Annotated in this window: 86 protein-coding genes (1 of these 86 cut by a window edge); 42 read left to right on the top strand and 44 right to left on the bottom strand. The window is 41.7% G+C overall.

Annotation, left to right across the window (positions count from 1 at the left end; translation table 11 throughout):
• Positions 1 to 550: 550 nt before the first annotated feature.
• Positions 551 to 700, bottom strand: a complete 150-nt coding sequence (locus AAEY99_RS06075) for a hypothetical protein (protein WP_157822765.1) — start codon at positions 698 to 700, stop codon at positions 551 to 553.
• Positions 701 to 945: 245 nt separating this feature from the next.
• Here AAEY99_RS06075 and AAEY99_RS06070 point away from each other — a divergent pair, with 245 nt between their 5' ends.
• From AAEY99_RS06070 to AAEY99_RS05970, 21 genes are all read left to right on the top strand, one after another.
• A complete protein-coding gene (locus AAEY99_RS06070) occupies positions 946 to 1,401 on the top strand; it encodes a hypothetical protein (protein ID WP_101085232.1) in 456 nt (151 codons plus the stop codon).
• A gap of 172 nt (positions 1,402 to 1,573) precedes the next feature.
• The gene (tsaE, locus tag AAEY99_RS06065) at positions 1,574 to 2,032 is read left to right on the top strand and encodes a tRNA (adenosine(37)-N6)-threonylcarbamoyltransferase complex ATPase subunit type 1 TsaE (protein WP_101085233.1); all 459 of its coding nucleotides are present in this window, start codon (positions 1,574 to 1,576) and stop codon (positions 2,030 to 2,032) included.
• 2 nt (positions 2,033 to 2,034) lie between these two features.
• Positions 2,035 to 3,378 carry an N-acetylmuramoyl-L-alanine amidase gene (locus tag AAEY99_RS06060; RefSeq protein WP_101085234.1) on the top strand — a complete coding sequence of 448 codons (1,344 nt, stop codon included), beginning with the start codon at positions 2,035 to 2,037 and terminating at the stop codon, positions 3,376 to 3,378.
• A gap of 1 nt (position 3,379) precedes the next feature.
• Positions 3,380 to 5,242, top strand: a complete 1,863-nt coding sequence (mutL, locus tag AAEY99_RS06055) for a DNA mismatch repair endonuclease MutL (protein ID WP_335691006.1) — start codon at positions 3,380 to 3,382, stop codon at positions 5,240 to 5,242.
• A 1-nt stretch (position 5,243) separates the two neighbouring features.
• Entirely contained in the window at positions 5,244 to 6,170 is a 927-nt protein-coding gene (gene miaA / locus AAEY99_RS06050) for a tRNA (adenosine(37)-N6)-dimethylallyltransferase MiaA (protein WP_101085236.1), read from the top strand.
• 83 nt (positions 6,171 to 6,253) lie between these two features.
• Positions 6,254 to 6,511 (top strand): RNA chaperone Hfq, encoded by a 258-nt coding sequence (gene hfq / locus AAEY99_RS06045; RefSeq protein ID WP_011638750.1) that lies wholly within the window; start codon positions 6,254 to 6,256, stop codon positions 6,509 to 6,511.
• A gap of 20 nt (positions 6,512 to 6,531) precedes the next feature.
• The gene (hflX, locus tag AAEY99_RS06040; RefSeq protein ID WP_101085237.1) at positions 6,532 to 7,839 is read left to right on the top strand and encodes a ribosome rescue GTPase HflX; all 1,308 of its coding nucleotides are present in this window, start codon (positions 6,532 to 6,534) and stop codon (positions 7,837 to 7,839) included.
• A 33-nt stretch (positions 7,840 to 7,872) separates the two neighbouring features.
• Positions 7,873 to 9,033 (top strand): FtsH protease activity modulator HflK, encoded by a 1,161-nt coding sequence (gene hflK, locus AAEY99_RS06035; protein WP_162023870.1) that lies wholly within the window; start codon positions 7,873 to 7,875, stop codon positions 9,031 to 9,033.
• Between the two features lie 2 nt (positions 9,034 to 9,035).
• Positions 9,036 to 9,914 (top strand): protease modulator HflC, encoded by an 879-nt coding sequence (gene hflC / locus AAEY99_RS06030; protein WP_101085239.1) that lies wholly within the window; start codon positions 9,036 to 9,038, stop codon positions 9,912 to 9,914.
• A gap of 703 nt (positions 9,915 to 10,617) precedes the next feature.
• Entirely contained in the window at positions 10,618 to 11,208 is a 591-nt protein-coding gene (gene petA, locus AAEY99_RS06025) for a ubiquinol-cytochrome c reductase iron-sulfur subunit (protein WP_101085240.1), read from the top strand.
• Positions 11,208 to 12,422 (top strand): cytochrome b, encoded by a 1,215-nt coding sequence (locus AAEY99_RS06020; RefSeq protein WP_351009646.1) that lies wholly within the window; start codon positions 11,208 to 11,210, stop codon positions 12,420 to 12,422. Before petA ends, AAEY99_RS06020 begins: the two co-directional genes overlap by 1 nt.
• Complete coding sequence (locus tag AAEY99_RS06015; protein WP_101085242.1) at positions 12,422 to 13,156, top strand: cytochrome c1; 735 nt, start codon at positions 12,422 to 12,424, stop codon at positions 13,154 to 13,156. Before AAEY99_RS06020 ends, AAEY99_RS06015 begins: the two co-directional genes overlap by 1 nt.
• A 95-nt stretch (positions 13,157 to 13,251) precedes the next feature.
• On the top strand, positions 13,252 to 13,881 hold the full coding sequence (gene sspA / locus AAEY99_RS06010; RefSeq protein WP_011638743.1) for a stringent starvation protein SspA: 630 nt from the start codon (positions 13,252 to 13,254) through the stop codon (positions 13,879 to 13,881).
• Positions 13,881 to 14,351: a ClpXP protease specificity-enhancing factor gene (locus tag AAEY99_RS06005; protein ID WP_011638742.1), complete on the top strand. Its 471-nt coding sequence runs from the start codon at positions 13,881 to 13,883 to the stop codon at positions 14,349 to 14,351. The genes sspA and AAEY99_RS06005 overlap by 1 nt, the downstream gene beginning before the upstream one ends.
• 97 nt (positions 14,352 to 14,448) lie before the next feature.
• Complete coding sequence (locus tag AAEY99_RS06000) at positions 14,449 to 15,018, top strand: aminodeoxychorismate/anthranilate synthase component II (RefSeq protein ID WP_101085244.1); 570 nt, start codon at positions 14,449 to 14,451, stop codon at positions 15,016 to 15,018.
• A 128-nt stretch (positions 15,019 to 15,146) separates the two neighbouring features.
• Positions 15,147 to 17,636, top strand: coding sequence for a S9 family peptidase (locus tag AAEY99_RS05995; RefSeq protein ID WP_162023869.1), 2,490 nt, complete (start codon positions 15,147 to 15,149; stop codon positions 17,634 to 17,636).
• Positions 17,637 to 17,738: 102 nt separating this feature from the next.
• Positions 17,739 to 18,881, top strand: a complete 1,143-nt coding sequence (locus AAEY99_RS05990; RefSeq protein WP_101085246.1) for an HDOD domain-containing protein — start codon at positions 17,739 to 17,741, stop codon at positions 18,879 to 18,881.
• Between the two features lie 336 nt (positions 18,882 to 19,217).
• Positions 19,218 to 20,435, top strand: coding sequence for an aspartate aminotransferase family protein (locus tag AAEY99_RS05985; RefSeq protein ID WP_101085247.1), 1,218 nt, complete (start codon positions 19,218 to 19,220; stop codon positions 20,433 to 20,435).
• Between the two features lie 116 nt (positions 20,436 to 20,551).
• Positions 20,552 to 21,571 carry an arginine N-succinyltransferase gene (gene astA / locus AAEY99_RS05980; protein ID WP_351009642.1) on the top strand — a complete coding sequence of 340 codons (1,020 nt, stop codon included), beginning with the start codon at positions 20,552 to 20,554 and terminating at the stop codon, positions 21,569 to 21,571.
• Positions 21,572 to 21,580: 9 nt separating this feature from the next.
• Positions 21,581 to 23,041 (top strand): succinylglutamate-semialdehyde dehydrogenase, encoded by a 1,461-nt coding sequence (gene astD, locus AAEY99_RS05975; RefSeq protein ID WP_182743169.1) that lies wholly within the window; start codon positions 21,581 to 21,583, stop codon positions 23,039 to 23,041.
• A 69-nt stretch (positions 23,042 to 23,110) separates the two neighbouring features.
• Positions 23,111 to 23,911: a DUF1338 domain-containing protein gene (locus AAEY99_RS05970; RefSeq protein WP_162023868.1), complete on the top strand. Its 801-nt coding sequence runs from the start codon at positions 23,111 to 23,113 to the stop codon at positions 23,909 to 23,911.
• A 104-nt stretch (positions 23,912 to 24,015) separates the two neighbouring features.
• Here the strand turns inward: AAEY99_RS05970 and AAEY99_RS05965 are convergent, their stop codons facing one another.
• The 4 genes from AAEY99_RS05965 to crp all read right to left on the bottom strand — a co-directional run bounded on the left by AAEY99_RS05965 (position 24,016) and on the right by crp (position 27,118).
• Positions 24,016 to 25,350, bottom strand: a complete 1,335-nt coding sequence (locus AAEY99_RS05965; RefSeq protein WP_182743171.1) for an ATP-binding protein — start codon at positions 25,348 to 25,350, stop codon at positions 24,016 to 24,018.
• Positions 25,347 to 26,021, bottom strand: a complete 675-nt coding sequence (locus AAEY99_RS05960; protein ID WP_351009639.1) for a response regulator transcription factor — start codon at positions 26,019 to 26,021, stop codon at positions 25,347 to 25,349. The genes AAEY99_RS05965 and AAEY99_RS05960 overlap by 4 nt, the downstream gene beginning before the upstream one ends.
• Positions 26,002 to 26,352, bottom strand: a complete 351-nt coding sequence (locus tag AAEY99_RS05955) for a PepSY domain-containing protein (protein ID WP_242445083.1) — start codon at positions 26,350 to 26,352, stop codon at positions 26,002 to 26,004. Before AAEY99_RS05955 ends, AAEY99_RS05960 begins: the two co-directional genes overlap by 20 nt.
• 130 nt (positions 26,353 to 26,482) lie before the next feature.
• Complete coding sequence (crp, locus tag AAEY99_RS05950; RefSeq protein ID WP_101085253.1) at positions 26,483 to 27,118, bottom strand: cAMP-activated global transcriptional regulator CRP; 636 nt, start codon at positions 27,116 to 27,118, stop codon at positions 26,483 to 26,485.
• 297 nt (positions 27,119 to 27,415) lie between these two features.
• Between crp and AAEY99_RS05945 the strand changes: the two genes are divergently transcribed.
• On the top strand, positions 27,416 to 28,195 hold the full coding sequence (locus tag AAEY99_RS05945) for a tetratricopeptide repeat protein (protein WP_162023866.1): 780 nt from the start codon (positions 27,416 to 27,418) through the stop codon (positions 28,193 to 28,195).
• Between the two features lie 240 nt (positions 28,196 to 28,435).
• On the opposite strand, the gene AAEY99_RS05940 is transcribed toward AAEY99_RS05945, so the two are convergent.
• The 3 genes from AAEY99_RS05940 to AAEY99_RS05930 all read right to left on the bottom strand — a co-directional run bounded on the left by AAEY99_RS05940 (position 28,436) and on the right by AAEY99_RS05930 (position 30,741).
• A complete protein-coding gene (locus AAEY99_RS05940) occupies positions 28,436 to 29,332 on the bottom strand; it encodes a phosphoribulokinase (RefSeq protein ID WP_059744602.1) in 897 nt (298 codons plus the stop codon).
• Positions 29,333 to 29,465: 133 nt separating this feature from the next.
• Positions 29,466 to 29,714, bottom strand: a complete 249-nt coding sequence (locus AAEY99_RS05935; protein WP_101085255.1) for a YheU family protein — start codon at positions 29,712 to 29,714, stop codon at positions 29,466 to 29,468.
• Between the two features lie 13 nt (positions 29,715 to 29,727).
• The gene (locus AAEY99_RS05930; protein WP_351009636.1) at positions 29,728 to 30,741 is read right to left on the bottom strand and encodes a hydrolase; all 1,014 of its coding nucleotides are present in this window, start codon (positions 30,739 to 30,741) and stop codon (positions 29,728 to 29,730) included.
• 112 nt (positions 30,742 to 30,853) lie between these two features.
• Here AAEY99_RS05930 and AAEY99_RS05925 point away from each other — a divergent pair, with 112 nt between their 5' ends.
• Positions 30,854 to 31,366, top strand: a complete 513-nt coding sequence (locus AAEY99_RS05925; RefSeq protein ID WP_101085257.1) for a TAT leader-containing periplasmic protein — start codon at positions 30,854 to 30,856, stop codon at positions 31,364 to 31,366.
• A 23-nt stretch (positions 31,367 to 31,389) separates the two neighbouring features.
• Positions 31,390 to 32,979: a GMC family oxidoreductase gene (locus AAEY99_RS05920; RefSeq protein WP_351009635.1), complete on the top strand. Its 1,590-nt coding sequence runs from the start codon at positions 31,390 to 31,392 to the stop codon at positions 32,977 to 32,979.
• Between the two features lie 70 nt (positions 32,980 to 33,049).
• Here the strand turns inward: AAEY99_RS05920 and AAEY99_RS05915 are convergent, their stop codons facing one another.
• Positions 33,050 to 33,541 carry a DUF2390 domain-containing protein gene (locus AAEY99_RS05915; RefSeq protein ID WP_351009632.1) on the bottom strand — a complete coding sequence of 164 codons (492 nt, stop codon included), beginning with the start codon at positions 33,539 to 33,541 and terminating at the stop codon, positions 33,050 to 33,052.
• A gap of 72 nt (positions 33,542 to 33,613) precedes the next feature.
• A complete protein-coding gene (locus AAEY99_RS05910; protein ID WP_101085260.1) occupies positions 33,614 to 35,524 on the bottom strand; it encodes an ABC transporter ATP-binding protein in 1,911 nt (636 codons plus the stop codon).
• A 176-nt stretch (positions 35,525 to 35,700) separates the two neighbouring features.
• Here AAEY99_RS05910 and AAEY99_RS05905 point away from each other — a divergent pair, with 176 nt between their 5' ends.
• Entirely contained in the window at positions 35,701 to 35,898 is a 198-nt protein-coding gene (locus tag AAEY99_RS05905; protein WP_162023862.1) for a YheV family putative zinc ribbon protein, read from the top strand.
• A gap of 36 nt (positions 35,899 to 35,934) precedes the next feature.
• On the opposite strand, the gene AAEY99_RS05900 is transcribed toward AAEY99_RS05905, so the two are convergent.
• The 8 genes from AAEY99_RS05900 to sfsA all read right to left on the bottom strand — a co-directional run bounded on the left by AAEY99_RS05900 (position 35,935) and on the right by sfsA (position 43,227).
• Entirely contained in the window at positions 35,935 to 36,453 is a 519-nt protein-coding gene (locus AAEY99_RS05900; protein ID WP_101085262.1) for a hypothetical protein, read from the bottom strand.
• Between the two features lie 491 nt (positions 36,454 to 36,944).
• On the bottom strand, positions 36,945 to 37,799 hold the full coding sequence (panC, locus tag AAEY99_RS05895) for a pantoate--beta-alanine ligase (RefSeq protein ID WP_350979023.1): 855 nt from the start codon (positions 37,797 to 37,799) through the stop codon (positions 36,945 to 36,947).
• A 243-nt stretch (positions 37,800 to 38,042) separates the two neighbouring features.
• A complete protein-coding gene (panB, locus tag AAEY99_RS05890; protein WP_101085264.1) occupies positions 38,043 to 38,837 on the bottom strand; it encodes a 3-methyl-2-oxobutanoate hydroxymethyltransferase in 795 nt (264 codons plus the stop codon).
• Positions 38,838 to 38,905: 68 nt separating this feature from the next.
• A complete protein-coding gene (gene folK / locus AAEY99_RS05885; RefSeq protein WP_351009630.1) occupies positions 38,906 to 39,391 on the bottom strand; it encodes a 2-amino-4-hydroxy-6-hydroxymethyldihydropteridine diphosphokinase in 486 nt (161 codons plus the stop codon).
• 5 nt (positions 39,392 to 39,396) lie between these two features.
• Positions 39,397 to 40,698 (bottom strand): polynucleotide adenylyltransferase PcnB, encoded by a 1,302-nt coding sequence (gene pcnB / locus AAEY99_RS05880; protein WP_162024398.1) that lies wholly within the window; start codon positions 40,696 to 40,698, stop codon positions 39,397 to 39,399.
• Positions 40,699 to 40,939: 241 nt separating this feature from the next.
• Entirely contained in the window at positions 40,940 to 41,821 is an 882-nt protein-coding gene (gene gluQRS, locus AAEY99_RS05875; protein WP_101085267.1) for a tRNA glutamyl-Q(34) synthetase GluQRS, read from the bottom strand.
• 139 nt (positions 41,822 to 41,960) lie between these two features.
• Positions 41,961 to 42,404: an RNA polymerase-binding protein DksA gene (gene dksA, locus AAEY99_RS05870; protein WP_011638715.1), complete on the bottom strand. Its 444-nt coding sequence runs from the start codon at positions 42,402 to 42,404 to the stop codon at positions 41,961 to 41,963.
• Between the two features lie 118 nt (positions 42,405 to 42,522).
• Positions 42,523 to 43,227 (bottom strand): DNA/RNA nuclease SfsA, encoded by a 705-nt coding sequence (sfsA, locus tag AAEY99_RS05865; protein WP_351009628.1) that lies wholly within the window; start codon positions 43,225 to 43,227, stop codon positions 42,523 to 42,525.
• A 144-nt stretch (positions 43,228 to 43,371) separates the two neighbouring features.
• Between sfsA and pepB the strand changes: the two genes are divergently transcribed.
• Positions 43,372 to 44,646, top strand: a complete 1,275-nt coding sequence (gene pepB, locus AAEY99_RS05860) for an aminopeptidase PepB (protein WP_351009625.1) — start codon at positions 43,372 to 43,374, stop codon at positions 44,644 to 44,646.
• Positions 44,647 to 44,699: 53 nt separating this feature from the next.
• Here pepB and thpR read toward each other — a convergent pair whose 3' ends face one another.
• The gene (thpR, locus tag AAEY99_RS05855) at positions 44,700 to 45,245 is read right to left on the bottom strand and encodes an RNA 2',3'-cyclic phosphodiesterase (protein WP_335690984.1); all 546 of its coding nucleotides are present in this window, start codon (positions 45,243 to 45,245) and stop codon (positions 44,700 to 44,702) included.
• A gap of 208 nt (positions 45,246 to 45,453) precedes the next feature.
• Here thpR and AAEY99_RS05850 point away from each other — a divergent pair, with 208 nt between their 5' ends.
• The 3 genes from AAEY99_RS05850 to mrcB all read left to right on the top strand — a co-directional run bounded on the left by AAEY99_RS05850 (position 45,454) and on the right by mrcB (position 52,815).
• Positions 45,454 to 47,715 (top strand): putative bifunctional diguanylate cyclase/phosphodiesterase, encoded by a 2,262-nt coding sequence (locus AAEY99_RS05850; protein WP_101085271.1) that lies wholly within the window; start codon positions 45,454 to 45,456, stop codon positions 47,713 to 47,715.
• A gap of 184 nt (positions 47,716 to 47,899) precedes the next feature.
• On the top strand, positions 47,900 to 50,446 hold the full coding sequence (gene hrpB / locus AAEY99_RS05845; RefSeq protein ID WP_351009652.1) for an ATP-dependent helicase HrpB: 2,547 nt from the start codon (positions 47,900 to 47,902) through the stop codon (positions 50,444 to 50,446).
• A gap of 68 nt (positions 50,447 to 50,514) precedes the next feature.
• Positions 50,515 to 52,815, top strand: coding sequence for a penicillin-binding protein 1B (gene mrcB, locus AAEY99_RS05840; RefSeq protein WP_351009622.1), 2,301 nt, complete (start codon positions 50,515 to 50,517; stop codon positions 52,813 to 52,815).
• A 142-nt stretch (positions 52,816 to 52,957) separates the two neighbouring features.
• Here the strand turns inward: mrcB and AAEY99_RS05835 are convergent, their stop codons facing one another.
• The 8 genes from AAEY99_RS05835 to AAEY99_RS05800 all read right to left on the bottom strand — a co-directional run bounded on the left by AAEY99_RS05835 (position 52,958) and on the right by AAEY99_RS05800 (position 59,748).
• Positions 52,958 to 53,767 carry an ion transporter gene (locus tag AAEY99_RS05835; RefSeq protein WP_351009619.1) on the bottom strand — a complete coding sequence of 270 codons (810 nt, stop codon included), beginning with the start codon at positions 53,765 to 53,767 and terminating at the stop codon, positions 52,958 to 52,960.
• Between the two features lie 129 nt (positions 53,768 to 53,896).
• The gene (locus AAEY99_RS05830; protein ID WP_101085274.1) at positions 53,897 to 54,232 is read right to left on the bottom strand and encodes a hypothetical protein; all 336 of its coding nucleotides are present in this window, start codon (positions 54,230 to 54,232) and stop codon (positions 53,897 to 53,899) included.
• Between the two features lie 23 nt (positions 54,233 to 54,255).
• Complete coding sequence (locus tag AAEY99_RS05825; protein ID WP_162023855.1) at positions 54,256 to 54,909, bottom strand: hypothetical protein; 654 nt, start codon at positions 54,907 to 54,909, stop codon at positions 54,256 to 54,258.
• Between the two features lie 6 nt (positions 54,910 to 54,915).
• Positions 54,916 to 55,605, bottom strand: a complete 690-nt coding sequence (locus AAEY99_RS05820) for a PspA/IM30 family protein (RefSeq protein ID WP_162023854.1) — start codon at positions 55,603 to 55,605, stop codon at positions 54,916 to 54,918.
• A gap of 10 nt (positions 55,606 to 55,615) precedes the next feature.
• Positions 55,616 to 56,029 (bottom strand): YjfI family protein, encoded by a 414-nt coding sequence (locus AAEY99_RS05815; protein ID WP_101085277.1) that lies wholly within the window; start codon positions 56,027 to 56,029, stop codon positions 55,616 to 55,618.
• A gap of 79 nt (positions 56,030 to 56,108) precedes the next feature.
• Positions 56,109 to 57,869 (bottom strand): polyamine aminopropyltransferase, encoded by a 1,761-nt coding sequence (locus AAEY99_RS05810; RefSeq protein ID WP_351009615.1) that lies wholly within the window; start codon positions 57,867 to 57,869, stop codon positions 56,109 to 56,111.
• 3 nt (positions 57,870 to 57,872) lie between these two features.
• Positions 57,873 to 58,772 (bottom strand): DUF350 domain-containing protein, encoded by a 900-nt coding sequence (locus AAEY99_RS05805; protein ID WP_101085279.1) that lies wholly within the window; start codon positions 58,770 to 58,772, stop codon positions 57,873 to 57,875.
• Between the two features lie 13 nt (positions 58,773 to 58,785).
• The gene (locus AAEY99_RS05800) at positions 58,786 to 59,748 is read right to left on the bottom strand and encodes a hypothetical protein (RefSeq protein WP_101085280.1); all 963 of its coding nucleotides are present in this window, start codon (positions 59,746 to 59,748) and stop codon (positions 58,786 to 58,788) included.
• A gap of 157 nt (positions 59,749 to 59,905) precedes the next feature.
• Here AAEY99_RS05800 and glnE point away from each other — a divergent pair, with 157 nt between their 5' ends.
• Positions 59,906 to 62,761 carry a bifunctional [glutamate--ammonia ligase]-adenylyl-L-tyrosine phosphorylase/[glutamate--ammonia-ligase] adenylyltransferase gene (gene glnE / locus AAEY99_RS05795; protein WP_502959495.1) on the top strand — a complete coding sequence of 952 codons (2,856 nt, stop codon included), beginning with the start codon at positions 59,906 to 59,908 and terminating at the stop codon, positions 62,759 to 62,761.
• Between the two features lie 86 nt (positions 62,762 to 62,847).
• A complete protein-coding gene (locus tag AAEY99_RS05790; protein ID WP_351009611.1) occupies positions 62,848 to 63,831 on the top strand; it encodes a sensor domain-containing diguanylate cyclase in 984 nt (327 codons plus the stop codon).
• Positions 63,832 to 64,072: 241 nt separating this feature from the next.
• Here AAEY99_RS05790 and AAEY99_RS05785 read toward each other — a convergent pair whose 3' ends face one another.
• Entirely contained in the window at positions 64,073 to 65,026 is a 954-nt protein-coding gene (locus AAEY99_RS05785) for a sodium-dependent bicarbonate transport family permease (protein ID WP_101085283.1), read from the bottom strand.
• Between the two features lie 227 nt (positions 65,027 to 65,253).
• Here AAEY99_RS05785 and AAEY99_RS05780 point away from each other — a divergent pair, with 227 nt between their 5' ends.
• A complete protein-coding gene (locus tag AAEY99_RS05780; RefSeq protein WP_335690973.1) occupies positions 65,254 to 65,538 on the top strand; it encodes a DUF3081 domain-containing protein in 285 nt (94 codons plus the stop codon).
• Positions 65,539 to 65,591: 53 nt separating this feature from the next.
• On the opposite strand, the gene zapE is transcribed toward AAEY99_RS05780, so the two are convergent.
• Positions 65,592 to 66,776, bottom strand: coding sequence for a cell division protein ZapE (gene zapE, locus AAEY99_RS05775; protein WP_351009608.1), 1,185 nt, complete (start codon positions 66,774 to 66,776; stop codon positions 65,592 to 65,594).
• A 176-nt stretch (positions 66,777 to 66,952) separates the two neighbouring features.
• Between zapE and AAEY99_RS05770 the strand changes: the two genes are divergently transcribed.
• Positions 66,953 to 67,750: a polymer-forming cytoskeletal protein gene (locus tag AAEY99_RS05770; RefSeq protein WP_351009607.1), complete on the top strand. Its 798-nt coding sequence runs from the start codon at positions 66,953 to 66,955 to the stop codon at positions 67,748 to 67,750.
• A 141-nt stretch (positions 67,751 to 67,891) separates the two neighbouring features.
• Here AAEY99_RS05770 and AAEY99_RS05765 read toward each other — a convergent pair whose 3' ends face one another.
• From AAEY99_RS05765 to AAEY99_RS05755, 3 genes are all read right to left on the bottom strand, one after another.
• Complete coding sequence (locus AAEY99_RS05765; protein ID WP_162024395.1) at positions 67,892 to 68,806, bottom strand: L,D-transpeptidase family protein; 915 nt, start codon at positions 68,804 to 68,806, stop codon at positions 67,892 to 67,894.
• Positions 68,807 to 68,973: 167 nt separating this feature from the next.
• Positions 68,974 to 70,530 carry a nitric oxide reductase transcriptional regulator NorR gene (gene norR, locus AAEY99_RS05760; protein WP_351009604.1) on the bottom strand — a complete coding sequence of 519 codons (1,557 nt, stop codon included), beginning with the start codon at positions 70,528 to 70,530 and terminating at the stop codon, positions 68,974 to 68,976.
• Positions 70,531 to 70,672: 142 nt separating this feature from the next.
• Positions 70,673 to 72,961 carry a nitric-oxide reductase large subunit gene (locus tag AAEY99_RS05755; protein ID WP_351009602.1) on the bottom strand — a complete coding sequence of 763 codons (2,289 nt, stop codon included), beginning with the start codon at positions 72,959 to 72,961 and terminating at the stop codon, positions 70,673 to 70,675.
• Between the two features lie 427 nt (positions 72,962 to 73,388).
• On the opposite strand from AAEY99_RS05755, the gene slyA reads away from it, so the two are divergent.
• The 4 genes from slyA (at position 73,389) to AAEY99_RS05735 (ending at position 77,225) form a co-directional block, all read left to right on the top strand.
• Entirely contained in the window at positions 73,389 to 73,874 is a 486-nt protein-coding gene (slyA, locus tag AAEY99_RS05750; protein ID WP_101085289.1) for a transcriptional regulator SlyA, read from the top strand.
• An 8-nt stretch (positions 73,875 to 73,882) separates the two neighbouring features.
• The gene (locus AAEY99_RS05745) at positions 73,883 to 74,941 is read left to right on the top strand and encodes an HlyD family secretion protein (protein ID WP_162023847.1); all 1,059 of its coding nucleotides are present in this window, start codon (positions 73,883 to 73,885) and stop codon (positions 74,939 to 74,941) included.
• Between the two features lie 120 nt (positions 74,942 to 75,061).
• Positions 75,062 to 76,087, top strand: a complete 1,026-nt coding sequence (locus AAEY99_RS05740; RefSeq protein ID WP_182743197.1) for a DUF2955 domain-containing protein — start codon at positions 75,062 to 75,064, stop codon at positions 76,085 to 76,087.
• Positions 76,088 to 76,337: 250 nt separating this feature from the next.
• Positions 76,338 to 77,225, top strand: a complete 888-nt coding sequence (locus tag AAEY99_RS05735; RefSeq protein ID WP_335690966.1) for a tetratricopeptide repeat protein — start codon at positions 76,338 to 76,340, stop codon at positions 77,223 to 77,225.
• A gap of 256 nt (positions 77,226 to 77,481) precedes the next feature.
• Here AAEY99_RS05735 and AAEY99_RS05730 read toward each other — a convergent pair whose 3' ends face one another.
• From AAEY99_RS05730 to AAEY99_RS05720, 3 genes are read right to left on the bottom strand one after another with little or no spacing between them, the layout of a single operon-like run.
• A complete protein-coding gene (locus AAEY99_RS05730) occupies positions 77,482 to 77,697 on the bottom strand; it encodes a TIGR02450 family Trp-rich protein (RefSeq protein ID WP_351009649.1) in 216 nt (71 codons plus the stop codon).
• Positions 77,698 to 77,741: 44 nt separating this feature from the next.
• Positions 77,742 to 78,347 (bottom strand): HAD family hydrolase, encoded by a 606-nt coding sequence (locus tag AAEY99_RS05725; RefSeq protein ID WP_059746633.1) that lies wholly within the window; start codon positions 78,345 to 78,347, stop codon positions 77,742 to 77,744.
• A 25-nt stretch (positions 78,348 to 78,372) separates the two neighbouring features.
• The gene (locus AAEY99_RS05720) at positions 78,373 to 78,984 is read right to left on the bottom strand and encodes a CIA30 family protein (RefSeq protein WP_162023843.1); all 612 of its coding nucleotides are present in this window, start codon (positions 78,982 to 78,984) and stop codon (positions 78,373 to 78,375) included.
• 342 nt (positions 78,985 to 79,326) lie between these two features.
• On the opposite strand from AAEY99_RS05720, the gene AAEY99_RS05715 reads away from it, so the two are divergent.
• The gene (locus AAEY99_RS05715; protein ID WP_351009597.1) at positions 79,327 to 80,460 is read left to right on the top strand and encodes an endonuclease/exonuclease/phosphatase family protein; all 1,134 of its coding nucleotides are present in this window, start codon (positions 79,327 to 79,329) and stop codon (positions 80,458 to 80,460) included.
• Between the two features lie 159 nt (positions 80,461 to 80,619).
• On the opposite strand, the gene pepN is transcribed toward AAEY99_RS05715, so the two are convergent.
• From pepN to AAEY99_RS05685, 6 genes are all read right to left on the bottom strand, one after another.
• Positions 80,620 to 83,283, bottom strand: a complete 2,664-nt coding sequence (gene pepN, locus AAEY99_RS05710; RefSeq protein ID WP_350999034.1) for an aminopeptidase N — start codon at positions 83,281 to 83,283, stop codon at positions 80,620 to 80,622.
• 76 nt (positions 83,284 to 83,359) lie between these two features.
• Positions 83,360 to 83,953, bottom strand: a complete 594-nt coding sequence (gene lpoB, locus AAEY99_RS05705; RefSeq protein ID WP_174839654.1) for a penicillin-binding protein activator LpoB — start codon at positions 83,951 to 83,953, stop codon at positions 83,360 to 83,362.
• 49 nt (positions 83,954 to 84,002) lie between these two features.
• Positions 84,003 to 85,373, bottom strand: a complete 1,371-nt coding sequence (locus AAEY99_RS05700; protein ID WP_101085297.1) for a COG3014 family protein — start codon at positions 85,371 to 85,373, stop codon at positions 84,003 to 84,005.
• Positions 85,367 to 85,879 (bottom strand): peptide deformylase, encoded by a 513-nt coding sequence (gene def, locus AAEY99_RS05695; RefSeq protein ID WP_351009595.1) that lies wholly within the window; start codon positions 85,877 to 85,879, stop codon positions 85,367 to 85,369. The genes AAEY99_RS05700 and def overlap by 7 nt, the downstream gene beginning before the upstream one ends.
• Positions 85,880 to 86,112: 233 nt before the next feature.
• Positions 86,113 to 86,325: a SlyX family protein gene (locus tag AAEY99_RS05690; RefSeq protein ID WP_011638679.1), complete on the bottom strand. Its 213-nt coding sequence runs from the start codon at positions 86,323 to 86,325 to the stop codon at positions 86,113 to 86,115.
• Between the two features lie 35 nt (positions 86,326 to 86,360).
• A complete protein-coding gene (locus AAEY99_RS05685; protein WP_101085299.1) occupies positions 86,361 to 87,329 on the bottom strand; it encodes a WD40 repeat domain-containing protein in 969 nt (322 codons plus the stop codon).
• A 168-nt stretch (positions 87,330 to 87,497) separates the two neighbouring features.
• On the opposite strand from AAEY99_RS05685, the gene fkpA reads away from it, so the two are divergent.
• Positions 87,498 to 88,250, top strand: a complete 753-nt coding sequence (gene fkpA, locus AAEY99_RS05680; protein WP_101085300.1) for an FKBP-type peptidyl-prolyl cis-trans isomerase — start codon at positions 87,498 to 87,500, stop codon at positions 88,248 to 88,250.
• Between the two features lie 277 nt (positions 88,251 to 88,527).
• Here the strand turns inward: fkpA and AAEY99_RS05675 are convergent, their stop codons facing one another.
• Positions 88,528 to 89,493 (bottom strand): zinc transporter ZntB, encoded by a 966-nt coding sequence (locus AAEY99_RS05675; RefSeq protein ID WP_502959494.1) that lies wholly within the window; start codon positions 89,491 to 89,493, stop codon positions 88,528 to 88,530.
• A gap of 200 nt (positions 89,494 to 89,693) precedes the next feature.
• On the opposite strand from AAEY99_RS05675, the gene AAEY99_RS05670 reads away from it, so the two are divergent.
• Positions 89,694 to 90,065, top strand: coding sequence for a YacL family protein (locus tag AAEY99_RS05670; protein ID WP_182743205.1), 372 nt, complete (start codon positions 89,694 to 89,696; stop codon positions 90,063 to 90,065).
• Positions 90,066 to 90,150: 85 nt separating this feature from the next.
• On the opposite strand, the gene AAEY99_RS05665 is transcribed toward AAEY99_RS05670, so the two are convergent.
• Both AAEY99_RS05665 and narQ read right to left on the bottom strand, forming a co-directional pair.
• Positions 90,151 to 90,780, bottom strand: coding sequence for a response regulator (locus AAEY99_RS05665; RefSeq protein WP_101085303.1), 630 nt, complete (start codon positions 90,778 to 90,780; stop codon positions 90,151 to 90,153).
• Complete coding sequence (gene narQ, locus AAEY99_RS05660; protein WP_351009589.1) at positions 90,773 to 92,488, bottom strand: nitrate/nitrite two-component system sensor histidine kinase NarQ; 1,716 nt, start codon at positions 92,486 to 92,488, stop codon at positions 90,773 to 90,775. Before narQ ends, AAEY99_RS05665 begins: the two co-directional genes overlap by 8 nt.
• Positions 92,489 to 92,771: 283 nt before the next feature.
• Between narQ and nrfA the strand changes: the two genes are divergently transcribed.
• Positions 92,772 to 94,163, top strand: a complete 1,392-nt coding sequence (nrfA, locus tag AAEY99_RS05655) for an ammonia-forming nitrite reductase cytochrome c552 subunit (protein WP_174839653.1) — start codon at positions 92,772 to 92,774, stop codon at positions 94,161 to 94,163.
• Between the two features lie 332 nt (positions 94,164 to 94,495).
• A protein-coding gene (gene glnK / locus AAEY99_RS05650) for a P-II family nitrogen regulator (RefSeq protein WP_011636110.1) crosses the window boundary here: on the top strand, positions 94,496 to 94,818 show its 5' portion. The gene runs 16 nt beyond the window's last position; only the first 323 of its 339 coding nucleotides appear in the window; it begins with the start codon at positions 94,496 to 94,498; its stop codon lies beyond the right edge, outside the window.

Genomic DNA, 94,818 nt, shown 5'->3' with positions numbered 1-94,818 from the left:
GACATTAGCTCAGTTGGTAGAGCGATACCTTGCCAAGGTATAGGTCATCAGTTCGAACCTGATATGTCGCTCCAAATCACTTCCCTAGTTTAAAATACAACATTAGCTCAGTTGCGCTTTTAGAAAATGCGATACCTTTTTGTTTGCCAAGCTAGACGTCATAAAGCGGTCATCAGTTCGAACCACTCTTTATTTATAAAGAAACGTCGCTCCAAATCACTTCCCTAGTTTAAAATACAACATTAGCTCAGTTGCGCTTTTAGAGAATGCGATACCTTTTTGTTTGCCAAGCTAGACGTTATAAAGCGGTCATCAGTTCGAATCCCTCATTATTAAAAAGATATGTCACTCCAAATCACTTCCCTAGTTTGAAATCCCTAGTTTGAAATGCGACATTAGCTCAGTTGCGCTTTTAGAAAATACGCTACCTTTTTGGTTGCTAAACTAGACGTCATAAAGCGGTCATCAGTTCGAATCCCCCATTATTAAAAAGATATGTCACTCCAAATTACTTCCTTATTAATCCTATTTGCTCCAAATCTTCTTTGTTCTAAATCTTACGAATAACTACAGCGACAGTTAGCTCAGTTGCGCCCTTAGAGAATGCGATACCTTTTTTGTTTGCCAAGCTAGACGTCATAAAGCGCTCATCAGTTCGAACCATTGCCGATATAGGGCGATCTACATTTCTGGTGTTCATCAATGTGCTCTAACTCACCCTAAACCTTATTATTTTAATAAATTTGCATCATTTGTGTTTGAGCAAATCTTTTTGCAATCAACAAATAAGTGATCTAGTACTCACTTCTTCATGGATCTCTAAAGTAAGCGCATATTGGTGAAGTAAAACATGATCTGGTTCAAATCATTTACCGTTGTAATCTTTGATAATCAACTCAAGATAGATTTTCCTAAGAAGTTAGGGCTTTAAACGAGGTGAGTTTTATGCGGATCCAACAACTAAGTGAGCTACTTGATTACGTTGCTAATTGCCATCTCGATATGGAGAAATTATATAAGCGCTTAGATCGTAATGCAGATTCCTCTCGAGTTAAGATGATGTTGACTTATTTTCAACAACACCAAAGACATATTTACGAAACGTTAGAAAGCTATATTGAAGATGCACCATCAAGAATATTAAATACTTGGTATAAAGACATTACTTTTGAAGATTTTAGCAAGCGTTGCAATGAAACGTCACTCCCTGCCAATATGAAAGAAGACGAAGTGCTTGAATTGCATTTAGACCTAGAAAACCGCTTAATCGCGTTACTAGAAAAAACAGCTATTAGTAGCCCAACTGATGAAATTAAAAGTGCATTAATGGACTTAGTCCGTGTTGCACAAACACAACAAAAACGTTTAGTTCATAGCACCATCCGTATGGATGACATTTAAACGAGGCGTTGAAAATTTAATATAACTTCCTGAAGTGTGATTTTGCCAGCTATTCCCAGTAGCTGGTTTTTTTATTAACAAAAAATAACCACTATAACAGTGGGAGTTCCCCGGTAACTTCTGGTATATTTAGCATTCTTGTATCTCTTTTTTATGGAAGCTGACTTTACACATGACATCGCTGTTTAAAACCCTTGAAAATGAACAAGCTACTGTTGCCCTTGGACAACAAATTGCACAGTGGATAAAGCCGCCACTCACTATTTATCTTACGGGGGATTTAGGGGCGGGTAAAACAACGTTTAGTCGAGGCATTATTCAAAGTTTAGGTCATCAAGGCGCGGTGAAAAGTCCGACATACACCTTGGTCGAGCCCTATGAATTTAATGATATGGATGTATTTCATTTTGACCTATATCGATTAGCTGACCCAGAAGAACTCGAGTATATGGGTATCCGTGATTATTTTACTGACAGAAGTGTGTGTCTAGTTGAATGGCCTAATAATGGTCATGGATTACTCCCTGAGGCTGACATCCATTTGCATTTGCGTTATAAAGAATCTCAAAGACAAATTGAATTACAAGGCTTATCCCCTGCTGGGCAGGCAATTATAAATAAAATAAAATAATAATGACTTTAAAAAATACGTTTTTTACCTCTGTAGTATTCATGCTGTTGTTTTTGCAGTCTAATGTGGTTTGGGCTGCCAACCAACTTGATAGCGTGCGCATTTGGGCTGCCCCAGAATCGACGCGAGTGGTGTTCGATTTAACTCAATCACCTAATTATGACAGCTTTACCTTAACCGGTCCTCATCGTTTAGTGGTCGACATTCAAGATACTGGCGCCAAGATTAATTTAGATAAAATAGCTAACAATAGTAAAATTATCAAAAAGATACGCTTTAGCTCTCCACCTAAAAAAGGTGTATTGCGTCTGGTTATGGATTTAACTAAACCGGTAAAGTCCAGTCTGTTTACATTGCCTCCTACCGCTCCTTATGGTAACCGCCTTGTCGTCGATTTAGAAGATTCTAACGGCGAGTCGCCAACGGTGAATACGGTCAGTCGCTCTGCTAATCAGTCATCTAGAGATATTGTGATCGCCATTGATGCTGGACACGGTGGTGAAGATCCTGGCTCAATTGGCCCCTCTGGGACTTACGAAAAGCGTGTGGTGATGGAAATTGCAACGCGTTTAGCCAGCAAAATTAATCAAACAGCAGGAATGCGTGCTGTGATGACGAGACGTGGTGATTATTATATTCATCCAAATAAACGCTCTGAGCTGGCTCGTAATATTAAAGCAGATTTATTGATTTCAATTCATGCAGATGCATTTACTTCTCCTCAGCCTCAGGGCGCATCGGTTTGGGTATTGTCTATGCGCCGTGCAAATACTGAAATTGGTCGTTGGCTTGAGCAAAAAGAGAAGCACTCTGAGTTATTAGGGGGTGCTGGAGAAATTATTCAAAACTCTGATAGCGAACAATATTTAGCCATGACCCTTTTAGATATGTCGATGAATAGTTCTATGGCGATAAGTAATTCTATTGCTGGCGATGTATTAAAAGATCTCAACAGTGTCACCAAATTACATAAGCATAAACCAGAAGCTGCTAGTTTGGCGGTACTTAAATCGCCGGATATACCTTCAATTCTGGTGGAAACAGGTTTTATTTCTAATCCACAAGAAGAGCGTTTACTAAGAAACCCAGCGCATCAAGAAAAGATAGCCCGCGCCATCCATTCGGGAGTGCAACGTTATTTTGCTAGTAATGCGCCCAGTGATACTTTGATTGCTAAAACACGCTCTGACAGCTCGCAAACACAAAAGCATAAAGTACAACGTGGTGAGTCATTGTCTGTTATCGCTCAGCGATACCGCGTTTCTATTTCACGTTTAAAGCAGGCTAATAACTTGAAGTCAGACGTGGTTCGTGTTGGTCAACATCTTGTGATCCCAAGGGCTTAATATGGCTATTCAGCTGCTACCACCTCAACTTGCAAACCAAATCGCAGCCGGTGAAGTAGTGGAACGTCCGGCTTCGGTGGTCAAAGAACTGGTTGAAAACAGCCTTGATGCTGGTGCGACTAGAGTTGATATTGATATCGACAAAGGCGGCAGCAAGCTTATTCGTATTCGCGATAATGGTGCGGGTATTCCTAAAGATGAGTTGGCATTGGCGTTATCGCGTCACGCAACCTCAAAAGTACATACGCTCGATGACCTCGAAGCTATTTTAAGCTTTGGTTTTCGGGGCGAGGCCTTGGCCAGTATTAGTTCAGTGTCGCGATTAACATTAACGTCGAAAACTGCAGAGCAATCTGAAGCTTGGCAGGCCTATGCTGAAGGCTCGCAAATGGACGTGAAAGTGACTCCTGCTGCGCATCCTCAAGGCTCGACTATTGATGTGGTCGATTTATTTTTTAATACTCCCGCCAGACGCCGTTTTTTAAAAAGTGATAAAACTGAATTTACTCATATAGATGAGTGGTTAAAGCGCATAGCCATTGTTCGTAGCGATATTCACTTTACCCTGACACACAATGGTAAGTTAGTACGTCAGTATCGTCCTGCAAATACTGACATTCAAACTCAACAACGTTTGGCGCAAATTTGTGGCAGAGCTTTTGCTGAACAGGCATTGAGCATTGCTTGTGAACACGATGATTTATTATTAACGGGTTATCTGCAGTCGCCACAAGACACTGTTATCACCGATACCAACTTTTTTTATGTCAACGGACGCTTAATTAGAGACCGATTGGTTAACCATGCCGTAAAACAAGCATTTGCTGAATATGGTATTGAACATCAGCCGGGCTATGTGTTGATGTTATCACTTGACCCACATCAAGTAGATGTCAATGTTCATCCTGCTAAGCATGAAGTGCGGTTTCATCAATCTCGTTATGTACATGACTTTATTTTACAAGCGGTGCAATCGGCATTAGTCGAAATGCCTTTATTACCTTTATCAGATGAATTAGAACATCATGATACTGTTGTCACAATGCACACCGAATCAAACATGATGCATGATGCGAAAGTGGCCGATACCACAGAAGACATTTTTACACTTAATCATGGTTCGAGTAAGGCGATTAACAGCGTTAGTCAATTTGGTTCGATGCATGTACCTGGTAAGACAAATGGCTCATCTGGTGGCTATTCAGCTGCAATTAAGCCTAGTTATGGTACAAAGCCTTCTGGTGAACTCTCTTCTGCCCAGACTAAAACGGCTATTGTCAATTATGGACAATTGTTGCATACCCCGATGAATAGCGCGGTATCCTATGTTAACGAGGCTGTACATCAAGTTGCCATGCCGCCGTTATTAGCGGGTGAGCATTGGGTTATCTGTAAAGATGATAAGCTGTCATTACTGTCGATAAAAACCGTGTTATTGGCAGTAAGAAAGAAAGACATAGCAACCAAATTAGCTAACGGTTTAGTGTCGCAACCTTTATTAATGCCTGTGTCTTTAGCCGCAGATTTGGACTGGATAGAAACCTTAGCCGCTCGTGATCAATTACTGCGTCAAATGGGTATTGAATTAACAATTCGCTTCCAACAGTTGATTATTAAAAAAGTGCCCCCATATTTGAGGGAATGCCAACTTGCTATTGTGATCCCAGAGTTACTGCAATGGATACAATTAGAGCAACCTACAGAAAGCGCTATCGTAGGTTGGTTGGCACAACAAAGTTTATCGCAATTTGAGCCAGCTCAAGCTTTATGGCTGCAATTTTGTTCACTTGACGATGAAACGCAACAAACTTGTTATGACCAAGAGCGGATAATGCCTTGGCAAAATTGGATGAAAGATAATTAACGTGAATAGTGTCGATAAGCCGAAAGTGATTTTTTTAATGGGGCCTACCGCCTCAGGCAAAACGGCATTAGCCATTGATATGGCAACTCAATATAATTGTGAAATTATCTCAGTAGATTCTGCGTTGATCTATCGTGATATGAATATAGGGTCTGCTAAACCCAGTGCTGAAGAGCTGGAAATGGCTCCGCATAAATTAATTGATATTCTTGACCCTAGCGAAAGTTATTCCGCGGCAGATTTTCGCCGTGATGCATTATTGGCTATCGAAGACATTATTAGCCGTGGTAAGACCCCTTTACTCGTGGGTGGCACCATGATGTATTTTAAGGCATTGTTAGAAGGCTTATCACCTTTACCCAGTGCTGATGAAGCTATTAGGCAACAAATATTAGCGCAAGCGCAAACCGAGGGTTGGGATGCGCTGCATCAAGAATTGTGTAATATTGACCCTGTTGCTGGAGAAAGAATTCATCCTAACGATCCACAACGATTGTCGCGGGCTTTAGAGGTTTATCGGATCAGTGGCAAAACAATGACTGAATTGACACAAACTAAGTCAGCCGCTTTGCCGTATGATGTAGTGCAATTTGCTATTGCACCAAACGATCGAAAAGTATTACATGAGTTAATCGCAAAGCGTTTTAATATCATGTTAGAGCAAGGTTTTATCGAAGAAGTTGCGCGTTTGAAAGCGCGTGATGATTTGCATTTAGAGCTACCATCTATGCGTTGCGTTGGTTACAGACAGTGCTGGCAGTACCTAGATAATGAATTTGATCATGCGACAATGGTCGAAAAAGCTACCGCAGCCACTAGGCAATTGGCTAAACGTCAATTAACATGGTTGAGGAGCTGGCCAGATTTACAGTGGCTTGAAAGTGGTGTAGAAGGGAATTTAGTTACGCTTATGCGACAAAGCCGCTAGCTTATTAGCTGTTGCTGTATAATACTAAAACTAAACAATAAAACTTAATTCAACATATTTTAAAATAAAAAAGGAAATTGAAAATGGCTAAGGGGCAATCTTTACAAGACCCATTTTTGAACGCATTGCGTCGAGAGCGTGTACCAGTCTCTATCTATTTAGTGAATGGTATTAAATTACAAGGCCAAGTTGAGTCATTCGATCAATTTGTTATCTTGTTGAAAAATACTGTAAGCCAAATGGTTTACAAACACGCTATTTCAACAGTCGTACCAGCACGCCCATTTAATGTTTCTGCTCACCAGGGTACTGCCCATGGTGAAGAAAGCGATGCTGAATAATTTGAAAAGGAATATAATTTTTGTTTGATCGTTATGAAGCGGGTGAAACAGCTGTATTGGTTCATATAGACTTTTCAGACGAAGAGCGTCGAGAAGATCTAATTGAATTACAGTTGTTAGTTGAATCTGCTGGTGCTCGCTCTGTTGGAGTGATTACTGGCAGCAGACGCTCGCCGGACCGAAAGTTTTTTATTGGTTCCGGTAAAGCAGAAGAACTTGCTGCTATGGTCGCTGCTACTGAAGCCAATGTAGTGATTTTTAATCATGCATTGAGTCCAGCTCAAGAGCGTAATCTTGAAGTGGTGTGTCAGTGTCGAGTCTTAGATCGAACTACGTTGATCCTTGATATTTTTGCTCAACGAGCGAGAACTCATGAAGGTAAGATGCAAGTGGAGCTAGCGCAATTGCGCCACATGTCGACACGCCTAATTCGTGGTTGGACTCATTTAGAGCGACAAAAAGGTGGTATCGGGATGCGAGGGCCGGGTGAGACCCAGCTCGAAACAGACCGACGTTTATTACGAGGCCGGATTAAGAATATTAATCGACGCCTCGATAAAGTAGATAAACAACGTGAGCAAAGCCGACGAGCTCGTAAGCGCAGTGATTTAGCGACTGTGTCTTTAGTAGGCTATACAAATGCGGGTAAATCGACATTATTTAATGCGCTAACGTCATCGGATGTTTATGCAGCCGATCAGTTATTCGCAACATTAGATCCGACACTGCGTAAATTATCGTTACCTGATGGTGCGGTGATTTTAGCGGATACTGTTGGGTTTATTCGTCATTTACCTCATGATCTCGTCGCAGCATTTAAAGCCACATTACAAGAAACTCGACAAGCTGAAATTCTTTTACATGTCGTTGATTGTGCTGATGACAATATGACTGAAAATTTTGACCAAGTACAAAGAGTATTGGAAGAAATTGATGCAGATGAAATCACTCAATTGATTGTATGCAATAAGATAGATTTACTTGAAGATTTCGCGCCTCGTATCGATTACGATGAAGATGGTAAACCTGAGAGGGTTTGGGTCTCTGCGCAAAAACGCATTGGATTTGATTTGCTGCTGAAAGCGATAACCGAATTAATCGGTGAAGTGATTTGCGAGCTTACATTGAAAATACCTGCATCAGCAGGACATTATCTTGGCCAGTTTTATCGACTGGATGCAATACAGCAGAAAGAGTATGACAATCTGGGGAACTGTATTTTATCTGTTCGTTTATCGGACGCCAATTGGCGCCGATTAGCTAAACAGAGTCAAGGGGAATTAGAGGCATTTATTTTTGAACCTTCAGAAGTAGACGCCACTTGTTAATCTCATTTATTTCATCCAATTATGGAGTGCTAAATGGCTTGGAATGAGCCCGGTAACAAGGGGAACAAAGACCCTTGGGGAAATAAAGGTGGTAACGATAAAGGGCCACCAGATCTTGACGAAGTATTTCGTAACCTATCAAAACGCTTTGGTGGCAAGGGAGGCGGTAGCGCCACTGGTCAGCCATTTAATTCATCTTTACTGATTATAATAGCAGTGATTGCCTTAATTATTTGGGCATTGTCTGGCTTATACACGGTTAAAGAAGCTGAGCGTGGAGTGTTACTCCGTTTTGGTCAGCACATCGGTGAAGTGAGTTCCGGTTTACATTGGAAAGCCACTTTTATTGACGATGTGACAATGGTTGATGTGGAAACGTTCCGTTCGATTCCAGCGTCTGGCAGAATGCTGACATCTGATGAAAATATCGTGAATGTTGAACTTGTGGTTCAATATAGCGTATCAGATGCTTATTCATACTTGTACAGTGCAGTCGATGCCAATTCGAGTTTACGTGAAGCGACTGATAGTGCGTTGCGCTATGTCATTGGTCATAATCGTATGGATGACATTTTAACCACTGGACGTGATGCTATTCGTCGTGATACTTGGACTGAGTTAGAGCGTATTATTGAGCCGTATAAATTAGGCTTGGAAATTCGTGATGTTAACTTTTTACCCGCTCGTCCTCCAGAAGAAGTAAAAGATGCATTTGATGATGCTATCTCTGCTCAGGAAGATGAACAGCGCTTTATTCGCGAAGCTGAAGCTTATGCTCGTGAAATCGAACCCAAAGCGCGTGGTCAAGTAGAGCGTATGGCACAACAAGCTAGTGCTTATAAAGAGCGTGAAGTTCTTGAAGCTAGAGGTAAAGTCGCTCGATTTGAGAAGTTATTACCTGAGTATAAAGCTGCTCCAGGTGTAACCCGAAATCGTTTATACATAGATGCGATGCAATCTGTGTTGGCTGATACAAATAAAGTTCTTATCGACACTAAGAGTAGCGGTAATCTGATGTATTTACCTTTGGATAAGCTGATGGATTCTTCTAAGAGTCTGCGCAATCAAGTAGAACCTGAGGTAGAACGTCACATCAATTCTGTTTCTAGTAGTGGTGTAGACACACCTATTACTAGCATGCCAACAGATGGTCGTCTCAGCCGCGAAGATCGTAATCGCCAAGGGAGGAACTAACAATGGGTAGATTAGCTCTGATCATTCTAGTGATCATTTTAGGGGTGAGTTTTTCCTCTTTGATGGTGGTAAGCGAAGGTGAACGCGCGATTGTTGCACGTTTCGGTAAGGTGCTTAAAGATGGTGACGTAACAACCGTTTTTGCTCCTGGCCTTCATTTTAAATTACCTTTAGTCGATAAAGTTCGCTATCTGGATGCTCGTATCCAAACATTGGACGGCGCAGCAGATCGTTTTGTTACTTCTGAAAAGAAAGACTTAATGGTCGACTCTTATGTTAAGTGGCGTATTCGTGATTTTGAAAAGTACTATCTTTCTACCAATGGCGGTATTAAAGCCAATGCAGAAAGCTTATTACAAGCCAAAATTAGCAACGATTTACGTACTGAATTTGGTCGTCGCACAATCAAGGAAATTGTTTCAGGTAAGCGTGATGAATTGCAAACCGACGCATTAGAAAATGCTTCTGAAAGTGCACAAAATCTCGGTATTGAAGTAGTTGATGTGCGCGTAAAGCAAATTAATTTACCTGCTAATGTCAGTATTAGTATTTACCAACGTATGCGTGCTGAACGTCAAGCTGTGGCGAAAGAGCACCGCGCACAAGGTAAAGAACAAGCTGAAATTATCCGTGCGACTATTGATGCCAATGTGACAGTAAAGATTGCTGAAGCTGAACGTAAAGCCCTTACTATTCGTGGTGAAGGTGATGCATTAGCGGCAAAAATTTATGCTGATACCTACAGTAAAGATGCTGAGTTTTATAGTTTTTTACGTAGCCTAGAAGCATACAAAGAAAGTTTTGCCGGTAAAAATGACATTATGGTGTTAGAACCTGAAGGTGATTTCTTCAAGTACATGAAATCATCTAGCGTTAAATAATACCCGCGTATGTTTTTTGCATTAAAAAGCTCGGTTTATACCGAGCTTTTTTGTGCCTATTATCTAGGTCTGTAGATCTTTACTGGTTGAATTTTGTTCGAGATAAAAATGTGTTAACCGAGGCGAGTAGATTACAGCCTAGTAATCTAAGCAACCATCACGTCGAGAAGATGCACTCAACAAAGAGTAAAACGTTTTTAGCCGAACCCTTGTGCAGTGTTTGTGAGTTATTTCTACTGCGTTATCAGCTTTCATGTAGAATAACTACGCCACAAAGCCTCTGCCTTGTAGCTCTTGTTTAAGTAATGACCAAAAGTTCGCTGTAAAAATAACCTTGAAAGATCAACCGACCCTAATGTTTTTGCTATGAATTCAGTTTTCCCAAAAGCGGTCATCAATCACAACAGTAGATATTTCTGATGTCTTTTATTATTTATCATTAATAATTTATTGTTTTAAATGCATTTCTCAAGCTTTTTATTGCTAATTAAGTGGCAACTAATTGTTATAAAATGGCTGATTTATAAGCGATTTTGAAAAAAATGTTAATATCCTCATCTTAGATGTGTGTTTTCACTATGATCTGGTTCTAATTTTTCGCTATAATGAGCACCGCCTCAAACTATGATTTTAGCGTTTCACCATTTTGGGTCGCTAAAGTATTGAAATATAAAAATTCCAACACCCTCTGGGAGATAAGTGGATGAGCAATGCGCCAGTCGATACCGGACGTCGCAGATTCCTGACAGCTGCAACCGCCGTAGTAGGTGGTGCTGGTGCCGTCGCTGTAGCGGTTCCTTTCATCAAGTCATGGAATCCGAGCGCCAAAGCGAAAGCTGCAGGTGCGCCGGTCGAAGTAAATATTAGTAAAGTAGAACCAGGTCAGTTAATTCGTGTCGAATGGCGCGGAAAACCGGTTTGGGTCGTTCGTCGTACAGAAGCTGTGCTAAATAATCTTAAAACATTAGACAGTCAATTACGCGATCCTGCTTCAGAAGAAATGCAGCAACCAGAATATGCAACTAACCCTGCGCGTTCTATTAAGCCTGAATTTTTTATTGCAGTCGGTATCTGTACTCACTTAGGTTGTTCACCAACTTATCTGCCTGATTCATTCGGTGAGCAGGTTGAAGGTGTAACTTCTGGTTTCTTCTGTCCTTGTCATGGTTCTAAATTTGACATGGCTGGTCGTGTATTCCAGGGTGTTCCAGCACCACTAAACTTAGTGATCCCACCGCACAAATATGTTGATGATGCTAACGTTATCATCGGTGTAGATACAGGAGCGGCGTAATGGTTAAGAATATTATTGATTGGATTGATGCTCGCATCCCAATGACGGCTACATATAACCGTCATGTGGGGCAGTATGCGACACCAAAGAACTTTAACTTTTGGTATTTCTTTGGTTCATTAGCGCTATTAGTTTTGGTTAACCAATTGCTGACAGGTATTTGGCTGACCATGAATTACGTACCGACAGCAGAAGGCGCATTTGCTTCTGTTGAATACATCATGCGTGATGTTGATTACGGTTGGTTGCTACGTTACATGCACTCTACAGGTGCATCGGCATTTTTCTTTGTCATCTATATGCACATGTTCCGTGGATTAATATACGGTTCTTATCAAAAACCAAGAGAGCTATTATGGCTGTTTGGTATGTTGATTTTCCTTGTGTTAATGGCTGAAGCATTTATGGGTTACTTACTACCTTGGGGACAAATGTCTTACTGGGGTGCGCAGGTAATTATCTCTTTGTTTGGTGCCATCCCTATTATTGGTGATGACCTAACATTGTGGATCCGTGGTGATTACGTTATTTCAGGTGCAACACTAAACCGTTTCTTCGCCCTGCACGTTATTGCGCTACCACTTGTATTGGTTGTGTTGGTGTTCTTACACCTAATCGCCTTGCATGAAGTGGGCTCAAATAACCCTGATGGTGTTGAGATTAAAAAGAACAAAGATGAGAACGGATGGCCTATTGATGGTATTCCATTCCACCCTTACTACACTGTAAAAGATATTATGGGTGTCGCTGGGTTCTTAATCGTGTTCTGTTATGTGTTGTTCTTCATGCCTGAAGGCGGTGGATATTTCCTAGAAAAGCCAAACTTTGAAGCGGCTAATCCAATGAAAACACCGGAACACATTGCGCCAGTTTGGTACTTCACACCTTTTTATGCCATTTTACGTGCTATCCCTGATAAATTGGTAGGCGTTATTGGTATGGGTCTGTCTATTGCAGTGTTATTCCTACTGCCTTGGCTTGACCGTAGTAAAGTGAAGTCTATTCGCTATCGCAGCATGATCCACAAGATCAACATTGCACAATTTACAGTGTCGTTCATTATTTTAGGATATTTAGGTGTTGTTCCTGCAACTCCTGAGTTAACTATTGCGGCACGTGTATTCACTTTCACTTACTTTGCTTTCTTCGTAGCCTTATGGGTTTACAGTAAGAATGAGAAAACAAAAGAAGTCCCAACGAGGGTGACACACTAATGAAAAAGTTATTAATTGCATTAGTTACATTGCTGCCATCTCTCGCAATGGCCGCCAGTGGACATAGTGTTCACTTAGAAAGTGCTAACGTTGATTTGCATGATAAAGCGTCATTAGAGCGTGGTTTGGATTCATTCCAACATTACTGCTCTGGTTGTCACAGCACTCAATACCAACGCTACGAGCGTGTTGCAACTGATTTAGGCATCTCTAACGATGATATGCGTAACAAGTACATGTTCACCGGTGCAAAAATCGGTGATTTAATGGAAAACGCTATTCCTACTCCAGATGCCGCTAAATGGTTTGGTGCTGCGCCTCCTGATTTAACGTTGGTTGCTCGTGTTCGTGGTGCTGATTGGGTATTTTCATACCTAAAAGGTTTCTACGCAGATGAGACTCGTCCATTTGGTGTGAACAATATAGTGTTCCCAGCAGTGGGGATGCCACACGTATTACAAGACTTACAAGGTCTTGCTACTGTTACGAAAGATGAAGCTGGTAATGTATCTCTTGTAAAAGATAAAGATGGTAATATTGTTACCACGGGTGGAAAATTGACGGCAGAAGAATACGACCAAGTCGTCCGTGATATCACGGGTTTCTTAGTTTATTCTGCCGAACCAGTTCAGCTAGAGCGTGAAGCTTTAGGTTGGTGGGTACTTGGATTCTTGTTTATTTTCTTCATAATTGCGTATTTGTTGAAGAAAGAATACTGGAAAGATGTGCACTAGCCATCAATAACGGTTAATATACATTATCCGCATTTTGTAAACGGGGGGCTTAGCCCCTCGTTTGTTTTGTTTTTTCTAGATTCTGGAGGGTATCAATGGCTGTTGCTGCCAACAAGCGCTCTATCATGACACTTTTTTCTGGTGCCGATGATTTATATAGTCACCAAGTACGTATCGTATTGGCTGAAAAAGGGGTTACCGTTGATGTTTTACAGGTAGACCCAAGTGAGATGCCTGAAGATTTACTTGAAGTAAATCCATACAACTCTGTACCGACTTTGGTTGATCGTGAACTCGTGTTGTACGAATCACGCATTATTATGGAATATTTGGATGAGCGTTTTCCACATCCTCCATTAATGCCTGTATACCCAGTATCTCGCGGCCAAAGCCGTTTAATGATGCACAGAATCGACACCGATTGGTATGCGCTTGTAGAGCGTATCCGTAAAGGTGAAAAGGCTGATGCAGCGCGTAAAGAGTTAATGGAAAGCTTAATTGCTTTAGCGCCAGTATTTGCTGAAATGCCATACTTCATGAGCGAAGAGTTTGGTTTATCTGATTGCTACTTAGGCCCATTATTGTGGCGTCTACCAGTATTAGGCATTCACTTAGATCCGCGTACATCGAAAGATATCAGTGCTTACATGACACGTATTTTTGAACGTGAATCATTTAAGGCATCGCTAACTGAGGCTGAGCGCGAAATGCGCATGGGCATGTAATGAAACCAATAACAGCTAATCGTCCATATTTGTTGCGTGCTTACTATGAGTGGTTGATGGATAACCATTTGACGCCACACGTAGTCGTGGATGCATTTGTTAACGGTACGCAGGTTCCGCAGCAATTTGTCAAAGACGGTCAAATCGTCTTGAATATTGCAACCGGAGCGGTGGCTAATCTTCACATGTCTAATGATGCAGTAGAGTTTAATGCACGTTTTGGTGGTGTACCACAGAATGTGTTTTTGCCTATGGCATCGATCGTGGCCATTTACGCTCGTGAAAACGGTGCGGGTACGGTGTTTGATATGGAAGATGCATATATGATCGAAGGTGAACATGATGAGTTATCATCTGTACCGCCATCAATGAAATCTGTTGATGACACTTCGACATTGCCACCATCGTCTAAATCGACAAAGCCTGATGATAAAACTAAGCGTAAAAACCATTTAACTGTGGTGAAGTAGCGGTTAGTTAACATTACATAAAACCAGTCGCAAGGCTGGTTTTTTTTAAGCTAAAATTGATGTGCTACAAACATTTATAGCGCAACTGGAACCCATAATGTTGTTGATGATTGATAATTATGATTCTTTTACGTTTAACTTAGTTCAGTACTTCCAAGCTCTTGGGCAAGAGATACTGGTTAAACGTAACGATGAAATCAGCATTGAACAAATTGAAGCTTTAGCACCTACACATTTGATAATCTCTCCCGGTCCATGCACTCCTAATGAAGCGGGTATTTCACTTGCAGCTATTAAACATTTTGCCGGTAAAATTCCGATTCTTGGTGTGTGTTTAGGACATCAAGCTATCGCACAAGTGTTTGGCGTTGATGTTGTGCGTGCCAAGCGTGTTATGCACGGTAAAACCAGTTTGATTGAACATAATCAACAGGGATTATTTCGTCAATTAGCATTACCTCTGCAGGTTACTCGTTATCATTCATTGTTGATTAACCATGTACCTCATGGCTTTAGTCTGGATGCGTGGTTTGATGACCCAATTTATGGCCGTGAAATTATGGCGATGAGCCATGACGCGTTACGTATTTACAGCGTCCAGTTTCATCCTGAATCTATTTTGACTCAGCAAGGCCATGAACTTTTGGATAACTTTTTGCATTTATAAAGCATTTTCGAATTTATATCTTCGGGTTCATTATCACGTATTCTGTTACAACTTCTGCAACTAATCTGGCTAAATTCTCGCGTCTATTTGTGCTATAAATAGCGCTTAAAATAATAAAAGGGATAACCATGACAAGCTTTATGCGAAACTTTGCGGTTAGCGCACTTTCTTTGGCAATGATAAGTGGCTGTTCTGCCACGGCTAAACCTGACGATACAATGGTTATCACAACGCCGAGTGCAACGACATTGACCGTGCCATTTGCACAGCCTCCAAAAGCCCAGCAACCGTTGACACTTAATCAAATTATGGCTAATCCAGATTGGATGGGCATATTTGCTCAAGGAGCTTATTGGAGCGATGACAGTCAGTCGGTATATTTCAGTCGCCAAGCACATCAATCTCCGGTCCGTGATTTTTATCAACAAGCTATTGGACAGTCTGAAGCAAATAAACTAGCACTCAATCAGCTACACCTTGCCGATCAACGTAATGGTGTCTTCGATCAGGCAAAGACTCAAAAAGCCTATATTTATCAAGGTAACGTATTTGTAAAAGATTTATCAAACGGTGAAATAAAGCAACTTACCCGTCAAAACGATGCAATTAATGGCGTACGTTTTTTAAAGGGTGGCGACCTTGCATTCTGGCAAGGTAATAATATTTTTCGTGTGCACCAGTCTAGCGGCCTAGTAGAACAAATTGCCGCGATCCAAATGGAAAACGAACCAAAAGCGACGCAAGAGCCAAGTAGCTTTATTGCTAAGCAACAGCATAGACTTATTCAATATGTTGCCATGGAACATGATAACAGCCTGACGCGTGATCAATACCGCGACTCATTGGCTAAAGCCGATCCCACTTTTTCTGCTAAACCTTGGTATTTAGGTGACGCTGAAGTGGTATCAGAAATGAGTTTGTCGCCAGATGGACGCTACGTAGTATTAGCGTTAACCGATAAAAATTATGATTGGCGTGCAGAACACGACATTATGCCTAATTATTTGGGCCAAGAGGGTTATGTTGACCCTGTACCAGCCCGCTCTCGGGTTGCCGAAGATGTCTTTCCTGGTCAACGTTTAGTGTTACTCGACCTTGTTGACCACAGTAAAAAAGACATTACCATTGAAGGCTTAACGGGTTTTGATGAGGATGTACTGGCGAGCGTTAAAGCTGAAAATGCTCAAGCGAAAGGTAAAACCTATAACAGCGAAAAAGCCCCGCGTTTAGTGCAGTTAATGCAAGATTGGGAATGGAGTCAGAGCGCAATTCAGTGGCATGAGTCTGACGATAAATTATTGGTGATGTTGGAAGCCGTTGACAACAAAGATCGCTGGATCGCCAGTGTTGATCTTCAAAAAGGTAAGCTGATAACCGAACACAGATTACATGATGATGCTTGGGTAAATTATAATTTTAATCAATTTGGCTGGATACCAGGTACAGATAGCATGTACTACTTATCTGAAGAAACAGGGTTTTCACAGTTATATATTAAAACCGCAGCAGGTAAGGTATCGGCATTAACCAATGGCAAATTTGTGGTTGATAATGTGACTTTATCACCCGATGCAAAACATCTTTATTATCGTGCCAATAAAGACCACCCAGGTAGCTATAATGTTTACCGTGTTGAGATTGCCAGTGGTAAGTCAGAGCAATTGACCCAGTGGTTAGGTACATTGGATTACAGTTTAAGCCCTGATGGACAATCACTATTATTAACCGCTTCGTCTGCGATTCATCCAGATGAGTTATATATTCAACCTATTGGCGGCGACATAAGCCAATTAACCGATTATACCAGCACAGCATTTAAACAATATCCATGGCAAGTACCACAAGTTGTCGCGCTAGCTTCAACTCATGGCGCTGAGCCAATTTATGCACGAGTTTATTTGCCGCAAGGTTATGATGCTAAGCAAGCTGAAAAATATCCAGCAGTGATGTTTAACCATGGTGCGGGTTATTTACAAAATGCCCATTATGGATTTTCGGGTTACTTCCGTGAATTTATGTTCAATAACTTACTCACACAACAAGGTTACGTGGTAATGGACATGGATTATCGAGGCTCGAAAGGCTATGGACGTGATTGGCGTACGTCCGTTTATCGTAATATGGGCCATCCAGAAGTTGAAGATTTGAAAGATGGTGTGGCTTGGATGGCAAGCAATGTTAATGTAGATCCCCAGCGAGTAGGGACTTATGGCGGTTCATACGGCGGATTCCTTACTTTTATGGCGTTGTTTAATGAACCTGAGTTATTCCAAGCAGGGGCCGCATTGCGCCCTGTAGCTGATTGGGCTCATTATAATGCGCCATATACCTCTAATATTTTAAATACGCCTGACGTTGATCCTATCGCTTATGAGCGTAGTTCTCCGATAGAGCATGCTCAAGGTTTACAAAAACCATTACTGATCATGAGTGGTGTGTTAGATGACAACGTGTTTTTCCAAGACAGTGTGCGCATGGTGCAACGGCTTATTGAATTAGAAAAGCCGATGTTTGAAACCGCAATCTATCCTGTCGAGCCGCATGGATTTAAGCAACCTTCTAGTTGGTTAGATCAGTATCGTCGTATTTATAAACTGTTTGAACAAGAGTTGAAGTAATCGGCTCTGAGTTCAAAAAAACAAATAAATATCTATTAAGGCTTCCTTTGTGAAGCCTTAATTTTTATGATTAAGTGATGAAAACAGTAAAAGGCAATGTGAGTGGCAATATCAATAGCAGGTGGAGTTCGGCCCGGAAAAGTCATTGAGATTGAGCGCCGACTCTATAAACAACTTATTGTGGGTAAGCATAAAGCCAATGCAATGCCTGATGAGTTGAACGAAGAGTTAGAAGAGAGTGCCAATAAGCTTGATATTGAGCGCAAAGCATTGAAAGTGCGCCTTGATAAGCAAGCAAAAGAGAAAAATGTGTATTTAGAGGTGTCCGCGCTGTTAACTAATACGGTTAATAATGCGATAGAGCATCAATTAGCTCATCCTCAAATGATATTAGAAGCATCGGCAATTTGTGAAAATCAAATTTTACTGCTCGATCTATTATTACATCCTGACCTGAATATTAATCGACTTCGACCGATTATCGAAAGTATTAGCTGGTTATCACGTGATTTAATCAATTTAATTAATAGTCCAGCATCTCGTCACCGACGGCCTAAACATGGCGATGTTCAAGTGACCGACATAAAGCTGGTGCTTAACTACATTGGTATTGAAAATTTACGTTTGCTGATCCCTTATTTTTGTTTACGTAACTGGTTACCTTCAGGCAATGCTAATTTATTGTGGATAACCCGCAAGCTTTGGCGTTACAGCATGGTCAGCGCCATTGCGGCGCAAACCTTAGCAGAATTGCATAATGAAAAGCCTGGTTTGGCTTATAGCTGCGCGTTAATGTACCAATTTTCTACCTCGATTATACTGAGCCAAAGTGGACGTATATTTGATAACACTTGGGGGACTTGGTTACGAGAGGCAAGCCATAGTCGAGAAAAACAAGTTTACGATGCCATTATGGCAACGGATTTTCCTGCTGAAGCTGTATTGGGGCAAGTATTACTCCATAGCCATCGATTGAATTGGCAACTGTTGAGTTTACTTAAATTTGATGATTCACCGATCACACAAGTATTAAAAGAGCTCGATCACGATTACCATTTTACAGAGTTGTCTGTCGATGCCGCCATTGTGGCTAAGGCGAGTTGTTATGCCAAAGTGCTTTTGTTAGAAGAGCAACAACAAATCGATCCACAAGAGAAACGCATTATGTTTGATTATTATCAGTTTTCGGCGCAAGAACTGATTCGGCTTAAAGGGCAAAATTTTCGTAAGCTTGATTTACTGTAAATAGCCTTTTTCTATCAAAAGCGTAAATGTTAAATCTGTGTAATTATTCACTTTTGATGAATAGCTACACAAATTCGAGTCAAATAACTTTTTTTATGACTATTTATGCTTCATAACCCCCCAATAAACGCGTTGTTTAGTCATATTTCTCAATCTTTATGCAGAATGCCAATCAGGCCTGCAGAAGTTAATTGTACTGAACTGGTATTTTGATCACATTTTCGCTAATAATGTCGCATAAATAACACAAACTTCCGCTAATGCACTTACAGAATATAAAGCAGACAGCGGAAACAGCGGCTTTCAAGCCGCTTACAACCTGAAGGATGAAATGCAATGAGTGTAGAAATGAATCTAACCCGTGCCCAATTCGATGAAGTTATGGTGCCTAATTATGCGCCTGCCGCTGTTATTCCTGTTCGTGGAGCGGGTAGCCGAGTATGGGATCAAGAAGGTAATGAATTCATCGATTTTGCCGGTGGTATTGCAGTAAATTGTTTAGGTCATTGTCACCCAGCTTTAGTGTCAGCATTAAAAGAGCAAGGCGAAAAATTATGGCATTTATCAAACGTAATGACCAACGAGCCCGCGCTTGAATTAGCGACAAAGTTAGTTAATGCCACATTTGCTGAGCGCGTCTATTTTGCTAACTCAGGTGCTGAAGCGAACGAAGCTGCATTAAAATTAGCTCGTCGTTATGCATTAGATAACCATGGTGCAGATAAAGACCAAATCATCGCATTCGATAAAGCGTTCCATGGCCGTACATTCTTTACTGTAACGGTTGGCGGACAAGCTGCTTATTCAGACGGTTTTGGTCCTAAGCCACAAAGTATTACCCACGTGCCATTTAATGATATCGCTGCACTTGAAGCGGTAATTTCAGACAAGACTTGCGCCATCATGCTTGAACCTCTTCAAGGTGAAGGCGGGATTATCAATGGTGATCCTGAGTTCTTAAAAGCAGTACGTCGTTTAGCAGATAAGCACGACGCATTAGTGATTTTTGATGAAGTACAAACTGGTGTAGGCCGTACTGGTGAGTTATTTGCTTACATGGGTACTGACATCGTGCCAGATATTTTAACCAGCGCCAAAGCACTAGGCGGTGGCTTCCCTATTGCTGCAATGCTAACCACGGCAAAAATTGCCGCTCATTTAAAAATTGGTACTCATGGTTCTACTTATGGCGGCAATCCATTGGCTTGTGCTGTTGGTAATGCGGTAATGGACGTAGTGAATACCAAAGAAGTACTCGACGGAGTTAAACATCGCGAACAGTTATTCCGTGATGGTTTAGCGGCTATTAACGCCAAATACAACGTATTCAGTGAAGTGCGCGGTAAAGGTTTGTTAATTGGTGCGGTATTAAATGAACAGTATGAAGGTCGTAGCCGTGACTTCTTAGTTGCTTCTGTTGCTGAAGGCCTTATGAGTTTGATGGCTGGTGCAAACGTTGTGCGTTTTGCTCCTTCATTAGTGATCCCAGAAGCTGACATCGCAGAAGGCTTATTGCGTTTTGAACGCGCAGTAGCAAAAGTGGTTGCTGGTTAATTAACACATCAGTGCGGGCCTAGCTTGCACTGATGTGTTTGGGTACGCCTGTTGGGTGAATACGCGTTGAAATGTATTTCAGCGCGATTCGCTTATGGCGCAATGAGGAGATTAAGATGTTAATCATACGTCCTATCCGTGCAAGTGATTACGATGCACTTTATGGTATCGCAGTTGAGTCAGGCCACGGTTTTACATCTTTACCAGTTAACGAAGAGTTACTGCGTTCGAAGATTGCTAGGGCAGAGGCATCTTTTATCAAGCAAATTGATAAACCTTTTGACGAAGGTTATTTAATGGTACTTGAAGATACAAAGACCAATGAAGTTGTCGGCACCTGTGGTATTGAAGCCGCCGTCGGCATGCAAGATGCTTTTTATCATTACCGTTTAGGTACTGAGGTCTATCATTCTCAGCAAATTTCTGTTCGCAATGAAGTTGAAACCCTCACATTATGCCACGACTACACTGGCGCAGCAGAAGTGTGCACTCTGTTTTTAAAAGACGGATATCGCAAAGGCAATAACGGCCGCATGTTATCACGCTCGCGCTTTTTATTATTAGCACAGCATCCAGAACGCTTTGGCGAAACGGTTATTGCTGAAATGCGTGGTGTCAGTGATGAACATGGCGACTCACCGTTTTATGAATGGCTACAAAATCACTTTTTAGGTATCGATTTTGTTGAAGCAGACTACTTGTCTGGTTTAGGCAAAAAAGCCTTTATGGCCGAAATGATGCCGCGCAACCCCGTTTATGTTTGCATGTTGCCTAAAAAAGCCCAAAAAGTGATTGGTGAAGTGCATAAAAACACTAAGCCAGCATTACGTTTATTACAAGCTGAGGGTTTTAAGTTCCGTAATTATGTCGATATTTTTGATGGCGGCCCAACGGTTGAATGTGCACTAGCTGAGATCCGCTCAGTGAAAAAGAGCCGTTTATTGACCGTTTCAGTTGGCAAGATGCCACATGCCGATCATCATTTTATTATCTCCAACACCTCGCTTGCTGAGTATCGTGCGTCAGCAGCTAAATTGTTGGTCTCTGATGAACACGATAATGTTGTGCTCAGCCCTGAAATCGCAGCTGGTTTACTGGTGAGCGATGGTGAGCAAATTCGTGTTTTAGCAATGTAGGAGCAAGAAATGACACAATATATTCAAGGTCAGTGGTTAGCTGGCGAAGGTCATGAGATTAATTCAAAAAACCCTGCCAACGGTGACGTAATTTGGCAAGGTAACACGGCTACTGCTACTCAAGTTAATGCCGCTGTAGATGCCGCTCGTGCGGCGCAGTTTGATTGGTTTATGCTGGGGTATGAAGCTCGCTTAGCGATAGTAGAAGCGTATCGTGCACAGTTAGAAGCCAATAAAGCCGAGATCGCAGAAACCATCGCTCAAGAAACCGGTAAGCCACAGTGGGAAACGGCTACTGAAGTGGGCGCTATGATTGGCAAGATCGCATTGTCAGCAAAAGCTCATGACAAACGTACAGGTACTGAAACCAATGATTTACCAGCAGGACGTGCCGTATTACGTCACAAACCTCATGGTGTGGTAGCGGTATTTGGCCCTTATAATTTTCCTGGGCATTTGCCAAACGGTCACATAGTGCCAGCATTATTAGCCGGTAACACCGTGGTGTTTAAGCCATCAGAATTAACGCCTAAAGTGGCCGAGCTAATGCTGAAGTGTTGGGACAAAGCCGGTTTACCACAAGGTGTGGTTAACTTAGTGCAGGGTGAAGTTGAAACCGGTAAAGCATTAGCATCACATCCACAAATTGACGGTTTATTCTTTACTGGTAGTTCACGTACTGGACATATTTTACATGAACAATATGCTGGCCTGCCTGGTAAGATTTTAGCCTTAGAAATGGGCGGTAATAATCCGCTTATCGTTAAAGGTGTTACCGATACCAAAGCTGCGGTACATGACATTATTCAGTCTGCTTATATTTCGTCTGGCCAACGTTGTACCTGTGCCCGTCGTTTATATATTGAAGAGGGCGCACAAGGTGATGCGTTAATCGCAGAGCTAGTAAAGGCTATTAAACAAATTAAAGTGGGTGCTTGGAACGTTCAACCACAACCTTTTATGGGCTCGATGATTTCTGAAACCGCTGCACGTGGCATGGTTGCCGCACAGGCGACACTTCAGTCATTAGGTGGTGTTTCATTAGTTGAGTTAGTGCAAGTTGAAGCTGGTACTGGTTTAGTCACTCCAGGCTTAATAGATGTCACTAAAGTCGCTGAGTTACCTGATGAAGAATACTTTGGTCCATTATTGCAATTAGTGCGTTACAGCGATTTTGACCAAGCGATTCATTTGGCCAATGCGACTCGTTATGGTTTATCTGCCGGTTTATTAGCCGATAGTCGTGAAGATTACGATTACTTTTTAGCGCGCATTCGTGCTGGGATTGTTAATTGGAATAAGCAGATTACAGGCGCATCAGGTGCAGCACCGTTTGGTGGCGTTGGCGCATCAGGTAATCATCGTGCAAGTGCATTTTATGCTGCTGATTACTGTGCTTACCCTGTCGCTTCAATGGAAGCCGATTCAGTAAGCTTACCTGCTACTTTAAGCCCTGGTTTATCAATTTAACTGATAAATTCATCGCATGATCCGTGCTGGTGACTTTGTTCACCAGCCTTATTTTAGAAGGATTTAACCATGCATACTGACGTTAATGCTTTATTTGCTGCCTTATGGCAAGACTACATTAAGATGACGCCTTCAGCGGCGAAAATTCATCAGCTATTAGGCCATGGCGCGCCAATCATCAATGACCATATCGCTTTGCGTACTTTTAATATCGCTAAAGTAAATTTAAGCGTATTGGCTAAACACTTTACCTCTATCGGTTATGTCGACAGTGGCGATTATCAGTTTGTGCAGAAAAAACTGATTGCCAAGCACTTTGAACATCCGGATCCAAAGCAGCCGAAGGTATTTATTTCTGAGCTATTAGTAGAAGAATTTAGCCCTGAGTTGCAAAAGAGCATCCATGGTTTAATCGATCAGGTTGATGAAACGGCAACCACTGCAGATAATTTTATTTATTCTGGTCGTCATTGGGATGTAGATAAAGCAACATACCAAGCCTTACTTGCTGAAAGCGAATATGCTGCTTGGGTTGCTGCATTGGGATATCGTGCCAATCACTTTACGGTTTCCATTAACGATCTGCCTGAGTTTGAGCGTATTGAAGATGTAAACCAAGCCTTAAAGCTGGCTGGGTTTGTGTTAAATAGCTCTGGCGGTGAAATTAAAGGATCGCCAGAAGTCTTGTTAGAGCAATCTTCTACCATGGCGGATAAAGTGGTGGTTAACTTTACTGATGGCGATGTGGAAATTCCAAGTTGTTTCTATGAATTTGCCCGCCGTTATCCAATGGATAATGGTCAGCTTTATACTGGCTTTGTTGCGGCATCAGCTGACAAGATTTTCGAAAGTACCAATGCAATGATGTAACGTTTATGCATGGACAAAAAAAGACCTAATTGAGTGATCAATTAGGTCTTTTTTATTGGTTATTTTAGGCAAAAAAGCTTAGTTGCTCATCAATATACTGAGGCTTAGTTGCTCATCAAAATACTGACATTAAGTCCTTGTAATGCCTTACTACGACTAAATTGCAATACAAAACCATATTGGTCGCATATCTCTTTGACAATCGATAAGCCCAATCCGTGGCCAATAGTGGCTTCATCTAGTCGTGTGCCACGAGAGGTTAATAATGCAATTTGCTCTTGCTTTACGCCTCGACCATCGTCCTCGATCTGAATTAATATCTCTCCCGAAGGTAATTCTTCGACGCTGACATTAACCTGTGAATTCGCCCATTTAAAGGCATTATCGAGCAGGTTGCCAAACAGCTCCATACCATCTTCGCGGTGTATTGGAATACGACTAATATGTTGTGGGTTAACAATGCTGCCATCAATACTCCGCTGATGATGCACTTTATGTAACGTTTGGATTAAACTATCAAAATCTTTTGGTACCGCCAGTTGTGCTGCGGGTAGCATGTCTCCGGTTATCCTCGCTGCAGCCAATTTACGTTCAATCATTTTATGAACTAAATCTAATTGCTGCTGCATGGCTATAGCGGCATCCGGATGGGTGAGCCCGAGCGCTTCAACTTGTTGCTGCATGACCGCTAATGGGGTTTTTAAGCCATGGCTTAAATTACCCAAGTTATTGCGACTACGCTCAATCTGTTTGGCTGTGTAGTCTAATAACTCATTATAGGTTTCGGCTAACGGGCGGATCTCTGCTGGAATTTGTGAAATTGCTAACGAGGCTATTTCCCCTTCGCGCAATTTAGCCAGCGCCCCTTGGATTTGATTCACCGGTTTAAATGATTGGCGTAAAATGATAAAAATACCGGCAATCATCGCTAATAACATGCCGATATTAATTGCCAGTTTAGTGCCAAATACTTCGCTAAAAACACGCCGTCCAATACTGAGATCTTGGGCGACAGTCAAGGTTGCTGTGTTGTGGCTGTTTGGCGCACCGATGCCGATAGATAACAGCTGCATATCATTGTTTTTTGGCCCTTTAGCCTGCCAAACTCTTTTCTGCTGCGCTTGTAACTGTTCAATCTGTAATTCCGCATCCCACAGTGAACGGGAGCGAATTGTACGGTCGGGCAAATTTAATTGGAAATAACGCCCTGAATAGGCAGGTTTATAAAAACTGGATAGTTGGCTTTGGTCGATAACTATCTCACCATCATCGAGTCTGGTGGCGATAATGATGTGTTCTAAATCTTCTTCAAGACGATTAATAATGGAGTCATGAAAGGCATCTCGCAACATCGACTCAAATAAAAATAAACCTATGAGCGTGGCAATAATGATTAAGCCACTGAGCCATAAGCTTAATTTAAACCGAATTGAAATCATTCAATAATGCCATGGAAGATATAACCCTGACCACGGCGGGTTTCGATAGCGGTTTTACCGAGTTTTTTACGTAAGTGTGTTACGTAAACTTCTACGACATTACTTTCTTTTTCATCATCAAATTGATAAAGCTTGTCTGTAAGCTGCTGTTTCGAAAGAAGCTTCTTTGGTGACATTAAGAAAATTTTCAATAACCTAAATTCCATCGACGTCAGTTCGTATACGTGTTCGCCTACCGTCACTTTTTGTTCATTTTCGTCTAAATTAACCCCGGCATAACATAGTTGCTTCGACGACGAATTAACCCGCCCATGGGCACGATGGATAAGTGCCTGAATGCGGGCGAGGAGCTCTTGAGTATGAAAAGGTTTGCCTAAGTAATCATCAGCACCAGCATTAAAACCTTCAACTTTTTCGTGCCACTGACTGCGGGCCGTTAGCATAATGACAGGGGTACTGATGCCACGTTCACGCCATTGAGTCACTAATGACAAGCCATTGCCATCGGGTAAGCCGATATCAAGAATGACACAGTCATAATCTGTTTCTTTCATCAAATAATCGGCTTCAATAGCTTTGTCTGTAACATCCGTAATATAACCAGCTTGCTTGAGTTGTTTTTCAAGTTCAGCAACCAGTAATGGGCTATCTTCAACGAGTAACAGTTTCATGTTTAGTACATTCGCTCGGTAATTGAGTCAATGAGTCCTGCATACCGTTAGCTGCATCTAATTGCAGATTAACAACATGCCCTTGTTTTAGCTTAAATTGTAAATCATAGCGCCACTTATCTTGATGTTGATAAAGCTGGGCGTCGATTAAGTGACCATCACAATACTGCGATAGCCAAGTTAAGTAATCATCTAATGAACGTATATTACCAGAAGATACCAATTTTTGGACGTAGTCATGATCCAGAGGGAGTTCTTTTGCGGGAATATCTTGTTGATTAATGGTGATGGCCATTAAGCTGCTTATTGCTGTAAAGAACAAGCTATTCATGGGCGCTCCAAAATAAAAAAGTGGCGTTCAGAGTATGAACACCACTTTAAGTATCTTGGCTTAAATCAAGCTGAAGCTTATATGATTAAACATAAACATTTTGCTTGATTCGTCGTTAGCCTTTTGTCATTTAGCGTGTACCGTAAACTACGATCGTTTTACCGTGTGCTTGGATCAAGTTTTGTTCTTCAAGCATTTTTAAAATACGACCAACAGTTTCACGTGAACAACCAACAATTTGACCAATCTCTTGACGGGTTATCTTAATCTGCATGCCGTCAGGATGTGTCATAGCATCGGGTTGTTTTGCAAGATGTAATAGCGTTTGTGCAATACGACCAGCAACGTCAAGGAAGGCTAAGTCGCCTACTTTTTGACTAGTACTTTGTAAACGATAGGCCATTTGCGCCGAAAGTTTCATCAAGATTTCAGGATTTACCTGAATCAATTGCTTAAATTTCTTATAAGAAATTTCTGCAATTTCACATGCTTGTTTAGCACGAACCCATGCAGTACGTTCAGATTGCTCTTCAAACAGCCCTAGTTCACCGATAAAATCGCCTTGATTTAGATAAGAAAGGATCATTTCTTTACCTTCTTCATCTTTGATCAATACAGCGACGGAACCTTTGACGATGTAATATAAAGTATCAGACTCTTCACCTGCGTGAATTAAAGTACTCTTTGCTGGGTACTTATGAATGTGACAATGTGAAAGAAACCATTCTAATGTTGGGTCAGGTTTTGGCTTACCAATCAGAGCCATATGATATTCCTCGATTGATTAAAAATGAAAGTAAGTAATGTCTAATTAAGCATTCTACGCTATTGAAACGGTGAAAACTTTGATAGAGATCGTATTTAGAAGTGTGCGTAGTGTATATTAACTTGTTAAATTTTAGATTAAATTTATCTCGTTTGTGATGGCGGTCGACTTTTTTTGTGAATTTGTCTTAATCATCACTACGATTGAATTGTTGCCAATGTTATTTGTCTATTGTATTGGATCCATGAGTTAGCTAATGTTATTTAATCAGCTTCATAAATAGTTGTCGAGGTATGCGTGAAAAAACTGAGTCAAATTGGGGTTATTGTTTGTGTTGTTTTATTAAGTGGACTTAGTTCATCTGTAAAAGCATTTGTTATCCCGCCCTCTATTGAGTCTCAAGCGGCGAGTAAACTGGTTCATATTCAGATTAAAGCCAAACAAGGTAATGCAGACGCACAATTTCTATTGGGCTTAATGAACCTTTCCGGACGATTTGTTACTCAAGATACCAAGCAAGGATTAAGCTGGGTTAATCTTGCTGCGCAACAGCAAAATATTAAGGCGCAACAAACATTAGCTGACCTAGCTTTTGACGGCAAATTAATTCCGCGGGATTTAGCACTTGCCGAGAAATGGTATTTGCAAATGGTTGCACAGGGGGATAAGTGGGCTCATTTTCGTTTAGGGTTTATTTATTCTGCTGGTGGTGATGGCGTAGTGCGTAATTGTGGCAAAGCAATGGAGCAGTTTAGTGCTGCGGGAGATGCTGTTTCAATGGGCAATATTGCGTGGATATTAGCTACATGCCCTGAAGCGGAATATCGCGATGGTTCACGTGCAGTATCGATGTCGTTAAAGTTACTTGAGCACAATCAGAATGATCCGACGGTATTAGATAATCTTGCGGCCGCGTATGCAGAACAGGGTGATTTTACTGCGGCGATAGATACCCAGAAAAAAGCGATTGATGCGTTGAAAGATAACCCTGAGATTGTGCGCAGCGATGAATTTATTTTACGTTTGAAGCAGTATCAGAATAATCAAGCTTATCGAGAAGTTATCCCACTGATGTAATGCTCTGAGTGAGCAATGTGAGTCATTTACTATTATCAATCAGTCAGTGTATTCACTTGTTTATCAGAAGAGATAAAAGTTGATGTGGGTGCTGGAACATCGACTTTTTCGGGTTTCGTTGATGTGCTTAATGCACTAACAGATCAAAAAGGGGGAATTAGCACTTCAAGCACATCAACTGCCGTTATTTCGCTTGAAATCACGATGCAGCTATCTTAATTGTTCTGACTTAAATCAAACTTAATCGGGTTTGATATCATCAAGGTTTTGCAACTCTATACGCTTATCCATTAAGTCTTTAACTAATGGCGTTAAAATTAATTCCATTGCTAATGACATTTTTCCACCGGGAACAACCAGTGTATTAACGCGTGACATAAATGAGCCTTGGATCATGTTGAGGTAATAAGGGAAATCAACATTGTTAATGCCGCGAAAGCGAATCACTAAAAAGCTTTCATCTAGGCTAGGTATGTCTTTTGCGCTAAAGGGATTTGAGGTGTCTACGGTCGGCACTCGTTGAAAATTAATGTGTGTCCGTGAAAATTGCGGCGTCATGTGCTTGATGTAATCGTCCATACTACGGACTATCGAGCCCATTACTTTTTCACGACTATGACCCCTATCGTTTGTGTCGCGAATAATTTTCTGAATCCACTCTAAATTGACAATCGGCACCATGCCTATCAATAGATCAACATGTTTAGCGACATCGGCATCTTCCGTCACCACACCACCGTGTAGCCCTTCGTAATACAACATATCGGTATTGGCTGGCAAATCACGCCATTGCGTGAATGTACCAGGCATTTGGTTAAATGGCACCGCTTCATCGAAGGTGTGCAAGTAGCTGCGGGTTTGGCCATTGCCTGTATCACCATAGCTTGTAAAACACTCTTCGAGTTTTTTGAAATTATTGGCTTCGGGGCCAAAATAGCTTAGATTTCGATTTTCAGCCTGTGATTTTCGAATTAACACTTCCATTTCTGCGCGGGTGAAATTATGGAAACTATCACCTTCAACAAATGCAGCATTAATACCCAGCTGTCTAAAAATATGAATGAAGGCCGTCGTGGTTGTCGTTGTGCCAGCACCAGATGAACCGGTTACAGCAATAATAGGATGTTTTGCTGACATGTTATTTGCCTAGGTAAAGTTGTGGACGCGAAAAATCGAGTCACTAGTTATACGGTAATCATCACCCGTGGGTCAATTCTTCGCGGGTAACAATGTGATCATTTTGTGGTAAAACCATTGTTTTGTTTTACAACTAATCGAAAGATGAACGTGAAATATGCTCGCGTTGTCTAATGGCGATAGACTCATCATCCTCACTATACTCGACAACTAAGTCGCCTTTTTTTAGTGCTAGCTTACATTGGTCCATTGCACGACTTAATTGTTGCTCGTCTGCGTCACTAAAACTGCCATCTTCAAGTTGTGATAACAGATATTCTTTTATCATACGTTGAAGTACTTCTTGAGGTAATGAAAGTAACGCTTCATAAGGCACAAGCATGGTGTATTTCCTATTAATGACTGACTAAAGAAGCGTGGGTATCGTGTTCGGTTACTTTATCACCTGCAGATAGAATAAACTCGATGATGCGACGTTCGAGGTAAAAGCGCGGTTTCCAGGGCCAGCCACCTTCAACAAAACCTACATGTCCACCAAACTGATGCAACTCGTATTCAACCATAGGCGACAATTGAGCTTGGTTTGGGATCACTTCATCTGTCATGAAGGGGTCATCTTTGGCGTGGATGACTAATGTAGGCTTGGTAATATGTTGCAAATAGCCTAGGCCGCTAGATTGTTGATAATAATCATTAACGTCAATAAAACCATGCAAAGGTGCAGTGACTTTATCGTCAAATAAATAAAAGGTATTGAGCATTTTGAGCTGTTCTTTAGTGATCGGCATTTGCTCGGTTAACTCTGCAGTGTTAATTTTTTCGAGCATTTTATCTTGTAAGCGTTTAATTAAAAAGCGTTGATACAGAGTTGAAAAACCATTTTCTAAGCGTTTTGCACATGCGCTTAACGTGAGAGGCGCCGACACAACCACAGCGCGTTCGAGTAAGCTATGTTGTTGTTTGCTGCCTTGGTATTTTGCCAATACATTACCGCCTAAACTGTAGCCAACAGCATACAATGGCGAGTCTGGATAGTAGTGTTTTAGTTGTTCTAGGGTGTAGGCTAAGTCATTTACATCGCCGCTATGATAACTGCGAGCTAAGCGGTTAGGTTCACCCGAACAACCTCGATGATGATGAACAACAGCAGATATTTTGGCTTTTTTTGCTTCGATGAGCATTCTGCGTGCATAATGCGATTCTGTGTTACCTTCAAGACCATGGATAATCACTAAAATAGGCGCGCCATTTTGCGCTTGGCCTAGCCAATCTAAATCGATAAAGTCGCCGTCGGGTAACTCTTGTCGTTGCCTAAATGTTATTGGTCTGGCCACTTTAAAAATGAATGGTAGAATCGTTTGTACATGCGGGCTAGCAGCCCACCAAGGCGGAGTGAACAAGGTTTTCATAGAAGGAATATTTCTGTAATTGTTTGTGAAAATTTAAACGTATGTTTAAATGTTACTCATGCCACTCTACCACATAAAAAATAGAGACAACAATAAACTCAAGGGGAAGTAAATGAAGCGGCGTGCCTTTCTTACTGGTGCTTTTGCTGGAACTGCGGCAATAGCACTCGGCGTTAATTTATATTCACCTAGTATCACGACCTCTACCGATGATATTCATCATCGAGTGTTGTTCAGTGTGTTGCTGCCAGTGTTCTTAGACGGTGCATTGCCCGAGGTTCCAAGCCATAGAGAAATCGCGATAAATCGCACATTGGATGCGATTTCACAATCAATTACCCATTTGCCTGTAGAACAACAACAAGAGTTAATGGAATTGTTGGAGTTGCTTGAAGGACGCTTCGGCTTATTGTTGCTCAGTGGCAGTATGACACCGTTGTTAATGCGTGAACCAAAGCAATTGATTGACATGTTAGAGTTTTGGCGCCACAACTATTTGGACATGTTAACGACCGCTTATAACGGATTACGTGAATTGATAATGGCAAGTTATTACGCCTGTCCGGAACATTGGGGCAATTTACGTTATGTAAAGCCTACTTTCTTGGTGCATAACGCGCATTAATCCCTCATGTAAGGAGCTCTCCCTTGGCCATTATTGATCCTATTATTACCGGATTAAGTTCAGGCTGGCATCATATCGATGCTAGTACCTTAGAAATGGATCGCCACTTTGACGCTGATGTTGTTATTGTTGGCACCGGAGCTGGCGGCGGCACCGCAGCAGAAATACTCACTGAAGCTGGATTAAAAGTGATTATGATTGAAGGCGGATCGCTAAAATCATCAACTCACTTTGATATGGAAGAGCGCCACGCTTATCCGAATTTGTATCAACAAGCAGCCGCAATGAAAACTGCAGATAAAGGTATTGGTATATTTCAAGGTCGAACGGTAGGCGGTTCAACCACGGTCAATTGGACAACCTCAATTAGAACTCCAGAACAAACCTTGGCCTTTTGGGAGCAAGAAAAATCGGTAAAAGGTTTGTCCTCGCAAGATTTACTGCCTTGGTTTGAATTGATGGAGCAGCGGCTCAATATTGAGCAGTGGCAGTTTGAGCCCAATAGAAACAATGGTGCACTGCGCGAAGGTTGTGAAAAGCTGGGTTGGGATTACACCGTCATTAAACGTAATGTTAAAGGTTGCTGGAATACCGGTTACTGTGGCATGGGTTGTCCCGTTAATGCCAAACAATCTATGTTAGTGACTACTATTCCAGCGGCTTTGGACAAAGGCGCGACGTTGATTTCTCGCGCCAAGGTCATCAAACTTGAACACAAAGGCGATCAAGTTGTTGGTTTAACGGCGCAGGCATTAACCGAAGGGTTAATGCCGACATCGGTTAACATTACTTTTAGTGCTAAGCATTATATTTTAAGTGCGGGTGCAGTTCATACACCAACGATATTAATGCGTTCTAATACCCCAGATCCACATAAGCAATTAGGCAAAACGTTTTTACATCCGTCATTGTTATCGGGCGGTATTTTTGCAGAACAAATTAATGGTCACAGTGGTGCGCCGCAATCTATCTATTCAGATGAATTTGTTTGGCGTGATGGCGCGACTGGCGATTTAGGTTATAAGCTTGAAGTTGCGCCTGTACATCCGGTGTTGATTGCATCTAAAACCATTGGTTATGGTGTAAGCCACGCACAATTAATGGCTAACTTTAACCAAATGCAGGTGACTATTGCGCTTATTCGTGATGGTTTTAATCAGCAATGTCCTGGTGGTCAGGTAAGATTAACCGATACGAGTTTGGCGTTAGATTATCCTTTAGATAAAGGTTTTTGGGATGGTGCTCGTCGGGCATTTTTGTCTATGGCCGAATTACAATTTGCTGCAGGAGCCAAAAAGGTGTTGCCGATGCATGATGGCTTGTCATTTCTTAATTCGTGGAGTGAAGCAAAGCAGGCTATCAATAATGCCGATTTAGGTTTATTAAAAACCATTGTCGCCTCAGCCCATGTGATGGGCGGTTGTGCAATGGGTGAAGATAAAACCCTATCAATGGTCGATACTTTTGGTAATTCGCATTACCTTGAAAATTTATCGGTGATGGATGGTTCGGTATTCCCAACAAGTTTAGGCGCGAATCCGCAGTTGTCTATTTATGGTCTAGTGGCTCGAAATGCAACGGCATTAGCACAAAAATTGACTCAAACTAGCTAGCTGAACTGCTTGGTATGCCGTAGCATGGCGGTATATCAACGTACGGCAAGTCGCTAAACCAGATGATGCGTTATGAGTGAGCAAGGCCTGTTTGGGTGGTCAACTCAGTCATAATGCTTTCATCTAAGCCAAATAAGCTAAGGTAGTGTTGTATATTGCTCGACTCAGTATTATCAGGTTCAGTATCTAACGTTTTCCCCTGCAGTAAGTTCAATTTGTGTAATAACATGTACTGAGATTTACGTTCCATAATGAGCTCAACATCGAGCATTTTTTGATATTCTTCACCGTCTAAGTATGCTTTAGCAATCCGCCGTAATCGTCGATAAGGTTGCAACACATTTGCTTCCCATTGATCTACAACACCCGTCAATAATTCCCACAGTTGTGGCGTCAACACATAATGCTGTTGATCAAGGTATTGAGCCAATAATAAAATATTCACACTTACTTGGTAAGTGTCTTGTAAGTTTATGTAAAAATTGGGATTAGTTGAGTAATTTTGTTCGCAATCATGCCAAATTAAATAGCTAAATGTTTGCTGGTGAGAAGGCCGCGACATACAGTATCCCTTACAGCCTTAAGTGGTGTGAGTTAACACCACTTAAGGCTTGAATAAAATAAAACTAACTGTTTATTGAAAATCTTGTTCGAAAAGCTCTATCTGCTCTTGAATGTCTAACCAATGCATTTCACTTTCATCCATAGCTTGAGTCAGCGTAGTCCGTTCGTTGAGAACATTGGTCATTTTAGCTTTGTTCTCGGCTTCGTATAAGCTGCCATCGGCTAACTCAATTTCTAATTCGGCTAATCTGGCATTAATTTTTTGCTGTTGAGTTTCTAACTTTACTTGTTGTTTTTTCAGCGGCGATACTTTCTGACGTAATTCAGCTTCCATTCTTTTTTGCTGTTTTTTATCAACTGCATCACCGCCAGTGCCAACATCTGTTTTGTTGTTGGCTTGTGCTAGTTTAGCGGCATCGAGCAACCATTGATGATAGTCATCTAAGTCGCCATCAAAAGGTGTTACAACACCTTGGTCAACTAAGTAATAATCACTACAACTTAATCTTAATAGGTGACGATCGTGTGACACGATGACCATTGCACCCTCAAAGGTTTGCAATGCCATGGTGAGTGCGTGACGCATCTCTAAATCTAAATGGTTGGTCGGTTCATCGAGTAATAGTAAATTTGGACGCTGCCAAACCACTAATGCTAATACTAGGCGGGCTTTTTCGCCGCCAGAAAACGGCCGTACTGGCGATAAGGCCATATCACCATTAAAGCCAAACCCGCCTAAAAAGTTGCGTAATTCTTGTTCGCGAACACTTGCTGGTGCAAGCCTTACTAAGTGTTGCATTGGAGAGTCATCAAGCGTTAAAAATTCAACTTGATGCTGAGCAAAATAACCAATATTCAATCCTGGGTTAGGTTGGTATTTACCCGTTTTAGCTTGTAATTGCCCTGATAACAGTTTGATCAGCGTCGATTTACCGGCACCATTTCTACCTAACAAACCAATACGCGCACCAGGGACTAGGTTTAACTCAACCTGTTTCAGGATGGTGTTATCTTCATAACCAATAGAGACATTTTCCATTACCACTAATGGGTTAGGTAGCGCTTCTGGTTCTCTAAAGGCCATTTGAAATGGATTGTCTACTTGTGAGGGCAACAAATCGGCCATGCGTTCGAGGGCTTTTAAGCGGCTTTGTGCTTGTTTAGCTTTACTGGCTTTATAGCGGAAACGATCAACAAATGACTGCATATGTGAGCGTTCTTTTTGTTGACGCTCAAAGGCGACTTGTTGCTGGGCCATGCGTTCGGCGCGTACTCGTTCAAAAGAAGAGTAATTACCTTTATAGTAATTTAGTTTGTGATTTTCAACATGAACAATTTCACCAACAATGCCATCGATAAAGTCACGATCGTGACTGATCAAAATGAGTGTCCCTTGATAAGATTTTATCCAACCTTCTAACCAATACATGGTATCTAAGTCTAAGTGGTTGGTTGGCTCATCGAGTAACAATAAGTCTGAACGACATAATAGTGCTTGGGCTAAGTTGAGGCGCATACGCCAACCACCAGAGAAGCTTTTTACCGGGTTACTTTGGTCTGCATCCTTAAATCCTAAGCCTGCTAATAGCGCGCCTGCTCGAGCTTTAATGGCATAGCCGCCAATAGCATCAATTTTGCCGTGAATAAGCGCAATGGCATTACCGTTATTGTCAGTTTGGGCTTTCTCTAGTTGGGCTTCTAAATCACGGTATTCAGTGTCACCGTCGAGGACATACTCTAGAGCCGACACATCTAATGCCGGTGTTTCCTGCGCAACAGAGGCAACTTGCCAGCCTGAGGGGAAACTAAATTCACCCTTATCTAGATGTAAATGACCCAAAATCAAGGCAAGCAATGATGATTTACCTGTACCGTTGGCGCCGACAAGGCCAACCTTGTGTCCGGGATAAATCGTCAGTGAGGTTTCATCGAGTAAGGTTTTACTGCCGCGAATTAACTGAGCTTGGCTTATGTTGATCATTAATTACAACTTGATACTTAAGAATAGAATAATGGTGCAGATAATATCGCATCTACGATTTATTTCCCACAATCACGGGACTCATGTGGGCTAATCATGGCAAAATAGGCGTATAAATCAGGTAAAGACCTTATTGAGTTAACCGCTCATTCAGTAAACACTAAGTTGAGTAAATCATGACCAAAATTAAAAAGCGTTTTGTTGCAGGGGCTAAATGCCCTAAATGCAGTGCTAAAGACAGTATTTTATTGTTTAAAGAAAATGGAATTGAAACGGTTGAATGTACTGACTGTGATTATCGTGAGCAACAAACGGATATTAAAGTGCCTCAAAAAACCAGTGGTAGCATGATCGGGGTATTCAAACCTGATTAACATGTAGTGGCATCTCAACGCAGATGAAGAGTTGAGTTAGTTACTCATATATTCATCTGGTTGTGTTTCAGCAGATATCTTCATTTTATGTTTAGTTAATATCTGGATAACATTAGTATTATTTTTAATTAGGCCGTTGAAGCGTGTAGTAATTTCTTGTAATTCTAGGCCGTAACTTGGGTCGTCTCTAGGTTTAGTTTGCCAGTAACGCTTACGATCCAATTTTTGTATTTCGCTAGCCCGTAAAATTTCAAAATAGCTGTTTTCTTGATTTAAGCGATAAATTTCACCATCAAGTAGCTGCAGTAATTTCTCTTTAGAAATGGTTTGTTTATTGAGTATTGCTTCTAAGGGATCTTGTTTGAGCTCGCGCTTGTCAGAGTCAACCTCAGTGGTTATACCCAATTGGTATTCAATTTTATGTTGGCTATATTCCTGAGGGCAAGCTGTTTGGCTGAAAACGACTTTTTCATCCATCATGCATTTGTAAATAGTATTGGCTTGAGCAGTAAAAGTGCTCATGGCGAGTACGATGAATAACAGTCTTTTTGCCATGCGGCCACACATCCTTTTGTCATCACTATTACGATTTTGATATCACATGTTTACGTTTTCGACACTAGGCCTTGTCGATGATGCATTCAACCTCACAGTTGACAACCATGTCTAGCTGCTAATGGTAAGCAATCACCGGTTACGTATTTTGGCTAAAGGTATTGTTTTTTACTGTATCTTGCCAACTCACTTATTTAACTAGTGTTTTGATGAGCTTATGTACTTAAACAGATTAGCATGTTTTAACGCTACGCAAGTAAGACATTACCCATACTCATTACCGGATATTGAATACTCGGCAATCATACTTTGCTAACTATATAACTATAATCACGACGATAACACTATTCTAACGCTTAAATATGGTTCAATTTTATCGATAAAACCAGTTTTTTGACAATGGAAATCTCAATAAAATAAAAAATCTTTGTTTTTTATTTTATTGAGTTAAGCCAAAAAATAATGTTTTTTTAGCGAAGCGTGCTATGTGCCTAACTTGAATGACGAGAAAATGACACGTTGTCTATCAAGCGCGCTTTGCCGAGATACGCCGCCCCAATAACCACTAGCTCACTGTCAGCTGCCGTTACTTGGCGTAATGTATTGGCATTTCTCACTTCGAGATAATCAGGAGTAAAACCAACTGTTATAAGTCGTTTTTTGGCAATTGAGATAGCTTGTTGTATTGCTTCACCGCGTTGAATCGCGTTAACAATACTGTCTAATGCTTGTTTTAATGTTGCTGCTGAGTGTTTTTCTTCAGTGGTTAAATAGCCATTACGAGAGCTCATCGCAAGACCCGACGCTTCTCGGATAGTTTCCACTCCAATTACATCGATTGGCATCGATAAATCTTCAACCATGGTTTTGATAATCATCAATTGTTGAAAATCTTTACGGCCGAATAAGGCGATATCAGGTTGAACAATATTAAACAGTTTGGAAACTATAGTGGCCACACCACGAAAATGACCTGGGCGGCTTGCACCGCATAATTCATCACCAATTTCTGGTACTTCAATAAATGTTTGCTGTGCCAATCCTTTGGGATAAATAATCTCAGGTGTTGGAGTGAAGAGTAGTTCTGTTCCGGCAAGCATTAGCTTTTCGCTATCTTGTGCGAGTGTGCGTGGGTAACCATCTAAGTCTTCATTGGCACTAAATTGCATCGGATTAACAAAAATAGATACCACCACATGGTCTGCGCGCTTTTTAGCTTCATTCACTAAGGTAATGTGACCTTGGTGTAAGTTACCCATAGTAGGCACAAAAGCAACCGTTTCGCCTTTGCTGCGCCAAGTCTTAACATGTTCGCGAATGGTTGAGATAGCGGAAGTGGTTATCATTTTCTGTTCGAACCTTAATAAAAACAATGTAGTCATTGATGTAGATTTAATGATTAGCCTCAAGCCGAATAAGAGCTAGGGTAATCGATAACAACGGGTTTATTTCGCATCTGCAAATCAAACTTGCCGTTTGTGTTGCTAACGAAGGTGCATTGACTCATCAACTGTCGATCTATTGTAAGTCAATGCAACGTAGATAGCAGAGCAAAAATGATAATAAATTTATATTATCAAGATGTTATATTAATTAAAGGTATGTTCTTCCGCTGGGAATGTGCCGTTAGCAACTTCATCAATATAAGCTCTGATAGCCGAACGGATTTCGCCGGTTTGTTTGAGATAGTTTTTTGAAAAACGGGGAATGTAGCCACTCGAAATGCCTAAAACATCGTGCATAACAAGAATTTGGCCATCGGTGTCAGCTCCAGCGCCGATACCGATAACTGGAATGGTTAGTGCTTCAGTAATGGCTTTAGCCAGGGAGGCTGGAATACACTCAACCACTAATAATTGCGCACCAGCAGCTTGCAATGCTTTAGCTTCATCTAGAATGCGTTGCGCGTTATCAGCGTCGCGACCTTGCACTTTAAATCCGCCAAAAACGTTCACCGACTGTGGCGTTAATCCTAGGTGAGCACAAACTGGAATACCACGTTCGGTTAACATTTTTACGCTTTCAAGTAACCAATGTCCGCCTTCTAATTTAACCATGCTGGCACCTGCCTGCATTAATATTGCAGCGTTAGTCATGGTCTGTTCTGGGGTGCTATAGCTCATAAACGGCATGTCTGCGATGAGTAATGCGCGCGAAACACCACGTTTGACACAAGCGGTATGGTAAGCAATATCGGCAATGGTTACTGGTAAGGTATCGTTATGGCCTTGAAGCACCATACCGAGTGAATCACCCACTAGAAGTACATCAACACCTTCACTGTCAAATGCGCCGGCAAAACTAGCGTCATAAGCCGTTAATGCGGTGAACTTTTTACCTTCTTGTTTGAACTTGATTAGGGTCGAACTGGTGACTTTTGACATAGTAGACTCTTAAAACAATATTGAAATACTAAAAGCTGAGCTTAATCTTCTGTCTGTTAAGATCAACTTTAATCGATAAGCTTTTGTAATTCATCACGCATTGCCACACTAATAAGGCTTTCAAGGCTTGTATTACAAGGCAATGTTAGCCCTGGGGCAATGTCTGCTAATGGAACTAACACAAAACTGCGTTGCTTCATGCCGTAATGAGGCACACAAAGTCGAGGTTCGTTGATGTGTTGTTGACCATAGAGTAACAAATCTAAATCTAAGGTACGAGGTCCCCAGTGTTCAAGTCGTACACGCCCTTGTTGTTGCTCGATTTCTTGTAAGGTATCGAGTAACTCAATGGGCAATAGTGAGGTTTGAAACCCCGCGACAGCATTGACATAATCTGGCTGAATAACATCACCCATGGGCTTGGAACCATAATATGCTGACACCGTAAAAGTGTTGTTTATTGCCAATGCCTTTAGCGCCAATACTGCAACATCGAGTTGTTGTATTGGCTCCGCTAAATTAGCGCCTATGGCAACATAAACTTGAACCGCCATGATTGTTATTCTTCTGCTGGCTTGGCTGCTGGTTTACGGCGACGCTTACGCTGTGGTGCATTTCTGTTACGATTATTGCTGCCTTTGATGCTTTTAGCTATGTCGCTACGGTCAGTTTCATCAGCTTCTACAAACGCTTTCCACCACTCAGCTATCTTGGCAATATTACCCATTTCAACTTCACCGCGCAGTAGCAGTAAATCATAAGCTGCTCTGAATTTAGGGTGCTCTAGTAGTTTAAATGCTCGAGTGCCTTGACCGCGTTCTAATCGTAACTGCAATTGCCAAATGTCGCGTGCTGGAGTGCTAAATCGGCGTGGTAAGCTAATTGTTAGACACTGTTTTTCAAGCACATCACCCATTGCAGCAACATATGCATCGTAATGAGTTAAGCCGCTTTCAATGGCAATATCATCAGCTCGTTGCTTAACGGGATACCACAAGATTGCCGCAAAGAAAAATGCCGGAGTCACGGTTTTATCTTCGCTAACACGGATATCGGTATTACGCATAACGACTTGCAGCATTTTAGCGGCATACCCTTTAGGCGACTCTTCAATTAATGCACCGACTTGTGGGAACAAGGGCGCGAATAAACCAAAACGTTGCATCATGTGGTAATTAGCTTCTGCTTTACCGGCAAAAAACAGTTTCAATACTTCTTCATACATGCGCGCAGCAGGAATATCGGCTAGCAATGGAGCAAGGGCTTTGATGGGATCCGCTGTCACGGCATCGATTTGCATATCAAGTTTCGTCGCAAAACGAACAGCACGAAGCATACGCACCGGGTCTTCGCGGTATCGCGTGTCTGGGTCGCCAATAAGCTTAATCGTTCTAGCATTGAGATCGTTTATTCCACCACCATAGCTGCGAATAGAATAATCACTAATATCATAGTAGAGCGCGTTAATGGTGAAGTCACGGCGCTCAGCATCTTCATCGATCTCACCGTAGACGTTATCGCGTAACAAACGGCCTTCAGCGTTGGATTTTGATACTTTATCATTGCTTTCACTGTGGTGACCGCGGAAAGTGGCAACCTCAATGACATCACGACCAAAAACGATATGCGCCAGTCTAAAGCGACGGCCGACTAAGCGACAATTGCGGAATAACTTTTTAATGTCATCTGGGGTGGCATTAGTGACGACGTCAAAATCTTTCGGTTCAAGACCTAATAGAATGTCACGTACTCCACCGCCCACTAAATAAGCTTTGTAGCCAGATTTATTAAGACGATAAAGTACTTTTAGTGCATTTTCACTAATTTGACGACGTGAAATTGAGTGACCATCTCTGGAGATAATATCCAGACGTAAGCCATCTTCTTGAATGGGTTCTTCAAGGACTGGAGCTACTTTGTTGTTTTCAAATAGCTGTTTACAGAATTGGCTAATACGGCGAAAAATAATACACCTCGAAATGCTATAATAATTTGATTAAAAATCTGGCGGGTATAATACATTAAATGTGACCGAATGAGTATACGTACAGTTGCGCTAAAAAGGGCTTAATGCAATAACTTATGTCAGTTAATGACGATACCTAGTTGTTTATTGTCGATAAGACAATTTCTTTTTGTGCAGGAATCGTGCTTAGGTCAAATTGTTCAACAGCCTGTTTAAGCATCACTTCTACCGAATCTACATCGACAGCTTTTTGGCCTAAAAAGGTCAGTGCCGCATTAATACTGGCTTGAGGGTGAATGACATCTATGGCTGGAGCATAATTCTGCTTGGATAATTTAAAGCCTTTCTCGGCACAAACTAACGGCAAATGTAGCCAATCAGGTGGCGTAAATTCCAATTGGGTAAACAAACTTATTTGTCGGCAACTGGCTTCAAGTAAATCACAACCTCTGACCACTTCAGTTATGCCTTGATACGCATCGTCGAGAACAACGGCGAGTTGGTAAGCATACAAACCATCACTGCGTTTAATAATAAAGTCTTCTTCGGCGAAAGCTTTATCAACCATCACCGAGCCTTGAAGTTTATCAACAAAATGATCAATTTTAACGTGATTACGAATTCGAATTGCGCCGTGTGTCAGTCTAGGCTGAAGTCGGCCACAACGGCCATCATACACTCCGCCGCTGGTTTGAATTATTTTACGTGTGCATTGGCAATAATAAGCAAGATCACTGGCGATAAACGCTTCAATTTGATCTTGATAAGCCTGATATCGTTGCTGTTGAAATAGTACGGTTCCATGCCAATGTAAGCCGTAGGCATCGAGTGTTCTAAGGATGTTATCGCTTGCACCGGGGACTTCGCGTGGCGGGTCGATATCTTCTATGCGGACAAGCCATTGGCCTTGTTGACTGTGCGCGCGAAGATAACTGCCTAATGCAGCAATGAGTGAGCCAAAATGCAGTGAACCTGATGGTGAGGGCGCAAAACGTCCGATATAGGATGGGGGAATCATGTTATAGCGTTGTTTTTCGTTAACATCGTATTGTTATTATCGTCAGTTAATGCGACAACACAATAGCCTTGTTAATTTGTTAGTGGGTAAATAAAGTCAATAAAAAGGGCGAGATAATCTCGCCCTAATCAATAACGGGTTAACCCGCCATTTGTTTTTCTTTTATTTCAGCTAGCGTTTTACAATCGATACATTGATCGGCTGTAGGGCGAGCTTCAAGTCGACGGATACCAATTTCTACGCCACATGAGAAGCAGAAACCAAAATCGTCTTCTTTGATCAACTGTAAAGTCTTTTCAATCTTTTTGATCAATTTACGTTCTCTGTCACGAGCGCGTAATTCTAAGCTGAATTCTTCTTCTTGTGCTGCACGGTCGACAGGATCAGGAAAGTTTGCAGCTTCATCTTGCATGTGAGTTAACGTACGGTCGACTTCTTCACGCAATTGGTTACGCCATGCTTCGAGGATCAATGTAAAGTGACCACGTTGCTTGGTATTCATATACTCTTCACCAGCCGATTCCTGGTAAGGATCTACTCCAGCGATAGCGAGTACGCCAAGTTTTTTCGTGCCTTGAGGCATAACGCATCTCCTGTAATCATTTGCGTTTTAAGGACGTCTTAAATTTATGGCCGCTATCTATACCAGAAACTCTATAGCGTGGCAAATTTTTTACTTGTTATTTAATTTTTATTTTGATCTACAGCATGACTTTACAAGCTGAAGTGATCAGGCTTCCCTGTGGCGAAAGCGCTGTTTTATAAGCTAGCACTTCAACGCCATTTGCTACGGCTTGTTCAAGTAAGTCTGCATATTGTGGATCTATATGTCGCGCGGGTTTAACACTCGTGATGCCACTGTGCTGCACCACAAATAATAAAACAGCACGATGGCCTAATTCCACCATGTGGATGAGTTCTCGCAGATGCTTTTGTCCACGAGTGGTTACGGCATCGGGGAAGTAACCCATTTTATCTTCTAGTAAAGTACAACTCTTCACTTCAATATAGCACTCTGGCCGGTTTCGGCTAGTGAGCAAGATATCGATGCGGCTATTTTCACTGCCATACTTTACTTCGCGTTTTAAATGCTCGTAACCTAATAGTTCGGTAATCACTTGCCGATTAATCGCTTCTTCTGCAAGAGCATTGGCTCGCCCGGTATTAATCCCGATATAATGCTGCTGATCTGTCTGCATTAATTCCCATGTGTGGGTATATTTTCGTTTTGGATTGTCGGAGCTGGAAAACCAAACCTTTTCACCAGGGAATAAGCAATTTTTCATTGAACCAGTATTTGGGCAATGAATCGTGATTTCTTGCCCGTTAGGTAGCATGATATCGGCAAGAAAGCGTTTGTATCGTTTAATTAATACACCGGATTCTAATTCGGGAGTAAATTTCATCGATGACTCATCTAATGAGTTGATTTACAACAATGCTAACAAACTTTAGCGTGGTTTATCGATTATGTTTTGTCTACACTACTGCCATTAGCTCGTGATTAAGCTCGAGCATTGGTGTTATTTGGCTTACTACAAGGGATTATTATGAATATTATGACCGTTACGCTCACCACCGAAGCCCCTGCAGAACATTGGGGTAAAGCTGATGTGACTTACCAAGGTACTAAGGCAACAATCCATCTATCGGGTAGCGATGAACTGCGTCAAGTGCAGATGGCCGCAAGAAAAATCCGCAATCAAGGCATTAATTATGTGCAGCTAGACGGTGGCTTATGGACCCTGAATTCACAGTGGGCATTTGCACAAGGTTTTGCCACGGCTAAAGCAGGATACCAAGTGGACTGGTGTGGTAGTGACGCCGATAAAGAAACGTTGAATCAACGTGCCGTAGCGGCCCAGTTTGCTCGCAAATTGATCAATGATACTCCAGAAGATTTATCGCCTTTATCGTTAGCTAATCAAGCGGCGTCTTGGCTAAAAAATATTGGTGGTGACCATGTCAGTTTTAACATTATTGAAGGCCATGAATTATTAGAAAAAAAATGGGTCGGTATTCATGCTGTGGGTCGTGGTAGTGAACGTCCTCCTGCATTGTTAGAGCTTGATTTTAATCCGTTAGGCGCAGATGCTCCAGTCTCTGTTGCCTTAGTGGGTAAAGGTATTACGTTTGACTCAGGCGGCTATAGCTTGAAGTCGTCAGAAGGTATGTTAGCGATGAAGTGTGACATGGGCGGTGCTGCCACGGTTACTGCTGCATTGGGATTAGCCATGAAGGCTGGTTTGAACAAACGCGTTAAGCTATTTTTGTGTTGTGCAGAAAACTTAGTTAGCGGTAATGCTTTCAAGCTGGGTGATGTTCTAACCTACAAAAACGGCACCACGGTTGAAATTGTTAATACTGATGCTGAAGGACGTTTAGTTCTAGCCGATGGTTTACAAGCTGCATCAGAAACGGGCGCAGGCTTAATTATTGATGCTGCAACGTTAACCGGCGCTGCTGTGATGGCTGTGGGCTCAAATTATAACGCCATTTTTTCACCACAAAAGGCGACATTACAGCTTGCACAGCAATGTGCGGAAGCCGTTTCTGAAAACGTATGGCCATTGCCGTTAGATGCTTGGCATAAAGATATGTGTCCATCAGCTTATGCTGATACTGCAAACAGTCGCCCAGTTAAAGGTGGCGGTGCAGGTGGCGCATCAAACGCGGCCGGTTTCTTATGGCGTTTTGTATCACCAAATGCGAATTGGTTACACGTTGATCTCGCAGGTGCTTTTGAATCATCTGCCTCGGCGCTATGGGCCGCTGGTGCGACAACACATGGCGTATTGACCATTGCTGAGTTATTAAAAGACTAGTCATCAATTGTAATTAACATTAAACCGTCGCTCACATTCTGTGGTGACGGTTTTTATTTTTGCCGTAACGGCCAACTTTCTAATATCGTGTAGTTAACGTTATGGTGGTGGCCAGTCGATTGATATAAGTGCAAATGGCTTGGCGCGATGATGAGCTGAGTGTCCTTTACCACGGCTGGTAAAGAAGCTGTTGTCACCCCACGAAATAGACTAATGTGCGGAACATAATCGTATTGACTGATGGCTAGATGGTGAGTTTTTGCAATGTTGTTAATGTCATTCGCCATAGTGTTTAATGATGTACTCGCTTGTCCTTTTAAACAGATTAATTGTGCTGTTTGCCACCAAGCGAAGGTGTCGATAACTTGACTGAAAGTTGTTTTAGGCATCTGATTTATTGCTTCATGGATTTTTGAACAAGTGGTCGGATCTATTTGACCGAAAAAGCCTAATGTTATGTGTAAGTTGTGTGCTAAAGTGGCTACTGAATTTGTATTTATTTTAGTTATAAGTGTTTGTTGTAGATGTAATATTTTATCTATTTGTGGTTTGTCTACGCTAAAGCCGACAAATAATCTTGCTGACGAAGGTGTTTGCATCCGGTTGGCCCTATTATTTATTGAGCTGAAACATAAACGTTGATAGATTAACAATACTACTGATTTTAAAAACATATCGTGGTTTCAGTTAACTACCTAATCAATATAGTGCTTATAGTTAGCGCTTATAGTTAGCGATATGGCATCCACAAGATAACTGATTTTATTCCCAAGCAAATTGAATTGCTAACCTTGAATGAGTTGATGAATGGCCGATAGCACCCAGCAACTATTGAAAAGTGTTTTTACAAATGGACCTATTGAGGGTAGTAATACTTCGGTGTTATCACTGCTTAATCAAGCATTACAGTTAGTCTGTCAAAGGCTAGAATGCAGCGCTGCATTTGTGTTGACGAGTCAATATGATAAATTATTTGCCGTCGATACTGATATTATCGACACTTCAGAGCAACAATGTGTCAGTCATTTTGGTGCTTCACCAGCATCAGAAGCGCTGTTTAACCAGCATTTACAAGATAATTTGTCACTGTGCGAATCATTATTTAACAGCTATCAAGCAATCATTTATCCTCATTCCCCAGAGCAATCATTTACCGCTGACGAAAATCGACTCCTTACACCGCTTTTAGGCATCTTTAATCAACTCGATATTGATTGTAAGCATCTTGCTCTGAGTCCTGTTTTGCATGTTGGCAATGTTAAAGTTGTTTTAGGCACTATGTGTGCATCCGATGCTAACACAGTAGTGAGTCAGCAAGATGATCCTTGTGCGTTTGTGCAAAAGTTACTCGATGATACTGCATATCAATTAGCCTCTTCACTTGAACTTCGTCGTTTATCCGTGCTTTTAGACAGTAAAGATAAACAGTATCAAGAGCTATTTCAGTTACTGCCGATGCCATGTGCGTTGATTGATTTACACAATAATGTTGTATTGCAAAATGATGCGAGTAAACAAAATTTACCCATTACAGTCGGGCAGAGTTTATTTACGTTGCTACGAGAAGATGATCACCCACTATTACTCGATACCTTGCATATCGTTCGAGAAGGTATTTTACGCCAAGCCTGGTGTGAAGTGCCGTTACGAAATGGGGTTCAAATATACTGGTATAAGTTTAGCTTTTGCCATGCACTTAATAAACAGCAACAGTTATTATTAATGATTGAAGATGTCACCGAACGTTATCGACTTGCCGATGAGTTATCGTTTCATTCCAATTATGATGTGCTAACCGGATTACCAAATCGATTACAGTTCGAAAACATGCTTGAAGAGTTATTAAAAGACGACGAACATGCTCCGGCTTGTATTGCCTTTCTCGATCTCGATCAATTTCAAGTGGTAAATGACCTTAGTGGTCATCAAGCGGGTGATGTGTTGCTGCAACAAGTGGCGACTCGCTTAAAACAATTATTACGTAAAGACGATGTGGTTGCGCGTTTAGGCGGCGATGAGTTTGGCTTATTGATGCATTATTCTGATACCGCATCGGCGCAACAAGTGGCAAAACGAATTTGCCAACAGTTGTTTGATCATGAATTTACTTGGAAAGGTATCAAACACAACATTAGTGCCAGCATTGGCATTGCCAAAGTCGATTATGTTGACTCCGATATTTACGGTGTGATGAGCAAAGCTGATGCCGCTTGCCGCTTGGCCAAAGAAGAAGGCCGTAACCGTTGGCATTTTTATAATCCTGACGACCCACAAATGCACATGATGTATAACCAAATGCTGGCATCTGTGGATATTACAGGCGCACTGGCATTAAATCAGTTTGAGCTATTCTATCAATTAATTGAGCCGCTCGATAAACCCGACACTGGCATCCACATGGAAATTCTACTTCGCATGGTGCAGAGTGATGGCCAATATGTATCGCCGGGGGTGTTTTTACCTGCTGCTGAGCGTTATAACTTAGCGCCTCGAGTAGACCGTTGGGTTATCGATAATTTATTGACGTGGGGCGGTAATAATTTAGCTACATGGGAACAGCTTTCTATGGTGTCGGTGAATTTGTCTGCGATGTCACTTGCTGACCAAAAGTTCATGACTTGGCTCGAAATGCGCTTAATGGTTGAACCTGAGCTGGTGAGTAAATTATGTTTTGAAATAACCGAAACTGCAGCGGTAAGCCAATTAGACCAAGCTACCGGATTAATTGAGTTGTTACGACCATTTGGTTGTAAGATTGCATTAGATGATTTTGGTTCTGGTTTTTCTAGCTTTGCATATTTGAAATGTCTTGATGTCGATTACGTTAAAATTGACGGCCAATTTGTAGTGAATTTATGCGAAAACCGCAGTGATAAAGCCATTGTTTCGGCTATTTGTCAGCTCGGAAAAGACATGGGGTTTGAAGTTATCGCAGAGTTTGTTGAAAACACTGATATTGGCGTATATCTGAAAAATATTGGCGTCGATTATGCGCAAGGCTATGCTATTAATAAACCGACACGATTAGCTGAACTACAACACGGTTTACGGACTCCCTGGTTAATCTAAATGAGTAAAATGACTCAATAACTGAGAGCGGTTAATTGCTTTGTTAAAAAGGTAGCCAAATAGGCTTTGAAATAGGCAATTAATGACACCTTGATACAATGTGGGTAAAATGAACCGCAGAAAATAGCCGTAAAAGTTAATCGCGTTGACCTCAAAACAAGTATTGCAGCAGCACCCATCATTGATGCCCACGACATTGCCGATTCACGCGGTACTCGACTCGTTGCGTGTGCAGTTTTCGGCCCATTCACACATTATTATCGAAGCGCCAACCGGTGCAGGTAAATCCACAGCATTACCATTAGCGATGTTAGCCTGGCCTGAAATTCATGGCAAAATTCTGATGTTAGAACCTCGTCGAGTCGCGGCCCGCAATGTCGCTAAGTTTATTGCCCAACAATTGGGCCAAAATGTTGGCCAGCAAGTGGGTTATCGTGTCCGTGGCGAATCAAAAGTCAGCGCAGATACTCGATTAGAAATTGTCACCGAAGGTATTCTGGCCCGCATGATCCAACAAGACCCAGAGCTTAGTGGGATTGATGTGATTATTTTCGATGAAATACATGAGCGTCATCTTACGACTGATTTAGGCTTGGCTTTAGCACTGGAAGTGCAGCAATCATTACGTGACGATTTACACATTATTGCTATGTCTGCCACCTTGTCTGGCTTACCGCTAGACACGTTAATGCCCGATGCTGCGCAAATACACAGTGATGGTCGCAGTTTTGAGGTTGAGATTGCTTATCAGCCTTGCCCTGGGCAACAGTTGTGGCTAACACACATGTCCCGCGTGGTTATCGATACCATTTCAGATCCCAATCTAGCGCAATATCAACAGGGCAGCGTTTTGGCGTTTTTACCCGGTAAAGGTGAAATTCGTAAATTAGCTGGATTATTGCGTGAGCGTTTAGATGCATCATGGCTTATTTGTCCTATGTATGGCGACTTGTCGTCAGCGGAGCAAGATCAAGCCATTCGTGCAGCAGAACCGGGTAAACGTAAAATAGTCCTCGCGACTAACGTGGCTGAATCGAGTTTAACGATTGAAGGCATCACCCTTGTTATAGACAGCGGTTATCGACGTGAAGCGAGTTTTAACCCTAAAACCGGCGTGACACGCTTAGGGCTTAAGCGCATTAGCCAGGCATCGGCTATTCAACGTAGTGGCCGAGCAGGGCGCTTAGCTGCGGGTTATTGCGTGCGGTTATGGAGCCAAGAAGAACAAGGGCGCATGCGCAAAGTCGATGAGCCCGAAATCACGCAAGCAGAACTGACTTCTATGGCACTTGATTGTGCCAATTGGGGCGCTAAATCATTTGCTGAATTATCATTGCTCACACCACCACCGCCGATCCATGAACAAGTCGCTTGGCGATTACTTATTCAACTTGAATTAATTGACCCACAACGTAAATTAACGTCACTTGGCCGAGAGGCCTATGCATTAGGTTGCCATCCGCGCTTAGCGCATATGCTGCTCAAAGCTAAGCAACTTGCCTTGCACGACAATCAGCCACAACTTTGCCTGCTGGCTTGCGTATTAGCAGGCATTATTGAAGCCCGTGGACTACCGAAAAAAGGCGCTGATATTCATCATTATTTGACCGAGGCTTTGCAGGGGCAAATTAAACAGCAAGTTAGGCAATGGCAACAATCTTTGGCGATATCGGGTCAGGTCAATGAGGCAATACGTAATGCATCGACTCGTGATATAAGCTATTTGTTAGCACTTGCTTACCCTGATCGTATTGCCAAAGCTCGAGGCCATGAAGGCTTTTTATTAAGTAATGGTACGGGTGTGGTGATCAATGCCGAAGACAGTTTGGCTCATGAACCTTGGTTAGTGGTTGCTGACTTTCAAGAAACTCAAGGTCGTAATGCTGGCCAAATTTACCTTGCAGCAAGGTTAGATGAACGCTTGTTTACTGCCGAACTTGCCTCGTTAGTAACTACTCATGTTCACGGTGGTTGGGATGAAGCAAAAGGGCGTTTTTTTGCTGAAAAACATACCAAAATCGGTGAGGTTATCATTAAAATCGACACCGGTATTACGCCTGAACGGGCACAAATTACCGCAGCATTATTAGAACAGATCCGTATAAAAGGGTTAACAATCCTTAATCGTGACGAGCTGTTAATCCAGTTACAATATCGGGTTGAATTGGCTCGATACTTTGCGCCAGAGCATGATTGGCCTTGTTTAAGCGATGAGTACTTACTGGCGACGTTAGAAGATTGGCTTGGGCCACATTTGGATAACATTCGTTCATTGGCCGCATTGGCTAAAGTAGCCGCGTATGGATTGGTGAAAAATTTACTCAATTGGCAACAGCAGCAGCTATTAGAGCAACTGGTGCCAACACATTGGCCGATGGCAACTGGCACTCGTGCCCCCATCCGTTACCAGATGCCACTTGATACTGACGGACATTTTTACCATAACAATGACCAACAAGGCCGTGCGTTGCTTAGTGTACGTTTACAAGAAGCATTAGGGATGGCGCAAAGCCCGACAATATTGCACGGCAAAATGACGGTTACTATGGAGTTGTTGTCGCCAGCACAACGACCATTAGCCGCCACGGCAGATTTAGCCAGCTTCTGGCAAGGCCCATATATTGATGTAAAAAAAGAAATGCGTGGTCGTTATCCTAGGCATTTATGGCCTGATGACCCAGTGAATACAGTGGCAACAAAATTTACTAAAAAGAAAACTCCAGGCGTGTAAATAAGTCATCTAGCTTATTAATAACATGCAATTATTTCAGCGTTATATGGAAAACGAAACCATTATTTATGAGTAAAAAACCCAAAAAGTCTTCAGCCAACACAAAAAAAAGTGGCTCATCTTGGTGGCAAAAACTGTGGTCGCTCACATGGAAATTATCAATCGTTGGTATTGCTGTTGTGAGCTTTTACGCTATTTATTTAGACCAAATTATTGCGCAGAAATTTGAAGGCCAAAAGTGGCATTTACCGGCCCAAGTTTTTAGTCGTTCAATGGCATTGTACCCAGGTGCTGCGATAAACCATCCGCAGTTAATGGCTGAGCTTAATTTGTTGGGTTACCGTAAAGTGTCCAATCCGCGGCAAGTTGGCGAGTTTTCTGCTTCAAGTACTCGTATCGAATTATGGCGTCGGCCGTTTTTGCATCCCGAAGGCAACCAAGCCGAGCAGCGAGTGATGATAAGCTTTGACTCTGAAGGCGTTAGCTCAGTTAAGCGGATGTCTGACAAACGTGAATTAGCGGTATTTCATTTAGAACCAGTATTACTTGACCGTATTATTGCCGGCGATGGCGAAGACCGTTTATTTGTGCGAACGCCAGAGATGCCTTCAATGATTATCGATGCGCTTATTTTGGTTGAGGATCGCAGTTTTTATGATCACTTTGGGGTAAACCCATTGGCGATTGCACGCGCTGCGGTGGTCAATATTACTGCCGGTCGTACGGTGCAAGGGGGTTCAACCTTAACTCAGCAGTTAGCCAAAAACTTCTTTTTAAGCAGCGAACGCTCAATTGTGCGTAAAGTGCGTGAAGCCATAATGGCATTGATTATCGATTTTCGTTATAGCAAAGATGAAATTTTAGAAGCTTATCTCAATGAAGTGTACATGGGCCAAGACAAGGCCCGTGGTGTGCATGGTATGGGATTAGCCTCACAATTCTATTTTGGTCGCCCCATTGGTGAATTAACCGTGTCGCAGCAAGCCTTTTTAGTTGCGGTCATTAAAGGACCTTCTTATTACAACCCGTGGCGTTATCCTGAACGAGCCCAAGAGCGCCGTGATTTAGTGTTACGTTTGCTAATGGAAAACGATAAATTAACCGTTGCCCAATATAAAGCTGCAGCAGAGTCGCCAATCGGTCTACGCAGTGCTAAAAAATCGGTACATCAGAAGTTACCAGCGTTTTTTGCTGTGGTTAAACAAGAGTTACGCGACCGTTATGGTGATTCGTTACTGAAGCAGTCGGGCGTAAAAGTGTATACCACGCTCGATCCTATGGCCCAAGAAGCCGCAGAAAAAGCCGTGTTGTCTACCATGGCATCACTGGATAAACGGGCTAAAAACGTTCAAGTCGGCATGGTTGTCACCGACAAATATACTGGCGGCATAGCAGCGATGGTGGGTGATAAACAACCGAGTTATGAAGGATTTAACCGCGCGGTTGAAATTAGACGTCCAATTGGGTCGTTAATAAAACCATTCGTGTATGCCAGCGCATTACGCCAAGCAGATAAATTTACTTTAGCCACTCCCGTAGAAGATAAACCCATCACCCTTAAAAATGAGCAAGGAAAAACGTGGTCACCTAAAAACGTCGATAAAAAGTTCAGTGGTCAAGTGCCTTTATTAAGCGCATTTAAAGATTCAATGAACGTTCCAACGGTTAACGTTGGTTTGGCTGTTGGTGTTGAAAAGATTGCTGCTACATTGAAAAAATCGGGTTGGGAGGATGATATATCCCCTTATCCATCGATGTTGTTGGGTGCGGTGAATGGCTCACCATTAATGGTGGCTCAAGTTTATCAAACCATTGCTGATGAAGGTCGCTATCGTAAGTTATCATCGATTACAGCGGTATTAGACAGTCAAAACCAAGCGTTGGAAGTCACTCGTGTTCCATCGTCGATGGCGATTGATCCGGCAACCGATTACTTAGTTCAATATGCAATGAACCAGGTAGTGCGAAATGGTACGGCTAAGCGTTTAGGCGCTGCATTTCCTGGGGTTCGTTTAGCGGGTAAAACCGGTACCAGTAATGATAGTCGTGACTCGTGGTTTGCTGGATTTGATGAACGTAACGTAGCGGCTATTTGGGTTGGCCAAGACGATAACAGTAAAACGGGCTTGTATGGTAGTAGTGGCGCAATGGCCGTGTATCAGGCCTTTTTACATCAACGTCCACCGCTTAGTTTACGAATGATGCCCGTTAATGGGGTTATTAATGGTTATTTTGATCGTACAACGGGTGTGGCTAAGAAAGGTAATTGTGACAATATTATCGGTCTACCTGCATTAGACGCTAGCTATCATCCGGTTGCCAATTGTGGCGAGTCATTATCTTGGTGGCAGAAGTTGGTGGGAGAGTAACGCGTTAGCTTAGCCATTATGTCGTTGCCAACAATAAGCCCAAAGTAAGTGATTACTTTGGGCTTATTTTTTTTGTCTCGCGCAGGATAATCAACATTTTTAAGCAATCTTTTTTCCTGCTGACGATATTGCAGAGCAGAAGCTATTTACCTTGTCCGAGTTGATTACGTAAGGTAGCAATTTCTTCGATCATTTGCTGCTGATTGTGCTCCATGCGCTCTAGCGCTTGTTCTAGCTTGTCATTGATTTCTGCTTTATGCGCTGCTTGAGCCTCTTGCGCTTCGTTACGTTCTTGCTCATCTGGTGCGACGAAAACAGATGCCATATAACCGGATATCACTCCGAAAAAGCTGACACCACTAATGATCACTAATCCACCGATGATATGGCCTACCGTACTGACGGGATAGAAGTCACCGTAACCGACGGTTGATATGGTCACTAATGCCCACCAAATAGCTTGCTCTGCTGTTTGGATATTGGCGTTAGGTTCAGTGCTTTCTACTAATAAAATAAGTACAGATGCAGTGGCCAAAATTAATACCATCGCCACCAGTAAACTGGCTAATGTAGATTGTTTTCGCTGACGCAATAATGGGATTAATAATGACCGGCTCATGCGGATTAAACGAATAACCCTTAATATTTGGAATATACGTGCGATACGCAGTGCTTCAATGGCCGGAATGCTGGCAACAAAGTCTATCCAATGGTGCCTAAAGTAAAAGGCTTTATTACGTGCTTTGAACAAACCATGGAAAAACTTGGTCATAAAAATCATGCAGATTGTAGTGTCTATATACAGCAGTACTTTGTTGGTTTCAGCGTCTAACTTACCAAAGGTAATCGTGAGTACTATCACCACAGAGATCAGTGATAACACCATCATTGCGAGTTCGAATGGACTTGGGCCATCGACATTTTTGACCGACCAACGTTTAGATTCGAGCATATAATAAGTCCGTTTGCATTCGTTCGCCGTGAGGCTTTGTTAAGATGTTGAGTTTATCATAACAAAAAACGCACAAGACAAGTGTCTGGTGCGTTGTTTTTAGTTAATGTACAGTGCTGATAACGGTGTTTATTTTGACGATTTAGTATCAACGAAGTGGACCAAATCATCTAATACGCGCTTTTTGATTTCCAGCTGCGACTCAGATTCTAAGCCGTATTTCTGCGCTAAAATCACATAATCTTCAGCATTTAATGACACAGTTAAGCGAGGACGCTTTGGACGTTTGGATACAGAGAGTCCAAGTATGGTCCTGATTTGGTCTGAAGGACTGACGCCTTTATCTAAGGCTTCTTTTCGGATTGAGTATTGAAACTTCTCATCCAGATCAAAAGCCACTTGGGTTGCTTTTGCAGCTTGTTGGTTTTTAAGCCATTTCTCTGGTAACGGTTTGCCTGAACTCATTAGAAAATCGTCTCCTACCTGTATCAGCTTGCTGGCCAATACTCTCTAATATCGGTCAGTGGGCGATATAAAGTCAACATCACTTCAGTGTCTCCACTTTCGTAAACTTCAATATCAACCGCGTGAGAGTCATCAGCATTAGCCAAACTGTAACCTTCAAAACCTTCACCGCGAGCATCATCGTCATTTTGAGGAGGCTTTAGGTCGCGATAATCTTGACGATGGAAGTAACCAAAACCGGCAAATTCAACTTGATGATATTCATCACTGAGCCATTTATCGAACTCAGCGGCTAACTCGGCAGGAAGTGCCTGCAATGTCAGCGTTGCTTTGCCTGGTTCTTCAAATATTTCAGCAAATGCGTCAAGCTCAAACAATTGTTCAACCACAGCGCGGTTGATTTTGATTGAAATACTTAAGTAAGATTCGTCTTCTTGCACGTAGGATAAATAGATTGCGGTGCCGCTATGGCCACGTAATAAGAATTCACAAAGCTGCGAGCGTTGGTATTCATAAGTATGAATAGCTTCAACCTTAAGCTGTTGCCCGCGCAATTGCGTAGGCAAAGCAAAACTGTCATCAAAGGTGATCATATCACCCTTGAGCAGTTTATTTGGATGGTCAAGCTTACGCTTCGGGGCTTCTTTTTTGCCGAATAGGCCACTAAGAAATCCCATAATAGCTTAACCTTTACGTGCTTTAATGCGATCTAGCACAGCATTAGCATTCGACTTTTGCTCACCAATACCTGCTTCAGCTAGCTTGGCATGTAATGACTTATCGCTATTCTCTTCAGCTAATGTTTCTGACGCTTTTAAGCGGTCATCAAACTGTTGTTGACGTGCTTTGATGCGCTCTAGTGAATCTTTAGCGTTAAGCAGTTTTGAATTACTTGACGCAAATGAGTCAGTGATAGTTGCAGTGGCTTTTTGCACGCTTTCAGTGGTTTTAACCATAGTAAGTTGACGTTGATAATCATTTAACTGACGCTCAGTCTTCTTCACTAAATCTTTTAAACGCACTGCATGTGAGCTAAAGCTATCATTGGCTGTTTGTTGTTCAGCTAATTCTTCGTCTAGCTGAGCAATCTTTTCAGCTATTTCAATTGCTAAAGCTTCATTGCCTTTCTCTAGCGCTTGGGTGACATAACCTTCGTGCTCAACAACACTACGCTTTAGGCGATCAATTTCACGACTGGCTTGCATTTCTTTAGCCATAACATCAGTTAATTCACGTTTAGCTCGGGTTAAATGCTTTTCTGCATCACGAATCTCTTGTTCAAAAATTCGGGTTGAGTTTGAGTCAACGATATTTTGGCCAACTTCAGTTGCACCACCACGAAACGCTGTAAGAATCTTGTTTAGAATGCCCATAATTGGCTCCTTAGATTAAAAATTCGACGAGTTCGTCGATGACTTCCAGACAGTTGTCTGACAGTACTGCTAATTCTTGTTCAATTTCTTCCATGCTTGATTGCACAGATAATGCCCCGTAAACCACATATTTATCATCAATTTTAGCAAACGATGATAATGGCATTGGAATGTTGAGCTCTAACATGGTCTCGAACATTTCAGCGCGGCGAGCTTGGTTTACTTCGTTTTCGCCCCATAAGTAACTGATACACAATATTTGGTTGTCAGTTACTGATACAAACACCGGAATTTCTTCTCGGCCGACAATATTGACTTGTAACACTTCAACATCACCGTCAATCGGATAACAATCAAACTGAAAACCGGTTTTGCTGTGATCGCATAGTCCGTTTAGGTGACCTGCAATGGTATGGATGTTCATATTCGTCCTTAATTGACATATTATGTCTGTGAGTAAAGATAGCATCTAGACATAATATGTCAAGCGCTATCTGGTCCAATTAAAAAAGATTAATTACTTCATTTTCTGACCAAGCCGCTAAGTGGTAGTAATACAGCTGTAATGAACCAATTTCGTTTACTTTGATGTTGTCTATATCGGCATAGAAATTCTTTGGGAATTCAAATGAAGCGTGAATAAGTCCTGGGGTTAGCCATTCTTCTGGTACCGGTATATCTGTTAGTGCAGCAAGACGTTGTTGTGGGTTTTTACCCATTTTACTGCCAATGCTCCAACCCCATTCACCAAAGCTAGGGACATTATGGTGATACTGTTTTACATTAAACCCTGCAGTAGTCAGTGTTTTACCAACCGATATAAACGCTTTTGGCGCATGATAAGGTGAGGTTGATTGCACCGTTATTACGCCATCGGCGCTAAGTAATTCATTAAGCTTACGATAAAATAAGTCTGAATACAGTTTGTTTAAATCAGGATGACTTGGGTCGGGTAAGTCAACAATAATGGCATCAAACATTTTGCCATTTTGAATTAGCTTATCAACCCCGTTAAATGCATCGTCGACCATTAATGTTAAGCGTGGATCGTTTAACGCATCGCCGTTTAACGCCAGTAATGCATCCTGTAAGCGTTGTGGCATATCTGTTGGTGGCGATTTAAACAGTGCCAGTAAGTCTTTATCTAAATCCATTAAGGTAACCGCTTTAGGTTGCCATTTGAGTACTTGCTTTAGTCCTAAGCCATCACCACCACCAATAATGAGCACGTTATCGTGCCGTGCGCTGGCAGCCAATGTTGGATGAACCAAAAAGCTATGATAGATGTGCTCGTCGCTGCTTGAAAATTGTAACCGACCATTGATGTATAAATTATAAACGGGAGGTAAACCACCACCGCGCAAACGCTCAGTAAAATTGAGCTGCTGAAAGCGGGTCGCTTTGGCATAAACCACATGATCTTTATACAAAAGGTTATTAAAATGCTGTTCCCAGCTCGGGCCTTTAACGGCTAATATGCCAATCACCACACTGGCAATAATATGGCCGATAAGCAGCAATTTTACATGATTTATTTTTGACCAAAAACGCCAAATAAACACCAGTCCAGCGAGTAGGTTAACGCTCGCTGTAAGCGCAGCAGCTAATTGAATATCAATGGCCAGCATAAAACCGACCCAGATTGCGGCGCCTATTCCAGCGCCAATGTAATCGGCACCATATATGGTGCCGGCATTATGCAGTAAGTGCGCTTCAGACAATGATTGTCGAACGCGGGCAATAAGTGGAATTTCCATACCAATCATTAACCCGAGTAATACACCCCAAACATAAGGTAAATATGCACTGAGAGTTTGCAAACTGGCAATAAAGCCACCATTGGGTAAATGATCTGGCGGTAGGCCGAGTGTATTGGCGATGGTTAACGGCAGTTGTTGACCGAATCCGATGACCGCTGCGGTAATGATAATGGCAAAAGAGCCACACAGTGCTACGGTTAATTCAAGCATGGCAAAGCCAGTAAAAGCGCATTTTATTTTACGTGCGGCAAAAGCGCCCACACCCATGGACACAATCATTAGACCAATCATGGTGTAAATGGCGGCTTCTAATGCGCCGAGAATGCGACCAGCATAGTGTGATAATAAGTATTCATAAATAAGACCGCATCCCGCCAACGAGGCCATAATGCCGAGTAACAAGGCATCATCAAACCATGATACTTGACGGGATGGAGGGGAACTTTGCTGCGAGTCCCCCTGTGTAGTGTTAGCGGGAAGATCATCGAGCAAAGGTGTTGTCATAGATTAAGCCATTAACGCCGTGAGAATAAGGGCAACGGCAATACTAATCGCCATTTCAACGGCTGCAATACCGATGTTTTGTTGTTTCTCAACTTCTTCAGCAAGATTGATACCGGCTAACACCATTTTTTTCACTATGGTTATTAATAACGATAATACCACCAGCATAATCAATGAGAATGCGCACCAACCAATAATGTTGCTTACATGGGCTGTTGGGTCATAAGCAATAAAATGACTCGCCGCATTAAAGCTTAGTGCCATGGCAATCATGTAGCCGCTGTGACGAAGTGCTAATGCCGTTTGGCCCTGAGTTAACGCTTGTTGCATTGACGCGCCTTGATTACGTTTGGCATAACGCTTTTCACGTAGTCGGGTGAGTATGACTAACATGAGTTGTGAGATTAAAAAGGCACTAAAAATAGCGATAAAGGTATCTAGAGTAATATCTTCAGCCCACATTAATACCGCGCGGATAATAATGGCAGTGGCTATGGCTGCAGCAGCATCAACCACAGCAACAGAAATATTACCTTTAAGAATCTCATCGTTTTTAGCAAATTCATTTAAGGCGATTTTATCATGTAAAAAACGGCCTAATTTAATCAGTATTAAGCCAAACAAGCCGTATGCCGACATGCCAATCGCTTCAGTTAAATAAGACGGAGCCGCTTCGCCTGTGATAGCGCCAGTTAGCACAATACCTAAAGCCGCCACAGCACCAGCGGTACTGATCCCAAAGGCAAAGTTGTCGCGCTCGGCTAACTCTGCACTGCTGTTGACTTTAACGCTCCACCCCTGCAAATAACGCATTAGCGTCAGCAAAATGATAGCGATGGTTAAATCAATGGCTAAAATAATCGCCAAATGTTGAGTTAAGCCATATTCTTGAAAAAATGTCATGGTGAGTCCTTACCTATTTTCCACGGCTAACACCGCGACTAGTGCGGCTGCTTGAGTTACGGAAACTGCTGTCTTTTGAGTAGCTCGAACGAAATTTTCTACTCGCGCTCTGAGTGGTGCTATTAGCTTTGGGTGCACTGGTACTTTGACGTGACAAGCTAGTAGAGCCTGTTCGAGCTTTTGCATAAGGGCTGTCGAATCGTTTCCCTTGGCTGTTAAAACGTTTCTTGGTTTGTTCAAAGGTTTTGGTTTGCGAAGTTGCTTGTTTTGGTGAAGTGTAACGGTAACGTCCCACATCATTATAATAGCTGTAACCACGGTTACCCGACCAACTACCGTAGCCTATTGGGCGGGAGAAGTTAGAAAACATCGCATACATGCCATACCAAGCCCAAATGGAGGTGCCGCTTGAATTATTTTGCCAGCTACCATATGCAGGATTACCCACAAGTTGGCTGCCTGCACCACTGCCTTCGGTGCCATTTGCTAAGGCTTCAGCCTCACGGCTAATAGCATTAACTCGAGCGAGTTGCCCTTTAGACATATCGGCAACAACATTGACTGGATCAGACAGCATATCGTTATACAAACTGGTGTCAGCGGCTTGATAAATATTCTGTGCTTCAGCTAACTGTTGGTCTAAATCAATAAAATTAGCGCTGTCGTTTAAGTCTTTGTAACGACGCGTTAATGACTTAAACATTGGCCCTTCAGTGCTGGCATCTTTAGCCAATTCTTCTAGTAATGGGGTTAAGTCGGATTGACGCTGAGCGAGAACTCGAGTGTATTGTTTGAGTAACGTCGCATTGCGTAACTGATTGTTATCGAGCGAACTGGCCAACAGATCAAGTCGTTGTTGGGTCAGTTGCTGGTACTTAGCAATTTGTTCCGGTCTATCGTCACCGCAACCGCCAAGGGTTAAGGCAACAAACAATACCGTTATCAATGTGAGTACACGTGGGAGGTGACCTACCATGTTTTCTCCAAAATGTAGATTTTTCATGTGCTAATTCAATATGACACAGGTTATAGTAATCTTAGTGTCAATGATATTAATCTGATCATTTGACTGGCTGATAGATATACCATTCACGACATAATATGTCCAACGTTCATTTTCTTTAGGGATCATTATTGCCATGCAAAACCAAAGTAACAAGGTATTATCTGCAGCGATGCTAGACAGCGCAGATCGTTACTGGTTAAGACTCTGCGACGTTTGGCCAGAAGCTAAAACAGCACTGACAGCCATGCAACAGCAAGAGTTAAAGGCCGTATTTGGCTTAAGTGACTATATGGGTGAGCAACTTTGTCGTCATCCAGAATGGATTGTGCAGTTATTTGATGGCTTATTAAGTGATGTTGTGCGCAGTGAGTTTGATGCGCAGTTACATTCGCTATTAGCTGAGTTAACTCAAGAAGAGCAAGTTAAGTCTGCCTTACGTCGTTATCGTAATCTGCAAATGGTGCGCTTAGCGTGGCGTGATTTTTTAAATTACACCCCAGTTGAAGAGTCATTACTCGATTTATCTGCATTAGCAGAGGCATTGGTAATTGCTGGACGTGATTGGTTATATCAAGAGATGTGTCAACAATACGGCACACCAACAAGTGCTGAAGGTAAGCCACAACCCTTATTGATTTTAGGCATGGGTAAACTGGGTGGTCGTGAACTTAACTTTTCATCAGACATCGACTTAATTTTTACCTTTCCAGAACATGGTGAAACCGTTGGCGGTCGACGGACTCAGGCAAATCAGCAATTTTTTATCCGCATGGGACAACGCTTGGTGAATTTACTCGACCAAGTCACCGTGGATGGATTCGTTTTCCGTGTCGACATGCGTCTACGACCTTATGGTGAAAGTGGTCCTTTGGTGGTCAGTTTTAGCGGTTTAGAAGACTATTACCAAGAGCAAGGTCGTGATTGGGAGCGTTATGCAATGGTCAAAGCGCGCGTACTTGGACCTTGGTCTGGCTATTGCGATGAGTTGCATGACCTACTACGACCATTTGTTTATCGCCGCTATATTGATTTTTCTGCGATTGAATCACTGCGTAAAATGAAGCAATTAATCGCCCAAGAAGTTAGGCGTCGTCAGTTAACCGATAATATTAAGCTTGGCGCCGGCGGGATCCGCGAAGTTGAATTCGTGGTGCAAAGTTTTCAGTTGATCCGTGGTGGCCGCGAGCCTGCATTGCGTCAGCAAAGTTTATTTGGCGCCATTGATACCTTGTACAGCTTAGGGCAATTGGAATACTTAGCGGTTGATGAGCTTAAACACAGTTATATTATATTGCGTCGAGTGGAAAACTTGTTGCAAGCCATTGACGATAAGCAAACGCAAACCCTGCCTAATAATGAGCTCGATTGGCAACGTTTATGTTATCCGCTAGACATGGCCGATGAAGCCGAACTTCGTCAAAAAATTAATCAAGCAATGGTTACCATTCATGGCCATTTTAATGCCACTGTGGGTGGTACTGACAGCCATGAACACAATGATCATTGGACTGCTTTATTTTGGAATGTGCAGCAAGATGAACACGCTAACGCCTTGTTGCAAGAGCAACAAATCGATGATGCCGAATTATGGCCACTATTAAATGAGTGGCATCAAACGGTGTCGAAACGTTCTATCGGACCTCGAGGACGTGAAACGCTAGACAAATTAATGCCTAAGTTGCTTGAAGAGTTAGTGACTCAAACTAAACCGAGCCAAGCGTTTAAACCAGTAGCTAAAGTGCTGGATAAAATTTTAACCCGTACTACCTATCTAGAGCTTTTATGTGAAAACCCAGGCGCTAGACAGCAATTAGTGAGTTTGTGTTGTGCAAGCCCTTGGATTGCCCGCGAGCTGGCGAATTTCCCAATGCTGCTCGATGAGTTAATTGATCCGTCGCAGCTGTATGACATTACTTCGATTGATGATTATCCTAGTGAATTACGCCAGTATTTATTACGTGTACCTGAAGATGACATGGAACAGCAAATGGAAGCGTTGCGGCAGTTTAAATTGTCTCAGCAGCTTAAGATTGCGGCCGCAGATGTTACTGGGGTATTACCTGTCATGCAGGTTAGCGATCATTTAACCTTTTTAGCTGAAGCCATTATCGAACAAGTTGTACTACAAGCTTGGCATCAGGTGGCATCTCGCCATGGCATACCTGCAGGAACCAGCCCAAGTAACATGGGTTTTGCCGTCATTGGTTACGGTAAGTTAGGTGGAATTGAGCTGGGTTATGGTTCTGATTTAGATTTGGTGTTTCTACACGGCCACACAGGTGCTGGCACAACTGATGGTAAGCGTCCTATTGATATCGGCCATTTCTACCTCAAGCTTGCCCAACGTATTGTGCATTTATTTGCTACCCGGACAACGTCTGGTGAGTTATATGAAGTGGATATGCGCTTACGTCCGTCAGGTGCTTCTGGTTTGTTGGTGAGTGAGATTGAGCATTTTGGTACCTACTTACAACAAGAAGCGTGGACTTGGGAGCATCAAGCATTAGTGCGATCTCGTTTTGTATTTGGTGATTATTCGCTTGCCGGTCGTTTTAGTGATTTACGTGCGAAAATATTGAAAATAGAGCGTGATAAAGAGGTATTAGCCAAAGCGGTCAAAGACATGCGCATAAAAATGCGTGAGCACTTGTTGCAAGTTGAACCAGAGCAATTTGATCTAAAACAGAGTGCTGGTGGTATTGCAGACATAGAGTTTATCGCTCAGTACTTAGTGTTAGCGAATGCTCATCAATATCAGGAATTAACCATTTGGTCTGATAATGTGCGTATCTTTGAAGTGTTGGCGGAGTTGGAGTTATTACCCATCATGCAAGCCCAACATTTAACCCAAACCTATTGCTGGCTGCGTGACGAGAATCATGAACTGACATTACAACAGTTGCCCGGTAAATTACCCATACAAAGTGTGCAACAAAAAATCGACAGTGTAATTGAAATTTATAATGAAATTCTATCGGTTTAAACATTAATCAAAGTAGATTAGGTTGATATTTAGTCACTTAACTGCTTTGATTATAGAACTATTATTTTGATTGAATAGGTTGTTTAATGCTGCTGGCACCGATACCTGACAATGAATACACTCGACTCGAAACGCTTCGAGGGCTGAACGTGCTCGACACGATCGCTGAAGAACGTTTTGATCGTATCACTCGGTTGGCTAAGCGATTGTTTTCAGTGTCAATTAGTGTGGTGAGTTTAATCGACTCCGATCGCCAATGGTTCAAGTCTGTGCAGGGGTTGGATGTATGCGAAACTCGGCGTGATATTTCATTTTGTGGTCATACTATTAATCAACAACATGTTTTAGTTGTGCCAGACACACTAAAAGATGAACGTTTTGCCGACAATCCGCTTGTATTGGCGGCACCTAAGATTCGATTTTATGCCGGCTATCCGTTGACTATGCCTAATGGTGTGAGGGTAGGTACCTTGTGTATTATCGATGACAAGCCGAGATCTTTCTCTAAAGATGATGAAGATGCCTTGGAAGACCTTGGCAAAATTGTCGCAGAAGAACTGCTGTCGATTCAGCAAAATACCTTAGATGCGCTAACCGGTATTTCTAATCGTCGTGGCTTTGAATTACTCGCTAATAAGACGCTTGCTTATGGTGATAGGCTTGATTTTGCAACGTGCTTAATTTTCTTTGATTTAGATTACTTTAAAGTAATTAACGACAATTTTGGCCATGAAGAAGGTGATACTGCCTTGAGGACTTTTGCTGGCTTATTGATCGACAGCTTCCGCGAATCGGATATTATTGCCCGCTTTGCTGGTGATGAATTTGTGGTAATGCTGAGCCAAAGCGATGAAATTAGTGTTAATAATGTATTACAACGTTTTCAACAGTGCGTTAATCAACATAATCTGCACAGTGGTAAACCATACCAATTAAAGTACAGTAAGGGCGTGGCGCATCGACAAGCTAGGCAGTCATTATCGTTAAATGATTATTTGGTTAAGGTCGATAAAGCCATGTTTGTCGATAAAGCATTACATCACCAGAGAACACCAACGGATATTAAATAGCGCTTATTAAGTTGATGATATTGGTGTTTTTATCTGCGAATGTAACTGACTTGATAAACTACAAACGTTAAACTCGTTGAGCCGCTGCAAATAATACACTTGGCGCAACTATTATTCATTTGTATATTTGTAGCGAAATCAATCAACGTTATTAACGATTGTTAACAACAATCGTTAATAACGTTCGTTAACAACAACTGTTAACATCGATTTATCGGCACGGTTATGAGTGTATCAATGCTCAGCTTAGTATCTGTTCTATCCACATTTTATAGATAGGTAAACCAATTAATACGTTTATTGGGAACGTTATTCCGAGTGATGCCAACATCGCTAAACCAATATTAGCGTCTGGTATTGCTGCCTTAATTGCGGCCGGCGCAGCAATATAAGACGCACTTGCACTTAAGCCTGCAAGTACTAATATGCTGCCAGAAGGTAAATCAAGTAACACGCCTAAGCCGATACCCGCCCAAGCTAAAATAAATGGAATTACCGCAGCAAATACCAATAAACGCCATTGTTTGTAAGGAATAGGGAAGCATACTTTGGCGGTACTAATCCCCATTTCTAATAAGAACAGTGCTAATAACGTTTTAAAACCACCCAATAACATTGGTGTAAGTGGTGCCATGCCACTAGTGCCATATATCCAGCCTATGATCACCCCTCCACAGAGTAATACGACTCCGCGGCTTGTCAGCGCTTCATGTAATACGCTGCCTGCCGAAGAGTGTTGGCTATCGCCTGCTACTTTTGCTTGTAAGTAGCGGTGTAGCCAAAGCATGATAATAATTGCAGGCAATTCGAGTAGCACTAGATACAACGTTGTTTCAGGTCGTAAAGGCCACTGAGATTGATCGACCATGGTCATCACCACGGCAAATGTTCCCGCACTCACAGAGCCGTAATGAGCAGCAATACTTATGGCTTCTTTTTGCGGTAATTGAATTAATTTTCGCAGTAGAGGATAAAGGCTAAGTGGGATTATGAATCCAAGTGCAATAACAGACAGTAATTCGGTGATCGCTAAATTGGCAGTTTCTCCATGCAGTGCCATGCCACCTTTTAGTCCTAGCGTAAGCATAAGTAAGATAGATAGGGTTTCGTAGGTTGCTTTAGGGACTTTTAAATCAGACTTTATCAACCCGGCAAGCAAACCGAGGGCAAAAAAGGCAATCACAATATCAGGCATGGTATAGGTTCTGTCTGTTATAAAGTATCGCGATTCTGCCTTGTTGTGTTAACAAAGGGAAATCTTTTCAGCGAAAAAATACTGCTATAGTAAACTTATCCATTTAAGGCTGATCAGTCGTGTTGTACTTTGCTGGTTTATCATGTTTTTCTTCGCTGATCTATTAAGTGCAAATGGCGTATAGTATGCTTGAATGATAATGCAAAACATTAATAGCAGAGCATGATATGAAAAATGAAATTGATATTCACCGCGCGTTGAAAGTGTTTAACAAAGTCACGCAATATGGTGAGAAGCGGGCGCTTGAAGACGGTCATAATGGTCATGATTATTGGTTGTGTGGAATCAGTGCGCAAACGGATCATGATGGTTATACCATTACTTTAGCCGATGCTCAGGTTAGCTTGACAGTATTTTTTCACAATAAATATCAGTTCGATTACCCGACCAATGATGCTCTTGACAACTTTTTACTTCGTTTTAGTGATGTTGAAAACTATCAAGCTTCATAATCTACGGCATAGACTCGCCTGTTAAGCGGTTCATTTCAGTGCTGCAGGCTTACTTACACCCATTGTTGCATTTCAATCAGGCGGCTATAAGTGCGTCTAAATTCAAATTGTAATGCCCCGTCGATATATAAATCTTCTAAGTTGCAGTCGCTATTGAGGATTAACATCACTTTTTGATCATACAATTCGTCCACTAAACTAATAAAGCGTCGAGTCGGATCGTCTTCACTGGCATACGCCAGTTGTCGTTCGCCTGTGGTGGTAGCTAATGCGCCATCTTCGGTGCCGCGAGCTTTAATCCAACTACGTACTTCACCGCCTAATGTAGGCACATTACTGAGCAATATATGGCTAAATCGGCCAGCTAATTCAATGTAATCCAATGCCGAACGTGGGCCTTGGCACAAAGCTGAAAATTCAAACCAAGCAAGTTGTCCATATTGAGCCTCAATGGCAATAGTGCGCTGACAAATATCGATTGAGTCAGGTGTATTTATTATGCTGACATTAGCTTGTGGGTATTGTTGACACAAAAGTGTAAACACCGCTTGAGGCGTTATTGCCGACGGCAATGTTAACCAGCGGGCTGATTTTGTAGGCGTTACGGCGCTAGAATGTAAGCGATGATCGATTTGACCGTCTAAGTGGATCGATTGGGTATATTGTAGGAGCAGATCGATTGTGGGTAAAAAACGATCGCGTTGTAAACCATTTTTATACAAGTCGATTATTGGTACATTTGAGGTTGCAACTAAGATGACGCCTGACTGAAATAATGTTTCAAATAATCGACCGAGTAAAATGGCATCACCGATATCAGCGACAAAAAACTCATCAAAACAAATAACAGAATATTTCGCCGCAATCTGCTTGCCTATGTGTGTTAATGGATCACGTATCCCCGAAGTTTGATTTAATTGCTGGTGGACCATGGCCATAAAACGGTGAAAGTGCAGGCGTAATAAGGTTTTATCCGTTTTATGTTGTGAGCTATACATGCTCTGATCGCACTGAATCTGGTCGCACTGAATTTGATCACACAAGCTTTGATAGAACATGTCCATCAAAAAGGTTTTTCCTCGGCCCACATCGCCCCATAAATATAAGCCTCGGCTGTTTGGATTAACACAGAGGCATTGTTGATAAAGCAAATCAAGCGCGAGTATTGCTTGCTGCTGTGCAGGATCATCAACAATATTTTGCTGAAGACGTTGTTGGTAAGCTTGTAATGGCGACATAGCACTTAGGGTAAATTGTTGATCTGGGTATTATACCATTAACGACTTACTTTATTATGAAGTGTATTTCCTTTAAGCTCTTGTGATAAAAATAACAATCTATCAACAAAGACGATTAACCCAGAGTAATAACTAAGAATAATAACCAAGAGTAATAATCCTAACAAGGACCCAAAATGAATAATAAAAATAAGGGCATGACCTATATTGGTGTCGATATGGCGTTGGAAGGTGATATGCATATTCAAGGTCCAGCAATAATCGCGGGCCAAACTAAGGGTAAAATCAGTTCAACCGATCAAATAAAAATAGAACCTAGTGGTGTGGTTGAAGGTGAGGTTTTTTGTCAAGAGCTGCGAGTGTCTGGCTTATTCAAAGGCACGTTACATTGTAATAAACTCATAATTGTCAGTTCGGGTATTGTCGAGGGTGAAGTATCCAGCCATCAAATGGAAATTTATGATGGCGGTCAATTTATCGGCATGCGCACTAAAGGGCCTGAATCGTCTGGGTTACCCCAGGTTGATAGCGAACGTTTTTCCGAACTCAATCAAACTCCTTCAATGCCGGATAAGAAAACGCCAATTTCTATGGGTAAGCTTAGTTTGGTTGCTGTCGCCGCAATCGTGATTATTACCGCTATGGTTATGCAACCGACAATTAACTCCATGCTAAATCGCGGTCAAGCACCGTCAGCTGATAGTAATCAAGCAAATGCTCAGCAATACCCACAATCAGCATTAAATATAACAGAAGAAAATGCTGCCGCGCTTCTACAAGAAATGGATCAACAGACTTCATTTGCCGAGCAAACCGAAGAGTTAATTAATGCCGGTCAAAGTGACATTAATGTGGCGATGGAAGATTTACATGCATTAGCACAAACCAGTGAAGCGCTGGGTGATAGTCAGAATGTGAGTGACAGTGATAATGTTGATCAGAATGGGTCGACGATAAGTACACCTGATAAGTAACTTCATTTCTTATCCTGAGTTGGGAGTAACTATCAAGCTGATATAAAAAATGGCTTTGTTAATCACAGTGTTTACTGAATTAACAAAGCCATTTTGTTATGTTTGCAGAAATCCAAACATTTTATGCTTATCGGTTAATGCCTAAGGATTAATCCGAGTTGGCATTCCAGTACGTTGCTCAAGTAATCGTTTTAATGTAAATGAGTCAGTGTCTGGGTGAGCAACAAAGCGAGTCATGGCTTTATCGAATGATAGTGCTACTGGTTCTAACGAATCAAATTCAGCTTGAGTTCGTGACAGTGGCTCATGAACTTCTAAATAGCGGTTACCATCAGGTTCTTCAGTGGCTTTAATCGGTTGGTTAATAAACTCAACACGTGTGCCAACTGGTACGCTATTATATAAATGTTCAATGTCTTCATCGCGTAAACGAACACAGCCAGAACTTACCCGTAAACCAATACCAAACGTGGCGTTAGTACCGTGAACCGCATACAAGTTACCGACATAAAGGGCGAATAAACCCATTGGGTTGTCAGCGCCTGCTGGCCATACAGCCGGTAATGTTATCCCTTTAGCCGCGTATGATTTACGAATATTAACCGTAGGTGTCCAAGTTGGATTAGCGCGTTTACGTTGTACTGTTGTTACCCAATTTTCAGGGGTATCTTTACCAATTTGACCAATACCAATAGGCAATACTTCGACGGTATTTTTACCCTTCGGATAATAATACAAACGCATCTCGGCAGAGTTAATGACCACACCTTCTCTTTTAGCGTTAGGTAGAATTAGCTGATGCGGGATCAGTAATGTGCTACCCGGTTTAGGTAAGAATGGGTCAACACCTGGATTAGCTTCTAATAAATTAGTCAACCCTAGCTGAAATTGTGAAGCAATTTGCTCTAAGGTTAGTTTCCCCTCAGGAACAACATAATATTGATTTTCACCTACTAAATTACTGCCTTCAGCCGGTAGACGATATTCAACAGCAGCACTCGAAAAACTTAATACAATGGCAGTCGCTGCAATTAAAGTAGAACGTAACGAATTTATCATAAGGGTTATATCATTCCAAAACAGACGTTATATTAGTCAGACTACAATATTTTGCCAAGTTTGACTATTTAGTACAAATAATTAGTACAGGTCATTTGTACAGATGGTTAGGGCGCATCGTTACTTATTACGGCTAATATTTCAACTGAAATTTTTTACTTTTTTTATTTTAATCCTAAGCGTTTAGCCAGCCTGTGTAAGTTACCTGAATCTATCTGCAATTGGCGTGCGGTTGCAGCCCAATTACTCCCTTGCTGAGTATATATTTGCTGGATAAATTGATTTTGAAACTGATCTGTTGCATCTCGTAAGCTTGTTTGTGGTAAAGATGTTGCCGACTGTTTAAGCGTCAGGTTTTTGTTTGAATGGATAGCATCAGGCGATGACTGTGTAAATTCAAAATGGCTGTTGTTAATGATGCATAAACCATCTTTTTGGCTTTGTGATTTAGCTAAAACAGCGGCTCGATGAATGGAATGCTCAAGTTCACGTATGTTGCCAGGCCAGTCATATTGCTCCAGTAATTGCAATGATGAAGGCTCTAATCTTAAATGGGCCAAGTGTAATTGCTGTCTATAGCGCTCGATAAAGTAGCCCGCTAATAAATGGATATCTTGTTGACGTTCTCTTAGTGGTGGAACCATAACCGGGAACACGCTTAAACGATGGTATAAATCTGCTCTAAATCGTCCGGCCAATACTTCGCTTTTTAGGTCTTTATTGGTTGCGGCAATAATACGAACATCGACTTTTAAGCTACGATCATCACCGACCTTTTGCACGTCGCCAAATTGCAGTACTCGCAGTAGTTTTGCTTGTAAGTTAAGAGGTAGTTCACCAATTTCATCTAAAAATAATGTGCCTTTATCGGCTACTTGAAATTTGCCGCTACGATGGCTAATAGCGCCAGTAAACGCGCCTTTTACATGACCAAAGAGTTCGCTTTCGGCAACGGATTCAGCAAGTGCAGCACAGTTTAAATACTCCAGTGGTTTATTGGCTCGTGCAGATTGTTGATGGATCTGCTTGGCTATCAATTCTTTACCGGTACCCGTTTCTCCTAAAATCAACACGTTGAGTTCAGTTTCTGCCACCACATTCACTTCATTAAGCAGCGATAATAGATTATCGGCCTGACCAATTATTTCGGTTTCTGTTTCTGTGTCTAATAGCCTAGAGGGTTGGGTATGGGGGATGGTAAACGTTGACGCTTGTTTTTCAAGTTTATCAATCAGCAATGCGTTGTTTAATGAAGCCGCTGCAATTGCGCTAAAGCTGCGCAGTTCATTATTACTGAATTGATCAAACTTATTGGGATCTAATGCATCAATAGTTAATGCGCCAATGAGTTGCTCGTTAGCGAATAATGGTAAACCGATGCAGGCATGCACTTTTAAGTCACCATCTACATTGGGGATTAAGCCATCGTAAGGGTCGGGTAATTCGCTATTGGAAGGGAAACGGACAATATCACCCGCTCGGGCAATGGTTTCAAGTCGCGGATGCTCACTTAAAATAAAGCGCCGTCCTAATACATCCGCACTCAGTCCATCAATCGCTAATGGCTTGAATTGATGCCCGTGGAACGATAACAGTGCAGCAGCATCACAATCGAGGGTTTCTCTTACTGTGGTTAATAAACGAGAGAATCGATCACGTTTAGATAAATTGGACGTGATATCAAGTGCGATACGGGTTAAGTCAGCTTGTCTCAATGCCATGCTAAACTCCAGAAAGGAACATAATAAGTGTCATTATGACAAGTGTGAATATAACAACAAGGGTAAAGCCCAAATTGTTGAAACTAAAGGGGCCACAAAGGCCCCTGATGATGGTTATCAAAGCGTGTTTATTAATGCATACTTAGTTAATCGTTAATGGACTAGCTTGTTTCGCTTTAACGCCTTTGCTAGCAATGGCTTTCTTGATGATGTCAAATAAGAACGCCGCCATCAATAATCCACCAATACTGAAGATAATGTCACCAAACATTCGTGTCCATACAAGGCTTTCCACTAAATCGCTGTGGATCACAGCGGGTGAACGAGCATACCAATAGCCGTGGTCAATGACCGCAAAGAACTGCACAATTCCGACAGGCAATAATGACATAAACAGCATTGCTGCTAAGCCGATATTTAATGTCCAGAATGCCCCTTTAAGGTATTTTTGGTTCCATTGCATATCGCCTGTTAATCCGCGTAAACAGAATAGCATTAGCCCTATACCTAACATACCGTACACGCCCATAAATGCACCATGAGAATGTGTCGCAGTAGTATTTAAACCTTGGATAAAATAAAGCGATATTGGTGGATTAATTAAGAAACCTAATACACCGGCACCAATTAAGTTCCAAAATGAGGTGGCGACAAAGAACATAATGACCCAGTGATAACGTTCCATCCAAGGGCTCGCTTTACGTAAACGATAGGTTCCCACAGCTTCAAAACCAATTAATGCTAACGGCACCACTTCAAGTGCCGAGAATATGGCTCCCCAAGCAATGACTGAGGTTTGGGTACCGGTAAAGTATAAATGATGTAAGGTGCCGATTAAGCCGCCAGTTAAAAACACCACTGTTGTGAATAATACCGCACCGTTGGCACTGCGTGCACGGATAAGGCCTAAGCGAACTAACATTAATGCGATAACGGCTGTTGCAAATGTTTCAAAGAAGCCTTCTACCCATAAGTGGACCACCCACCAACGCCAGTATTCAGCGATGGCAAGGTTTGAGTGTTTGCCCATAAACAGGCCGGCACCATAAAACAAACCGATGGCGACACAAGAGGCGTATAGAATCCAAATTGCCGGCAGTATGTCGCTGTCAACTTTTAATGCAGGGCGCATAGCTGCAGTGATTAACACGGTCCAAATTAATAAGCCCACAAACAATAATATTTGCCATACGCGTCCTAAATCAATGTACTCATATCCTTGATGTCCGAATAAATAGTTCATGTCTAGGTCAAAGTATTGTTGTACGCCAATCCATTCACCAGCCATAGAGCCCAATACGATAACGACCAACGCGACCCAAAGAACGTTTACCCCTAAGCGTTGATACTTCGGCTCGTATCCTGATAGTGCAGGGGCAATATATAGCCCTGTGCCTAACCATGCTGTGGCAATCCAAAATACTGCGAGTTGAGTATGCCAAGTACGGGTAACAGAATAAGGCAGAATTTCAGATATTGGGAAACCATAAAACTCTTGGCCTTCAACTGCGTAATGCGCAGTAATTCCGCCAACTAATATTTGCAGTAAAAACAGTCCAATTGCAGTAACAAAATACTTTCCGACAGCTTTTTGAGATGGCGTAGGTTTAGTAAAAAATAATGGATCACCTTTGGCTGGTTCTGGCAATGGTTCCTCTTTGCAGGTGGCGTGATGCCAAGCCAGCATGCCAATACCAAGAAGCAATGTCACTAAGCTTAGTACTGACCAAACAATGTTGTCTGAAGTGGGGACGTTGCCAATTTGTGGATCGTATGGCCAGTTATTGGTGTAAGTATAATCATAACCAGGGCGCTCAGTTACCGCAGCCCACGCTCCCCAAAAGAGGAAGGCATTTAACAATTCACGATGTTCAGCATCAGTGATAGTGCCTTCTTTCATGGCATATTGTTCACGTAATGAACTTAATGCAGGATCATCACCAAATAACGATAAATAGTGCTTAGTCACTTCATTAATTGCCGCAATTCGCGTATTTGACAGCGCGACGTGAGTTTCATCCCCAGTACCTTTGATCACTGTGTTATGGCGAATATCATCTCTTAAGCCTTTTTCTAAACCGGCTTGCTGTTCTGAATCGAGTTCAGTGAAATCGCGGTTATAGCGCTCGTTTGCGGTGATAGACAACCAAGCTTGGGCTTCACGATGTAACCAATCTGCAGTCCAATCTGGTGCCACATAAGAACCATGGCCCCAAATTGATCCTAACTGATGCCCGCCCATTGAACGCCATACAAGTTGACCTTGCTCAATATCATTTTTGGTAAATATGGGTTGGCCACTGGTGTCAGTGAAAGCCGTTGGAATCGGCGGTTTTTCTCGATATATGCCGCTGCCTAAACTGAGTAATACCGTGAAGGAAGCCACTAGCACGATTAGCAGTGCAATGCCGGTGAGTTTATTTTTGCTCATAAGTCCTCTTAGCGCAAAGTCATTTTGATACAGATGACCAGAGCATTACACAAGTCGTGCCAACTTTTTATTGTTATTAAGCTACTGTTATTAATGTTTTTTATTTTTACCTGTCGTTAGGTTTCTGTTAAAATGACATCTTTTTATTGGTGTCAAAAAGACTGTTAATGTCAAAGTGACACTTTGTTTTGGTGATACTGATCATCTTTGTCTAAATAACACTCATGTTCTCTTCTCCACGTAATGTCATGTGACTAAAGGCCTAATCTTTATTGTTCGTGTAATCAACGTCGGTCATTTTTAGTCACAGTTATCAATAAATTAGTTTCAACGCTATAGAAGTTTTATGGATTAATTAATATCAGCCATTTACTTAGCATGCTAAGTTGTTATAATGCTTAGCACGCTAACTAAATGGCAATTTATTATGTATAAAGAATTAGAGCGATTAAAAGAACTTTCACTTGCTGAGCACTTAGGGCGATTACATCGTTTATGGCGCACCGCTGCAGACGCGGAGCTCGTACCATTAGGGTTAACTCACCCTCGCTGGACTGCGCTGTGGAAGTTACTGCGCTTGGGCGATAACGTGAGCCAAAAGGTGCTTGCCGATGCTTTAGAGATAGAATTGCCCTCTTTAATGCGCACTTTGAGCCAGTTAGAACAGCAAGGATATATACAGCGCCGCTGCTGCGAGAACGATAAGCGAGCACGAATAGTCAGCTTAACTCCTGAAGGCATCGACATGCTTAAGCAGATGGAAAGCCGCATTATGTTGGTTCGTCGAGATTTACTTGCAGGTATTAGCAGTCAAGAATTAAGTGAATTTGAACGTGTCATTAGTCTTATTAGTGATAATGCTCTTGCTGCGCTGCATAAGAACACTGAACAAGACAACAAAATTCCTGAATGAGAAATAACATGACCCCAGATCAACAATTTGCTCGACTCGTTAAAATCGCTATTTTTATGTTTGTAATGGTGTTTGGTTACTTTATGTTTGCCGATGCAGTAATGCCTATGACGCCGCAAGCCATGGCCACACGAATGGTCACTAAAGTGACGCCACAAGTCAGTGGTAAAATTGCATCTATTGCCGTCGAAAATAACCAACTTGTGGCTAAAGGTGATGTGTTATTTAGCATCGACTCAGCCCCTTACGAGTTAGCGGCTGAGCAAGCTACATTGGCGTTAGAGCAAGCAAAACAAGATAACGCTGAACTTGATGCATCGATACTAGCAGCCAAAGCAGATGTTCAGGCAAATCAAAGTAGTGCACAGCAGAGAAATAGTGAAGCAAAACGCCTTGATGCTCTGTATGCCTCCCGAGGTGTATCGCAGCAGTTAACTGATCAAGCTCAAAGTGAGGCCGTCACGGCGCAGGCCAATTTACTTGCCGCTAAAGCTCGCTTAACTAAGCTAGTGGTAAGTCGTGGACGCAATGGCGAAGATAATTTAAAAGTCCGTCAAGCTCAAAATCGTTTAGCTCAAGCAGAATTAAACCTGTCATACACTCAAATTCGCGCAGACCAAAATGGCGTGGTGACTAACTTACAGTTAGAAGTCGGCAGCTTTGCCACTGTTGGACAGCCGCTATTAGCTGTAGTGTCAGAAAACGTCGATATTATTGCTGATTTTAGAGAAAAAAGTTTACGCGGTATTGAGCCACAATCAACTGCGCTTGTTGCATTTGATGGTCAACCTGGACGTTTATATCATGCCAAAGTGAGTACCGTAGATGCCGGTGTGAGTGCCGGGCAATTTGATGCCAATGGCCGTTTAGCTGATCCGCAAGAATCGGTACGTTGGGTACGTGATGCTCAACGCTTACGTTTACACCTTGAACTTGACCACCAAGGCGTTAATGCATTACCCGCTGGAGCACGTGCAACGGTGCAATTAGTACCTAATAGCGGTTTACTTGGCTTTCTAGCCAAGGTTCAAATTAAGGTTATCAGCACGCTGCATTATATCTATTAACGCCGCAGTTAAGCCCAATATTGATTGTTAATACTCATTACACCCATTCACACTCAAGGCAATGCTGCAGGTTAATTTATTTGCGTGCAGTATCTTGTATCAATGTCGTAGGTTGATCATATGTTATTACGCCATAGTCCTTTGACTACAAACGATTTACGCCAATGTTTACGCATAGCAACAGGCGCCACGCTAGGATTTGCGATATGCAAGTTTTTCGACCTCAGTTATGGTGTATTTTTTACCGTCACTCCAATGTTGTTACTGGGTTTAGTCCCTGTGATGAATGCCCATGCGATGAGGCAATTATTGGCATCATCTGTAATGTCTGGGATTGAAGTGGGTATTTTAGGTGGCTTATTTGGCTCTCACGCTGGGGTGATATTACCCATCGTGTTTGTGCTATTTTTGTATCGTTTTGCGGCAATGTCACGCGGTAGTTTGTTTTTATTTGGCGCTAACGGGGTTATCAGCTTAAGCATTATGCTGCACTTTGCCAGTTATCCGAGTGTCGATATTAATAATCTCATTTTCAGTAATTTTTGGGCGACAGCGGCCTCTGTTGTAATCGCTTATGCTATGACGGCTTTATGGCCCGACGTTGAACCAAGAGCGCCAGTTGCTGCCGTGGTTAAAGTGCCTAACCGCATGCGACACGAAGCGTTACTCGGTGCATCTATTGCAACTGCATCATTTGTGGTTTTTCAGGTATTTAACTTACGTGATTCTATGTCTGCTCAAGCCACCACCTTGTTATTGTTATTCCCAATGCATTGGAATGGTGCGCTCGGTTATGCCCGCAAACGAGCTATCGGTACCTTGTTTGGCGTGACTTTCGGCTTGGTGGGACAAGGGTTACTCTATGATTGGTCTGGATTATTGATTTTTGTGATACCACTATTGTGGATAGGTTTAATGTTGTTTAGCCAAGTACACGTGAGAGAAGCGAGTGGCTCTGGAGTGGGATTCGGTGCTATGACCACCTTAGGGATATTATTCGGTCAATACTTAACCCCAGATAATGACTTAGTTTTTAGTGCTTTGTACCGAATAAGCAGCATATTAGTCGCTATCGTGGCAACATTATTACTGTGTTATGTGGTGCATCGGGTATTGAATCGATTTGAAGCTACTCGATTTGGTTGAACATTGGTGTGTGCGGTAAATAAATCTCATTGGAGCATATGAGTTTACTAATATTCGTCAGTTGTGGATTGATTTCAATCGCAATAGGGAAGTGGCTATTGTTAGAGTATTAGATTACTTTTGAAGAATAATTAGGTAATCGATTGATAATATTAGATATAACGTACGGTTAATTTTTATAGACATAGTTACTATATACATTTGTTATATAAATGCTAATAGTAATGAATTGTATATAAAAGGACTTAACATGATGAAAAAAAATACTATTATTTTGAGCTTAATATTAAGCTTTCTCGCTTTCGCTCCATTTAAAAGCCAAGCAAACCAATTGCCTGAGTGCAACACGTCTGAATGTATTGAATACTTTAAAGCCTATCGCATTTTAACGAAACGAGGCCACTCCTCAGCAATGGCCATGTTAGCTGAATTCTATTACACCGGTTATGGCACCAATAAAGATTTAGACATGGCGTTAAAATGGTACCGACGTGCAGGTAAATATGGTGTACTGGATGCAAAATATAAAGCGGGTGTCTTGTATTTACAAGATACTCCTCTGAAAGATGTCGACGAAGGTGTTGAGTTTTTACAGTTCGCATCAAAGATGGGCCACTCTCAGTCATCGTATTTATTGGGTAAAATGTATTTAGGTGGTGGCATGGTAGAACAAGATTTGGCACTTGCAGATCAATACCTTGCTATAGCTTATGAAGAAAATAATTTTGCAGCCAGAAATTATGGGCAAATACTTTACTTACATGAATCAACTAAAGATTTACCGCTGAGCAAACTTTACGCTTTAATTTCAAAAGATGTTGTCACGTTAATCCCTGAGAAAACTGTTTCAAACCAGCAAACTGCAGCGATCAATTTTCCTCAAGGTGAAATGGAAACCATTGACGTACAAATGGATACATTTGAAGACATGTTTGGCTCGCATATTACCCAATTGAACCACATGATCCCTGACACTTCAAAAGGCACTGGATCCAATATAGCGGGACAAACATGTGCAAAAATGTGGGGGTGTAGTAGTGAAGGTGATGGCCAACGAATCCAGGACGTCATGTTATCTGATTGGGGTTTAGAAACCCTTCAATTTAGGCTCGAAGGTTCAATATTTATCATAAAATAATAGCCGAGTTAAATAGAATAATGGGTTTCAATGACAAACTGGTTATTTTTGTTGCAAGGCTAATAACGAAGTTATAGTCAGTTGTTGTAGTCAATGCAATAGTAAACAGATAATAAGCGGTTTGATAACCGTTTATTATCTTGAAACTCGTTAGCTAAGGTTATGCTAATGCTAGTATAAAAAAGTGACTCATTGTATTTAAACAAGAGTCACTTTTTCATTATCAAACGGCATATTAAATGTGTTTTGCAGTAGATTATTGCCAACCAATTTTCCACTGTTGCGGATCCTTAAGATCGCGCCAATTAATAGAGCATTCTTCTGCATTCATTTCTGCACGGATAAGACATTCAACCACGTTTTGTTGCTCGTCATACTCAACTTTAGTCACTGTAAAATGCTTCAACTTTTGAACCACGTTAACTTTGGTCCATTTACTATTCAGTAATTTTTTTGGGTGAATTTGATTCATATTCATGTGGTAGTTCTTATTTATTATTAACGTTAGTACTGGCGTTAATCGCTCGGTGAGTTATTGATTAATAATTGCTGGAGTTGACTCAACTCTTCGATAACAATATCGGCTAAATGTTGATAATCGCGTTCGATGCCATGATTAATTAAACAGGCTATCATTCCCGCATTATTAGCTGCTTGAATATCGTATAAGTAATCACCAACATAGATAATATGCTGTGGATGTATTTGCCATTGTGTTGCAATGGCCAGTAACGCATCGGGTGCCGGCTTTGCAGGGAAGTGCTCTCGGGTTAACACATGGTCTATGGCGATATTATTTTGTGTTACCTTCATGGCACTGGCTGCAAGGCTATTACGAGTCACTATGGCTGTGGGTAATTTGGCCGCTTCAATAGCGTTAATCAGTTCGGTCATGCCTTTGATTGGTTTGGCACTCATAGCATCTTGATATTCATGCTCAAGAATAATTTTGTTTGCGTTGGCTTGAGTGGCTTTGCAACTTAACTCGTCGACGTATTTAAGAAGGTCTACGCCATTAGGGCAACCAATTTGTTGGCGAATTAAGTCAAAATCTAAACTGGACTCAACTAAGGTGCCGTCTAAATCAAAAATAATGCCTTTTATGTGTATTGGTAAATTCAATGAATACCCTTATGTATTAACATATTTATCGGTCAAACTGTATTGAGTGTAACTCAATTATAAATGGACCTTGTTGTTTTTGTGCCACGAGAAAACCAACACGATCAATATCTTCAAAGTTTAATGTAGGGGCATTCGTGACCGCTCGCCCTCTAAAGCTGACAGTAAAATCTGCTGGTGTAAAAGTATGTTGAGTGAGTGTATCAGCTTGAGTATTAACGTTAGCCACATAGGCTTCACCATAAGATAAATTCGGTGTTTTTAGACGGATTTGATATATTTTTCCGTCACCTTTGGCCGTGATAGTGAGTAATGATGCATCGGCAATTTGATGGATAAAGCTGGATTCTGTCGATGCAAATCCGCCATTATTTGCCAAGGAAACCTGTCCAGAGAATAATAACGCTTGTTGCTCATTAAGCTTAATTTGGCTTTGCGAAATACCGCCCATCACAGTGTCATTATTGATGTTCCACGCTGTGAAGTGGCTTGGGTCAGTAAAGTGAAATAGCATGTTGTCCTCACTGGCACTCCAGACGGGTTGGCCAATTAATAATAAAACCCCAACGGCAGTAGCAATGCCTATTTGTATTGTTTGGCAGACATGCCGATTATTTGCATTGAGTGATCCCATCATATACTCCTATTCATTTTAGTTCGATAAGCACATGTGCTATAGAAACAATGCCGTAAAAAAATGGCTTATCAGGGTGAGGGATAAGCCATAAAGGGTCTTACGGAGGATGATTGTCTTAGAACATCGGGTGTTACTTTATCGGATCAGCTGTATCGGGGGATAGTCAATCAGATATCACTTAACGTCTAACTATTATGCATTACGCGTATTTGTGAATGTAGGTTCAGTTTTTTTTAGGTTATTTTGTTTATGTTGCATTATTCCTGGTTGAGGGGAGTTAAATTCGACAAATAACAATGTTGTCAGTACCCTTAATATAAGTTTTACAGAGAGCAAAATATTTTGGACGTAAACGATGTATCAACCGCTCCATCACCCGAGCTTACATTTAGTGTCGTAAGCATTAATTTATTTAACTTTATTGAACCGCCTCACGCCTACTACGACTTTGAAAACATCTATAGTGATAAGCAATGGCAAAAAAAATGTGCATGGTTAGGTGAGTTTATTAGCCACAATCAACCTGACATTATTGCTTTTCAGGAAGTGTTTAGTCCTGATGCCTTAGCTAAGCTGACTGAGTCGTTGGGTTATGAATATTTTGTGGCGCTAGATTTACCCGAGGTAGTAAGTGATTATGTGTACCGCAGCCCTGTGGTCGCGATAGCATCAAAGTATCCTATTATTGATTCAGCTAATGTCACCCCAGATCCGCAATGGGTCAGCCAGTTAGGTTTAGCGGAGTCATTTAGTTTTAGCCGTAAACCGTTACGGGCTACGATACAGTTACCAGTATTTGGTCCATGTGATTGTTATGTCATTCACCTTAAGTCTAAACGCAGTGGCGTGAGTCGTGACGATATCAGTGAAAGTGGCTTACATGGCGGTGCTGATTTTGTTGCACGGCAAGTGCTTGGGCGTTGGGCATCCAGTTTACAGCGCGGCAGTGAATCAGCTCTATTGTGCCATCAAATGCTGATGAGAAGACAGCAAACTCAGCAGCCCTTTATGTTGATGGGTGACTTTAATGACACCATGGGCAGTGAACTCTTAGCGGCATTTAATAATCAATTACGCGTGTATCGCAGTGATATTGAAGACCCTGGGCTGGCTAAACTAGGTGAAACCTCATTAATGGCAGAGTTACAACAAAGCAGTTTGTTTGACAGCTATGAGCTGTTTATCGCCGCGACTAAGTGTAACGCGACATTGGCCCTGGATGAATTTGAGTCAAGCTCACTAGTGGATGAGCAACCGCATCCTGCTAGGCAGCCGACACATTACTATGGCAACAGTGGCTCAGTACTTGATTACATATTAGTCTCAAGTGAGTTTAATCCGACTCAGCAGCAAAACCTCGCTCATATAATTGATTATAAAACGTTTGATCGTCATCTAGTTCGGCCTGACTATGAACGCGACAGCGACAGTACCGATCATGCACCAGTGATGATGAGCTTTTGCGTGCGCACTTAGTGAGTGGCAATGATGATGTTTATAGATGGATTATTGAAAGTGATCGCCACATAACTTGCTAAGTGTCGGCTCCATTTGGTCAAGATAATAAAAAGCGCTGATAAATATCAGCGCTTTTTTAGATTTAACGTAATTGATTTACCGTTGTAATGGGTAAGCTTACTGTAATGTTTGTTTGATTTTTACGCAGCGTTGTTCTTGTTGACGGGTTTCGAGTAGCGCGCGTCTCACCAATTGTGATAAACCCGTTTGTGTATCTAAAACGTGGCTAATAGCATCTATGTTTGTTGCACTACAATCGGTCGGAATTAATTGCGCCGCAAAACTGCGCATAAATACCGGACCTTTATCGTCCATTAGCGGCAAGTTGGCAAAGCGTTGTTCTGCCGTTGCGGCACTTAACAGTTTTTGTTCAGCCGGATAGATATTGTACATTGCGACGCGAATTTTTGAGAACGCCATGCTGTCATTGTTTTCAATAGTATTTAACCACTGACGCTTAAGCGATGACTGTGGGCGGATAACCTCGGCTGCAATCGCGGCTTTTTCACCAGAGTCAGATTGATCAAGGTGTTTTTCTTGGGCGAGTAGCGCCTGAGCATCACCGTAATCATAACGGTTTAATTGGCGGATCATCGCCCAGCGTAAATCTTGATCTATGCTTAACCCTTTTATATGGCTCTTACTTTGCAGTAATGATTGGATATGTTTTAACGCATCGCCATGGCTAGATAAACTAATATAAGCATCGAACCAACGGCGTTGAAAATCACTATTACGGTAGCTTTCCATACTCATCCGCAGGCTCATTTGGCTAAGTGCCTTAGATATTTTACTGTTGTAAGCCGCATTAGCTGGCGCCATTAAATCAAGATAGTTCTTAGCACGCTGCAGATTACCAAGTACTTGACCTAGAATGGTGTAGTCTTTTTCGAGTGGCGCATTAATTAACGCGATATTTAAAAACTGATCCAATGATGTCTTACCATCAATCACACTGTCCCACATGCTTTGCCACAACATAGAGCGTAATAGCGGATCGGTTACTTGACCTAAAGACTGTTTGGCGGTGTTAAATGAGCTAGAGTCTAGCGTTACTTTCACAAATCCCCAGTCATCGTAGTTTGGATACACTAAATCAGGACAAACCTCGCCAATTAACTGATCAACTTCGGTATAAGCGCCTTTGTATGTCACCGCAACCACTTGTTGTTTTTCTATGCCATATCGAGTTTTGTTGAACAACCCTAGTTGTACTCGTTGTTCACGTAGCGTTGGATGTTGTTCATCATCAGATGTTTGCACTAACCCAAACGAGTCAATTTGACCTCGCTGACAAGTGTACTGAGCTTTGATGGTATTTACACCCGCCGCGTACAACCATTCTTTGGTCCACAAAGACAAATCACGACCACTGGCCTTGGCTAGACTGTTGATAAAGTCATTAAGCTCAGCATTTTGATAACTGTATTGTTGTAAATATTGGCTCACTCCACGGCGGAAGGTTTCTTCGCCGAGTAAATGACGTAATTGCTTGATGGTCGATGCGCCTTTTTGATAAGTAATGGCGTCGATATTATCAAAGGCATTTTGGCTGGTGGCCACGGGCACTTCAATTGGGTGAGTCGTGACTAAACTATCTTGATGGTAAGCAGCTTGTTTACCAGAGGCATAAAAAGTGCGCCATGCATGACTAAATTCAGTGGCTTCACTGGTAGCAAGGGTGCCCATAAATGAGGCAAAGCTTTCATTTAACCATAAGCCATTCCACCACTTCATGGTGACTAAGTCGCCAAACCATTGGTGCGCCATTTCGTGCATGATAACGCCTGCTAAACGTTCTTTTTGTTCGGCAGTCATCTTGGCATTAAATAAGAAACGGTCTTCAGAAAAAGTAATCGCTCCTGCGTTTTCCATTGCGCCATAAAGAAAGTCAGGCACTAATACTTGGTCGTATTTTTTAAACGGATAAGCAATACCAAAGTAGCTATCAAAAAAGTCTAAACCTTGCTTGGTATAAGTGAACCAATCTTGAGGGGTAACTTGGTTGGCCACAGACTGACGCGAAAATAAACGCATCGGATAACGGCCTGAATTATCTTCCCAAACATGGTACGGACCTGCGTGCATAGAAAAGTTATATGGGCTTAATTTTGGGGTAGCAGGGAAGGTCCATAAGTTAGTATCGCCTTGGTCAACCACATTGGTTTCACGCATGGCACTGATCACTTGCCAATCTTTGGGTGCATGGACGTTAATCTGATAACTGGCTTTAAGATCCGGTTGATCAAATACTGCAAACATTTGCTGGGCGGCTGCAGGTTCAAAATGTGAATACAAATAAACTTTACTGTCTACTGGGTCGACAAAACGATGTAAGCCTTCGCCATTGGTACTGTGTTCTCGAGTAAATTCAACCTCTACAGTGTTGTGACCATCAACTAATAGACTTTGATTTAACACAATATAAGCGCCATTGTAATTAGGATATACCTTGGTTCCGTTAACAATAAATTGCTTAATATTGGCTTTGTTAAGATCAAGCGTCAGTGATTTTGGCACGCTGCTTAAGTCAAAGTGAACAATCGATTTTGCACTGAATTGGCTGTGCTCACTTAAAAAGAAAGTTAGCTCATATTGTGCATTTGATACCACGTTGGATCTTGCTTGTGCTTGTACTTGGCTTATGTAGGCAGAGCCATCCCGTTGCAAGGATGATGTTGAAAGTGAGCTGCTGCAGCTGACAAGGCTAGCACAACATAATGCGATGAGACTGGTTTTGATGACCCGAGGACTAAACAATTCAGTGGATAACAATTTCACGTTAGTGTTCCTAACTTTTTATTTGATGTATGAAAAAGCCGACAACAATGTCGGCTTTAGTGCTATGAGTAGTGATTTATAAGCCTAAAAAAGACTTTGATTTCATTTTACGGATTTCTTTTTCATCTGACCATTCAATTAAGCCAGTTTCAAGATCCATTAACCGCATGGTCATTTTGTAGTAAACATCTTTGGTGCTGCCATCTTGTTTAACGATGCTTGATAAGTTGCCATAAAGCATATATTGCGCGCCAATTTGACGGCCAAATTTAATTGCCGTAGATGGGTCTACCATGCCAGCATTGTTTTGATAATCAAGTTGTTTGCGTACAGTATCAACCTTAGTCATATCAATAAAACGGAACTTACCAGAGCGTAATAGTTTATTGCTAATGGTGTCGGTCACTGATTCTGTATCGATATGTTCAGAAGTTTTATTTTTAATTTTATCCACAAATACAATCGGGCGGTTGCTCTGTGTCATTACCACAACAGGTGGGAATGCCATCATGCTGTCGACCATTTTTGCTGCGATGACTTGCAGATCAGTTGAACCGAAGTTTTCGTTAACGGTTTCGACTTCCGTCGCGTCACCATACTCTACTTTAGATTGACAGGCGCTCAGCCCCATTACTGCAGCTAATACAAATATCAGTTTCAAATTTTTCATAGTAAATTCCATTGGTGATGAGTGACAGTTGATAAGCAATTATCGTCTATCAGATTATTATCGAATAAAAACGGGTACGATTTCCAGTCTCTATTGCCCAAATTAATGTTGTACGGTTTGGTTTTACGTCAATATTTACATTTTGGCTGCTATTTAAGCGAACATTATAGCTGCCGGCATCGATAAATTGTCGAGCAATTTGAGCCTGACGTGGCAGGGTTAACCAACTTCTACGGTCGGCTTGCTCGGTGATAACATTAAATATTTGCATTACCATCGCAGCAGCATCAACTTGATTATTGGCTCGTTGACTACTGTTTTGTACACTGCGATTCATTTGGTATTTAGCATAAACTCTTGCGGCTTGTCGAAACAACGCAGCGGGTAAATCTTCTTTTAAGGCATTAATGGCTAACGCATCAATGTTAGCAATAGTTTGTGCTGTGAGTGGCGCGTCTAACCCTTGGATTTGGCTGTTATTGACTAACTGACGTTGTGGTTGATAGGTCGCTAATGACGCGGATTGGATATTACCGTTAAGTGGAAAAGGTACCGTAATACTCTGTTTTTCTGGTACAAAATCACGTTCAATAATAAACACAACTTGGCCTTGGTCGGGTGTAGGCATTACCGCCTCTCCCCAGCGACGTTTAAATTCGTCGTATTGAGGCATCCCCAGTTGTTTAGCTAAACGAACTAAATCTTGCTGTAAATACACATTGTCTGGGGTAATTTGTGCTGCTTTGCGATAATCAATAAACGCATCATTAGGCTCGTTGGCGAGCTCGTGCAACAAGCCAGTAGTGTAATAGCTGTAAGCGTTTAGAAATGAACTGGTGACATTGCCGGCTTCTTTGCTTAATTGGGCTACTTGCGCGTCAATGGTGCCATTGGCCATGTCTTGCACTGATTTTTGTGATTTCTGATAGCGTGCTTGTTCCATACTTTGCAATTCATTACTGCGGCGAACTTCTACTAATGCCCCTTGAGCGTCGCCACTAAATAAATAATTAAGTGCCTGATATTGATGCAACATAATACGCTCATAACCCGGACCTCGATAAGGAATGGCATTATCGTTGAGTAAAAGACTGCTCGCCCCTGCACCTAATTTACTGGCACTCACGATGGCTTTATCATCAAAAACTTGATAATCGTCAATGGCTTGTTGGTAATAGGTTTTACTGCCGCTAAAGTCACCCGCAATTTGCATAATACGCCCAGACTCTTGGGCGTAAAGTAAGCCATCATTGCCGCTAATATTGTCGGCCAAATCAGTGATTTTTGCTGTTGGTGAATCGCTATTGAGTTGTTGCTTGTATGGCGCTATTTGCGATGGATAGTTAACAAATACACTATTAAAGGCACAACCGGATAGGCCAATAATGAGACTCAACCCAATACAGAATGTTCTTAACATTGTGGCACCAGTATCTGAGGTGTCATGAGGTTGACCCGTTCAAGTAAAGTAATACCCTGCAGGTGGTCATATTCATGTTGAAAAATACGCGCAACAAATCCCGTTAATGTTTGTTGATGTAACTGGCCATCAAGCGACTGATACTGAACTTCTATTTCGCTGTGTCGCGCAATAGATAGCCGCTGACCTGGAATGGATAAGCAACCTTCTACATCTGTTTCTGTCACGGCAGATGCCGATAGAATCTGTGGGTTTATGACTACCGTTGGAGGCATTGATGGCGCATGGGGATAACGTTCGTTAGGATTTGACGCCATGATAAACATTGCTACGTTGCTGAACACTTGCGTTGCCGCAATACCGACGCCATTTGCATTTAGCATAGTGCTGAGCATGTTATCAGCTAAGGTATGTAATGCGTCGTCAAACACCGTCACTGGCTCAGCAATTTGAGTCAGTATCTGTTCGCCTGTGGTAGCAATGCTGAGTAGTGGCTTTAGCTGCATAGGTGACGGCTGTCCTTGTTATTCGCGTTAGATGACGACCTAGGTTAATCTTATTTATGGTTTAAATTGTTATGAGTAAGCAAGGTTATTACTTGCATAGTCTCATTCTATGGTACTGACCATTCACTCGATTTCAATACAGTCTATATCATATTTGCTGAATATAAGCTGACTATAAGCTGACTATGATAGCAGTCAAAGTATCCTAAAATATCTTGTATGGTCGCAAGGCTTTAGTAATGTGGTGGTGGAGTCTCTTCGGCAGAAGACGCCATGTTACTAGGCTCAATAGAATGCAGTTTATTAACCATTAATAGCATTTGCTGTTGCTGTCTGGCAACTAATGCATTGAGTTTTATCACTTCTTGGTTTAACTCTTCAATGGAGATATCTTGAAATGATAATTTCATTTCAAGATCATCAATCTTTTGTAAAACGCTTTCCATGTCGACCTCTTATTACTGAATTATTACATTAGTTATTACTGCCAATATTCAACTAAACCTTGGCTGCTAATACTGACTATCGAGCCAGGTGCTATCATTGCGGCAGAGTATACTACAGCGCCTTTGTTTTGGGTGTTTTTACTCAATTGAACTTGCCAGCGAGAAAGTCGTTTACCTGAGTCTATTTGCCATAAAAAGATTTCTCTTGATGGCGTACCTGTGAGTAATTGCTGGTCATTATTAACAAAGCGAGCACTTGAAAAATTCATTTGGCGTCGATTAATATCGAGATGACTTATTGGTTTACCGGTATCCGACTGCCACAGGGTGGCATTACCAGTGATATCGCTTGCAAAGCTGAGAGTCGCTGAATCGTTAATCGCCACTTTAGTGATGCGGGATGTTAACTGCCATTGTTGTAATGGTTGACCCGTTTGGGCTTGCCAAAGTAATACTTTACCATCATTCCCGCCGCTTAATGCTGTATTGCCATCGGCACTAATAGACACGCTATTCACTTTTTCTTGATGGCCCAAAAATTGAATTAAGCGTGATTTTTCAGGTGACAATGACATCACAGAGCCATCGACTAAACCCACAAGGGTTTGCCCTGTATTAGCGATGGCGACACTTTGCGCATAAGAAGGCAAAGACCACCATCCGACAGATGAACCATCGGTTAATCGCCATATTGCAAGTGAGTGGCTGCTAATTGTTGCAGCATAAAGGCTATTTGCTGATATCGCAGTATCAATGACGTTACTGGTATTTTGTTGTTGGCCTTGGAGCCACTGGTAAGACAACGTTGAGTCAGTAAGATCCCATACCTGTACGCCATTATGAGCCGTGCTAACCAAGGCGATGGTTGCATCATTTGACAAACTTGCACTATAACTGGCATCAGTAGTGATGACCTTAACTTTCGTCGCTGTTGGTTGGCATGCAGATAATAGGCTTACTAAGACTAGAGTTGGCCAAAAAAACAGCATTGGAACGCGTATCATGAACTTGCTCCTTGAATTATTGTCCTAAACCTTGTCATATAAGGTTTACCCAATGGTATAACCGTTTTAACTAGTATAAAGTGGCAAGAGAACATGACCAATTAAACATCTCATTGATTGAATGTATTAAGGTTATTGTAACCACTATAGGATGCTGAGGAAGCTTTAATGAAATCTATTTACAAATTATCGTTAGTTGCATTAGCCGTTGTTGGCCTTACTGCGTGTAATCAGGAACAAGACGTTGCTCAAAAGAAAGTTGAATTGACAACTGACGTTCAAAAAGAAGCATATAGTGTTGGTGGTTCAATTGGTAAGTACATGTCTGGTCACATTAAAGAGCAAGAAGAATTAGGCTTTGCTGTTGACCGCGCGATGGTGATTAAAGGCTTTAGCGATGGCTTAGGCGAAGAAATGCAGTTAACTGAAGAAGAAATGCAGACTGTATTACAAAACCTAGATAAAAAACTAAACGACAAGCGCTTAGAGCAAGCTGAAACGTTAGCTGCTAAATCAATTGCAGATGGCAAAAAATTCTTAGAAGACAATAAAGCCAAAGAAGGCGTAACCACGACTGAGTCTGGTTTACAGTACGAAGTATTAGAGGCCGGTAGTGGTGAAAAGCCTGCTGCTGAAGATACTGTTGAAGTTCATTACCGTGGCACGTTAATTGATGGCACCGAATTTGACAGTTCATATGCTCGTGGTGAAACGGCTAAGTTCCCACTAAACCGTGTTATTCCTGGTTGGACTGAAGGCGTACAGTTAATGCCTGTAGGCGCTAAGTATAAGTTTGTTATCCCATCAGAATTAGCTTATGGCGAACGTGATACTGGCACTATTCCTGCTAACTCAACATTGGTTTTTGAAGTTGAATTAATGTCAGTAGAGAAAACACCTGCTGCAGTAGAAACTAAGTAATATCAACATTGTTTCAGTCGTTAAAAGACTGATAAATATAAATTAAAAAGGACGCTTCGGTGTCCTTTTTTGTTTACAGTTAAATTTGCTTAGAATGGCCTTGGATAAGTGATTAACTCCGTCGCTTTATATTGCTCAACGTTAGTCGTATCTCGTTAGTCGTTTAACGTTAGGTAATACCAAGTTAACTCCGCTAATCATTACGTGCAAATTAGCCGCTCCTGACGAGTAGTTAACCCTCAGCAGATCAATGTCCATCATGTATATTAGAGACGGATTATAGCCATTTCAAACGGTAGAATAAGTACATTTGCAAACCTATCAGCGCAAACAATCCGCCACAGAATGCGGCAAAAGCCCAATTTGATTCAGCGCCAGGTATTCCGCCAATATTGACGCCCAATAAGCCTGTTAAAAAACCTAATGGTAAAAATACCGCCGAAATCAATGATAAGAAATACAGTCTCTGATTCACTTGTTCTGACTGTTGTGATTGAAGCTCTTCCTGCGTAACGCTGGCTCGATCGCGTATTGCATCAAGATCTTCTATTACTCGAATAAGGGTTTCGTGTATTTCACGTAAGCGGACTTTATCATTGTCGTCAAATAGTTCGCTGGCTTCTTGTAGCATACGAGAAAATGCTTCTCGTTGGGGCGCGAGGTAGCGACGCAATACTACGGTTTGTCTGCGCAGCTCGGCAATGTCAGTACGTAAGGTTTTGTTTACTTGAGTGACAACGCGTTCTTCTAATTCATCGAGCTGCTCTTCCAGTTTGCCAATAAACTCCACTTTACGTTGCGTCAGACGCTCACAAATGGCCATGATAAACGCTGCACTATCAACCGGACCTTTGCCTTGTGTTATCGCATCGGCAACATCAATCACCGATTGTAACTGGCGCTCGCAGGTTGAGATGATCTTGTGCTCTTCAGCGTAGATCCGCACTGCGACCATGTCTTCTGGATCGGAGTTTGGGTTTAAATTAACTCCTCGTAACGCCAGTAAAATTCCTTTGTCGGAACTTAATACTCGTGGACGAGTATCAGTGGCCAACAGAGTATCCATCTCAACCCTCTGTAAGCCGGAGTTGAGGATCCATTTACGAGCTTTAGGTTCACGATATCGCAGATGTAACCACAACAGCCCATCAGCAGGCTGCCATTGTGCTATTTGTTTCGCGGTAAGTGACTGGCCAGCATTGGGGCCGGTAAGCAATAAACTGTATATAAAACCATTATTCATTATTAGAGATTCCATGTGATCACTATCGCAATAATTTACGCTATTTTTTTATCTAGCCCAAGTTTAAAACCACCTTATAAAATGAAATCCTTTATTTATCGTGCATTTAACCATCAAGCGCAATATTTGCTTAACTAACGAGCAGCAGAGTGGCCGTTCATCGGTTAAAATAGAAAAAATGCTAATAAAAGAGTACTAGTATGGAATATCAATTTCGTCGAAATCGCCTAGAAGGCACGGTCTTTGCTGAATTTAGCATGGGTCATGAAGTGTTAGGCAGATGGTTTGCTGAAGAGCTTGGTGATGACAAGAGCAAAGCTAATCATATTCTAGCCCAGATAGTGTTAATCAAATCTGGGGCGCTTAACCATTTGCGGGATATCGGTGGAGAGTTAACTATCGACATCGACTTTGAGCAAGTGAGAGTGTTTGCCAGTGTGATTGATTTTGAGGAAGAGCACTTATTAGAAGACTCCATGAGCCTGTATAATGCGGAATCTGAGTCTTATTGTGGTCTGGAAGACTTTGAGTCAGTGCTGCAAAGTTGGTTAGCATTTATTAACGATAAATAACCCATCTCTTAATTCTAGTGGATGATAAATAACAACAAAACCACGTTTAAGTGGCCTTGTTGTTAAATATGATTTTGATAGTGGGCTAATTGTTAAGGTAGCGTACGGCCATTTCTGTGCGAGATTTTGCATTTGCTTTACGCAGCAAATTCTTCACATGAACTTTAACAGTGCCTTCGCTGATGTGTAAGTCTTCGGCGATCATTCGATTACTTTTACCTTCCGCCAGCTCCTGCAATATTTGTAATTCACGCGGGGTTAAATTCTCTATCCAGCTGTTGTCGTCAATGGTATTTTTCAACTCATAAAGATAAGCTTCTACTTCATCACTAATGACTCGGTGACCCAGCATGGCTTTTTTGAGTTGCTCTAACAGTAAATCAGGCTCAGTGTCTTTGAGTAAATAGCCGTCAGCACCCGCTCGCAGTAGTCTAATGACATCTTGTTTAGCGTCTGAGACGGTTAAAATCACAATTCTTGCTGTTACACCTTCTTGACGCATAGCATTGAGAGTATCAAGCCCAGACATGCCTTTCATATTCAAATCGAGCAAAATAATATCGGGTTCATCTTCGGCTACGGCGGTAAGAGCTTCTAGTCCCGTGCCCGTTTCACCAAAAAGCGAAAAGTCACCGTCGGAGGTGATTAATTGGCAAATACCACGGCGTAATAATGGATGATCATCGACAACAAGTACGGAATACGGCTTACCCATTTAAAGGCTCCTGTTGAGGTGGAAAACTCAGCGTAACAGTAGTACCGCCGAGCTGGTTACTATTGAACGAAACGATACCATTCAGTTTGTTGGCGCGTTCATGCATGATGCCAATACCGAAATGCTGATCTCGTTCAGCTAAATGTGTCACGCCAATGCCATCATCACATATTGTAATAGTAATCATGCCATTATCTGTTAACTGACAATCTACCACTATATGAGCAGGGTTAGCGTGTTTAATTGCATTTAATGTCGCTTCACGAATTAATTGTAAAATATGAATGTGTTGTTTAGCTTCAAGTAAATGTGCTGATATCTTGTAATTCAATTGGATATTGATATTCGTTTGATGACGTAATTGATCCAACATAACTTCAATAGCTTGACTTAAATTAGGCTCTTTAATGGTTAATCTAAAGGTTGATAACAGTTCACGTAATTGTACATAAGCAGTACTGACACCTTCATTAATCTCTGTCAATTGACCTTCTACTTCAGGGCTACGACAACTGTGAGCAAGACTTTTACGTAATAAACTCACCTGGATTTTCAGAAAAGATAATAATTGCCCAATTGAATCATGTAATTCTCTAGCGATGACCGCACGTTCTTCCAGTAGCGCCAGTTGCTGCCGTTGTTCAGTAGCATTATGGATAGTAATTGAACGGGTTAACATCATGGCGAAGTTTTCAAACAATAATTTATTCAATGGCTTATTAGATATTACATCTAAATAGCCCATTTGGGTCTTTTCTATTAATAGCGGAAACTGTACCGATTCAGTGGCTAACTCATCAGGCCAGCCGCCTTCAGCTTTAATAACGTCTTTAGAGCCATCATCATGCTCAACGACTAAGCGAAGAAAGGTTAAGTCTTCATAATATTTCAGCTGATTGATTGCAGATTGTAATGCTTTATAGTCGAGTTTATCAGCATGTAACATGAGTAGATTGTCGTATAAAAACTTTAGCTCATTGTTTGCTCGGGTTAATGCCAAGGTTTTTTCGTTCACTTGGTTTTCTAAATCTTCATATAAATGGGCTAATTCCGCTGCCGTCTTTTGCAGTGCATTACCTAGAGCCGTCAGTTCTATATAACCCGTTTTAGGCATCTCAACTTTGAAGTTACCTTTCGAAATAGTTGCTGCGCTATCCATCAACAATTGCAATGGTTTAACAACCCGTTTACGTGTGAATACTACGGCAAAGAAAGCGATAACAAGTAAAATAAATAAGCCGATAATCTGCCCAATAACCAATAACTTTAATTTAAAGGCCGCGAACAATTCCATCTTTAATACCAAGGTATCAATGGTGTCGACAAAGTCGGTTAATGAGGCTGAGTAAAGTCGCGTATTCCCTTCTTCAATATACACTCTCATCACTTGCCACTTGTCGATAACTAATAAATATTGGTCTCGCAGCTCTTTGGGGCTATACCACTGAAGAGAGCGTTTAAGTGCTTCTGAACTAAGTGTATTTTCGAATGCAGTAATTTTTTCATCGGTATTACTACTGCCGGCATTGGTATACAACAACAGCCTATAACTTTGCATTCGCAGTGAGCCCGAGGCGTTGATGCCTTTGGCATCGCCTAAGCTGAAGGTTAAATTGACGATAGAAAACACCGCTAAGCTTGATGACAACAAAATTAAAATGAGCATTAAACTTAAAATGGTGGAAGTAAGGCTGCCACGAGTAAACATAAAATCCTGCTGTTGATAGCGATTAGTGATTAAAAATAAGTCAAAAGTACTGTTTTATATGATGTCCAATAGTGTGTTCTACATTAGGTATGGGTTGATAACATTAACAAGTTTACAAAACTGTGAAATACATCCTGTTTACATGTTGATCTGGCGCAAACTTTCATCGCTATACCCCATAAGGGGTATATTTAAAGCGGTGTTAAATCGCTAACTTTGACTTTGGAGATGTCGTGATTATTAAATTAAATATAATGTAACACGGAGATAAAGGGTGATGAAGATGAATATGAAATCAATTGCACTGAGTGCAGTGATGGCAGCCAGTTTTTTAGCTGCTGGCGCAATGGCGAGTGATAAAACGGAGCCTCGAAATGAGGTTTATAAAGATAAATTTTCTAAGCAATATGACAGCTGGCATGCAACTGATGAAAGTAAAGAAGTTGTCGATATGTTAGAAAAAGTACCTAGTCTAGTCGTATTGTGGGCAGGCTACGGCTTTGCTAAAGATTACAATGCACCACGAGGTCATATGTATGCGGTTACTGACGTAACGAATTCATTGCGTACCGGTGCGCCAAAAAATGCTGAAGATGGTCCAATGCCAATGGCGTGTTGGAGCTGTAAAAGTCCTGATGTGCCTCGTGTGATTGAAGAGCAGGGCGAAGATGGCTATTTCAGTGGCAAGTGGGCTAAAGGCGGTCCAGAAATTGTCAATGTTCTTGGTTGTGGCGATTGTCATGAAAAAGGCTCATCTAAGTTACGTATGTCTCGTCCATTTGCAGAGCGCGCAATGACAACATTGAATACTCCATTTGATAAAGCTTCTCGTAAAGACAAGCAGTCAATGGTGTGTGCTCAATGTCACGTAGAATATTATTTCGAGAAAACGGCTGAACGTCCTGGTTTCGTTAAATTCCCTTGGGATATGGGTACCACTGTTGAGCAAATGGAAGTGTATTACGACAACATGGAGTTCTCTGATTGGACTCATGCTGTGTCTAAAACTCCTATGCTAAAAGCACAACACCCTGGTTATGAAACTTGGAAAATGGGTGTTCACGGTCAAAATAACGTGAGTTGTGTTGATTGTCATATGCCTAAAGTGACTAATGACAAAGGCCGCAAATTTACAGACCATAAAGTGGGTAACCCATTTGATCGCTTTGAAGAAACATGTGCAACTTGTCACAGTCAAAGCAAAGAGTTTATGGTTAAGCAAGTTAATGAAAGCAAACAGAAAGCACAAGACTTAAAAGCACGTGTTGAAACTCAATTAGTTAAAGCTCACTTTGAAGCTAAAGCTGCGTGGGATGCTGGTGCAACTGAAGTTGAAATGAAGCCAATCCTAATGGATATTCGTCATTCACAGTGGCGTTGGGATTATGCGACTGCATCTCATGGTGCATCATCTCATGCTCCTGCTGAAGTATTACGTATTTTAGGTACTTCATTGGATAAAGCAGCTGATGCTCGCGTTAAACTTGCTCAGTTACTCGGTGCAAAAGGTGTTAAGCAACCAATTGCTTACCCTGACACTTCAACGAAAGCAAAAGCACAAGCAGCATTAGGCATGGACATGAAAACCATGAATGCTGAAAAAGCTGAGTTTAAGAAAACACTGGTGCCTAAGTGGAAAGAAGAAGCTAAAAAGCGCGAAGCGACTTATAAATAAGTTGTACTTAGCATAAAAAATCTCCTCAGGTGCAAGCCTGAAAAATCTAACAAACAGCCCTCATTTGAGGGCTGTTTTTTTATCTGTGTTATGTAGAGATAGTGCACCGGCTTCTTGCTGCTAGGTAGCATGAAAGGTGGATGATTTGCTGCACCAAAACGATGCGTCGATGTTTCTTGTGCACTTGATTGGTGCCTTAATGTTAATAAATAAAAGAGTAAATAAAATAAAAGCTATATATAACAGCGTATTGAAAAAGTGGCCTAATGATTGAATTAACTCATCAAACAAATTAATAACAATTACATTTTTTCACACTTTTGGAGGTCGAGATGAAACTCGTCAGCGCTATCATCAAGCCATTTAAATTGGATGATGTCCGTGAAGCCATTGCAGGCATGGGCATTGAAGGTATGACTGTTACTGAAGTAAAAGGCTTTGGACGCCAAAAAGGTCACACTGAACTTTATCGTGGGGCAGAGTATCAAGTGGACTTTCTTCCTAAAGTAAAATTAGAAATTGCCACCAAAGATGAAAATTTGGACATGCTTATTGAAGCCATTACCAGTGCTGCACATACCGGCAAAATAGGTGATGGAAAAATTTTTGTGACTGATTTAGAACAAGCGATCCGTATTCGTACGGGTGAACTTGA

The organism is Shewanella sp. S1-58-MNA-CIBAN-0166 (assembly GCF_040310085.1).
Taxonomy (GTDB): domain Bacteria; phylum Pseudomonadota; class Gammaproteobacteria; order Enterobacterales; family Shewanellaceae; genus Shewanella.
This window is presented reverse-complemented; position numbering and strand designations above follow the sequence as displayed.

Coding starts and splice junctions, on each gene's coding strand:
- slyA (WP_101085289.1), top strand. CDS start 73,389: ATGTATAAAGAATTAGAGCGATTAAAAGAACTTTCACTTGCTGAGCAC.
- AAEY99_RS05740 (WP_182743197.1), top strand. CDS start 75,062: ATGTTATTACGCCATAGTCCTTTGACTACAAACGATTTACGCCAATGT.
- hrpB (WP_351009652.1), top strand. CDS start 47,900: ATGCCCACGACATTGCCGATTCACGCGGTACTCGACTCGTTGCGTGTG.
- AAEY99_RS05685 (WP_101085299.1), bottom strand. CDS start 87,329: ATGATACGCGTTCCAATGCTGTTTTTTTGGCCAACTCTAGTCTTAGTA.
- AAEY99_RS05940 (WP_059744602.1), bottom strand. CDS start 29,332: ATGTCAGCAAAACATCCTATTATTGCTGTAACCGGTTCATCTGGTGCT.
- sfsA (WP_351009628.1), bottom strand. CDS start 43,227: ATGAAATTTACTCCCGAATTAGAATCCGGTGTATTAATTAAACGATAC.
- folK (WP_351009630.1), bottom strand. CDS start 39,391: ATGGCGGTTCAAGTTTATGTTGCCATAGGCGCTAATTTAGCGGAGCCA.
- AAEY99_RS05815 (WP_101085277.1), bottom strand. CDS start 56,029: ATGAACATCCATACCATTGCAGGTCACCTAAACGGACTATGCGATCAC.
- AAEY99_RS05935 (WP_101085255.1), bottom strand. CDS start 29,714: ATGCTTGTGCCTTATGAAGCGTTACTTTCATTACCTCAAGAAGTACTT.
- AAEY99_RS05830 (WP_101085274.1), bottom strand. CDS start 54,232: ATGAGTTCAGGCAAACCGTTACCAGAGAAATGGCTTAAAAACCAACAA.
- AAEY99_RS05720 (WP_162023843.1), bottom strand. CDS start 78,984: ATGATGGGATCACTCAATGCAAATAATCGGCATGTCTGCCAAACAATA.
- hflK (WP_162023870.1), top strand. CDS start 7,873: ATGGCTTGGAATGAGCCCGGTAACAAGGGGAACAAAGACCCTTGGGGA.
- AAEY99_RS05665 (WP_101085303.1), bottom strand. CDS start 90,780: ATGGGTAAGCCGTATTCCGTACTTGTTGTCGATGATCATCCATTATTA.
- mutL (WP_335691006.1), top strand. CDS start 3,380: ATGGCTATTCAGCTGCTACCACCTCAACTTGCAAACCAAATCGCAGCC.
- tsaE (WP_101085233.1), top strand. CDS start 1,574: ATGACATCGCTGTTTAAAACCCTTGAAAATGAACAAGCTACTGTTGCC.
- hfq (WP_011638750.1), top strand. CDS start 6,254: ATGGCTAAGGGGCAATCTTTACAAGACCCATTTTTGAACGCATTGCGT.
- AAEY99_RS05970 (WP_162023868.1), top strand. CDS start 23,111: ATGCATACTGACGTTAATGCTTTATTTGCTGCCTTATGGCAAGACTAC.
- AAEY99_RS05780 (WP_335690973.1), top strand. CDS start 65,254: ATGAAAAATGAAATTGATATTCACCGCGCGTTGAAAGTGTTTAACAAA.
- norR (WP_351009604.1), bottom strand. CDS start 70,530: ATGGCATTGAGACAAGCTGACTTAACCCGTATCGCACTTGATATCACG.
- AAEY99_RS05810 (WP_351009615.1), bottom strand. CDS start 57,869: ATGACAACACCTTTGCTCGATGATCTTCCCGCTAACACTACACAGGGG.
- AAEY99_RS05915 (WP_351009632.1), bottom strand. CDS start 33,541: ATGTCGCGGCCTTCTCACCAGCAAACATTTAGCTATTTAATTTGGCAT.
- gluQRS (WP_101085267.1), bottom strand. CDS start 41,821: ATGATTCCCCCATCCTATATCGGACGTTTTGCGCCCTCACCATCAGGT.
- AAEY99_RS06060 (WP_101085234.1), top strand. CDS start 2,035: ATGACTTTAAAAAATACGTTTTTTACCTCTGTAGTATTCATGCTGTTG.
- AAEY99_RS05900 (WP_101085262.1), bottom strand. CDS start 36,453: ATGGCAAAAAGACTGTTATTCATCGTACTCGCCATGAGCACTTTTACT.
- AAEY99_RS05955 (WP_242445083.1), bottom strand. CDS start 26,352: ATGAATAGCTTGTTCTTTACAGCAATAAGCAGCTTAATGGCCATCACC.
- zapE (WP_351009608.1), bottom strand. CDS start 66,776: ATGTCGCCATTACAAGCTTACCAACAACGTCTTCAGCAAAATATTGTT.
- astD (WP_182743169.1), top strand. CDS start 21,581: ATGACACAATATATTCAAGGTCAGTGGTTAGCTGGCGAAGGTCATGAG.
- def (WP_351009595.1), bottom strand. CDS start 85,879: ATGCAGCTAAAGCCACTACTCAGCATTGCTACCACAGGCGAACAGATA.
- AAEY99_RS05985 (WP_101085247.1), top strand. CDS start 19,218: ATGAGTGTAGAAATGAATCTAACCCGTGCCCAATTCGATGAAGTTATG.
- AAEY99_RS05790 (WP_351009611.1), top strand. CDS start 62,848: ATGCTGCTGGCACCGATACCTGACAATGAATACACTCGACTCGAAACG.
- panC (WP_350979023.1), bottom strand. CDS start 37,799: ATGATAACCACTTCCGCTATCTCAACCATTCGCGAACATGTTAAGACT.
- pepB (WP_351009625.1), top strand. CDS start 43,372: ATGAATATTATGACCGTTACGCTCACCACCGAAGCCCCTGCAGAACAT.
- AAEY99_RS06000 (WP_101085244.1), top strand. CDS start 14,449: ATGTTGTTGATGATTGATAATTATGATTCTTTTACGTTTAACTTAGTT.
- nrfA (WP_174839653.1), top strand. CDS start 92,772: ATGAATATGAAATCAATTGCACTGAGTGCAGTGATGGCAGCCAGTTTT.
- narQ (WP_351009589.1), bottom strand. CDS start 92,488: ATGTTTACTCGTGGCAGCCTTACTTCCACCATTTTAAGTTTAATGCTC.
- AAEY99_RS05925 (WP_101085257.1), top strand. CDS start 30,854: ATGAAGCGGCGTGCCTTTCTTACTGGTGCTTTTGCTGGAACTGCGGCA.
- AAEY99_RS06015 (WP_101085242.1), top strand. CDS start 12,422: ATGAAAAAGTTATTAATTGCATTAGTTACATTGCTGCCATCTCTCGCA.
- AAEY99_RS05735 (WP_335690966.1), top strand. CDS start 76,338: ATGATGAAAAAAAATACTATTATTTTGAGCTTAATATTAAGCTTTCTC.
- AAEY99_RS06075 (WP_157822765.1), bottom strand. CDS start 700: ATGAACACCAGAAATGTAGATCGCCCTATATCGGCAATGGTTCGAACT.
- lpoB (WP_174839654.1), bottom strand. CDS start 83,953: ATGAAAAATTTGAAACTGATATTTGTATTAGCTGCAGTAATGGGGCTG.
- AAEY99_RS05805 (WP_101085279.1), bottom strand. CDS start 58,772: ATGACATTTTTTCAAGAATATGGCTTAACTCAACATTTGGCGATTATT.
- fkpA (WP_101085300.1), top strand. CDS start 87,498: ATGAAATCTATTTACAAATTATCGTTAGTTGCATTAGCCGTTGTTGGC.
- AAEY99_RS05820 (WP_162023854.1), bottom strand. CDS start 55,605: ATGGGCATTCTAAACAAGATTCTTACAGCGTTTCGTGGTGGTGCAACT.
- petA (WP_101085240.1), top strand. CDS start 10,618: ATGAGCAATGCGCCAGTCGATACCGGACGTCGCAGATTCCTGACAGCT.
- AAEY99_RS05995 (WP_162023869.1), top strand. CDS start 15,147: ATGACAAGCTTTATGCGAAACTTTGCGGTTAGCGCACTTTCTTTGGCA.
- AAEY99_RS05670 (WP_182743205.1), top strand. CDS start 89,694: ATGGAATATCAATTTCGTCGAAATCGCCTAGAAGGCACGGTCTTTGCT.
- AAEY99_RS05930 (WP_351009636.1), bottom strand. CDS start 30,741: ATGAAAACCTTGTTCACTCCGCCTTGGTGGGCTGCTAGCCCGCATGTA.
- AAEY99_RS05675 (WP_502959494.1), bottom strand. CDS start 89,493: ATGAATAATGGTTTTATATACAGTTTATTGCTTACCGGCCCCAATGCT.
- hflC (WP_101085239.1), top strand. CDS start 9,036: ATGGGTAGATTAGCTCTGATCATTCTAGTGATCATTTTAGGGGTGAGT.
- AAEY99_RS06005 (WP_011638742.1), top strand. CDS start 13,881: ATGAAACCAATAACAGCTAATCGTCCATATTTGTTGCGTGCTTACTAT.
- AAEY99_RS06020 (WP_351009646.1), top strand. CDS start 11,208: ATGGTTAAGAATATTATTGATTGGATTGATGCTCGCATCCCAATGACG.
- crp (WP_101085253.1), bottom strand. CDS start 27,118: ATGGCTCTGATTGGTAAGCCAAAACCTGACCCAACATTAGAATGGTTT.
- astA (WP_351009642.1), top strand. CDS start 20,552: ATGTTAATCATACGTCCTATCCGTGCAAGTGATTACGATGCACTTTAT.
- panB (WP_101085264.1), bottom strand. CDS start 38,837: ATGTCAAAAGTCACCAGTTCGACCCTAATCAAGTTCAAACAAGAAGGT.
- AAEY99_RS05965 (WP_182743171.1), bottom strand. CDS start 25,350: ATGATTTCAATTCGGTTTAAATTAAGCTTATGGCTCAGTGGCTTAATC.
- AAEY99_RS05960 (WP_351009639.1), bottom strand. CDS start 26,021: ATGAAACTGTTACTCGTTGAAGATAGCCCATTACTGGTTGCTGAACTT.
- AAEY99_RS06070 (WP_101085232.1), top strand. CDS start 946: ATGCGGATCCAACAACTAAGTGAGCTACTTGATTACGTTGCTAATTGC.
- AAEY99_RS05690 (WP_011638679.1), bottom strand. CDS start 86,325: ATGGAAAGCGTTTTACAAAAGATTGATGATCTTGAAATGAAATTATCA.
- dksA (WP_011638715.1), bottom strand. CDS start 42,404: ATGCCTCAAGGCACGAAAAAACTTGGCGTACTCGCTATCGCTGGAGTA.
- AAEY99_RS05745 (WP_162023847.1), top strand. CDS start 73,883: ATGACCCCAGATCAACAATTTGCTCGACTCGTTAAAATCGCTATTTTT.
- AAEY99_RS05835 (WP_351009619.1), bottom strand. CDS start 53,767: ATGCTCGAATCTAAACGTTGGTCGGTCAAAAATGTCGATGGCCCAAGT.
- sspA (WP_011638743.1), top strand. CDS start 13,252: ATGGCTGTTGCTGCCAACAAGCGCTCTATCATGACACTTTTTTCTGGT.
- AAEY99_RS05755 (WP_351009602.1), bottom strand. CDS start 72,961: ATGAGCAAAAATAAACTCACCGGCATTGCACTGCTAATCGTGCTAGTG.
- AAEY99_RS05905 (WP_162023862.1), top strand. CDS start 35,701: ATGACCAAAATTAAAAAGCGTTTTGTTGCAGGGGCTAAATGCCCTAAA.
- AAEY99_RS05910 (WP_101085260.1), bottom strand. CDS start 35,524: ATGATCAACATAAGCCAAGCTCAGTTAATTCGCGGCAGTAAAACCTTA.
- AAEY99_RS05700 (WP_101085297.1), bottom strand. CDS start 85,373: ATGTTAAGAACATTCTGTATTGGGTTGAGTCTCATTATTGGCCTATCC.
- AAEY99_RS05730 (WP_351009649.1), bottom strand. CDS start 77,697: ATGAATCAAATTCACCCAAAAAAATTACTGAATAGTAAATGGACCAAA.
- AAEY99_RS05825 (WP_162023855.1), bottom strand. CDS start 54,909: ATGGGATTTCTTAGTGGCCTATTCGGCAAAAAAGAAGCCCCGAAGCGT.
- AAEY99_RS05785 (WP_101085283.1), bottom strand. CDS start 65,026: ATGCCTGATATTGTGATTGCCTTTTTTGCCCTCGGTTTGCTTGCCGGG.
- AAEY99_RS05770 (WP_351009607.1), top strand. CDS start 66,953: ATGAATAATAAAAATAAGGGCATGACCTATATTGGTGTCGATATGGCG.
- thpR (WP_335690984.1), bottom strand. CDS start 45,245: ATGCAAACACCTTCGTCAGCAAGATTATTTGTCGGCTTTAGCGTAGAC.
- mrcB (WP_351009622.1), top strand. CDS start 50,515: ATGAGTAAAAAACCCAAAAAGTCTTCAGCCAACACAAAAAAAAGTGGC.
- AAEY99_RS05800 (WP_101085280.1), bottom strand. CDS start 59,748: ATGGTAGGTCACCTCCCACGTGTACTCACATTGATAACGGTATTGTTT.
- AAEY99_RS05850 (WP_101085271.1), top strand. CDS start 45,454: ATGGCCGATAGCACCCAGCAACTATTGAAAAGTGTTTTTACAAATGGA.